Genomic DNA, 113,162 nt, shown 5'->3' on the forward strand with positions numbered 1-113,162 from the left:
CGCACATATTCCGAAACCGAACAAACCGCAGCACACCAACCCTTGACCGGACCCCACCCCTTCAGGGATGACTCTGCGCCTACCAGGCAAAAGTGCGAGTAGGTCGCCTGGTACACGCAGAGTCAACGGGCATTAGCGATCGGCTGTGCCGATGACGCCGACCCGCTGCGCCCGACTTCGTCGCGCTAGCGATCGGCGTCGGTGTAGCGGATGATCCCGCGAATGTTCTTGCCGTCCAGCATGTCCTGGTAGCCGTCGTTGATCTGCTCCAGCTTGTACTGGCGGGTCACCATGTCGTCGAGGTTCAGCTTGCCCACCGAGTACATCGACAGCAGCTGCGGGATGTCGTACTGCGGGTTTCCGCCGCCGAAGATGGTGCCCTGCAGGTTCTTCTGCAGCAACGTCAGCATCGCCAGATTCAGCGTGACCTGGTTGTCGAGCATGGACCCCATCGCGGTGAGCACGCAGGTGCCGCCCTTGGCGGTCAGCACCATGTAGTTGTCGATGTCGGCACCGTGCACCTCGCCGACGGTGACGATCACCTTGCGGGCCATCAGGCCGTGGGTGACCTCCATCATGCCGCCCATCGCGGCGAAGATGTCCGCGTAGACGTGGGTGGCGCCGAACTTCAGCGCCTGGTCGCGCTTCCACTCCACCGGGTCGATGACGAAGATGTTGCGGGCGCCGGCGTTGACCGCACCTTGCAGCGCCGACATGCCGACGCCGCCGACGCCGACGATCGCGACGTCTTCACCGGGGCGGATGTCGGCGCTGCGGACCGCCGACCCGTAGCCGGTGGTGACACCGCAGCCGACCAGGCACGCCACCTCGAACGGGATCGACGGGTCGATCTTCACCACCGAGGATTTGTGCACCACCATCCACGGCGAGAACGTGCCCAGCAGCGTCATCGGGTAGACGCCCTGTCCGCGCGCGGTGACGCGGAAGGTGCCGTCGCTGACCGCGACGCCGTTGAGCAGCCCGGCGCCCAGGTCGCACAGGTTGCGCAGCCCGGACTGACAGGTCGGACACGCCCCACAGGACGGGATGAAGGACAGCACCACGTGGTCGCCGGGCGCGATGTCTTCCACCCCAGGGCCGACCTCGGTGACGATGCCGGCGCCCTCGTGGCCGCCGAGGACCGGGAAGCCGGCCATGGGAATGCTGCCGGTCATCAGGTGATGGTCGGAGTGGCACATCCCGGCCGCCTCCATCTGGATCTTGACCTCGTCTTTCTGGGGGTCACCGATCTCGATCTCCTCGACCGACCACGGCTTGTTGAACTCCCAGAGCAACGCACCCTTTGTCTTCACCACGAACCTGCTTTCATCTCGGATATCCGGCTAGAGAACGGCCCCGGGCCTGGCTCGGGACGTCGGGCAGCCCACCCGTCGCAGCCTATAGCCGACTACCACGTCGCGGGAAGATTCTGTTCGAATCGCGCATCGCCGCGATCAGCCGTGGTAGGAGACTTGCAGCTCTTTGACCCCGTTGATCCAGCCGGAGCGGAGTCGTTGCGGCTCGGCCAGTTTGGCGATGTCGGGCAGCTGGGTGGCGATCTCGTCGAACATCAGCCGGATCTCCATGCGGGCCAGGTTGGCGCCGATGCAGTAGTGCGTGCCCTGCCCGCCGAACGCCAGGTGTGGATTGGGATCCCGCAGGATGTTGAAGTCGAACGGCCGGTCGAAGACCTCTTCGTCGAAGTTGGCCGAGCTGTAGAACAGCCCCACCCGCTGCCCCTGGCCGATGGGCACTCCGCCAAGCTCGGTGTCGACCTTGGCAGTGCGCTGAAAACAATGCACCGGCGTGGCCCAGCGGACGATCTCGTCGACGGCGGTCTCGGGCCGTTCGCGCTTGTAGAGCTCCCACTGGTCGGGGTTCTCCGCGAACGCATTGATGCCGTGGGTCATGGCGTTGCGGGTGGTTTCGTTGCCCGCCACCGCCAACAGGATCACGAAGAACGCGAACTCGGTCTCGCCCAGTGATTCGCCGTCGATGTCGGCCTGCACCAGCCGCGTGACGATGTCGTCGGCCGGACAGCGCCGCCGCTGCTCGGCCATGGTGTAGGCGTAGCCCATCAACTCGGCGTTGGCCATCGCCGGATCGGAGTCGAAATCCGGGTCGTCGGTGTTCATGATCGAGTTGGTCCAGTGAAACAGCTTCTCCCGGTCGGCCTCGGGTACCCCGATCAGATCGGCGATCGCCAACAGCGGCAGTTGCATTGCGATGTCATCGACGAAGTTGCCGCTGTTCTTCTCGGCGGCGGCGGCAACGATGTCGCGGGCCGACTGGGCGAGCTTCTCCTCGAGCGCACCGACGGAGCGCGGAGTGAACAGCCGGGAGACCAGCTTGCGCAGCCGGGTGTGCTCGGGCGGGTCATGATTGATCAGCAGTGCCTTGGTCAGCTCCAGCTGGTCGGCGGTGATGCCCTCGGGCAGCCGCATCACCGCACCCTTGGCGTTGGTCGACCACACCTCGTTGTCGCGCGAAATCTCTTTGATGTGCTGGTGTTTGCTGACCACCCAGTAGCCGCCGTCGTCGAAGATATTGCTGTGCGCGGGCTGCTCGTTCCACCAGACCGGAGCGGTCTTGCGCAGCTCGGCGAACTCGGCGATCGGCATGCCGTGCAGGAGGACGTCCGGGTCGGTGAAGTCGAAACCGGGGCCGAACGGACAGGACGGTGTGGACGTCACCACAGCGGAACCGGTGCCTTGCCCAGTGGGTAGTAGCCGGGGATCTTCTCGCCGGCCAAGCTGCGTTCGATGCGCTTCTGCATGCCCGCCGACAGTTTGCCCGCCTTGATCAGGTCCATGTAGAGCGCGGAGACGTGGCCGAAGTCGAAGAAGTCCCGCTGCCAGTTGAACTTTCCGTCGCCCGCGTAGCGGAACCAGCTGCCGCCGATCCCGTAGATCTCGGCCTGCGACCCGTCGGCGTCGGTGGCTACCTGCTTCCAGAAACCGACGATCTCGCCCTGCCGGTCGTCGATGATCACCTTCTGGTACGGGTAGGTCCAGCCGTGCAGGCCCTCCATCTCCTGGCCCAGCGCGATGTCGCGGATCTCGTCGATGCCGACGCACATGACGTCTTCCTTGGGGCCGATGTTCCAGCCGTAGGTCGCGTCATCGGTGTAGAAGGCGGCCAGATTGCGCCAGTCACCGGCCTTTTCGGCGTCGCGGTTGGCCTGCAACCAGCGGTCGACGACGTCTTCGAGTTCTTCGCGGGGGAACGGGGCCATCTTTCAATCCTTTTTCTCGTGAATGGACAACGCTCGGGTGGGACAGGCCCGTACGGCCTCTTCGATCTGGCGGCGGTCGTCATCCGGCGGTTCGTCGTTGAGGATCTCGACCTTGCCGCGCTTGGGCACCCGGAAATAGTCGGGTGCCTCCAGCTCGCACATGGCGTGGCCCTGGCAAAGGTCCAGGTCCACTTTGACGTGAAAGGTCATGGCGCAGCGCCTCCTTATCGCCGACGGCGGCGGTAGCGCACCTTGGCCGGGCGGGCCAACTGCACCACCATCTTGGAGTGGTCGTTGCGGTAGGTCTCCGGCGGCTGCGACATCTCGAACTCGTATTCACGCAGCAGCACCGAGAAGATCGCCTTGATCTGCATGGTGGCGAACGCCGCCCCCACGCAGCGATGCCGGCCGGCGCCGAACGGAATCCAGGTCCAGCGTTGGATGACGTCTTCCTCGCGCGGCTCGTTGTAGCGTTCCGGCACGAACTCGTTGGGCTCGGGGAACGATTCGGCGATCCGGTTGGAGACCGCAGGAGACGCCGCCACCATGTCGCCCTTGTGGATCGGATAGCCGCAGACCTCGAACTCGTCCTTGGCCACCCGCATCAGGATGATCAGCGGCGGGTGCAGCCGCAGGGTCTCCTTGAGCACATTCTCCAAGTTCGGGATCTGGCGCAGCGCATGGAAACTCACCTCGCTGCCGTCGGCGTAGAGCTCATCGAGTTCCTGGATCACCGCGGCGAGGGCCTCGGGGTGGCGCAGCATCTCGATCAGGGTCCACGCCGATGTTCCCGAGCTGGTGTGGTGGCCGGCGAACATGATCGAGATGATGATCCCGGTGATCTCATCGGCGGAGAACCGTGGGTTGCCGCTCTCGTCCGGGATCGAGACCATGACGTCGATCATGTCCCGGCGCCGCTTGTCGGATTCGGGGTTGGCGATCCGGCCGTTCATGATGCCCTGCACCAGTTCGACCAGCTTGACGCGGGCTTCGTCACGGCGCCGGAAGCTCTCGATCGGCAGGTACGGGTCGACGTAGCACAGCGGGTCGGTGCCGCGTTCGAGTTCGTAGTACAGCTCGGCGAACCGGTGATCGAGTTCCTCGCGGAACTTCCGCCCGATCAGGCAGGCCGTCGAGGTGTAGATGGTCAGCTCGGCGAAGAACTCCAGGAGATCGATTTCACCGCTCTCGCCCCAGTCGGCGATCATCTGGCGCACTTCGTGCTCGATGGTGCTGGCGTGGCTTTTCATGTGGTCGCCGCGAAGTGCGGTGTTGTGCAGCATCTCCGCGCGCCGTTCCGGCGGCGCGTCGAACACCACGCCGTTGCCGAAGATGGGCGTCATGAACGGGTACGCCGCGGCCTGGTCGAGTTCGTCGTCGGTGGACCGGAAGAAGAACTCGTTGGCTTCGGCGCCGGTCAGCAGCACCACCTTGCGGCCGGCCAGATCGAACCAGCCGACGTCCCCGCATTCGTCGCGTACCCGCTGCATCAGCGCGATCGGGTCGGTGCGGAACTCCTCGAGGTGGCCGTGCTCGGCCTCGCCTCCGGAAACCCGGGGAACCTCAATACTGACGGTCATTGCGGCATTCCTTCCTCACCCAATTGCAGGTGCTGGCGGTCGGAGGCGGTGTCGTGCAACGGCGCCTCCGGCTGCACCTCCAGGTCGACGATGTGCGCCCCGCGCGGTGTCTCCGCGACGAAGGCGATGGCCCGCGCCAGGTCTTGCGGGCGAAGGAAATAGCTGTGCCGGGCCTGTCCCCACTTGGCCCAGTCTTCGAGCATCGGACCCACCTGCTCGGCGGAGAGCTTCCAGCCCATCTCGGTCAGGGTCGGGCCGGGATGCACGATCGAGGCCCGAACCCCGGTGCCCTCCAACTCCATCCGCATGTTCTTGACCATGGCGACCAGGGCGGCCTTCGCGGCGCCGTACGCGCCCATGTGCGGGCGCTGCTGCAGCGCGACGTCGGAGCCGACGAAGATGACGTCGCCGCGGCGGCGGGCCACCATGTCCGGCACCACCGCGGTGGCGAGCCGGTTGGCGCCGATCAGGTGCACCTGAATCTGGTCGTTGAACGCCTCGGTGCTCAGCTCGTGGATGCGACCGGGGAACATGTCGCCGGCGCCGGAGACCAGCAGCTCGATCTCGCCGATCGCATCGATACTCTGGGCCACAAAGGATTTCACTGAATCGGCGTCGGTGACATCCAGTGGGAAAGCGACCGCCTCGCCGCCTTCGCCGCGGATCTTGTCGACCAGCTCGGTGAGTTTCTCGGTACGCCTCGCGCCCAAGGCCACCGGGAAACCGCGGCGCGCCAGCTCTTCTGCGGTGGCGGCACCGATACCCGAGGACGCTCCCGCGACGATGGCGGGCCGCCGGGCCGGGGGTGGATCGAAACGTGGCACTTAGGCCTCCTTGACGGTGATCGGGAGGTCGGCGAACCCGCGCACGTTGGAGGAGTGCACCCGCACGGCGTTGGCTTCGTCGACCTGGTAGTCGCTGATCCGGTTGAACAGTTCTTCGAGCGCCACCCGGGCCTCCATCCGGGCCAGGTGTGCACCGAGGCAGAAGTGGGCGCCGCTGCCGAAACTGAGCAGCTTGGAGCCGATGTCGCGGCCGATCCGGAATTCGTCGGGGGCCTCGAAAATCCGCTCGTCGCGGTTTCCCGAGCCGGGCAGCAACAGCACCACGTCACCGGCCGGAATGGTGGTGTCGTGCAGGGTGTAGTCCTGCGCGGCGGTGCGCGCCAGGATCTGGCTGGGAGTGTCGTAGCGCAGCGTCTCCTCCACCCACAGTGGGATGCGGGAGTGGTCAGCGAACACCGACGTCAGCTGGTCGCGGTTGCGGTGTCCCCAGTAGACGGAGCTGCCCAGCAGCTTGGTGGTGGTCTCGTTGCCGGCGATCACCATCAGGAAGAGGAACGCCAGGATCTCCTGGTCGCCGAGCCGGTCTCCGTCGACCTCGGTTTCCAGCAGCGCCGAGGTCAGGTTGTCGGCCGGGTTCTTCTTGAAGTCGGCGATCATCTCGTTGTAGTAGGTCATCAGGTCCACCGACGCCTGGATCGCCGACGGCGGGACATCGCTCACCCCGTCCTCGCGGTGCAGCACCCCGTCGGCCAGTCCCCGGATGCGCGCGCGGTCGGCTTCGGGGACACCCATCAGCTCGGAGATGACGTCCATCGGCAGTTTGCCGGCGAAGTCGTTGATGAACTCGAACGAGCAGGTGCCGTCGGAGCCCGGCTGGATCGCGGTATCCAGATGCTGACGCGCCAGCCGTACCACCTGCGGTTCGAGCTCGCGGATCCGGCGCGGGGTGAAGCCTTTGGACACCAGGGTGCGAAGCCGCAGGTGCTGCGGATCGTCCATCGCCAGAAACGACATCACCAGCTGGGCGTGCGGGCCGCGGGAGACCGGGTCCAGCGAGACCCCGTCGCGGTTGGACAGCGCGTCACTGTTGCGGAAGCCTTGCAGCACATCCGAATGACGCGAGATCGCCCAGAAGTTCAGCTCCTCGTTGCGATACACCGGCGCTTCGTCGCGCAGCCGCCGGTAGTACGGGAACGGGTCCTCGTGAAAGTCGTAGTCGTAGGGGTTGAGGACCGGCGGGTCCGAAGTCAGAGTCGGCAGGCTCATCGCGATGCTCCTGGTTCGAGGATCAGGCTGACCACGTAAGCCAGCCGATCGGTGATCTGGTGGTAGGTGAAGGCGCCGCTGCCGGCATTGACCAGGGCGCCGAAGAACGTCATCTCCAAGGCGGCGACCAGCTGGGGGTCAGCGCCGGGGCCGATGGCCGAGGTGATGCGCCGGTGGATCTCCGCGCCGATCCGGTCGCGCACCGTGCGGACAGCCGGCTCGCCGCCCCCACCGAGCAGCGCCGCCGTGCAGGCCGCCGCGACCTCCGGCTCGTCGGCCACCACCAGCGCCAGGTGGCGCAGCGCCTGGTTGACGCGCTTGGGCATCGGCTCGTTGACGTCGGTGAAGTAGGGGACCTGGCGGACCAGGTCCAGGTAGACCTCGGCGATCAGGTGGTTCTTCGACGAGAAGTAGGTGTAGGCGGTCGCCGGGGCGACCTTGGCGCGTGCGGCCACCGCGCGCACGGTGAGGTCCGCATACGACTTCTCCCGCAACATCTCGACGCCGGCGGTCAGAACCTTGCGGAAGGTCTCTTCCTGACGACGGTTGCGGGCCCCGCCATTCGACGAGCCGTTCGCCGAGGTGACTGCCGCCACCGATTCGCTGGACACCTGTCCAACGTAGCCGAAGGCGGCTGGGTTGGGCAAGTCCACTGGAAACCAAGAGTTTTTCGTAATCCGGCTTGCGGGAGCGGCGATGCTGCGGTTAGGGTTCGGTCCAGCGAGAACGGACAAGTGTCCAATTTTTGGTCGGGCACGCAAGCTGTGGGAGTGACTGATGGCGCTAATCGACGGCGTGAGCCGGCTGCTCATCGACGGCAAGCTGACCCCCGGCGGGGCCGGCAGCTTCGCCACCCTCAACCCGGCCACCGAGGAGGTGCTCGGGGAGGCGGCCAACGCCGACGCCGCCGACATGGACCTCGCCATCGACGCGGCACGGCGGGCCTTCGACGGCACCGACTGGTCGACCAACACCGCGCTGCGGGTGCGCTGCGTGCGCCAGCTGCGCGATGCGCTGGGCGAGCATGTGGAAGAGCTGCGCGAGCTGACGATCGCCGAGGTGGGGGCGCCGCGGATGCTCACCGCCGGCGCCCAGCTCGAAGGTCCGATCGCCGACCTCGCCTTCGCCGCCGACACCGCCGAAAGCTACGAATGGACCCAGGATCTCGGCCAGGCCAGCCCGCTGGGCATTCCCACCCGGCGGTCGGTGGTGCGCGAGGCGGTCGGAGTCGTCGGCGCCATCACCCCGTGGAACTTCCCGCACCAGATCAACCTGGCCAAGCTCGGCCCGGCGCTGGCCGCCGGCAACACCGTGGTGCTCAAGCCCGCACCGGATACCCCGTGGGTCGCCGCGGTGCTCGGTGAGCTGATCGCCGAGCACACCGACATCCCGCCGGGCGTGGTCAACATCGTCACCTCCACCGATCACACATTGGGTGCCATGCTCGCGAAAGACCCTCGGGTGGACATGGTTTCGTTCACCGGCTCGACGGCGACCGGCCGCAGTGTGATGGCTGATGCGGCCGCCACCATCAAGAAGGTGTTCCTGGAGCTGGGCGGCAAGTCCGCCTTCGTGGTGCTCGACGACGCCGATCTGGCCGCGGCCTGCTCGGTGGCGGGGTTCTCGGTCTGCCTGCACGCCGGGCAGGGCTGCGCGATCACCACCCGGCTGGTGGTGCCGCGGGCCCGCTACGACGAGGCGGTCGCTATCGCGGCCGGCACCATGGGTTCGATCAAGCCGGGCGATCCGAGCAAGCCGGGCACCGTCTGCGGGCCGGTGATCTCGGCGCGTCAGCGCGACCGGGTGCAGAGTTACCTCGATCTGGCGTTGACCGAGGGCGGCAGCTTCGCCTGCGGTGGCGGGCGACCGGCCGACCAGCCCGCCGGCTTCTTCATCGAGCCCACCGTGATCGCCGGGCTCACCAACTCCGCGCGAGTGGCCCGCGAGGAGATCTTCGGGCCGGTGCTGACCGTGATCGCCCACGACGGCGACGACGACGCGGTGCGCATCGCCAACGACTCGCCCTACGGGCTGTCCGCGACGGTCTACGGCGGGGACGCCGAACGCGCCGCCGCGGTGGCCGCCCGGCTGCGCGCCGGCACCGTCAACGTCAACGGCGGGGTCTGGTATTCGGCGGACGTGCCGTTCGGTGGATACAAGCAGTCCGGCAACGGCCGGGAGATGGGTGTCGCCGGGTTCGAGGAGTACCTGGAAATCAAAGCCATTGCGACAGCTGCGAACTGACTTCACATCTAGGGATCCAAGGAGAGAACGCATGGGGCAATTCGACGACAAGGTGGCCATCGTCACCGGTTCCGGCGGCGGGATCGGGCAGGCGTATGCCCAGGCGTTGGCCGCTGACGGCGCCGCGGTGGTGGTCGCCGACATCAACGTCGACGGCGCGCAGAGCGTGGCCAAGCAGATCGTGGCCGACGGCGGCAAGGCCCTCGCGGTCTCCGTCGATGTCTCCGACCCCGAGTCGGCGAAAGCCATGGCGGATGCCACGGTGGCGGAGTTCGGCGGGATCGACTACCTGGTCAACAATGCCGCGATCTTCGGCGGCATGAAGCTCGACGGTCTGTTGACCGTGCCGTGGGATTACTACGAGAAGTTCATGCGGGTGAATCTGGACGGCGCGCTGATCTGCACGCGTGCGGTTTACGAGCACATGGCCAAGCGCGGTGGCGGTGCCATCGTCAACCAGTCCTCCACCGCGGCATGGGTTTACGCGAACTTCTACGGGCTGGCCAAGGTGGGCATCAACGGCCTGACCCAGCAGCTCTCCCGCGAATTGGGCTGGCGCAACATCCGGATCAACGCGATCGCGCCCGGACCGATCGACACTGAGGCCAACCGGGTCACCACCCCGCAGGCCATCGTCAAGCAGATGGTGCAGCAGCTGCCGCTGGCCCGGATGGGCACACCCGAGGACCTGGTTCCGATGTGCCTGTTCCTGCTGTCGGATTCGGCGTCGTGGATCACCGGGCAGATATTCAATGTCGACGGCGGACAGATCATCCGATCATGAGCGCGACGCAAGCAGCTGCCCGCCTCGGCTACATCGGGCTGGGCAACATGGGTGCACCGATGGCCAAGCGGATGGTCGAATGGCCGGGTGGCGTAACGGTATTCGATCTGCGGACCGAAGCGATGACGCCGCTGGTGCAGGCCGGTGCCGGCCCCGCGGACAGCGTCGCCGACGTCGCCGCAGCCGCCGACATCATCAGCGTCACGGTGCTCGACGACGCCCAGGTCCGCGAGGTGGTCGCCGAGCTGGCGGCCAATGCCAAGCCGGGCACCGTCATCGCGATCCACTCGACCATCGCCGACACCACGGCCGCCGAGCTGGCCGAGCAGCTCAAGCCGCAGGGCATCCACGTCATCGACGCACCGGTCAGCGGCGGCGCCGGCGCCGCCGAGAAGGGCCAGCTGGCCACCATGGTTGGCGCCGAACGCGCGGTCTACGAACAGATCAAGCCGGCGTTCAAGTGCTGGGCGTCGCTGGTCATCCACGCCGGAGAACCCGGCGCCGGTACCCGGATGAAGCTGGCGCGCAACATGTTGACGTTCACCGCCTACGCCGCGGCCGGCGAGGCGATGAAACTGGCCGAGGCGGCCGGGCTGGATCTGCAGGCACTGGGCCGGGTGGTGCGGCACACCGATGCGCTCACCGGCGGGCCCGGGGCGATCATGCTGCTCGACTCGACGGCGCCGCTGCCCGCGGACCACTTCCTGCGCGAGGCGTTCACCCACACCCGCGGTCTCGGGGAGAAGGACCTGGGGCTGGCGCTGGCGCTCGGCGAATCCACCGGAGTGGAGCTCCCGCTGGCCCGGATTGCGCTGGCCGAGCTCGCCGCGGGCCTGGGCGTGCCGCATACCAAGGACTAGGAGAGAACTGATGGACGAACTTCGCCGCACCGGCCTGGCCAAGATGAATGAGGTCTACGCCTGGGAGATGCCCGACATGCCCGGCGACTACTTCGCACTCACTGTTGATCACCTGTTCGGCCGGATCTGGACCCGTCCCGGACTGTCCATGCGTGACAAGCGGTTGATGACGCTGGCGGTGGTCACCGCGGTCGGTGAGAAGGACCTGGCCGAGATCCAGGTCAATGCCGCGCTGCACAACGGGGAGCTGAGTGAGGACGAGCTGCGCGAGCTGCCGATCTTTTTGACCCACTACGTCGGCTTCCCGCGGGGATCCGGGCTGAACGCCGTGGTGGAGAAGGTGATTGCCAAGCGGGCCAAGGCCGCCGCCGCCGGGAAATCCGAGGACAAGAAGGCCAACGTCGACGCCGTGCTGGAAAAGCAGAAAGGCGAATGACCGGCACCCTCCTTGCCGCCCGCGGAGCCGTCGTGGTCGGCGGCAGCCGCGGCATCGGACGGGCGGTCGCCGAAAAGCTTGCGGCGTGCGGCGCCGGGGTGGTGGTCAACGGCCGCGAGCAGGAGGCGGTCGACGATGCCGTCGCGGCGATCACCGGCTCGGGCGGGCGGGCCGTCGGGCTGGCCGGAGCCGCCGGTACCGAGGAGACCGCCGCGGCGCTCATGGCGGCCTGCCGGCAGGAATACGGCAGCGTCGACGTTCTCATCAATTGCGCCGGGGTGGCCGAACCGGCCGGCTCCTCGATCCTGTCGATCACCAGCGCCGAATTCCATGAACTGCTCGACGCTCACCTCGGCACGGTTTTCCACACCTGTCGGGCCGCCGCCCCGATCATGGCCGAGCAGCGACACGGGGCGATCGTCAACAGCGGTTCGGTGGCATCCCTGGGGGATTACGGCGGCACCGGCTATCCCGCCGGCAAAGGGGCGGTCAACGCCTTGACGCTGGCGATGGCGTCCGAGCTCGCCGAGTACGGCGTGCGAGCCAACGTGATCTGTCCCGGCGCGAAGACGCGACTGTCGACCGGCGCCGACTACGAACAACACATCCGCGACCTGCACGCCAGGGGCCTGCTCGATGAGTTCACCATGGCCGCCTCGCTGGCCCCGGCGCCGGCCGGCTATGTGGCCCCGCTGTACGCCTACCTGGCCAGCGATCTGGCCAGCAGCGTGACCGGGGCGGTGTTTGTGGCTTCCGGAGGTTTCGTCGGCCGATTCGATCGGCCGGCCCCCGCGGTGCTGGGCTACCGCGATCACCAGCATTCGGCACCGTGGTCGATCGCGGACCTGCACACCATGGTGACGGGCGGCTGATCAGGCGATCGCCCGGTGGACACCGATAGGGTGAGCCCCATGCGCGTCTTGGTGATCGGTTCCGGTGCCCGCGAACACGCCCTACTACTGGCATTGCGCAACGATCCCAAGGTCGACCACCTGGTGATCGCCCCCGGCAACGCCGGTACCACGGCGGTGGCCGAGCAGCGCGACGTCGACATCACCTCGGGTCCGGCGGTCACCGCGCTGGCCCGCGAGGTCGGGGCCGACCTGGTGGTGATCGGGCCGGAAGTGCCGCTGGTGTTGGGCGTGGCCGACGCGGTACGCGCCGCCGGGATCGCCTGTTTCGGGCCGTCGAAAGACGCCGCCCGCATCGAAGGCTCCAAGGCGTTCGCCAAGGATGTGATGGCTGCGGCAGGTGTGCGCACCGCCCGCTCGGAGATCGTCGACAGCCCCGCCGACCTGGACGCCGCCCTCAGCCGCTTCGGCCCGGACGCCGGGGAGGCGGCCTGGGTGGTCAAGGACGACGGCCTGGCCGCCGGCAAAGGAGTGGTGGTGACCCCCGACCGGGCTGCGGCGCGGGCCCACGCCGCGGGACTGCTCGATGCCGGGCACCCGGTGCTGTTGGAATCGTTTCTCGACGGGCCCGAACTCTCGCTGTTCTGCATCGTCGACGGCGACACGGTGGTGCCGTTGCTGCCCGCCCAGGACTTCAAACGCGTCGGCGACGGCGATACCGGCCCGAACACCGGTGGTATGGGTGCCTACGCCCCGTTGCCGTGGCTGTCCCGGGAGGCCGCGGCGGGTATCGTCACCGACGTCGTCGCACCGGTCGCGGCCGAACTGGTGCGCCGGGGCAGCCGGTTCGCCGGGCTGCTGTATGCCGGTCTGGCGATGACGTCGACCGGGCCGGCGGTGGTCGAATTCAACTGCCGCTTCGGGGATCCCGAGACCCAGGCGGTACTCGCCCTGCTGGAGTCGCCGCTCGGACAACTGCTGCACGCCGCGGCCACCGGCGGACTCGATAAGTTCGGTGCGCTGCGCTGGCGAGACGGCGCGGCGGTGACGGTCGTGCTGGCCGCCGAGAACTATCCGGGCCGGCCCCGGGTCGGTGACGTGATCGTAGGCGCCGAGGGTGACGACGTGCTGCACGCCGGCACCGCCCACCGCGACGACGGAGCGGTGGTGTCCTCCGGCGGCCGGGTGCTCTCAGTGGTGGGCACCGGTGACGATCTGACCGCGGCCCGCGCGGCCGCCTACCGGACGATCGGCTCGATTCGCTTGCCGGGCAGCCACTTCCGCACCGATATCGGCTTGGCCGCTGCCGAGAACAAGATTCGGATCTAACCGGCGAACTCGGCAACCCCGACGGTAGGATTGCTCACTATGTCTGATGAAAATCAGCCGGACTCCGCGGAGTCGGCCACCGAGGAAACCCCGACCGACCACCCCGAACCTGCGAAAAGACCGTCGCGCAAGGCGGAAAGACCCTCAGACAAGGCGGGAAGGCCCTCAGGCAAGGCGCCGGCGAGTCCGGGCTGGCGGCCCGTGGTCGCGGCGGCAGCGGTGGCGCTGGTCGCCGGAGCCCTGGGCGGTGCGGGTGTGGCCGCCTGGTGGCACCCCGGATCCGGATCGGCCAAGTCCTCCGGCCAGAAAGCCGCCGACGCGACCAAGGACGTGTGTGCCGCAGCAGTGCTCGCGCGTCAGGCGGTGGCCAACAACATGCACTTGAAGAATCCCGACCCCCAGAACCCGGTTGCCCAGCTCGCGGTGGCCGCCAACGCGCGGCTGTCACTGACTGCGAGTGCCGCATACCTGCGGGGCCGGCTCGAAGCGAACCCGGGCACTCCGCACGACGTGGTGACCGCCGCCCGTGCGATGGCCGGCGAGCTCGAGCACCTGAATCTCAGTTACCTTATCGGGCAACCGAACTCAGATCGGGAGCAGTTGGGACGCGACCTCGACGCGCGGATCGCCGAACTGGGTAAGCTCTGCCAGTAATCCCAGCGCCCTCCCGGGCGCTGGGATTACGGTCCGGTCAGAACCAGCTGCTCGGGTCGAAGAGGTCGAAGCTGCCTGCGGCCGTTGACATTGCGTCGTCGAGACCGATGAAGGCTGCGCCTGCATCGAGCGGGTTGGCTGCATCGATACCGCCGAACAGCGAACTCAGGTCGATGTTGCCGAACGGCGTCACCAATGTGTCGGTGATGGTGCCGTCCTCACCCGGGGTGGCGATGTAGACGTTCTGCCAACCGCCGCCGAAGTTGAAGACGTCGTAGACCGTTCCGTTCTCGGGCAACAACGAGGCGTCCACACCGTCGACGGGTGTGGTGTCGAAGACGGTCAATGCGGTGTTGGTCAGACCGAACAGGTTCGTCACATCCTCGGAGGCCGTGATGGTGCCGAGGTCGGTGAGATTCGATCCGCTGCCGCTGTAGACATCGAAGTGTTGGGTGGCCAGATGGAGCGGGATGGTGTCGTTCTTCTGGATCGTTCCGACTGCGATGTTGAGCAGTGGTGCCGCACCGATGAGCCCCGGTACAGGGGTGAAACCCTCTGTCTCGGTGTCGCCGGACCCGCTGAACGGGTCGAAGGTAAAGCCGCCGAGGCTGAAGGCATCCTCACCAAGGCCGTCGCCGCTGACACTCAGACCGGTGAAGGCGTCGCCGGGGTCGAGCTTGTTGGCCGCGTTTATGCCGCCGAACAGTGAGTCCAGATTCATGTTGCCGAACGGGGTCACCAGCGTATCGGTGACGGTACCGCTGGTGCTGCCGACATCCGGGGTCGCGGTGTAGACGTTCGCCCAGCCGTTGCCCAGATTGAGCACGTCGTAAACGGTTCCGTTCGCCGGAAGCAACGAGGCGTCTGTACCGTCGTCCGGGGTGCTGCTCAGGACGGTGAACTGGGTGTTTGCCATGCCCAGCAAGTTCGTCGCATCTACGCCGGTGTGGATGGTGCCGAGTTCGCTGAGGCTCGACCCGCTGCCGCTGTAGACGTCGAAGTCCTGCGGAGCCAGTGGACTCGATCCCAGGAGTATGCCGCCGCCGAGGTTCAATAGCGGCGGGGCACTTCCCAGAGAGTTGACCGGGTTGAAGCCGTCGGTCACCGTGCCGTCCTCAGCGGTGCTGAACGGGTTGAAGGTGGTGCTGCCGATGGTGAAGGCATCGTCGCCGAGGCTGCTGTCGCCGACCTGTAGCGCCGCGAACGCGTCGCCGGGTTGCAGCGGGTTGGCGGCGTTCATGTCGGCGAACAGCGCGCTCAGGTCGGTGTTGCCGAACGGTGTCACCAGGGTATCGGTGACGGTGCCGTCCTTGCCCGGGGTTGCGACATAGACGTTGTAGAAGCCGCCGCCCAGGTTGAGCACGTCGTAGACGGTTCCCGCAACCGGCAGCTTTGCGGCGTCGACTCCGTCGGCGGCGGCGGTGTCCAGCACGGTGAACGCGGTGTTGGGTAGGCCGAACAGGTAGGAGACGGTTTCGTTGGTGTCGATGCTGCCGAGCGATGTGGTGCCGTTGTACAAATCGAAGATTTGCGGGGCGAGGTCGATCTGGAGGAAACCGAGGTTTGCCACTCCACCGCCGAGGATCAATAACGGCGCAGCGGTGCTGAGCGGAGGAACCGGGTCGAAGCCCTCGGCGCCGGCTGCCGTGATGGGGTCGAAGGTGGTGCCGTCGATGGTGAAGGCGTCCTCACCGGGCGCGGCGGTAGCGACCGCGGCCTGCAGAAACGCTGCGGTCAGTAACCCGCCACCCGCGGTGGCGGCAACAGCGGCCGCCTGGATACGTCGGTTCGTCATCAGGCCTTCCAATCTGTTTGTTCGGGCTCAGGAACAGTTGAGTTACCCATGAGTATGGTTAGAAAACTACGCCCTGTGTTTTCCATCACACAAGACTTTTTCGGGCCCGTAATGCGGGAAATTTGAGCGTTTTCGCAGACAAATGAGGATGAATCGCTCCGAATTGTGCTGTTGCGCCGAACCTGCGCTCAGTCGGGCGCTTCGGGATGTCGTAGGTCCGTGTCCGGCGACTAGACGAAGTCGCTGAGGAATTGCCTAGGCAGTCAGCAGCGAAAACGAAGCGTCCCGCTCGGCGCCGGGCGCGGAGCGGGACGCTTCATGCTCGCTCTGTCAGAACCAGGTGCTCGGGTCGAAGAGGTCGAAGCTACCGGCGGCGGCCGCGTCGAGGCCCGACACCGCATCGCCCGCGTCAAGCGGTGCGACGGCATCGAACATGCTGAACATGCTCGACAGGTCGATGTTGCCGAATGGCGTGATCAACGTGTCGGTGATGCTCGACGCGCCGGTGCCGTCGGCGTTCGGGATGGCCTCGTAGACGTTGGTGAAGCCCCAGAGGTCGGTGACGCTGTAGACCGTGCCCAGTGTCGGCAGGTCCGCAAGCTGGGCGTCGGTGAGACCGGAGGCGGCGTCGACCGAGGTGACGGTGAACTGGGTGGTCTCGATCCCGAGAATGTTCGACATGTTCTCGCCGAAGCTGACCGTGCCCAGGGCGGCACCGCTGTCGTCGTAGACCGAGATACCGTCCTGGGTGGGCAGGAAGGCCCCGAGCGCGTTGACGCCGGAAATCTGCAGCAGCGGTGCGATACCGAACAGCGGATAGCTGGCGTCGGTGCTGAACCCGTCGGCGCCCGGGTCGAAGGTGGTGCCGCCGATGGTGAACGCGTTGTCGCTGAGGGCGGCGCTGTCAGATGTCGCGGCGAGCGCACCCAACGGCGCAGCCGGGTCCAGCGGTGCGGTCGCGTCAAAGGTCGTCGGTAGGTTGAGGTTGCCGAACGGGGTGACCAGGGTGTTGGTGATGGTGGCCGACCCGCCGCCGGTTCCCGGGGTGGCCTCGTAGACGTTGGCAAAGCCACCACCGAAATCGGTGACGCTGTAGACGGTCCCGACGGCGGGCAGTCCCGCAAGGCTGATGTCGTTGAGCACGCTGGCGATGTCATCGTTGGTGATGCCGCTGCCGGCGAGGTCGAGGCCGCTGGGCAGAAGCGAGACGAGGACGTTATCGCCGGTGATATCGCCGCTGCCGTAGCGCAGGATGTCGCTGTTGGCGGCCAGGGCATTCGCCAGGTCTTCTGCGGTGAAATCGGCGCTGCTGAAGTCGAGGTCGGCGGCCAGGGCGCTTTCGAGCGCGGAGGTGGCCGGGTCGATGGCGCCGACGGTGAACTGGGTGCTGTCGATCCCGAGCACGTCGGAGTACCAGAGGAAGGTGTGGACGGTTCCGGCGTCGGTACCGTCGGCGTACACCGTGAATTCCTGCTCCGCCTGGGTGCCTTCCAGGCCGCTACCGGAGATATTGAGTGCGCTGGCCTGCAAACTCAGCAGCGGCGCGAAGCTGGACAAGGACAACGGCATAGGGATGTCGATGCCGTCGCTGCCCGGGTCGAAGGTGGTGTCCCCGATGGTGAACGCGTTGTCGCTGAGCCCGCTGATGCCGGATGCGTTCCCCAGGGATTCCAGAGGGGCACCCGGGTCCAGCGGTGCGATGGCGTCATAGGGGGTCGGTAGGTCGAAGTTGCCGAACGGGGTGACGAACGTGTTGGTGATGCTTGACGCGGCCGTTCCGTCGGCGTTGGGCACAGCCACGTAGACGTTCGCGAAGCCGCCGCCGAGGTTGGTGATGCTGTACACCGTGCCGTCGGTGGGCAGCTCGGCGGCTTGAGCGGCGGTCAGGCCATCGGCCGCAGTGCTGCTGGTGACGGTGAACTGCGCGGTGACGATGCCCAGGAGATTCTGAACGTTGGTCGAGGTCAGCAGTGTGCCGAGCGTTTCGCCGCTGCTGTCCTCGATGGTGAACTGCTGCGACCCCAGACTGGCGAGGCCGAGCAGGTTGTCGCTGCCCAGCGACAGCAGCGGGGAGTTGGCGAACATCGGGGTGAGGGCTTCATAGCCGTCGGTCTGCGTGCCGGTCAGCGCGTCGATCGCCACCGGGTCGGTGAAGCTGATATCGCCGATGGTGAACCCGGCGTTGGATCCGCTGTCGGCGACCGCGACCGCCGCGTGCAGAAACGCTGCGGTCAGCAGCCCGCCCCCGGCTGTGGCGGCAACGGCGGCCACTTTGACACGTCGATTCATCGACACACACCTTTCACTCTGTTAACGGGGACCGAACGTCAGAACCAGCTGCTCGGGTCGAAGAGGTCGAAGCTGCCTGCGGCCGTTGACATTGCGTCGTCGAGACCGGTGAAGGCGTCGCCCGGGTCGAGCGGGTTGGCGGCGTTGAAGATGCCGAACAGCGAGCTCAGGTCGATGTTGCCGAACGGGGTGACCAGGGTGTCGGTGATGGTGCCATCCTCGCCGGGGGTGGCGATGTAGATGTTCTGCCAGCCACCGCCGAAGTTCAGGACGTCGTAGACCGTTCCCTTCACCGGCAGCAACGCGTCCTCCACACCGTCGGCGGGCGTGATGCTTTGGACGGTGAACTCGGTGTTGGCCATGCCCAGCAGGTTCGCCACATTCACACTGGCCTTGATGGTTCCGAGGTCGGCGTCGTCGGTCCCGCCATAGATGGTGAAGTCTTGCGGCGCAAAGTTGATCGGGTTCACCCCGGCACCGATAGCGACGGTGGCGCCGCCGAGGCTCAGCAGCGGCGCGGCGCCGAACAGCGCGGGAATGGCGCGGAAGCCGTCGGCCATATTGTCGCCGGTCCCGGTGAACGGGTCGAAGACGTAACCGCCGAGGCTGAAGGCGTCCTCGCCGTAGGCGCTGTCGCCCACTTGCAGACCGGTGAAGGCGTCGCCCGGGTCGAGCGGGTTGGCGGCGTTGAAGCCGGCGAACAGTGCGTCCAGGCTCATGTTGCCGAACGGTGTCACCAGGGTGTCGTGAACGGTGCCGCTGGTGACGGTGCCGTCTTCGGCGACGACGTCCGGGGTGGCGATGTAGATGTTCGCCCAGCCGCCGCCGAGGTTGAACGCGTCGTAGACCGATCCCAGGGCCGGCAGCTGCGAGGCCTCCACGCCGTCGGCCGCGGTGACGCTTTGGACGATGAACTGTGTGTTGGTCATCCCCAACAGGTTCGTCACGTCCACCGCGGTGTGGGCGGTGCCGATCTCGGTGGCACTCGACCCGGTTCCGCTGTAGACGGCGAAGTCCTGGGGAGCGAACGGGGTGGGCTGCACGTTGGGAAACGCCGAGCTGATGACCAGTTGGCCGCCGCCGAGGTTCAACAGCGGTGGAATGGCGGCGAGCGAGCTGACGGGGGTGAAGCCGTCGGTCACGGTGCCGTCCTCAGCGGTGCTGAACGGGTTGAAGGTGAAGCCGCCGATGGAGAAGGCGTCGTCGCCGATGCTGCTGTCGCCGGCTTGCAGCGCGGCGAAGGCGTCGCCGGGCTGCAGGGGGTTGGCGGCGTTCATGCCGGCGAACAGCGCGCTCAGGTCGGTGTTGCCGAAGGGCGTCACCAGGGTGTCGGTGACGGTGCCGTGCTCCCCCGGGGTGGCGACGTAGACGTTGTAGAAGCCGCCGCCCAGGTTGAGCACGTCGTAGACGGTTCCGGCCACCGGCAGCTTCGAGGGGTCGACGCCGTCGGCGACGGTGCTGCTCATGACGGTGAACGCGGTGTTGTGCAGGCCGAGCAGGGTTGAGACGGTTTCGTTGGTGCTGATGCTGCCGAGCGACGTGGTGCCGTTGTAGAGGTCGAAGCTCTGCGGGGCGAGGTCCAAGCTGTTGCTACCAAGGGCTACCGTCCCGCCGCCGAGGCCCAGCAGCGGCGGAGCCAGGTTCAGCGGTCCTACGAGGTCGAAGCCCTGGCCGCCGGCCTTCAATATCGGGTCGAAGGTGGTGCCGTCGATGGTGAAGGCGTCTTCGCCGGGCGCGGCGGCAGCGACCGCGGCTTGCAGAAATGCCGCAGTCAGGAGTCCGCCACCCGCGGTGGCGGCAACAGCGGCCGCCCGCATCCGTCGATTCGTCATCACAGTCTTCCAATCTGTTCGCGTCGGGCTCAGAAAACAGGGGAGTTACTTATGAGTAGGCTGTTGAATTTACCGGGGTGTTCTTCGTCACACAAGAATTTGCGGCAACGTAAACAGGGTCAATTGTTCCAAACTCCTGGAAGTATTGGCCGAGGAAGAAGACCGTTCGACGAATTCTCGGCGCGTCGAGTCCGATCTACGGAACAACGGACGGGGAGCGCGACCGGGATTACTGAGAATTAAGAAAAGTCCGTGGCTGTGACTTCAGACCGTCAGCAGCGGGGCGATCCAAGTCAACTCAGCCGGAAGTTGGGAACTCCAAAATGATCCATCGTGCCCTCCGGGGGAAAATCCGCCTGCAGGGGGATTGGGCAGCTGGGCGATGAAGGCCTGGGTCGCCGAATAGAACGGATCGGCGTTTCCGCAGTCCACCCGGATCGGGATCGACGCCAAGGCCGGCATCCCGAAGACCGAGTTGGCGGCGAAGTCGGTCGCGCCGTCGAACGCCCCGGGCGCGGTGGCCCCGGGTGACAGCCACAGCGCGGGGCTGACCGCGCAGATCGCCGCCGTGCGGCGCGCACCGAGCCGGCCCCCGAGCAACAGCGCGCCGTAACCGCCCATCGACCAGCCGATGAACCCCACCCGGGAGGTGTCCAGCCCCTGCTCGGCGAGCAGCGGCAGCAACTCGTCGGTCACCATCGCACCGGAGTCCTCTCCGGAGGCGCGCCGGTGCCAGTAGCTGCCGCCGCCGTCGACGGCCACCACCGCGAACGGCGGTAGCCCGGCGGCGACCGCTTCGGCCAGGCCCTGCTCCACTCCGCCGGCCATCACCGTTGCGGCGTCACTACCTTTGCCGTGCAGCGCGATCAGCGGGCGCAGTGGCTCGGTCTGCCCCGGCGGCCGGGCGATCGCCCAGTTGGTGGTGACCCCACCGCGCGCCGCCGAAGCGAACGAGCCCGTCGTCATGGTCGGAAGCGTCGGGGTCGCCACCGCGGGCCGAGCGCCGAGCAGCGCACCCGCGCCCCAGGAAGAGAAAGCACCCGCTGCCGCCCCGAGACGCAGCACCGCCCGTCGGCTCATCTCCGGCATGGCGGTCATCATGCCAGCCCCCGCTGTCCGGCCGAAAAGACGAAACCCATGATGCGGCGATAGCTGTGCTGGCAGCATCTCTAGGCGTGATGACAGCGGTCACGCCCAAGGGCGAACGCCGACGGTATGCGCTGATCAGCGCTGCCGCCGAGCTGTTGCGTGAGGGCGGGTTCGAAGCGGTGCGGCATCGAGCGGTGGCCCAGCGCGCCGGCCTGCCGCTGGCGTCCACCACCTACTACTTCTCTTCGCTGGACGACCTGATCGCCAGCGCGGTGGAGCACATCGGGATGTTGGAGGTCGCCCAGCTGCGCGCCCGCATCGCCGGGCTGTCCCGCCGGCGCCGTAGCGCCGAGACCATCGCGGAGATGCTGGTGGACCTGTTGGTGGGGTCGCAAGAGAACCCGGAGAACGGCCTCCACGCCACCGAGCAGCTCATCTCGCGCTATGAGCGGTCCATCGTCTGCGCCCGCCAGCCCGCCCTGCGCGAGATCCAGCGTCGCATCCTGCACCAACGGTCCGACGCCGTCGCCGAAGCCGTCGAACGTTCCGGGCGGATCGCCCGGGTCGAGATGGCGCATGCCCTGGTCTGCATGGTCGACGGAGCGGTGATGGCGGCCCTGGTCGATGACCGGCAGGGGCCGCGGATCGTTGCCCGGGCGGCGCTGATCGACGTCATCGACCTGCTCGCGCCGCTGGACCAACGCGCCGTGTCAGCCTGAGAACCGCACACGGTATGCTGCCTCGACCCCTTTGTCGCTACTTTGCTACTGGCGGGTAACCGGGGGGTGCCCAGACGCCCAGAAACGCCTACGAGAAGCGAATGCGGAGAGCTACGTCATGATTATCGGTGTCCTATCCGAGGCGCAGGCCGGTGAGACGCGTGTGTCGGCGACGCCGGCGACGGTCGCTCAACTGACCAAACTCGGCTACGACGTAGTGGTGGACGCCGGCGCCGGCGCCGCATCGGATTTCCCCGACGAGGCCTATGTCGAAGCCGGCGCGACCATCGGGGACGCCCGCGCCGCCGACATCGTCTTCGGGGTCAACGCCCCCTCGACCGAACAGCTGGACGCGATGAAGCCAGGCGCCACACTGGTCAGCCTGCTGGCGCCGGCGCTGAACCCCGACCGGGTGCAGGATCTGGCCCGCCGGCCGATCACGGCGCTGTCGATGGACGCGGTGCCGCGCATCTCGCGGGCGCAGTCGCTGGACGTGTTGAGCTCGATGGCCAACATCGCCGGCTACCGCGCCGTGGTGGAGGCCGCGCACGTGTTCGGGCGCTTCTTCACCGGCCAGGTCACCGCCGCCGGAAAGGTGCCGCCGGCCAAGGTGCTGGTGGTCGGTGCCGGGGTGGCCGGGCTGGCCGCGATCGGTGCCGCCGGCAGCCTGGGTGCGATCGTGCGCGCCACCGATCCGCGGCCCGAGGTCGCCGATCAGGTCAAGTCCCTGGGCGGCGAATACCTGTCGATCGAAGACCCCGAAGCCGAGGTCTCGGCGACCGGCTACGCCAAAGAGATGGGCGACGAGTACAAGCAGCGCGAGGCCGCGCTCTATGCCGAGCAGTGCAAAGACGTCGACATCATCATCACCACCGCGCTCATCCCCGGTAAGCCCGCGCCGCGGATCATCACCGCCGACATGGTGGCGTCGATGAAACCAGGCAGCGTGATCGTGGACATGGCCGCGGCCAACGGCGGCAACGTCGAGGGCACCGTCAAGGACCAGGCCGTCGTCACCGACAACGGAGTGACGATCATCGGCTACACCGACCTCGCCGGTCGGCTGCCCGCGCAGGCCTCTCAGCTCTACGGCACCAACCTGGTCAACCTGATGAAGTTGATGACGCCGGAGAAGGACGGCCAGCTGGTGCTGAACTTCGACGACGTGGTGCAGCGGTCGATGACCGTGGTGCGCGACGGCGAGTCGACCTGGCCGCCGCCGCCGGTGCAGGTCTCGGCCGCTCCGGCCAAGGCGGCCGAAGCGCCGGTGGCCGCGCCGGCGGCGAAGGCGCCGATGACGGCCGGGCGACGGCTGGGACTGGTGGTCTCCGCCGCGGCGGTGCTGTTCGTGCTGGTCGCGCTGGCGCCGGCCGCGCTGCAGGTCCACCTGACGGTATTCGCGCTGGCGATCGTGATCGGCTACTACGTGATCGGACACGTGCACCACGCGCTGCACACGCCGCTGATGTCGGTGACCAATGCGATCTCAGGGATCATCGTGGTCGGTGCGCTGCTGCAGGTCGGCCACGGCGACCCGGCGATCACCGCGCTGGCGACGGCGGCGATCCTGTTGGCCAGCATCAACATCTTCGGTGGCTTCGCGGTGACCCGCCGCATGCTGGCCATGTTCTCCCGCAGCTAGAGCCTGCCCAAGACAAGTTGGAGTAGACCCCGCAATGTTCTCTGTGCAGACCGCCGCCTCGGCGGCATACATCGTCGCGGCCCTGTTGTTCATCCTGGCGCTGGCCGGCCTGAGCAAGCATGAGACGTCCAAGGCCGGCAACAACTTCGGCATCGTCGGCATGGCGGTGGCGCTGGCGGCGACGATCACGCTGGCCGTCCACCATGGCATCGGAACGCTCGGCCTGGGCCTGCTGATCGGGGCCACCGTGGTGGGTGCCGCGATCGGGCTGTGGCGCGCCAAGGTGGTCGAGATGACCGGCATGCCCGAGCTGATCGCGCTGCTGCACTCGTTCGTCGGGTTGGCCGCCGTGTTGGTCGGCTGGAACGGCTACCTGCACGTCGAGGCGCACCCGCACGGCGAGGAGGCCGTGAAGATGGCCGCCGAGGGGATGTTCGGCATCCACTCCGCCGAGGTGTTCATCGGGGTGTTCATCGGTGCGGTCACCTTCACCGGTTCGATCGTGGCCAACCTCAAGCTGTCGGCGCGGATGAAGTCGGCGCCGCTGATGCTGCCGGGCAAGAACTTCCTCAATATCGGCGCGTTGCTGGCGTTCGCGGCGCTGACGGTGTGGTTCTGCATCGAACCCAACCTGTGGTTGCTGGTGGCGGTGACCGTGCTGGCGCTGGCGCTCGGCTGGCACCTGGTGGCCTCGATCGGCGGCGGCGACATGCCGGTCGTGGTCTCGATGCTCAACAGCTACTCCGGCTGGGCCGCGGCGGCGTCGGGCTTCCTGCTCTCCAACGACCTGCTGATCATCACCGGCGCGCTGGTCGGCTCCTCGGGTGCCTACCTGTCCTACATCATGTGCAAGGCGATGAACCGGTCGTTCATCTCGGTGATCGCGGGCGGCTTCGGGATCGAGGCCGGCCCGTCCGACGACAAGGACTACGGCGAGCACCGCGAGATCACCGCCGAAGGGGTGGCCGAGCTGCTGGGCAGCGCGGACTCGGTGATCATCACCCCGGGCTACGGCATGGCCGTGGCGCAGGCCCAGTACGGGGTCGCCGACCTGACCCGCAAGCTGCGGGAGCGCGGCGTCAACGTGCGGTTCGGCATCCACCCGGTGGCCGGCCGGCTCCCGGGGCACATGAACGTGCTGCTCGCCGAGGCCAAAGTGCCCTACGACATCGTCCTGGAGATGGACGAGATCAACGAGGACTTCGATGACACCTCGGTCGTGCTGGTGATCGGCGCCAACGACACCGTCAACCCGGCCGCCGCCGAAGACCCGTCGAGCCCGATCGCGGGCATGCCGGTGCTGACCGTGTGGGAGGCCGACAACGTGATCGTCTTCAAGCGCTCCATGGCATCCGGCTACGCCGGCGTGCAGAACCCGCTGTTCTTCCGGCAGAACTCCGCGATGCTGTTCGGCGACGCCAAGGACCGGGTCGAGGACATCCTGCACGCGCTGTAGGGCACGGCGATCGCGATAGGGTAGCTGCTCGTGAGCATCCCAAATGTGCTGGCAACCCGCTACGCCAGCACCGCGATGACCGACATCTGGTCGCCCGAGGCCAAGATCGTCGCCGAACGCCGGCTATGGCTGGCTGTGCTGCGTGCCCAGTCCGAACTGGGTGTGCAGGTGCCCGAGCAGGCGATCGCCGACTACGAGCGGGTGCTGGAGGATGTCGACCTGGCATCGATCGCCGACCGGGAACGGGTGACCCGCCACGACGTCAAGGCCCGCATCGAGGAATTCAATGCGCTGGCCGGCCACGAGCACATCCACAAGGGCATGACCAGCCGGGATCTGACCGAGAACGTCGAGCAGATGCAGATCCTGCAGTCCCTGAGGCTGGTGCACCGACACGGAGTGGCAGTCGCGATCCGGCTGGCTCTGCACGCGGAGGCCAACCGTGAGCTGGTGATGGCCGGGCGCAGCCACAACGTCGCCGCCCAGGCCACCACGCTGGGCAAGCGGTTCGCCTCGGCCGCCCAGGAGACGCTAATCGCGTTGCAGCGGCTGGAAGAGCTGATCGCCCGCTACCCGCTGCGTGGCATCAAGGGCCCGATGGGCACCGCCCAGGACATGCTGGATCTGTTCGACGGCGACACCGTCAAACTCGCCGAGCTGGAACGCCGGGTCGCCGACTTCCTTGGTTTCTCAACGGTTTTGACCAGCGTCGGGCAGGTCTACCCGCGCTCACTGGACCACGACGTGCTCTCGGCACTGGTGCAGCTCGGGGCCGGAGCGTCGTCACTGGCCCACACCATCCGCCTGATGGCCGGCCACGAACTGGTCACCGAGGGCTTCGCTCCCGGGCAGGTCGGCTCCTCGGCGATGCCGCACAAGATGAACACCCGCAGCTGCGAACGGGTCAACGGCCTGCAGGTGGTGCTGCGCGGCTACGCGTCGATGGCCGCCGAGCTGGCCGGAGCCCAGTGGAACGAGGGCGACGTGTTCTGCTCGGTGGTGCGCCGTGTCGCGCTGCCCGATGCGTTCTTCGCCGTCGACGGACAGACCGAGACGTTTCTGACCGTGCTCGACGAATTCGGCGCCTACCCGGCGGTGATCACCCGCGAACTGGACCGCTACCTGCCGTTTTTGGCCACCACCAAGGTGCTGATCGCCGCGGTGCGCGCCGGGATGGGCCGAGAAGCCGCCCACGAGGTCATCAAGGAGCACGCGGTGGCCGTCGCCCTGGCGATGCGCGAACGCGGTGCCGAACCCGACCTGCTGGACCGGCTGGCCGCCGACGACCGGCTGCCGCTGGACCGGGCCGCCCTGGAGGCGGCCATCGCCGAACGGCAGGCCTTCACCGGCGCGGCCGCCGACCAGGTCGACCAGGTGATGGCGGAGGTCACCGCGCTGGTCGAGCGGTATCCGTCGGCGGCCGGCTACGTCCCAGGCGCGATTCTCTAACCGCGCATGGGCGTGACGCGGTGGCCGGCACCGGACGCCTTCGCGGTGGTGATGGCCACCGGCATCCTGTCGATCGCCGCTCGCGACCACCACTACCGCTGGCTCTCAGACACTTTGGGAGTGCTGGCCACCGTCGTGCTGGTGGTGCTGACGGTGGCCGCCGTGCGCGCCTTGCCCCGCTGGGATCTTCGCGACCCGGACGTGACACTGCGGTTGTTCACCTTCGTCGCCGCGTGCGCGGTGCTGGATTCTCGTGTGGTCGCCCATCCGGTGGCGGTGCGTGTACTGGGGGCCGTGGCCCTGATGGCATGGCTGGCGCTGGCGGTCCTGACCTGCCGCAACATGGCGTCCCGTGGCTTGGGGGAGCTGCGAGCTCGTGCCCATGGCGCCTGGGAACTGGCCAGTGTCGGCACGTCGGGTTTGGCGATCCTCGCCGCGCGGGTCGCCCGGCACACCGGTGATCGCGGCTGGGCGCCTGCGGCGGTGCTGATCTGGCTGCTGGCGATCGTGGTCTACCTCGTGATGACCTGGCTGATCCTGTGGCGCACCGCCCAAGAACGCAAGGACCGCGATGGCTTCGCACCGGACGACTGGATCCTGATGGGGGCGTTGGCGATCGCCACCCTGGCCGGGCACACCATCTACTCCGGGGCGGTGGCGTGGCTGGCCGGCCCGGTGCGGGTCGTCACGATCGTGACGTGGGTGCTGGCCAGTGCGTGGATCCCGCCGCTGGTCTACTTCGTGCTGCACCGGGTCAACCGGCGGCCCGCGGTGCTGCAACTCACCGGGGCGTGGTGGGCGCTGGTCTTTCCGCTGGGGATGTACTCGGTGGCCACCGCGGCCATCGCCGCCGAACTCCGGACACCGGCCTTGCAGACGGTGTCGCTGGTGGTCTTCTGGAATGCGTTGACGGCCTGGGTGATTGTGGCGGTCGCCGGATTGCTGCGATTGCGGGTGGTCACGCCCGAGGCGCGCCGGCGCGGCGGCGCCGAGCGGTGAGCCAAGCCCACAACCAGGTCAGCGGAACGTCGCGGCCGGTGCAGAGGTACTCCACCGTCGTCGGATCGTGGCAGATCGCCTGTACCTGCGACAGACCATCTCGCTTTCCGACCAGCAACACCTGATCGCCGACGGCCAGGGCGGTCTCGTCGGGCGGCATAAAAGTGTGTTCGCCGCCATGGACCAGCACCAGCGCCGCCAGCGGCAAGCTGGTCTCGCGATCGTCGGGCCGCCGCAGGAGATCCGCCACGGTCAAGGTCATCCCGCGCCGCAACCAGTCGGTGATGGCCGGAGCGTGCTCGTCGGTCAACGTGATGACATCGCGGCTGGGGGTGCGCCGGCCGCAGCGCTCCTTCAGGCGGTCGCGCACCGCGGCGGCCCACTGCTCGTCACGGCCGAACGCATGCTCCACGAAGCTCCAGAACACCGGCGTGAGGATCCGGGCGAGCGTCTCGCGGGCGATGAGCTCGGTGGCGATGTACACCTCGTCGATCTGTAGCGCCTCCAGCAGAGCCTTTTTGGTGTTTCGCTGCTGCCGGACCACCAGGTAGACATCGGGGTTGGCCAACCGAGCCTGCTCGGCCAGGGCGATGTTGGTGGTGTCGTTGCGGGTCCCGGCGATGAACCCGACCGCGCCGGAGATGTCGGGTGCACCGTCGGCCGGGTTGACGAGCTCGACGGACAGGCCACTGGCGATGAGGTCGGCGGCCACATCCCGGCCGAATCCGGTGCCCGCGGACACCACCCATCTGCCGTCGGCCAGACCCCGGCGCAGCGTCGGCATCTCGTCCTCATCGTTGTCCATCAACCAGCGCAACAACTGATGATTGATCGGGCGGTGGATCGACAGGGCGAGGTACTCGCCGAATCTGTCGTCGGCGTTGATGACCGCCGCCGGTGAGAAATGCTCGATCTGGGCCTGGATGTGGCCGTCGGTGCAGCGGGCGAACACCGGCACCTCCGGCCGCAGCAGCGCAACGGTCATCACCACCGCCAGATTGGTGGCGTCGTCGTCGGTCAGGGCGAGCACGCCCTCGCAGTCGCGATGGGCGAGGCCGGCCATGCCGAGCATCGCCGGAACGGCGCAGTCGCCTTCGACGGCGGGAACGTCGAAACTGAGTTGCTCGGCGACCACCGACTGGACCCGGGACTCCTGCTTGTCGATGACGACGAACCGGTGCCCGTGCTCGTCGAGTTCGGCGCCGACGGCCCGGCCGGCCTGACCGTAGCCGGCCACGATGACGAACGGCTCGACCAGCCGGCGGACTTGCCGGCGGAAACGCTGCGCGGCGAGTGCGTCCTGGAAGGCAGCGTCGTTGACCAGGGCGAAGAAGACGCCGATGGCATAGGCCCAGCTGATCACGACCAGGTAGATCGACATCGACAGCCACATGCGCTGCGGGTAACTGAACGCGTGCGGCACCTCGCTGTAGCCGACCGTGGTCAAGGTGATCGTCATCTGGTAGAACGCGTCGAACACGGTGAGCCGGTAGGGATTTCCCTGCGCATCGACGCCGGGCATCAGCATCAGTCCGGTGCTGCAGATGCTGAATGTGGTGATCACGACGATGAACGGCGCACGCATTCGCCGCATGAACAAGAAGATGACGTCGCTGGTCGGCACCGTCGTCGGTACCCGGACCGGCTTGAGTTTCTGCCGCGACCGCCGGCGGTTCCAGAACGAGAACAGGTGCAGCGAATTCGGCATCGGCTGTCGAGGCTGGTTAGCGGCGCCGGAATGACGCGGTTTCGACCACGAGCAGGGTTACCGAAACGATGTTGGCCAGCAGCGCTCCGCCCGACAGGGACACCACGCTCGCCGTCGCGTGCCGGTCCAGTCCGAAGGTCGAGACGTGGGTGTAATAGACCCACATTGCTGCCGCGGCGGCGAGTTGGAGCAGCGCGACCAGGCTGGTGGACAGGTGGACCGCACCCAGTTGGGTGCGGTCGCCGAACTTCAGGACGGTGGTGATCAGCGCCACGATGAGCGCCAGGAACAGCTCCCACGGATTGTGAATGACCGGATCGCCGATGTCACCGACGAAGAAGCCGAAGTTCAATGTCGCCGCCAGCAGCACAAAGAAACCGAAAACCACCTTCTCGAGGTTCACACCGGCAGCCTAGCCGCCGGTGGCGGCCGGTTGGTGGCGTCGCGCCAGTCCGGCAGACCGGAGTTCGAGACCCGCCAGCCGGCTGATGACGAGGGGATCATTGTTCCGCCACGCGCCGACCGGGTCGCTGCCGGCGATGGCCAGCCTGCGCAGCGGCTGGTTGGTCAGTGCCCGCAGCGCCATCAGCTGCTGACCGGCCGGGGCCGCGGCCAGCGCCAGCACCGCCCGCTTGCGCAGAAAGAACCGCAGTCGCAGCGCCAGCCAGGGCATCGCCACTGCCAGCACCGGCGGCGCCGCCACCGCGATCGCCAGCAGGTAGGCCAGCCAACCGGCGGTGGTGTTCAGGTCGTGGCCGGCGCCGGCGATGTCGACGGCCGCCTCACCGGCTGCGGTCAGCGGCTTGCTCACCGCATCGCCCACCAGCGGGATGCGATGCGCGCTGTCCCCGGCCGAGGTCAGACTCTCGGCCACGCCATTGGCGCCGTGCTCGAACTGCCGCCCGACCCCGGCGATGGCGGCCACCGCACCGTGCACGGCGAGGGCGACCAGCACCCACAGGAAGGTCCACACGGCGACGACGGCGTCGCTGAACAGTTGGGCCAGCAGGCGGCCGGGGGAGGTGGCGTAGGGCAGCAGCCGTGAAGTCATGGATCCGATCCCAGCACAATGCTGGCCGCTAAGCTGGCCCAATGTCGCGTCCCGCGCTCTCCGATTATCAGCACCTGGCCAGCGGCAAAGTCCGCGAACTGTATCGGATCGACGACAAGCACCTGTTGTTCGTCGCCACCGACCGGATCTCGGCGTTCGACTACATCCTGGACAGTCAGATCCCGGACAAGGGCCGGATCCTGACCGCGATGAGCGTCTTCTTCTTCGACCTCGTCAAGGTCCCCAACCACCTGGCCGGCCCGCCCGACGACCCGCGCATCCCCGAGGAGGTGCTGGGCCGGGCACTGGTGGTGCGCCAGCTGCAGATGATGCCGATCGAGTGCGTGGCACGCGGCTACCTGACCGGCTCGGGCCTGCTCGACTACCAGGACAGCGGCTCGGTCTGCGGCATCGCGCTGCCGCCGGGTCTGGTGGAGGCCAGCAGGTTCGCCAATCCGCTGTTCACCCCGGCCACCAAGGCCGAGATCGGTGAACACGACGAGAACATCTCGTTCGCGCAGGTGATCGACCTGGTGGGCCCGGTGCGGGCCGGCCAGCTGCGCGACCGCACCCTGGAAACCTATGTGCAGGCGGCCGGCCACGCCCTGACCAAGGGGATCATCATCGCCGATACCAAGTTCGAGTTCGGTGTCGATGAACACGACAATCTGGTGCTCGCCGACGAGGTGTTCACCCCCGACTCGTCGCGGTACTGGCCGGCCGATCACTATCAGGCCGGGGAAGTGCAGCAAAGCTTCGACAAGCAGTTCGTGCGCAACTGGCTCACCGGCCCGGAATCCGGCTGGGACCGCGCCGGCACCCAGCCGCCCCCGGCGCTGCCGGATGACATCATCGCCGCGACCCGTGCCCGTTACATCGAAGCCTACGAACGGATTTCCGGCCTGTCCTTCAATGACTGGGTCGGCCCCGCCGCATGACCGACGTCGCACACCCGCTGCCGGATCCCCCTTCGGCCAAGCGGGCGGAAACAACCCGCGTCCACCACCGGGACGTCTTCGTCGACCCCTATGAATGGCTGCGGGACAAGTCCGACCCCGCGGTGCTCGCCCACCTGGAGGCCGAGAACGCCTACACCGACGCCGCCACGGAACACCTGGAACCGTTGCGGCAGAACATCTTCGACGAGATCAAAGCCCGCACCAAAGAAACCGACCTGTCGGTGCCCGCGCGGCGCGGCGACTGGTGGTACTACGGGCGCACCTACGAGGGGAAACAGTACGGCGTTCAATGCCGCTGTCCCATCGGCTCTTCCGACGACTGGGACCCGCCCCAACTCGATGAGGCCACCGCGATCCCCGGCGAACAGGTGCTGCTGGACCAGAACGCCGAGGCGCAGGGCCACGACTTCTTCGCGCTCGGCGCCGCCGCGGTCAGCCCAGACGGCAATATCCTGGCCTACTCCGTCGACGTCGTCGGTGACGAGCGCTACACGCTGCGATTCAAAGATTTATCCACCGGCGAGCTGTTCCCCGACGAAATCACCGGAATCGGCGCCGGGGTGACCTGGGCGACCGATAACCGCACCGTCTACTACGTCACCGTGGATGCGGCCTGGCGCCCGGACACCGTGTGGCGCTACCGGATCGGCGCGGACCGGCCCGCCGAGCAGGTGTACCACGAGGGCGACGAGCGGTTCTGGCTGTCGGTGGGCCGCACCCGCAGCGACGCCTATGTGCTGATCGCGGCCGGGTCGTCGATCACCTCCGAGGTCCGCTACGCCGACGCGGCCGACCCGCAGGCGCACTTCACCGTGGTGCTGCCCCGCCGGGAAGGCGTCGAGTACTCGGTGGAGCATGCGATCGTCGGCGGCGAAGACCGATTCTTGGTGCTGCACAACGATGGCGCGGTCAACTTCACCCTGGTGCAGGCTCCGGTAGGTGATCCGACCGCGCAGCAGACCCTGATCGCCGGACGTGATGACGTGCGGCTCGATGGGGTGGACGCCTTCGCGCACCACCTCGTCGTCGGCTACCGAGCCGACGGGTTGCCGCGCCTGCAACTGTGGCCGATCGGCAGCGACGGCGACTACCTAGCGCCGCAGGAGATCACCTTCGACACCGAGTTGACCTCCGCGGGCCTGGCGGCCAACCCCAACTGGGACTGCCCGCGACTGCGGGTGGGCGCGACGTCGTTCATCACCCCGGTACGCATCTACGACATCGACCTCGCGACCGGCGAACGCACCCTGCTGCGTGAGCAGCCGGTGCTCGGCGACTACCGCCGCGAGGACTACGTCGAGTACCGCGACTGGGCCTACGCCGAGGACGGCACCCGCGTCCCGGTGTCGGTCGTGCACCGGGCCGGGATCGCATTACCGGCTCCGACACTGCTTTACGGTTACGGCGCCTACGAGATGTGTGAGGACCCGCAGTTCTCGATCGCCCGGCTGTCCCTGCTGGACCGCGGCATGGTGTTCGCCGTCGCGCACGTGCGCGGCGGCGGCGAACTGGGCCGGCTGTGGTACGAGCACGGCAAGCTGCTGCAGAAGAAGAACAGCTTCACCGACTTCGTCGCCGTGGGCCGCCACCTGATCGAGGCCGAGATTTGCCGGCCGGGGCAGCTGGTGGCGATGGGCGGCAGCGCGGGCGGGCTGTTGATGGGCGCGGTGACCAACCTGGCACCGGAGCTGTTCGCCGGCGTGGTGGCGCAGGTCCCGTTCGTCGACCCGCTGACCACCATCTTGGACCCGTCGCTGCCGCTGACTGTCACCGAGTGGGACGAGTGGGGAAACCCGTTGGACGACAAGGACGTTTACTTCTACATGAAGTCCTACTCGCCCTACGAGAACATCACCCGTCGCGAATACCCGCCGATCCTAGCGATGACGTCACTGCACGACACCCGGGTGTATTACGTCGAGCCGGCGAAGTGGGTTGCGGCGCTACGGCACACCAAGACCGACGCCAACCAGGTCTTGCTGAAAACCCAGATGAACGCCGGCCACGGCGGCATCTCCGGGCGTTACGAACGCTGGAAGGAGATCGCGTTCCAATACGCCTGGCTGCTGGCGACGGCCCGCTGCGAGGTTCCCGGGAAACACTGACCGGGCGCCCCTGGCACCGCCACCGGGTACCCTCGCGGCCATGAGCCTTGCTGATATCCCGCTGACCACCCTCGATGGCCAGTCCACCTCGCTGGCGGACTACGCCGACCGCGCGGTTCTGGTCGTCAACGTCGCCTCCAAATGCGGGCTCACCCCGCAGTACAGCGCCCTGGAGAAGCTGGCCCAGGACTACGCCGACCGCGGGCTGACCGTGCTCGGCGTGCCCTGCAATCAGTTCATGGGCCAGGAGCCCGGAACCCCCGAGGAGATCCGGAGCTTCTGCTCCACCACCTACGGGGTGACGTTTCCGCTGCTGGCCAAGACCGACGTCAACGGCGATGGCCGCCACCCGCTCTACGCGGAGCTGACCAAGACCGCCGACGCCGAGGGGGCTGCCGGTGACGTGCAATGGAACTTCGAGAAGTTTCTGCTCGCCCCCGGGGCGACAGTGGTCAACCGGTTCCGGCCCACCACGGTGCCGGACGCGCCCGAGGTGATTACCGCCATCGAGGCCGTCCTGCCGAAGTGATGCGCACCCGCTCGGAGCGCTTCCCGAGTGTTCGGGCGTTGGCGCTGGCTTATCGGTTCCGGGAGAGCCTTTTTCTGCTGCCGCTGGTGATCGTGTTCGGCGGCATGCTGTTGGCCGTTCTCAGCCGTGCGGCGGACCGTCGTATCGGGCCGTCGCCGCGTTTCCTGCTGAAGATGGACAGCGGGGTGGCCACCACGCTGCTGTCCACGATCGCCGGCGCGACGATCACCACCGCGGGGGTCATCTTCTCGCTGACCATCGTGAGTCTGCAGCTGGCGAGCTCCCAGCTGTCGCCGCGGGTGATGCGCTGGTTCATCCGGGACCGGCTCAGCCAGGTCGTGATCGGCCTGCTGGTCGCGACCTTCGTGTACTGCGTGCTGAGCCTGCCGGATCTGGACGGATCCCGTCCGGTGCCCGCGCCGCCGCTGACGGTGACCGTCGCCGTGGTGCTGACGATCGTCACCGTGATCACCATCATCGCCCACGTCGATCACCTGGCCCATCGCCTGGAGGTCGGTCAGGTGGTGCGGGAGATCGCCGCGGAGGGCTCGATGGTGATCGACACCGTGGTGGCCGCCGCGGCCGACGAGCAGCCGGCCCCCGAAACCGACATGGACGCTCCGGCGGACGTGCTGCGGCTGACCTCGCCCGGCAACGGCTGGATCAGCCGGGTCGACACCCGCCGGTTGTTGGCCGCCATCCCGCCGAACACCAAGATCCGGTTGGACACCCGGGTCGGGGCCTACATCCACCTGGGCCAGCCACTGGTCACGATCTGGCCGCCGCCGTCGCACCCGGACCGGGTGCGGCAGAAGCTGACCCGGGCGATCGCCGTCAGCGACAGCCGCACCATGCAGGAGGACATCGACTTCGCGTTCCGCCAGCTCGTCGACATCGGGCTGCGCGCGCTGAGCTCGGCGATCAACGACCCCACCACCGCGGTCGAGGCCACGCTGCGGGTCGGCAGCCTGTTGCGCCGCCTGCTGGTGGTGCCGTTGCCGCTGGTGGCGGTGGCCGGCTCGGAGGGCCGGATCCTGCTGCGGCCGTGGGGCCTCAACGCCAAGGAGTACATCGCGCACGGCTTCGATCAGCTCCGTCAGGTGGCACCGTCTCAGCCACTGGTGGCGGCGACGATCCTGCGGGTGCTACGGATGCTGGTCGTCCACGTCGAAGAGCAGGGCCGGATCGAACACATTCCGGCACTGCGTGAGCAGGCCGACCTGCTGCTGGAATCACTGGCCAAGGCGCCAGAGCTGCATCCGCGCGACCTGGCGCGACTGCGGGCGATCGCGGCCAACAGCACCGACCCGGCCAACCACAGCCGTCGGCGCCGGCTGAGCCTGTAACGCCAGCCGGCGTCTGCTTGGATGTCACCGGCCGGTCACCTGCACCGGCCACACTGGTGGCATGACCGGACAGCTGATCGTCTCCGTCTCGGGGATCGGCGAACGGACCTGCGCCGACGCCGAGTCGTTCTGCGCGCAACTGGACGCCCGAGCCGTGCCGGTGTCACTGCTGGTGGCACCGCGGCTGGGGACGGACTACCGGCTGGACCGCGACCCGCGCACCGTCGACTGGCTCGTGCACCGGCGGGCCGGCGGCGCCGCCATCGTGCTGCACGGTTTCGACGAGGCCGCCACCAAGAAGCGCCGCGGCGAATTCGCCACCTTGGGCGCCCACGAGGCCAACCTGCGGCTGCTGGGGGCCGACCGCGTGCTGGAGCACCTGGGTTTGCGCACCCGGCTGTTCGCCGCGCCCGGCTGGACGGTGTCACCGGGAACGGTGCGGGCGTTGCCGCGCAACGGGTTTCGTCTGCTAGCCGGTCTGCACACGGTGACCGATCTGGTGCTCGACCGCACCGTACGGGCGCGGGTGGTCGGCATCGGAGCCGGTTTTCTGACCGCGCCCTGGTGGTGCCGGATGGTGGTGGCGACCAGTGCGCGTATCGCGCGCCGCGGCGGGGTGGTGCGACTGTCGGTGGGCGCTCGGCAGCTGAGCGATCCGGGCGTGGTAGCGGCCATGCTGGATGCGGTGGACGCGGCGCTGGGCCACGGCTGCCGCCCGGAGCGTTACCGGTGGCCGCTCGCGGCCGATGTGGCCTCCGGGCTGAGCGCCTGACTGGCTACGCTGGACCGCCATGAGCGGTAAGGCGGACGCCGACGCGATCATCGTCGGGGCGGGTCTGGCCGGCCTGGTGGCGGCCTGCGAACTGGTGGAACGCGGCCAGCGGGTGCTGATCGTCGACCAGGAGAACAGCGCGAACCTGGGCGGGCAGGCGTTCTGGTCCTTCGGTGGCCTGTTCTTCGTCGACAGCCCCGAGCAGCGGCGGCTGGGGGTGCGCGACAGCCACGAACTGGCCCTGCAGGATTGGCTGGGCACCGCCGGCTTCGACCGCGCGTGCGACCACTGGCCGCGGCAATGGGCGCACGCCTACGTCGACTTCGCCGCCGGGGAGAAACGCAGCTGGCTGACCGCGCGCGGGCTGAAGATCTTCCCGCTGGTGGGCTGGGCCGAGCGCGGCGGTTACGGCGCGATCGGACACGGCAATTCGGTGCCCCGGTTCCACATCAGCTGGGGGACCGGGCCGGCCCTGGTCGAGATCTTCGCGAGCCGGTTGCGGGGCCGATCGCGAGTCCGCTTCGCGCACCGGCACCGGGTTGACGAGCTGATCGTCGAAGACGGCCGGGTGACCGGCGTGCGGGGCAGTGTGCTGGAACCGTCGTCCGCGGCGCGCGGTGTGGCGTCGTCACGGAACACTGTGGGGGAGTTCGAATTCCGGGCGCCCGCCGTGCTGGTGACCAGCGGTGGCATCGGCGGCAACCTCGAGCTGGTGCGGCAGAACTGGCCGGAGCGGATGGGCCGCGTCCCGGCGCAGCTGCTGGCCGGGGTGCCCGCCCACGTCGACGGCCGGATGATCGGGATCACCGAGGCCGCCGGCGGGCGGGTGATCAACCGGGACCGGATGTGGCACTACACCGAGGGCATCACCAACTACGACCCGATCTGGCCGGGCCACGGCATCCGGATCATCCCCGGCCCGTCGCCGCTATGGCTGGACGCGGCCGGCAACCGACTGCCCGGGCCGCTGTATCCCGGCTTCGACACCCTGGGCACCTTGGAGCACATCGCGCGTTCCGGGCAGGATTACACCTGGTTCGTGCTGAACGCGAAGATCATCGAGAAGGAATTCGCGCTGTCGGGTCAGGAACAGAACCCGGACCTGACCGGGCGCAGCCTGCGTCAGCTGATCGCCTCTCGGGCTCGGTCCGGGCCGCCGCCCCCCGTGCAGGCGTTCGTCGACCGCGGGGTGGATTTCGTCCATGCCGATTCGCTGCGCGATCTGGTCGCGCGGATGAACGACCTGCCCGATGTGCTGCCACTGGACTATGCGACGGTGGCGGCCGAGGTGACCGCACGCGACCGCGAGGTGGCTAACCGGTTCAGCAAGGACGGCCAGATCACCGCGATCCGCGGCGCCCGGGCCTACCTGGGGGACCGGCTGGGCCGGGTGGTGGCCCCGCACCGGCTGACCGATCCGGCCGCCGGCCCGCTGATCGCCGTCAAACTGCACATCTTGACCCGGAAGACGTTGGGCGGCTTGGAAACCGACCTGGACTCCCGGGTGCTGGGCGCCGACGGCAAGCCTATCGACGGGCTGTATGCCGCCGGTGAGGTGGCCGGTTTCGGGGGCGGCGGGGTGCACGGTTATCGGGCGCTGGAGGGCACCTTCCTGGGCGGGTGCATCTTCTCCGGCCGGGCCGCCGGCCGGGGCGCCGCCGGCGACATCACCTAAAGCCGGTATTCCCGGCGAGCAGACGTGAATGCTCCCTAAAACGCCCGAAAATGGGGGCTTTCACGTCTGCTCGCGGTTAGAACGCGACGGCGCTCTCGGCGGGCAGCACCTGAAAGTCGGTGCGTCCCATCTCGGCGAGCCGCCCGTGGTAGATGCCGCGGGCGTCGTCGGCGATGATGCCCTGGTGGATCGGCACCGCGGCCCGCGGCGCCACGGCCCGCAGGTAGTCGACCGCCTCGGCGATCTTCATCCACGGTGCTGCGGCCGGGGCGGCCAGCACGTCCACCGGCTCGTCCGGCACGAACAGTGCGTCGCCGGGGTGCATCAGCCGGGCCGGATGCCCGGCGTCACCGACGAGGTAGGAGATGTTGTCGATCATCGGGAGCTCCGGATGGATCACCGCATGCTGCCCGCCGACCCCGCGCACCCGCACCGAGCCGAGCTCGAAGGAATCCCCGACATGCACCGGCCGCCATGGCGGCCCCAGCTGGGCGGCGGTCTGCGGGTCGGCGTAGAGCGCGGCTTCCGGATTGGCGTCGAGCAGCGCCGGCAGCCGCGCGGTGTCGACGTGGTCAGGGTGCTGATGGGTGATCAGGATCGCCGACAGCCCGGTGATGCCCTCGAAGCCGTGCGAGAAGTTGCCCGGATCGAACAGCACCGTGGTGTCGACGAAATCGGCGAGCAGGCAGGAGTGGCCGAAGTGGGTCAATCGCATGTCTTCGATTGTGCGCTCCGGGGCCGCGAACGGGCATCGGTATTGTTGAGCCGACCGATTCCCGTCGACAGTAGGAGCGCGCGTGGCCCGGGTGGTTGTGCACGTGATGCCCAAAGCCGAGATTCTCGACCCGCAGGGTCAGGCGATCGTCGGCGCGCTTGCCCGGCTCGGGCACACCGGCGTGTCGGAGGTGCGGCAGGGCAAGCGCTTCGAGCTCGAGGTCGACGATTCGGTCGACGACGCCGCGCTCGCCGAGATCGCCGAGACGCTGCTGGCCAACACGGTGATCGAGGATTGGACCGTTAGCCGGGAGACGCCGTGAGCGCCCGGGTCGGTGTCATCACCTTCCCCGGCACCCTTGATGACGTCGACGCCGTGCGCGCCGTCCGCTACGTCGGTGCCGAACCGGTCAACCTGTGGCACGCCGACGCCGACCTGAAGGGGGTCGACGCCGTCGTGGTGCCCGGAGGTTTCTCCTACGGCGACTACCTGCGTGCCGGTGCCATCGCCCGGTTCGCTCCGGTGATGGGCGAGGTCGTCGCGGCGGCCGGGCGCGGTCTGCCGGTGCTGGGCATCTGCAACGGGTTCCAAGTGTTGTGCGAGGCCGGGTTGTTGCCGGGCGCGCTGACCCGCAACGCCGGTCTGCACTTCGTCTGCCGCGACGTCTGGCTGCGGGTGGCCTCCACCGAGACGGTCTGGACCTCCCGGTTCGACGCCGACGCCGACCTGCTGGTGCCGCTGAAGTCCGGCGAGGGTCGCTATGTGGCCTCCCCGCAGGTGCTCGACGAGCTGGAGGGCGAAGGCCGGGTGGTGTTCCGCTACCTGGACAACCTCAACGGCTCGATGCGCGACATCGCCGGGGTGAGTTCGGCCAACGGCCGGGTGGTGGGGCTGATGCCGCACCCCGAGCACGCCATCGAGGCATTGACCGGGCCCAGCGACGACGGGCTGGGGTTGTTCTACTCCGCGCTGGACGCGGTGCTCGCGGCCTGAGCCCAGCGCCGCGCTAGCAGGTCAGCGCGACCGCGGCTTCGGCGGTGTAGCACAGGAACGTCAGCGTCTCCTGCAGGTAGAGCTGCACGTTCTCGGCGTCATGCGACAGGTAGCCGATCGACACGTCGGTGCCCAGCCGCAGATCGAAGTCGCCGCCGCGGGTGGTCAGCACGAACGCGCCGCCGATCGCCGGCGCCCAGATGATGTCGCCGGTGACCAGCCGGCGCAGGTGCTCGAGGATCGGATAGCCGTGATCGGAGGTCTCGGCGACCTTGGTGTAGGCATCGGCGGACAGCAGCACCGAGTACGGGCCGTCCACCCCGGCCAGCCGCAGCGCCGAGAGCGCCTGGCTGACCACGTCCGGGATGTCCCGCGGGTCGTCCGGCAGCGTCAACTCGGCATTGGAACTCGCGCTGCGGATGCCCTCCACCGAGGCGGCCGGGTAGCCATCGAAGATGATCCGGTCCTCGGCGAACGCCAGCTTCTTGGCGGCGACTTTCACCGGGTCCCAGTCGGCATCCTGCGAACCGCGCTCGACATCGTCGATCTCCGCACGCGACAGGGTGAACGGAACCCGCAGGCGCACCAGCGGTTTGCTGTCGCGCAGGTGCGCAACCACACCGTCGGCCGGGTCACCGATGCCGGTCAGCCGGCCGGTGCCCACCGCGGCCGCCGTCGGGCCGGCCGGCTCGCTCACATCGACGACCCGGCGTCCGGCGATGTGCCGCTTGAACGTTCGGGCCGCCTCCTGCTCGATGTCGGCCCAGGCCGCCTCGGTGACCGGGGCCAGATCGCGATACAGGTTGTTCATTGCGAGATTCCTTTCAGGCTGCCGATATTCAGTGAGCCATCAACGCCGGTGGGTTCGACGGGTTCAGCGGGGGTCAGGGCCGCCGCCAGGCCCGGCAGCGGCGGCGGATCGTCGAGGAAGTCGGCGGTGGGAGTGAAGAACAGCCCGCCGGTGAGCGCGGTGGAGAAGTCCAGGATGCGGTCGGTGTTGCCCGGCGGGTCACCGAGGAACATGTTGCGCAGCATCTGCTCGGTGACCTGCGGGCTGCGCGCGTAGGCGATGTAGTAGGTGCCGGACTCGCCGGCGCCCACCGAGCCGAACGGCATGTTGTGCCGCACGATGTCCAGTTCGTTGCCGTCCTCGTCTTCGATCACGTTGAGCGCGATGTGCGAGTCGGCCGGCTTCACCGCGTCGTCGAACTCGATGTCGTCGGCCTTGGTGCGGCCGATCACCCGCTCCTGCTCGGTGACCGGTAGCGCTTCCCAGGCGGCCATATCGTGGACGTACTTCTGGATGTGCACGTAGGAGCCGCCAGCGAAGTCCGGATCCTCGTCGCCGACGGCGGTGGCGTCCAGCGCCTCGTCGCCGACCGGGTTCTCGGTGCCGTCGACGAAGCCGAGCAGGTCGCGATTGTCGAAAAATCGGAAGCCGTGCACCTCGTCGACCACGGTGATCGCACCGGCCATCGCCTTGACGATGCGGCCGGCGAGTTCGAAGCAGACGTCCATCGTCTCGCCCTTGACGTGGAACAACAGGTCGCCCGGGGTGGCCGGCGCGCTGTGGCGGGGACCGGTCAGTTCGACGAACGGATGCAGCTCGGCCGGGCGGGGCCCACTGAACAGCCGGTCCCAGGCGTCCGAGCCAATCGAGGTCACCAGCGACAGCCGCTTGGTCGGGTCGCGGAAGCCGATCGCCCGGGCGAAACCGGCCAGCTCCGGCAACGCCTCGTGCACGGTCGGCTCACCACCCTCATCGATGGTGGCGACCAGAAAAATAGCCGCACAGGTCAAGGGCGCGATGACGGGCTGAACGGACGGCACGGTATCGACCCTAACGCGCCCGCTGCACCCCAGATGCGAAAGACTTGAGCACATGGCGGCCACCGCAACCGGATTATGCGAGTTCATCGACGCCTCTCCGTCGCCGTTTCACGCGTGCGCGACCGTGGCCGAGCGGCTGCGTGCGGCCGGTTACACCGAGCTGGCCGAGACCGACCGCTGGCCGGCCGCACCCGGGCGGTACTTCCTTGTGCGGGCCGGGTCGCTAGTGGCGTGGAATGGTTCTGCGCACGACGGCCACGCCTGGCCATTCCGGATCATCGGCGCGCACACCGACAGCCCGAACCTGCGGGTCAAGCAGCATCCCGCCCGCGAGGTGGCCGGCTGGCAGCTGGTGGCGTTGGCGCCCTACGGCGGTGCCTGGCTGAACTCCTGGCTGGACCGCGACCTGGGTGTCAGCGGGCGGCTCTCGGTTCAGGCCGGTACCGGAATCACCCATCACCTGGTCCGCATCGACGAGCCGATCCTGCGGGTGCCGCAACTGGCCATCCACCTGGCCGACGATCGCAGGTCGGTCACGCTGGACCCCCAGCGCCACCTCAACGCGGTTTGGGCCGCCGGCGGCGCGCCCCGCGACTTCCTCGGCTACGTGGCCGAACGCGCCGGCGTGGAACCGCGCGAGGTGCTGGGTTTCGACCTGATGACCCATGACCTGGCGCCGTCGGGGGTGACCGGGGCCGGCCAGGAGTTCGTCAGCGCGCCGCGGCTGGACAACCAGGCCAGCTGCTACGCCGGGCTGGAAGCCCTGCTGGCCGGCGAGTCGGGGCCTTTCCTGCCGGTGCTGGCGCTGTTCGACCACGAGGAGGTCGGGTCGACCTCGGATCACGGCGCCCAGTCCGATCTGCTGCTGACCGTCTTGGAGCGGATCACGCTGGCCGCCGGCGGGGACCGGGAGGATTTCCTGCGGCGGCTGGCCGGCTCGACGCTGGCCTCGGCGGACATGGCGCACGCTACCCACCCCAACTACCCGGACCGTCACGAACCGGGCCACCAGATCGCGGTCAACGCCGGGCCGGTGCTCAAGGTGCAACCCAACCTGCGCTATGCCACCGACGGCCGCACCGCCGCGACGTTCGCCCTGGCCTGCCACCAAGCGGGAGTGCCGCTGCAGCGCTACGAGCATCGCGCCGACCTGCCGTGCGGGTCCACCATCGGTCCGATGAGCGCCGCGGCCACCGGCATCCCCACCGTCGACGTGGGCGCACCGCAGCTGGCCATGCATTCGGCGCGTGAGCTGATGGGCGCGCGCGATGTCAGCTTCTATGCGGCGGCTCTGAGGGCCTTCCTGGCTCCCGACTGAGCCGAAATCGGTGCCATACACTGTGGCCGTGACCTCCCCGACCCCGCTCGACACCGTCGAACACGCCGCGGCCACCCCCGATCAACCGCAACCGTTCGCCGAGCTGGGCCTCAAAGACGACGAGTACCAGCGCATCCGCGACATCCTGGGCCGCCGCCCCACCGACGCCGAGCTGGCCATGTACTCGGTGATGTGGAGTGAGCACTGCTCCTACAAGTCCTCCAAGGTGCACCTGCGGTACTTCGGCGAGACCACCACCGACGAGATGCGCAAAGCCATGCTGGCCGGCATCGGCGAGAACGCCGGCGTGGTCGACATCGGCGACGGTTGGGCGGTGACCTTCAAGGTGGAGTCGCACAACCACCCGTCGTACGTCGAGCCGTATCAGGGCGCGGCCACCGGGGTGGGCGGGATCGTGCGCGACATCATGGCGATGGGCGCCCGCCCGATCGCGGTGATGGACCAGCTGCGCTTCGGCGCCGCCGACGCCCCCGACACCCGCCGGGTGCTCGACGGGGTGGTGCGCGGCATCGGCGGCTACGGCAACTCCCTCGGACTGCCCAACATCGGCGGCGAGACCGTCTTCGACGCCTGCTACGCCGGCAACCCGCTGGTCAACGCGCTCTGTGTCGGGGTGCTGCGCAAAGAGGACCTGCACCTGGCGTTCGCATCGGGCACCGGCAACAAGATCATTCTGTTCGGTGCGCGCACCGGCCTGGACGGCATCGGCGGTGTCTCGGTGCTGGCGTCGGACACCTTCGGCGGCGACGAGTCCGGTGCCGGGCGCAAAAAGCTGCCGTCGGTTCAGGTCGGCGACCCGTTCACCGAGAAGGTCCTCATCGAGTGCTGCCTGGAGCTCTACGCCGCCGGGCTGGTGGTCGGGATTCAGGATCTCGGCGGTGCCGGATTATCGTGTGCCACTTCGGAACTGGCGTCTGCCGGTGACGGTGGTATGGCCATCGAGCTGGAGAAAGTACCGCTGCGCGCGGCGAACATGACCCCGGCCGAGGTGCTCTCCAGTGAGTCGCAGGAGCGCATGTGCGCGGTGGTGGCCCCGGAGAACGTCGACGCCTTCATGGCGGTGTGCGCCAAGTGGGACGTGCTGGCCACGGTGATCGGTGAGGTCACCGATGGCGACCGGCTGCAGATCACCTGGCACGGAGAGACCGTCGTCGACGTCCCGCCGCGCACGGTGGCCCACGAGGGCCCGATCTACCACCGGCCGGTGGCCCGCCCGGACACCCAGGACGCGCTCAACGCCGACCGCTCGGACACGCTGCCGAGGCCGGCCACCGGCGAGCAGCTGCGCGCGACTCTGCTTGCGCTGCTGGGCAGCCCGCACCTGTGCAGCCGGGCGTTCATCACCGAGCAGTACGACCGGTACGTGCGCGGCAACACCGTGCTGGCCGAGCACGCCGACGGCGGAATGCTGCGCATCGACGAGACTTCCCGGCGCGGGATCGCGATCTCCACCGATGCCTCCGGCCGCTACACCAAGCTGGACCCCTACGCCGGCGCCCAGCTGGCGCTGGCCGAGGCGTACCGCAACGTGGCCGTCACCGGGGCCACCCCGATCGCGGTCACCAACTGCCTGAACTTCGGGTCGCCCGAAGACCCCGGGGTGATGTGGCAGTTCGCCGAAGCGGTGCGCGGGTTGGCGGACGGCTGTGCGGCACTGGGCATTCCGGTCACCGGCGGCAACGTGAGCTTCTACAACCAGACCGGCGCGACACCGATCCACCCCACCCCGGTGGTCGGTGTGCTCGGCGTCATCGACGACGTGGAGCGACGGCTGCCGTCGGCGTTCGGCGTCGAGCCGGGGGAGACCCTGATGCTGCTCGGTGACACCCGCGACGAGTTCGACGGCTCCATCTGGGCGCAGGTGACGGGCGACCATCTGGGCGGGCTGCCCCCGAAAGTCGACCTGGAGCGCGAGAAGCTGCTCGCCGAGGTGCTGTGCGCGGCCTCCCGCGACGGCCTGGTCTCCGGAGCGCACGACCTCAGCGAGGGCGGCTTGATCCAGGCCGTGGTCGAGTCGGCCATCGCCGGCGAAACCGGTTGCCGCGTCCTGCTTCCCGAAGATGTTGATCCGTTCGTCTTCTTGTTCTCCGAGTCGGCGGGGCGGGCCCTGGTGGCCGTGCCGCGTACCGAGGAGAGCCGGTTCAGGTCCATGTGCGAGGCACGCGGGCTGCCGGTCACCCGGGTCGGCGTGGTGGACCAGGCCTCGCAGGAGGTGGAGGTCCAGGGCCAGTTCAGCGTGTCGCTGGCGGAACTGCGCAGCACGTCCGAGGCAGTGCTGCCGGGGATCTTCGGATAATCGGGGCGCCATGCAGGCACCGGCCAGACACCCGCTGCTGGTGTGGGCATGGGGGCTGCTGCGCCTGAAGTTCGTCGGGGTGGCGTTCGGCGCGCTGTTCTTCTGCCTGTCGCTGACCCCGTCGCTGTTGCCGCGCGACTGGGTGTTCCAAGGGCTGATCGGCGGCATCAACGCCGCCTTCGGCTACGGCCTGGGCGTGCTGATCGGCGCGGTGGCCGACCGGCTCTTGCTCCGCGGCGCGCGGTGGTGGCCGCCGTCGCGGCGGGTGTTGTTTGCGCTGAAGGCGGCCGTCGTGGTGGCGGCGCCGACGGCGTGCGTGCTGATGCTGATCCCGGCCGCCGGCTGGCAACGGCAGGTCTCGGCGTTGCTGGGAATCGAAGGGCCGGCGACGCTGGGCTACCTGCGTACGCTCGGCGTCGCTCTCGGTGTCGCCGCGGCCCTGGTGGCGGCAGTGCGGACGCTGATCGACATCAGCCGGCTGGTGGCGCGGGCGCTGATCCGGCGCTGGCGCCTGCACAACGAGGTCGCCCTGTTCATCGGCACCTCGATCGTCGTGGTCGTACTGGTCACCCTGACCAACGGGGTGCTGATCCGCGGGTTCTTCGCCGGCGCCAGCGCGGTGTTCCAGCCCCAGAACAGCGCCACCAAACCCTGGGCCATCCAGCCGCAGCAGCCGGAGCGCTCCGGCAGCCCGGCATCGCTGGCGCCGTGGGACACCCTGGGCAGCCAGGGCCGCAGCTTCGTCTCCGGTGGCGCGCACGCGGCGGAACTCAGCGCGATCAACGGCCGGCCGGCCCGCGAACCCATCCGCGTCTACGCCGGCCTGCACAGCGCCGATGACGATCAGGCGCGGATGGAGTTGCTGGTCGACGAACTGGAACGCACGCACGCCTTCGACCGCCAGGTGCTGGCCGTGGTACCGACCACCGGCACCGGTTGGGTCAATCCGGTCGCGGCCAACGCGCTGGAGCTGGTGTACAACGGCGACACCGCGATCGTCGCCGTGCAGTACTCCTACCTGCCGAGCTGGATCTCGTTCCTGGCCGACCAGCGCAAATCGATGGACTCCGGCCGGATGCTGGTGCACACCATCGCCGAGCGCTGGCAGCGCCTGCCCGCGCAGCACCGGCCCAAGCTGGTGCTCTACGGCGAAAGCCTCGGGGCGATGGCCGGTCAGGCCGCGTTCGACTGGCTACCCGACATTCCCGAGTTGGGGTTCGACGCGGTGCTGTGGGTGGGGCCCCCGCAGGCCAGCCCGCTGTGGCACGCGCTGCTGGTGCGGCGCGACCCCGGCAGCACCGCGGTGCTGCCGCGCTACGACAACGGCCGTACCGTGCGGTTCTCCCAGGCCACGTTGCCGTCCGAGATCGCCCGGATCGCCGCGCCGCCGTGGGTCGGCCCCCGGGTGTTGTTTCTGCAGCACGCCTCCGATCCGGTGGTTTGGTGGTCACCGGATCTGCTGTTCGCCCGGCCGGACTGGCTCACCGAGCCGCCCGGCCCGGACCGCACCGCGTCCATGCGCTGGTATCCGGTGGTGACGTTCTGGCAGGTCAGCGCCGATCTGGCGCACGGCGAGTCGATGCCGACCGGGCACGGCCACAACTATGCCGACACCATCCTGGACGGCTGGGTGGCCGTGCTGCCGCCGGACGGCTGGCAGGCGGATGACACCGAGCGGATCCGGGATGCGCTGCGGAAGGACCGCGGAACCGAGGGCGCGGTCGCCTAGCCTGCCGCGCCTAGCCTTGAGATGTGCCCGCCCGTGCCCGCGAAGACCCCGCCCAGACCCGCGCCGCCGTGCTGGCGCTCGCCGACTGGTTGCACGATGAGAGCCTGCCCGCCCCGGATCGGGCCGAGCTGGCCGCCGCGGTTCGCCTGACCGCGCGCACCCTGGCCGAGCTGGCCCCGGGGGCCAGCGTCGAGGTGCGGGTGCCGCCGTTCGTGGCCGTGCAGTGCATCGCCGGCCCGCGGCACAACCGCGGCACCCCGCCCAACGTCGTCGAGACCGACCCGCGCAGCTGGCTGCTGCTGGCGACCGGGCTGCTCGCGGCGGACGACGCGACAGCGGCCGGAAAGCTGCGGCTGTCCGGCTCACGGGCCGCCGAGATCGGCGAATGGCTGCCGTTGGTGAAACTCGGCGCCGACAGCCCGTAGACTGAACGCTGTCATCTACGCGCGCCCCCGGGAGCAGACACAACGTGCTTGACCAGCAGGTGGAAGACCCTGACAATCCGCCACGCGAAGAATGCGGTGTTTTCGGTGTCTGGGCTCCCGGTGAAGAAGTAGCGAAGCTCACATATTACGGCCTTTATGCGCTGCAACACCGCGGCCAGGAGGCCGCCGGGATCGCGGTCGGCGACGGATCCCAGGTGCTGGTGTTCAAGGACCTCGGCCTGGTCAGTCAGGTGTTCGAGGAGCAGACGCTGGCGGCCATGCCCGGCCACGTGGCGATCGGGCACTGCCGCTACTCCACCACCGGCGACACCACCTGGGAGAACGCCCAGCCGGTGTTCCGCAACACCGCGGCCGGCACCGGGGTGGCGCTGGGCCACAACGGCAACCTGGTCAACACCACCGAACTGGCCCGCCGCGCCCGCGAACTGGGGCTGATCGACACCCGCCGTCCCGGCGTCGCCACCACCGACTCCGACATCCTGGGCGCGCTGCTGGCGCACGGGGCCGCCGACATCACCTTGGAGCAGGCGGCGCTAGAGCTGCTGCCGACGGCGCGCGGGGCCTTCTGCCTGACGTTCATGGACGAGAACACCCTGTATGCGGCCCGCGACCCGTGGGGGGTGCGCCCGCTGTCGCTGGGGCGGCTGGACCGCGGCTGGGTGGTGGCGTCGGAAACCGCCGCGCTGGACATCGTCGGCGCCTCGTTCGTCCGCGACATCGAGCCCGGTGAGCTGCTGGCGATCGACGCCGACGGGGTGCGCTCCACCCGGTTCGCCAACCCCACTCCCAAGGGCTGTGTGTTCGAGTACGTCTATCTGGCCCGGCCCGACAGCACCATCGGCGGCCGGTCGGTGCACGCCACCCGGGTGGAGATCGGCCGGCGGCTGGCTCGCCAGCATCCCGTCGACGCCGACCTGGTGATCGGGGTGCCGGAGTCCGGCACCCCCGCCGCGGTCGGGTACGCCCAGGAGTCCGGTATCGACTACGGGCAGGGCCTGACCAAGAACGCCTATGTCGGGCGGACCTTCATCCAGCCGTCGCAGACCATCCGTCAGCTCGGCATCCGGCTCAAGCTCAACCCGCTGCGGGAGATCATCCGCGGCAAGCGTCTCATCGTCGTCGACGACTCCATCGTGCGGGGCAACACCCAGCGTGCGCTGGTGCGAATGCTGCGAGAAGCCGGCGCCATCGAGGTGCATGTGCGGATCGCCTCTCCGCCGGTGAAGTGGCCGTGCTTCTACGGCATCGACTTCGCCTCGCCGGCGGAGCTGATCGCCAACGTGGTCGAGGACGAAGCCGAGATGCTCGAGGCGGTGCGGCGCGCCATCGGCGCGGACAGCCTCGCCTACGTCGGGCTGGAGGACATGATCGCGGCCACCGAGCAGCCCCGCTCGCGACTGTGCAGCGCCTGTTTCGACGGCAACTATCCGATCGAGCTGCCCGGCGACAGTGCCCTGGGCAGAAACGTGGTCGAGCAGATGCTGGCCACCACCGCATTGCAGGCCGATGCAAGCGACCCGGCGCTGAGCCAGCCCTAACCAAACCCCGTCTCCCGCAGCACCTCGCGGCCCCAGCCGACGCAAGTATCAACTACTTGACATTAGGTCGGGCGGTCGATAACGTCGGCGCCATCGAGGCTCGTGACCTGAAGACGGACAGGAGTGGTTGTGGCGCGTTTTCCCAAGCCGCCCGAGGGCAGTTGGACCCAGCACTATCCCGAACTCGGTACCGAACCGGTGTCGTACCGGGATTCCATCACGCCGGAGGTCTACGAGAAGGAGCGGGCGGCGATCTTCCGGCGTGCCTGGCTGAATGTCGGTCGGGTAGAACAGCTTCCGCGAAAGGGAAGCTATTACACCAAGGAACTCAAGGTCGTCAACACCTCGATCATCGTGGTGCGCACGACATCTGACGAGGTCAAGGCCTATCACAACGTCTGCCGTCACCGCGGCAACAAGCTGGTCTGGGACACCATGCCGCTGGAGGAGACCAGCGGCAATTGCCGCCAGTTCACCTGCAAGTACCACGGCTGGCGCTATGACCTCGACGGCAATCTGACCTACGTGCAGCAGGAAGAGGAGTTCTTCGACCTGGACAAGAGCCGCTACGGGCTGGTCGGCGTGCACTGCGAAGTCTGGGAAGGCTTCATCTTCGTCAACTTCGCGCGGGAGCCTGAGCAATCGCTGCGCGAATTCCTCGGGCCGATGGTCACGGCGTTGGACGGTTATCCGTTCGGGAAGATGACCTCGAGGTGGCAGTACCGATCGGCCGTCAACTCCAATTGGAAGCTGTTCCTGGATGCGTTTCAGGAGTTCTATCACGCGCCGGTGCTGCACGGGAACCAGACGCCGGTGGCCTTCCGGGTGGCCGCCGAAGAAGCCGGTTTCGAAGCGCCCCACTACCGTCTTGAGGGGCCGCATCGGCTGGTGAGCACCTCGGGCGTGCGGGCCTGGGAGATGCCGGCGGAGATGCGCAAGCCCATCGAGGAGATCTGCCAGAGCGGGTTGTTCGGCCCGTGGGACGCGCCGGACATGGGCCCGATGCCGGAGGGCCTCAACCCCGCCAAATGCGATCCGTGGGGCCTGGATTCGTTCCAGATCTTCCCCAACTTCACGATCCTGTTCTGGGGCCAGGGCTGGTATCTGACCTACCACTACTGGCCGACGTCACATGACTCGCATATTTTCGAAGGGACGCTGTACTTTCCACAGCCGCGCACGCCGCGGGAGCGGGTCGCCCAGGAACTTGCGGCGGTGTCGTTCAAGGAGTACGGGTTGCAGGATGCCAGCACCTTGGAGGCGACACATACGATGCTCGGCACCGGCGCGGTGGACCACTTCCTGCTCAACGACCAGGAGGTGCTGATCCGGCACTTCCACTGCGAAACCGCCAGGTGGTTAGCCGAATACGATCACTCGAACGTGAGGGTGTGAGTGTTGATGACCGCTATGCTGCCGGCGGAGTTCGCCGACCTCGAGCCGTTCAACGACTGGTGTCTCGGGTCTGAACCGGAGCGCTACGCCAAGCGCATGAACAGTTCCATGGCGGACATGCAGGCGTTCTACGACGCCATCACGGCCCGCGCCGAAGACGCACTGGCCTACTGTGACAAGTTCAGTCTCGACGACCTGCCCGAGGACGTGCTGAACCTGATGCACCTGCTGTATTCCATGATCACGGTGGCGTTTCCGGCTGAATCCTGGAAGCAGCCGCGAGTCCCCGACTCGGGTGCCGCCGTCATCGAGTGCGTCTACGAGCCCTTCCCGTGAGCCTTCCGGCAACCACCGTGGTGCGTGCCGCCCGGTGGCTCGATATCGATGCCGGGGTGGTGCGTTCCCCCGCCGTCGTGCTGATCGAGGACGGACGCATCACCGCGATCAATCCCGAAGCGCCGGTTGAGATTTCCGCCGACGACATCGACCTCGGTGACGTCACGTTGCTGCCCGGTCTGATGGACATGGAACTCAACCTGCTCATCGGGGGACCGGGCAGCCCCGAAGGGCTTCCCACACCGCTGCACGGTGTGCAGGACGACCCGGCCTACCGCACCCTACGGGCCGCGGTCAATGCGCGGACCACCCTGGAAGCCGGGTTCACCACCGTGCGCAATCTCGGGTTGATGGTCAAGACCGGGGGCTACCTTCTCGATGTTGCCCTGCAGCGCGCCGTCGACCAGGGCTGGCACGTGGGCCCTCGCATCTATCCCGCCGGTCACGCCGTCACCCCCTACGGCGGTCATCTGGATCCGACGGTCTTCCAGCGGCTCGCGCCGGGTGTCATGCCGTTGTCGGTCGCCGAGGGCATCGCCAACGGCGTACCCGACGTGACCGCCTGCGTGCGCTACCAGATCCGCCACGGCGCCAAGCTGATCAAGGTGTCGGCCTCGGGCGGGGTGATGTCGCACAGCACCTCTCCGGGAGCCCAGCAGTACTCCGATGCCGAGCTGGCGGCGATCGCCGACGAGGCGCACCGCGCGGGGGTGCGGGTGGCCGCCCACGCCATCGGCGACAAGGCGATCCGGGCGTGTATCCGGGCCGGCATCGATTGCATCGAGCACGGCTTCCTGGCCACCGACGCCACCTTGGAGATGATGGTCGAGCACGGTACGTTCCTGGTCTCCACCACCTACTTGACCGACGCGATGGCCGTCGACCGGATCGCGCCCGAACTGCGCAAGAAGGCCGCCGAGGTTTTCCCGAAAGCCAAGGCCATGTTGCCCCGGGCGATCGAGGCGGGCGTACGCATCGCGTGCGGCACCGACGCGCCGGCCATCCCGCACGGCCAGAACGCCAAGGAACTGTCTGCGCTGGTGCAGCGCGGCATGACACCGCTGCAGGCACTGCGCGCGGCGACCGTCACCAGCGCCGAGCTCATCGACGCCGCGGACGAACTGGGGCGGCTGGCGCCCGGCTACCGCGCCGATATCATCGCGGTACCGGGTGATCCGACCCGGGACATCGGCACCACTGGTGACGTGCGTTTTGTCATGAAGGACGGCCGAATCTACAAGCGCAGCTGACCGGGAAGTGAGCACATGGATCTCACCCGCAACACCCTGTGGCTGCTGAAGCAGGCCTTCTACTATTCGCTGACGACCGTGAACGAGGCGATCAGCGATCACGGGGTGAGCACCGCGCAGATCGGGTTGTTACGCCAACTGTCCGGCGAACCCGGGCTGTCCGGCGCCGAGTTGGCCCGCCGGCTGCTGATCACCCCGCAGGGGGTGCAGCTGGCGTTGAGTGCGCTCGAGGGCCGCGGTCTGGTGGAGCGCAAGCAGGATCCTCGGCACGGCCGGATTCTGCGGGCGTATCTCACCGACGAGGGGCGTTCGGTGGCCTCGGCGGTTGTCGCCGACGCGATCGCCGCGCACGACAAGGTGTTCGGGGTGCTGACTGCGGAAGAGCAGGAGACACTGCGCGCGCTGCTGACCCGCGTGGTCGAGCAGGGGACCGGGCATACCCTGTTCGGCGACCATGTAGAGAGCTGACCGCAACATTCATCGGGTGGCCGGCTTCGGCGCGGCGAGTTCGGCGAGGGCAGCCGAAAACAACTCGTCCATCTGCGGGCTCAACTCGGCCAGCGTCATGGCGCTGGCATGGCTGGCCGAGCAGAAGGCCTCCCGACCGGCCTCCGCGGCTCCGATGGTAAGGCACAGGCACGCAACGCCGTCCGCGCGGAGTTCCTCAATGGCCTTGCCGACGTCGGCTTCGGCGTAACGCCCTTCGTAACCGAAGTCGTAGGGGAAACCATCCGACAAGACCAGCAGCAGACGATTCGGGGTACCCGCATCCGACTTGAGAATTTCTGCGGCGCCCCGGATTCCAGCGCCGAGCCGGGTGTAGCCCGACGGTTGAAGGTGGTTCAGGCGGGCTCGCCCGATGGCGCCGAAACGTTGGTCGAACGTCTTGATCGCCGGCAGCTGAACCGACTGCCGACCCTGCGACCGAAACGCGTAGACGGCCACCCGATCGCCGAGTTCTTCGAGGGTGACGGCCAGGGTGGCCGCCGCCCGTCGCTGATGGTCGTGTACCGCAAGGCCACCCGGATCAGCATCGGTCACCGACCCGGAGGCATCCAGCAGGATCAGCACGCCGAGATTACGCGCCAGCTTGCGGCGTTCGGTGTAGACGTGTTCCGGCGGCGAATGGCCCGAGCGCAGGTCGACGAACAGCTCGATGAGCGCCTCGAGGTCCAGCTCGTCCCCATCGGCGCGGCGCCGTAAAGCCTTGGGTGCCAAGCCGACGCGCGCCAGACGCCGTCGAAGCACATCGTCGTGGATCACACCGGCGTCCGAGGCGTCTGCGGCAGCAGTGAGCGGGAAATCGACCACCCGGCACCAGTCGCGCCGGTAGGTGTTATTGAAGACATCCCACTCGGGATACCAAGCGCCGCCTACGCCTACCGCCGCGGCGGGCCTCCCGTCGGTGAATCGGATCCGCTTGGGCAGCGGCCGGGCGTTCGCTCTGCTCGGCTGCGTCCGCCGCAGCGAGCGCACCGGCAGTTCCCCGCCGGAGTCGCTGTCGCCGGCCGAGCGCGAGCCGCCGAGCAGCTTTCGCAGAAAGTCGGAGAGCGCTTGCGAATTGAACACCGGATTGTCGAAGAGTTTGAGGATTCTGCTTTCGCCCGACCCTTCCCCGTCCGCATCCTCGGGGGCCTCGGTGAAGTTGAATTCCGGCCGCAGGTCCGCATCGGTGGCCTTGCCGGCGGCAGGGGGCGACGCCAACAGCCGAGAGGGTTTGATGACTCCGAACCACTCCGGCGGATCTGCGACCTTCACCCGGCTCCTGGCCGCCTTGAGCGATTCATCGGCAGATGCCGTACGCGGGCGCACCCCGGAGCGAAGCGTCGCTGCCAGCGGAAGCCGGTCGGCGAGTTCGGCCAGCACCCGGTCGCCTTCGAGTGCCAGGTAGCGCCGCGCCACCGATGGGCGTGACCGGAGTGCCTTGACCAGCCGCGTATCCAGGCTCCGGGCGCCGAGCAGAGCGCCTTGGACCAGCACCTCGCGGCGCTGCTGCGCGCACCCGGCCCCCGCCGACACGAAGACGACACGGCCGTCGGTGTAGGCGGGCTCGCCCGCCGGTGCCCGCGAGACACCGACCGTCCTGCCCGCCAGGTAGCCGGCGAGAAACCGGAGCCGGTCGGGGTTCTCGGGATCGTCGGAAGCGGTCACATCGGGAGAACAGCGTCGACGAGTTCGCCAAGTGCGCGGATGACGTCGGCGTCGTCGGAGAGGACTTGGACGATGGCGGACCGGACGGCGCTGCGCAGGTTCAGGCCTTCGGCGACCAGGCCGCCGGCCAGGATCAGCATCCGGGTGGAGGCGCCTTCCCGCAGCGGTGAGCCGTCCAGGTTCCGGATGGCGTTGCCGAGCGCGACCAGCGCATGCGCGGTCTGCGCATCGATCCCGGCTTCGTGCGCAACGATCGCGACTTCGATCTCGGCAGGAGGGAAGCCGAGCTCGATGGCGACGAACCGCTGGCGGGTCGACTCCTTGAGGTTCTTCAGCACGCTTTGGTATCCGGGGTTGTAGGAGATCACCAGCTGAAACCCCGGCGCCGCAGGCACTGTCGTGCCGAGCCGATCGACGGGAAGCTCACGGCGGTGATCGGCCAGGGGATGGATCACCACGGTGGTGTCCTGGCGGGCCTCCACCACCTCGTCAAGGTAGAAGACGGCGCCTGCACGCACGGCGCGGGTCAACGGGCCGTCCACCCAGACCGTCTCTGAGCCTTTGAGCAGGAAACGGCCCACCAGATCCGCCGACGTCATGTCCTCGTGACCGGCGACGGTGATCAGGTCGCGGCCCAGCCGATGGGCCATCGCCTCCACGAACCGGGTCTTCCCGCATCCCGTGGGACCCTTCAACAACACCGGCAAACCGCGGCCCGCCGCGGCCCGAAATACCTCCACCTCATCGCCGACTCCGCGGTAAAACGGTGTCCCGGAAGGACTTTCCATGGTTGCGTGCCGGCTGTTGGACAGCATCTTTTAGTTCCCGCGCTCGAAGGGCACGACAGGGGGCACCGAAACGCCCTCGGGCATCACCAGTTGGCCGTCGACATTGATGTATCCGGAGCGATTGGTCGGTATCGGCAAGGCGGGATGCGGGCACGGCTTGTCGGTGCCGTCACCGCAGATGCCCCCGGTGAAGTAGGAGCGCTGCTGGTGGTCTTGCGGCCAGGGATCGGCGTGCAGGGCGATCCATTGCGCGGGTCCCATGTAGAAGGCGAAGAAACACGCGCTGACCCCGGCGAAGATCGCCAGAAACCGGGTGGACTGCTGGCGGGCGAATCCACCCGGGACACTGTCGAGTCCGCGCTCGACGACGGTGCGGCCGCGATCATCGGTGAAGTAGCGCAGACAGCACAGCGCCGCCTGCACGGCTCCCCACATCAGTCCCTCGTAAACGGGCCACTGGTAATAGGTGTCGGCATTGAGCGACACGGATCGGATGGCCCCGGGATAGGTGTACAACCCAGTCGGGAGCAGGACCAAGCCCTCCATGACGAAGTCGAAGACGAACGCGATCGCATAGGTGACGGCGATCAGGCGGAGATTGCTGATGTCCGGCCAGCGCGCCTTGATCTTTCGCATCACCCAGCATCCGGCGATGGTGATCAGCAGCACGCCGTAGGCGTATCCCGGGGCGTTCGTCAACAGCGGCTCGGCGACCTGACGGCCCGGTTCCTCGGGGGAGACCCACCCCGGAATGTGCGCCGTCCACGAACCCCGGTTGAACAGCCAGGTGTTGTAGGTGCACCAGGTGTTGAAGTAATTGAGCAGCGGATCCTGAAAGAACATCAAGCCCATCGATGCAAACAACATGCCGTCCAGCGTGATTCGCCGCTCGCGTCGCCACGGCCGGATGAAGAACCACCAGATGGCGAACGGCAGGCCGACCCACAAAACGATGGCGTTGGCCATCAGGGGCACCTTCATGTACATCGGCGGATCGTTCGGCCCTACCGGGACGCGTTCGAAGAACGGTCCGGTGATCCACCGCGCCCAGACATACAGCTGCAGCGCCAGCAGCGCCCCGCCGACGGCGGCCCAGATCCGGACGCCGCCCCGGTGACTGGAGGATGTCGGCTCGGCGACAACGTTCTTTCGACTCGACACGCCGCTACTCATGATGCGGTCCCTTTCCGATAGCGCAGTGGGCCAAAATATACTCACCGGTATCTAAGCTGCCAAGGGGTATCGCAGATTCTGTGGGATAATTTCGACCATGGTGGAGCGGTGGACCCGGGAGCGGAGGCTGGCGCACACGCGTTCGCTATTGCTGGATGCCGCCGAGGAAGTATTCGCCGAAAAGGGCTTCAATACGGCGACTCTCGATGACATCGCCCAAGCCGCCGGCTACACCAAGGGCGCCATCTACAAGCACTTCGCCGGCAAAGAAGAGCTTTTTCTGGCGGTCAGCGACCGCTATTGGCGGCGCTATTTCGACAACTTCGCCGACGTGATGGCCAACGCGAGTCAGGTCGGGGCGCGCGAATTGGACGACATCGCCGAACGTTGGCGGCAGCTGAGCCTGGATCATGGCGCCGAGCACGCCGCGCTCGGGCATGAGTTCGCGCTGTATCTACTGCGCAACCCCGAGGCCCGCGAGCGGGTCGCCGGCAAGCGGGCCGAGGTCGTCGAGCAGCTGGCGACGTTCATCGTCGAGGGCGTCGAACGGCTCGGCGGGACTCTGCTGATTCCGGCGCAGACGCTGGCCCAGGTACTGGTAGCCACCAGCGATTCCGCCGTGCTGGCCAGTCAGCTCGACGACGTCGATCTCTACCGGCCGATCGTGGCGATGTACGTCTCGATGATCAAGCTGCCCTGAGCCGATGTCCGCAGCGCAGATCGCCAGCACTTGAGATCAATGACAAGTACTTGATAATATTCTCGCGATGTCCGAGTTCGCGATCCGCCGAACGGCGCCGAAGGGGATGCAATGACCACAGTGGTGCCGCCGCGGGTCGCCGTGGTCACCGGCGGAGCCTCAGGCATGGGCGAGGCCACCTGTCACGAACTTGGCCGGCGTGGCTATCAGGTCGCCGTCCTGGACATCAATGACCAAGCCGCACAGCGGGTCTCCGATGACCTGCGCGGCGAGGGCGCGACGGCGCTGGGCATCGGAGTCGACGTCACCGACCGGGCCGCCGTCGACGACGCCGTCGCGAAGGTGCGCAGCCAGCTGGGACCGGTCGCCGCTCTGGTCACCAGTGCGGGCCTATTCGGCTACTCCGCCTTCGCCGAGATCACCCCACAGGAGTGGGCGAGAATCATCGACGTCAACCTCACCGGCACCTTCCACTGCTGCCAGGCGGCGCTGCCGGACATGGTCGACGCCGGCTGGGGGCGCATCGTGATGATCTCGTCGTCGTCCGCTCAGCGCGGAACGCCGTTCGCCGCCCATTACGCGGCATCCAAGGGCGCGGTCATCACCTTGACCAAGTCGCTGGCCCGCGAGTACGCCGTGCACGGCATCACGGTCAACAACATCCCGCCCTCGGGTATCGAGACGCCCATGCAGCACCAATCGCAGGCAGCCGGATACCTGCCGCCCAATGAGCAGATCGCCGCGAACATCCCGCTGGGCCGGCTGGGTAGCGGAGGCGACATCGCCGCGGCGGTCGGATTCCTGTGCTCGGAGGAAGCCGGTTTCATCACCGGTCAAGTGCTGGGCGTCAACGGCGGGTCAGTGATGTGACACAGCGGATTTCGCCGGCACCAGGCAAACAGGGAGGTTCAGATGCAACGATCCGGTAGGCCCGCGGAGGGTTCCTGGACCGAGCACTACGATCTCGGCACCGGTCCGGTCTCGTTCGCCGATTCCACGTCGCGCGAGTTCTACGAGGTCGAGCGTGAGGCGGTGTTCAAGCGCGCCTGGCTCAACGTCGGCCGCGTCGAGGAGGCGCCCGACCACGGCAGCTACGCCACCAAGGAGATCGAAGCGGCCCAGGCATCGGTCATCCTGGTCCACGCGGACCGGGGGATTCGCGCATTCCACAATGTCTGCCCGCGGTGCGCGACGAAGCTGGTCTGGGACGACTTCCCGGATCGCGAGACCGTCGGGCAATGCCAGGAGTTCACCTGCAAGCGCTGCCGCCGCAGCCACGGATTCGACGGTGCCGACCCGGATCTCGTCAGTGTGCATTGCGACATCTGGAACGGCTTCATCTTCATCAACTTCGCCGACGAACCGCGGCAGGGTCTGCGCGACTTTCTCGGGCCGATGATCACCGGTCTCGACGACTACCCGTTTCAGAAGCTGACCGAACGCTACGACTGGGTGGCCCACAACAACAGCAACTGGAAGATCTTCGCCGACGCCTTCCAGGAGTACTACCATGTGCCGGCGCTGCATTCACAGCAGGTTCCCGCTGCGGTGCGGGTACCCGACGCCGGCTTCACCTGTGGTCATTTCCAGCTCGACGGGCCGCACCGGTTGGTGTCCACCGCCGGCCGGCGCCGCTGGCTGCTGCCGCCGGAGTACATGTACCCGATCGAGCGGGCCACTCGCAGCGGGCTGGTCGGCCCCTGGCAGACCCCCGACATCGGCGAGGTGCCGGCCGGGGTGAATCCGGGCGGCATCGAACCGTGGGGGATCAGCAACTTCCAGATCTTCCCCAACACCGAGATCCTCATCTACGGCGGCTGGTACCTGCTGTACCGGTACTGGCCCACCTCGCACAACACCCACCGGTTCGAGGCTCACACCTATTTCCATCCGGCCCGCACCGTGCGCGAACGCATCGAGCACGAGGTGGCCTCGGTGGTGCTCAAGGAGTTCGCACTGCAGGACGCCGGCATGCTCGGCGGCACCCAAGCTGCGCTGGAGTACGGCATCGTCGACGATTTTCCCCTCAACGATCAGGAGATCCTGGTCCGGCACCTGCACAAGGTGGTCAACGACTGGGTGGACGACTACCGGAGCGACCACGCCGGCGCGGGAGCGGCCCGATGACCGCCAAGAGGCTGCCCAGCGCCTTCGCCGAACTGGAGAAGTTCACCGAAACCTGGTGCTTGCCAACGGAAACCGAACGTTTCAGCCAGCGGCTGGCCAGCACCATCCCGGAGTTGCGGCTCTTTTACGAGGCGTTCTTCCCGCGGTTGGAGGAAGCGATCGACTACTGCGACAAGTTCGCGCTGGACGAGCTCCCCGAGGACGCGCTCAACCTGCTCCATCTGATCTATTCGCTGGTCATGGTGGCGATGGCGGTGGAAGTCATGGGCCAGCCCGCCCCCGTCGATGCCGCCGACGCCGTCATGATCCGCACCGGCTGGCCGGTTCCGTGACCACCGGAAATCCATCGCCCGAAAGGACGCAGCCGATGAGTCTGCTCACGATCAACAAGCTCACCTCTTCCGTCGGCGCCGAGGTCGTCGGCGTCGACCCGCAACGGCTGGTCGACGACGATCAGCTCGCTGCCGCAGTTCTTGACGCACTGGAGGACAACGGGGTCTTGGTCTTCCGCGATCTGCAGCTCAAACCCCGGGATCAGGTTGGGTTCTGCGGGCGGCTGGGCAGCGTCGACTTCTCCTCGGACGGCCATCACGAGGTCGCCGGCATCTATCCGATCACGTTGAACACGGCGAAGAACTCCGCGGCGAGCTACCTGCGCGCCACCTTCGACTGGCATATCGACGGCTGCACGCCGACGGGGGACGAGTGCCCGCAGAAAGCCACCGTGCTCTCCGCGGTGCAGGTGGCCGAGCGTGGCGGCGAGACCGAGTTCGCCAGCTCCTACGCCGCCTACGACGTACTCACCGACGACGAGAAGCAGCGCTTCGGCTCGCTGCGGGTGGTGCACTCGCTGGAAGCGTCCCAGCGCCGGGTCACACCCGCTCCGACACCGGAAGAACTGGCGAAGTGGCGGGCCCGGCCCACCCACGAGCATCCCCTGGTGTGGACGCACCGCACCGGCCGAAAGTCGTTGGTGCTGGGCGCCTCCACTGACTACGTCGTCGGCATGGATCTTGATGAGGGCCGCGCGCTGCTGGCCGAACTGCTGGACCGCGCCACGGTGCCCGCCAAGGTCTATCGGCACAAGTGGTCGGTGGGCGACACCGTCATCTGGGACAACCGCGGCGTGCTGCATCGCGCCGCCCCGTACGCCCCCGACTCGCCACGTGAGATGCTGCGTACCACGGTGCTCGGCGACGAGCCGATCCAGTGACGGCCCAACGGCACGAAGGAGGCTCGGTGGCCGAACTAACCTCGGAGACAGCGCTGTTCGTCGACACAGCACGCGCGTTCCTGGACAAACACGCGACGCTGACCGCGCAGCGCGAGTTGCACGCACAAGGCCGCTCCTACGACCCGCACTGGTGGACCCAAGCCGCCGAATTGGGCTGGGCCGGCTTGTTGGTGCCCGAGGAACTCGGCGGGGGCAGTGTCTCGGCCAGCGGTCTGCACGACCTCACGGCGATCGCCGAAGCGATCGGGCGCACTGTTGCGCCGGGGCCGCTGTACCCGGTGAGCACCGTGCTGGCGGGTCTGGTCGACGCGGACAACCGCGCCGAGCACGCCGCGACCATAGCGGCGCTGGTCTCCGGTGAGCAGGTGGCCACTTGGGCGGCAGACGAACCGGGCCGGGCCTTTCGGCCACACCAGCCCGGTGCCACCGCCACCAAAACCGGGACCGGCTACCGGCTCAACGGCGTCAAAGACCGGGTGGAGGCCGGTGCCCAGGCCGACCTGATCCTCGTCGGCGCCCGTACCGACGACGGTGCGCTGCGGCAGTTCCTGGTCGGCGCCGACGCCCCCGGGGTGACGGTGCGTCCGCAGGCCTGCATCGACCTGGTCAAGCAGTACGCGCGGATCGAGCTCAACGACGTCGAGACCCAGGCAGTCGTGGGCAGCGCAGCGCAGACAGCGCAACTCATCGACCGCCAGGCCCAGGTGGCGATCGCCCTGACCTGCGCCGAAACCGTGGGAATCCTGGATGTGGTGCTGGCCATGACACTCGAGTGGAGCCGGGATCGGTACAGCTTCGGCCGGCCGCTGGCGTCCTACCAGGCGCTCAAACACCGGCTCGCCGACATGACCATGTGGCTGCACGCCGGTCGCGCCGTCACCGCCGGCGCCGTCGACAAGGTGGCCGCGCGCGCCGCGGACGCCGCGGTGTGGGCCGCCGCCGCCAAGTCCTATCTCGGCGAGCACGCCGGGCTGCTGGTCCAGGAATGTGTCCAGCTGCACGGCGGTATCGGCGTCACCTGGGAGCACGACCTGCACGTGTATCTGCGCCGCATCACCTTGTACGCCGGGCTGTTCGGCACCGCCGCCGAACACCATCAGGCCATCAGCAGGGCCGCGAGCGCAACGGAGCCGGCCGCATGAGCCAGACCGCAGAGCTCACCGTCGAGGAGTTCGCCGCCCGAGCGCGCAGCTGGCTGGCCGCCAACATGCCGCGACTCGACCCGCAGCAGCCGCCCCGCAACGGTCGCGACGACGAGGGCGCCTGGCAGCGTGCCCGGGAATTGCAGCGGCGGCTGTACGACGGCGGCTTCGCCGGGATCTGCTTCCCGCGCGAATACGGCGGTCTCGGCCTGGACATCCGCTATCAGAAGGCCTTCAACGTCGAATCCGACGGCTACGAGATGCCGTTGATCCTCAACGTCCCGACCTTCACCATCTGCTGCGCGACGCTGCTGGACACCGGAAGTGAGGAGCAGAAGCGCCGGCACATTCACGCGGCGCTGCGGGGGGAAGAGGTGCTCGTCCAGCTGCTCTCCGAACCCAGCGGCGGATCCGATCTGGCGGGGCTGATCACCCGCGCGGATCGCGACGGGGACAGCTGGGTGATCAGCGGGGCCAAGACGTGGAGCACCAGTGCCTTCGCCGCCGACTATGGGCTGCTGCTGGCCCGCACCGACTCGACGGTGCCCAAACACGACGGCCTGACGATGTTCCTGATGCCGGTCGACGCGCCCGGGGTCACGCTGCGGCGCATCGAACAGGTCGACGGCTCCAACGAGTTCTGCGAGGAGTTCTTCGACGGCCTGCGCCTCGGCGACGACGCGGTGGTCGGGGAGGTCAACAAGGGCTGGGACGTCGCCTCCCGGCTGCTGTTCCACGAACGCCGCGCCGTCGGACAGGGCTCGGAGTTCGCCAGCGGCCGCGGCCCCGAACGCACTGAAATGGCCGCCGGCGACTTCCTGGCCCTGGCCGCCGACGCCGGAACCGCCGACGACCCGCTGACCCAGGACAAGATCGGCCGGGTGCTCGCCCGCCGGATGGTGCGCGATTGTCTCGTCGACTACGTCGGGCGCGCCACGCGCACCGGGGCGCTGCCGCCGGCCGCCGGCTCGCTCATCCGGCTGTTCCACTCCGACGTGACCTTCCTGGAGGTCGACACCGCCACCGAGGTCGCCGGGCCGCTCGGCGTCGTCGACGGCGAGGCGCGGCTGCTCAAAGTCGGCAAACGGTACCTGTCCCGCCAGACGGTGGCGCTGGGGGGCGGCAGCAACGAGATGGCGCGCAATGTCATCGCCGAGCGCGTCCTGGGCCTGCCCCGCGAATACGCCGCCGACCGGGGTGTCCCGTTCAACCAGGTCCGACACAACCGGGCCTGACCGCGACCGCCGCGAGCACGGTAGCCTTTACCGCGATGACGGATCCCGCAGCACACTCGAGCGCCCAGGGCGTCACCTACGCTTCGGCAGGTGTGGACATCGACGCCGGTGACCGGGCCGTCGAACTGATCAAACCGCTGGCCGCCCGGGCCACTCGGCCGGAGGTGCGCGGCGGGCTCGGCGGATTCGCCGGGCTGTTCGCCCTGCGCAACGACTATCGCGAGCCGTTGCTGGCGTCCTCCACCGACGGCGTGGGCACCAAGCTGGCGATCGCCCAGGCGATGGACAAGCACGACACCGTGGGCATCGACCTGGTCGCGATGGTGGTCGACGACCTGGTGGTCTGCGGCGCCGAGCCGTTGTTCCTGCAGGACTACATCGCCGTCGGCCGCACGGTGCCCGAACGGGTCAGCGCGATCGTCTCGGGTATCGCCGAAGGGTGCGTGCAGGCCGGCTGTGCCCTGCTCGGCGGGGAGACCGCCGAGCACCCCGGCCTGATGGAACCCGACCACTACGACATCTCCGCGACCGGCGTCGGCGTGGTGGAAGCCGACGACGTGCTGGGACCGGACCGGGTCCGCCCCGGTGACGTCCTGATCGCGATGGGCTCCTCGGGCCTGCACTCCAACGGCTACTCGCTGGCTCGGGCGGTGCTGCTCGACATCGACCGGATGAACCTGGCCGGACACGTCGAGGAGTTCGGCCGCACGCTGGGCGAGGAACTGCTGGAGCCGACCCGCATCTACGCCAAGGACTGTCTGGCGCTGGCCGCCGAAACCCAGGTGCGCACCTTCTGCCACGTCACCGGCGGCGGCTTGGCCGGCAACCTGGCCCGGGTCATCCCGGACGGGTTGGTCGCCGAGGTGGACCGCGGCACCTGGACGCCGGCCCCGGTGTTCGCGATGATCGCGCAGCGCGGACGGGTGAGCCGCGACGAGATGGAGAAGACGTTCAACCTCGGTGTCGGCATGGTCGCCGTCGTCGCGCCGGAGGACACCGACCGGGCCCTGGCGATCCTGACCGCCCGCCACGTCGACTGCTGGCCGCTGGGCACGGTGGCCAAGGCCGGCAAGACCGCTGGGGAAGACGCCGCGAGCGCGGGCGCCAAGCTGGTCGGGCAGCACCCGAGGTTCTAGCGCCCCGGCGGTCCGGCGAGCCTCGACGGAGGAGAGGTGAAGCTGGGGCCGCCGCACCAACCCGGCGGTTCAGGCCTCAGCGCTCAGCGGCGCCAGTCGTCGTCACTGCTCCACGAGTCGTCACCGTCTGGGTCTTTGACCTCAGCTCCAGCCAGCTCACGTTGGAGCTGGGTGAAATCGGTCGACGGTGAGCTGTACTTCAGCTCTCGAGCAACCTTGGTCTGCTTCGCCTTAGCCCGGCCGCGGCCCATGGGGGGACCCCCTCGCGCAATAACGGAGCGGCCCCACGAGCAGGCGGCTCCGATCTGAGTGTGTGTATTGTCCTGCCGACAGCTTACCCGGTGGTCCGGCCGACCGCCGACCTGGCCTGTGCCGGTGTGACGACCGTCAAACCCGGCCCCGCAGCCGGTCGACGGCGACGCGCCCCGCCCCCCGCACATCCGGCGGCGGCATCGATTCGGCGTCGATCACCGCGCTGACCTCCCCGCCGGGGCCGGTGGACAACGGGGTGTCGGCCGGCAGTCCGCGCTTGAGCAGTGCCAGGGCGATCGGTCCCAGTTCGAAGTGATCCACCACGGTGCCCAGCCGGCCCACCGGGCGGCCACCGGAGGTGATCGGGTCGCCGGTCGAAGGCCGGTCCACCGATCCGTCCAGGTGCAGCAGCACCAGCATCCGGGGCGGCTTGCCCAGGTTGTGCACCCGGGCCACGGTTTCCTGCCCGCTGTAGCACCCCTTGTCCAGGTGCACCGCGCCGACGCCCGGGCCGCCGATCCAGTTCATTTCGTGGGGGATGGTGCGCTCATCGGTGTCCAGGCCCAGGCGCGGCCGACGCGCTGCCACCCGCTCGGCCTCGTAGGCCCACACCCCGGCGGGCTTGACCCCGGCCCCGGTCAGCCGGCGCTGCCAGGCGGCCTTCTCGGCGCGCGGCACGAGCAGCTCCAGCGCGTGTTCGCCGGGTCCGCGCCGTACGAACGCGCCCGAGTCACCGATCGCCACCGCATCGGTGCCGGGCAGCGCGCCCACCCCCAGCGCGTCGCGCACCGCCGGATCGGCCAGGCGGGGACCCAGCAGGGACAGCACCGCGAGATCGGCGGGCTGAATCGTCACGTCGGCCCAGAACACCATCTTGCGAAGGTGCTCGGCCAACGGTTCGCCGCGCCACGGCTCGGTGTCGAGATAAATGGTGTCGCGCAGTTCGGTTTGGATCCAGTGATTGGTGAGGTGGCCTTTGCCGTCCAGGGTCAGGTTCTCGGTGGTGGCGCCGTCGGGAAGTTCAGCCACGTGCTGGGTGCACAGGGTGTGCAGCCACGTCCTGCGTTCCGGGCCGCCGACGGTGAGCACGGCCCGATGGGATCGGTCCACGACTACGGCTTCGGTTTGGGCACTTCGCTGTTCGCCGAATGGATCGCCATAGTGCCAGACTGCGCCGGCATCGGGGCCGGGATCGGGGGCGGGTACCGCGGACACAGGTCAACTCTACGGAGCCGCTACGCTCAGGGTCCATGCCCGCCGATGACGCCGTGACGATCGTCACCGTGGGCGGCGGGCCGGTCGCGCCGGATGTCCCGTTGCTGCATGCCGACGACTTGGCGGTGTTGCGTGGCGACGGCGTCTTCGAAACCCTGCTGGTGCGTGACGGCACCGCCTGTCTGCTCGACGCGCATCTGCAGCGACTGGCCCGTTCCGCCGAGCTGATGGATCTGCCCGCCCCGGATCTGGGTGCGTGGCGCCATGCCGTCGAGGAGGCGGTGCGTCAGTGGCCGCAGGCCGGCGAGGGCGCGCTGCGGATGATCTACAGCCGGGGCCGGGAAAGCGGTTCGGCACCAACGGCGTACGTGATGATCACCCCGCTGCCGGTTCGCATCGCCGAGGCCCGCCGAAAGGGCGTGGCGGTGCTGAGCCTGGACCGGGGCGTGCCGGCGCAGGGGCCGGCGATGCCGTGGCTGCTGGCCGGGGCCAAGACCCTGTCGTATGCGGTCAACATGGCGGCGCTGCGCCACGCCGCCAAACAGGGCGCGGACGACGTGATCTTCATCAGCTCCGATGGCTACGTCCTGGAGGGCCCGCGCTCCACCGTCGTCCTGGTGGAACCGGGGCGCATCATCACGCCGCCGTCGTCGCAGCCGATTCTGCGCGGTACCACCGCCGAGGCGCTGTTCGAGGTGGCTCGCGGTGCGGGTTATCAGTGCGAGTACACGTCGCTGCGGGACACGGATCTGTTTGCGGCGCAGGATGTCTGGCTGGTCTCCAGCATCACCCTGGCCGCTCGGGTGCACACCTTGGACGGCCGGGCGCTGAACCCGCGGGTGTCCGCTACCGAGTTTGCCGCCCTGGTGGATCGCGCTATCGCCCGTTGACCAGGCGACTCACTCGTACTTTTGGCCGGTAGAGTCAACGCAAGGAATCAGCCGACGAAGCGGACCAACCGGGCCGACAGGTGCGGCACCAGCTCGCCGTCGGCGTCGACCCGCTCCTCCACGTAGGCCAGATCGCCGTCCTCGACGATGCCGTAGAGCCGCTTGGCGCCACCGATCAGGGCACCGGACTTGCTGCGGGCCAACGCGTCGGTGGCCAGCTCCCAGGACGCCGGACCGTGCGGGCGCCCGTAGAACAACTCCACATAACCGACCGAGTGCGCCAGCAGCAGCTCGATGGCTTGGGTCTCGTCCGGATCGGCGGGGTCGTCGATGAACCGCCAGAAGCCGGTCTCCCGCAAGGCGGGACCGCCCACGGCCTCATCGAGCGGCCAGGAGCGGGCTTCCCAGTTCAGGTAGTCGCCACCATCGTGGGAGACCACGATCTGCTGGCCGAACCGGTAGTCGCCGTGCGCGCCGTGGCCCACGCCCTCGCCGCGCCACACCCCGACCAGCGGCAGCAGCGCCAACAGGGCGTCGTGCAGGTTCGCGCCTTCGCGCAAGTTGGCGGTATCGGCGACCGGGAGGTCGTCAAAGACGGGGATATTGCGGGCCGCGGTCTGCTGTGCCCGCTCCGCAGCGGCGGCTACCGCACGGTCGCCCGAACCCGGGATGACCGGACGGTCGTCGCCGCCGGGGGCACTCACATCTCGTCGGTGATCAGCCGATACAGCGTGTACAGCGCAAACCAGGTGATCAGCCCAGTAGCCGCCACCAGCAATAACTCGAAGAACAGGACCACGAGGGGAAGTCTATCCCGAGCGGTCAGGCGACTTTGATGTCGACCTCGTGGATGCCCGCCCCCGACGGCGTCACCACGGCGTCACCGTTGCCGGCCGCGGACAGTGCCCGCACCGTCCATGCACCCGGCGCGGCGAAGAACCGGAAGTCGCCGGTGGCCGAGGCGACGACCTCCGCGGTGAACTCCTCAGAGGAGTCCAGCAGCCGCACGAACGCGCCGCCGACGGTCGCCCCGGAGCTGTCCACCACCCGGCCGGTGATCACCGTCTCCTTCTCCAAGTCGACGTTGGCCGGCAAGGCGAGTCCTTGTTTCGGTCCAGAGCACATATCAGCTTCCCAATTCGATCGGGGCGCCCACCAGGGAGCCGTATTCCATCCAACTGCCGTCGTAGTTCTTGACGTTGCGGTGGCCGAGCAACTCGCGCAGCACGAACCAGGTGTGCGACGAACGCTCACCGATCCGGCAGTACGCGATGGTTTCCTTCTCGCCGTCCAGGCCGGCGCCGGCGTACAGGGTGGCCAGCTCCTCGTCGGACTTGAAGGTGCCGTCCTCGTTGGCGGCACGGCTCCACGGCACATTGATCGCACTCGGGATGTGCCCGCGCTGCTGGCTCTGCTCCTGGGGCAGGTGCGCCGGCGCCAGGATCTTGCCGGAGAACTCCTCGGGGGAGCGCACATCCACCAGGTTCTTGGTGTTGATCGCGGCGACCACCTCGTCACGGCGGGCCCGCAGTGACTCGTCCAGCGGCTTGGCCGTGTACGACGTCGCGGGCCGGGTGACCTTCTCGCCGGACAGCGGGCGCCCGTCGAGCTCCCACTTCTTGCGGCCACCGTCGAGCAGCTTGACGTTCTGGTGCCCGTAGAGCTTGAAGTACCAGTAGGCGAACGCGGCGAACCAATTGTTGTTGCCGCCGTAGAGGATTACGGTGTCGTCTTCTGAGATGCCGCGTTCGGAGAGCAGCTTGGAGAATGCGGGGGCGTCGATGACATCACGCCGGACCGGGTCCTGCAGATCCTTGCGCCAGTCCAGCCGGATCGCGCCCGGAATGTGGTTGGTGTCGTAGACGCTGGTGTCCTCGTCGACCTCGACGAAGACCGTGGCGGGTGCGTCGAGATTCCTCTCAGCCCAGTCGGTGGAGACCAGGACGTCGGAGCGAGCCATGGCGGGCAATCCTTCCGGTTACTTCGAAGCGAACGAGGCTGGTGTCGGGCGCAGGCGCACGACGAGCGGGTAGAGCTGACAGCCCAGGCAGATGCCGAAGGCCGCGTTGAGGAGGGCCGCTGCCAGCGCGAAGGCCGTCGCGGTCAGCCCGACCCCCGGGGCGAAGGCGAATCCCGCGACTCCGATCACGGCGAACACCAGGCCGACGAGCTGCGCGAAGCGCAGCGGCGCCACCGGCTCACGATCGGTCACCGGACCCAGCCGCGGCGCCACCAGTCGCCGGTAGAGCACGCCGTAGGGGTGGCGGCGCGGACCCCACGCCGCACCGACCGCGAACACGACGGCCTGACCGGCCAGCACGACGGTGGCCACGGCCGGGCTCGACTCGAAAAGGAGCAGGACGGCCACCAGCACCGCGGTGGTGACCCAAGCGGTGAATCTGGGCCCGCGGACGTCTACCTGACTGGTATCAGGTTCGATGCTCGGCATGGTTGCTGCTCCCTGGCTGTCGTGGCGAATGGCTGGTGGAGACATGCCACGGATTACCGGGCTGCGCTCCAGAGCGACGCGAGAACGCGGCGACTCAGCGACAGCGACAACAGCAGCAGCCCGCGGTGCGGCACAGGTCGACTGTGCGGCGCTTGGTGAGCACAAGCTCAAGGCGGGCGAACACGGCGTACAGCCTACCCAATGGCGGGGCGTTCAAGCCAATAGCGGCTGCAGCGCGGATCGCAGGGTAGCGGCCGTCGGGACGCCGGCAGCCCGGTAGCGCTGCCGGCCGTCGGCGTCGAAGATCAGCGTGGTGGGCAGCGACAGCACCGAAAACCTGCGCGCCGCAGCGGGATCTGCGTCGATGTCGATCTCGCGGTGTGCGACGCCCAGTTCGTCGCAGACGTTGTCGACCACCCGGCGCACCCCGGCGCACGGCCCACACCATGGCGCGGAGAAGTGCACCACCGTCGGGCCGCTGGACGTCAGCCCGAGAAACGCGGCAGCGGTGTCGTCGCCGGCGTCGGCCCCGGAGTCGCTGACCGCTACCGTCCGAAGCACCCCGGCCCGGCGGTTCAACCACCAGCCGATCACGCCCGCGAGCGCACAGCCGGCGACGATCGCGATCATGCTCACCGCTGGCGGAATTCCGGCAGGGTTACGTTCATGTCCCCGGCGATGCCCTCGATGATCACGTCGGAGCCGCGGGCACCCTGGCTGGTGGGAACCAGCCCGAACGGCAGCCGTTGTTGCGGCAGGCTGCCGCGGAAGGCCGCCAGCACCGCGGCCCGCTGCTCTTCGGGAACGTGCTGGTTGGCGGTGTCCGGCCCGGTGAGCACCCCGGTCGGGGTGATCACCAGGGTGCTGTGGTCGGCGCCGGCGATCGACAGGTCCACCGCGACACTGACCCGCTTGCCGTAGCCGGCCGGCGTGCCGGTGAACACCAGCCCGCGACTGCTGGAGATCCCCGACTCGGTGGTGCCGCCGGTGGCGTCGTTGGTCTCGCTCGGGGGCGCTTCCACCATCAGGTCGCGAATGCCCAGGTAGCGGCCCAAATACACCGACCCGATGATGATCCGGCTCTCCAGCTTCGCGACCGGGATCTTGGCGCCGGGACGGAACCGCCAGGACGCCTCGCTCAGGTCGACCGAATGCATGGTGGCCTCCAGCATCGCCTTGCCGATCATCGGCAGCTCGACGGCGGGGGCCTTGATCTCCACCTCGTCGTAGTGATCCCGCCGCGCCTGCGGGATGAATGGGAAGCCGAGGATCGCCACGAAGGGATCCGATCCGAGGGCTGTGGCCCGGCGAACCGCCCGGGACAGTTGGTATTCGGCGTAGACGCTGGTCCCGAAATCGACTCCGGCGGCGGCGACGACCAGAGCCGCGATCACGGCCGATATCCCGATAAGCACCCTGCGCACCCGGCCATTCTGGCAGGTCGCACGCTATCGTTAGATCACCTGGGACGCTGGAGGCCTCGTTGGAGCTACTGCTGTTGACCGCTGACCTGCACCCCGAAGCGGTGCTGCCGTCGCTGTCGCTGCTGGCACACACAGTGCGGACGGCGTCGCCGGAGGTTTCCGCGCTGCTCGAGGCCGGCTCGGCGGAGGTGGTGCTCGTCGACGCGCGCACCGATCTGGCCGGAGCCCGCGGGTTGTGCAGACTGCTGAGCACTACCGCCGGTTCGGTGCCGGTGGTGGCGGTGGTGACCGAGGGCGGGCTGGTCGCCGTCAACGCCGAGTGGGGTGTCGACGAGATCCTGCTGCCGGGAACCGGACCGGCCGAGACCGACGCCCGGCTGCGGCTGTTGACCGGCCGCCGGGTCGCGCCGGCCGCCGACCAGGCCTCCGGTCAGACCAAGCTCGGCGAGCTCGTTATCGACGAAGGCACCTACACCGCGCGGCTGCGGGGCCGGCCGCTGGATCTGACCTACAAGGAATTCGAGCTCCTGAAATACCTCACCCAGCACGTCGGCCGGGTCTTCACCCGCGCGCAGCTGCTGCAGGAGGTGTGGGGCTATGACTTCTTCGGCGGCACCCGCACCGTCGACGTGCACGTCCGGCGGCTTCGGGCGAAGCTCGGCCCCGAGTACGAGTCGTTGATCGGCACGGTCCGCAACGTCGGCTACAAGGCGGTCCGGCCGGTGCGTGGCAAACCCGCGGACGCGTCCGACGACGAATCCGACGACGCCGAGGAGGCGGTCGAGGACAGGGGCGCCGACGCCGCAGATGACGGGGCACCCGAGTCGCTGGCCAGTCAGTGACCGCCCCGCAGTGGCGGGCCGCACTCACCGACGACGAGCAGCGGCAGGTTCGGGAGTTGGTCGCCGCCGCCGGGGACCACGACGGTGTCGCCCCGGTCGGTGAGCAGGTACTGCGCGAGCTCGCCGGTGACCGCGCCGGGCATCTGCTCGTCGAGGACGGCGGTGCGGTGCTGGGCTATCTGAACCTGAGCCCCGATGACACCATGGCGGAACTGGTGGTGGCGCCGCAGGCCCGTCGAGGTGGCATCGGGTCCGCGATGGCCCGCGCCGCGTTGGCGAAAACGCAAGGCCGTAACCGGTTCTGGGCGCACGGCACACTGCCCGCGGCCCAGGCCACCGCCGCGGCGCTGGGCCTGACCGCGGTGCGCGAACTGCTGCAGATGCGGCGGTCGCTGCGCGGGTTGCCGGACCCCACGATGCCGTCCGGCGTGGTGATCCGCAGCTACGCGGGGGAGTCCGACGACGCCGAGTTGCTCCGGGTGAACAACGCCGCCTTCGCCTGGCACCCGGAGCAGGGCGGCTGGACCGCGGCGGATCTGGCCGAACGGCGTGCCGAGCCGTGGTTCGATCCGCACGGGCTCTTTCTGGCGTTCGACCAAGCCGCTGACCGGACGCTGCTGGGCTTCCACTGGACCAAGATCCACGCCGGCGCCGAACCCATCGGTGAGGTCTACATCGTCGGGGTCGATCCGGCCGCGCAGGGGCGCGGTCTGGGACGCGTACTCACCGAGGTGGGCCTGGACCATCTGGCTGACCGGCTCGCCGAGGCCGCCTCGCCGACCGTGCTGCTCTACGTCGAGGCGGACAACGCCGCGGCGCTACGCACCTACCGACAGCTGGGGTTTGCCGTGCACAACGTGGACACCGCCTACGGGGCCTGAGCACGGCCGTCGTCGATTTGTTCACCATCCGTTCACCTGCCAGGTGGACGCCATCCATGAGTGCCGTTTAGGTTCCGGGTGGGTTGAACCCGGGCGAGGAAGCGAGAAGCGATGAAATCCAGGACGGCGGCCCTAGCGCTGTTGACGGCCGCGGTCACGGGGCTGGGCCTGACCGGATGCGGCAGTGACGACAACGCCGACCCGGGAACCGCCGCCGGCGCATCGAGTTCCGCCGATTGCGGCGGGAAGAACGCGCTGACCGCCGAAGGGTCGACCGCCCAGCAGAACGCGATCGCCGTGTTCAACCAGGTGTGGGGCAAGGAGTGCGCGGGCAAGAACCTGTCGTATAACCCGACCGGGTCCGGTGCCGGCCGTGAACAGTTCATCGCCGGCCATGTCGACTTCGCCGGATCCGACTCGCCGCTCACCGAGGCTCAGGTCTCCGCGGCGGCCGACCGGTGCGGTGGCGGCAATCCGGCGTGGCATCTGCCCTTGGTGTTCGGCCCGGTCAGCATGGCCTACCACCTCGACGGGGTCGAGCACCTGGTGCTCGACGGCGACGTACTGGCGCGGATCTTCAGCGGCGCGGTCACCAGTTGGAACGACCCGGCACTGGTGGCCTTGAACCCGGGTGTGGAGCTGCCGGCCGCTCCGATCACCCCGATCTACCGGTCGGATTCCTCGGGCACCACCGACAACTTCCAGAAGTACCTCAGCGCGGCTGCCCCGCAGAGCTGGACCAAGGGCGACGGCAGCGAGTTCCAGGGCGGCGTGGGCGAGGGCGCGCAGAAGTCCGCCGGTGTGGTGCAGGCGGTGCAGAGCACGCCGGGCGCCATCGGGTACGTCGAGAAGGGCTTCGCCGACCAGGCCAACCTGCAGTCCGCGATGATCGACTCCGGAGCCGGGGTGGTCGCCGCAACCGACGAGGCCGCCGGTGTTGCGATCCAGGCGGCCGGGTTCGTCGCCGAGGACAGCCACGACTTGCAACTGGACCTGCGCTCGCTCTACGGGACCAGGCAACCCGCCGCGTACCCGCTGGTGCTGGTGACCTACGAGATCGTCTGCTCCAAGGGCTATGACCCGGCCACCTCGGCGGCGGTGAAGTCCTTCTTGACGACGGCGTCGACCTCCGGCCAGGACGGACTGGCGGAGGCGGGCTACGTACGGTTGCCTGAACCGCTCAAGCGGCGACTGAGCGCTGCGATCGACGCGATTCAGTAGCCGGGTTCTGCGCAACCGAAGGGGGGTGTCCCGCCGGTGACTTCGTCGACCAGACGCTCCGCCGGAGGCCGCCTGACCGACCGGGTGTTCCGCCTGGTGGCCGAGGGGTCGGGCGTGTTGATCATCGTCTTGATCACCGCCGTCGGGGGCTTTCTGCTGTTGCGCGCCATCCCGGCGTTGCGGCGCAACAAGGAGAACTTCTTCACCTACGCCGGCAGCTGGGTCACCACCGACACCTCGGCCATGCACTTCGGCATCGCCGAACTGCTGCGGGTGACGGTGTTCGTCTCGCTGTTCGCCCTGTTGTTGGCCATGCCGGTGGCCTTGGGCGTGGCGGTGTACCTCGCCCAGTACGCGCCCCGGCGCCTGGTCGGGCCGCTGGCGTATCTGGTCGAACTGCTGGCCGCGGTGCCCTCGATCATCTATGGGGCGTGGGGGCTGTACGTGCTGGCGCCGCAGCTGCGGGGCAGCGCGCAATGGCTGAACGAGAATTTCGGCGAGGTGTTCCTGTTCGCCACCGGCAATGCGTCGGTCGCCGGCGGAGGGACCATCTTCACCGGCGGAATCGTGCTGGCGGTGATGATCCTGCCGATCATCACCGCGGTCACCCGCGAGGTGTTCGCGCAGACCCCCGGCGGTCAGATCGAGGCCGCGCTGGCACTGGGCGCGACTCGTTGGGAAGTGGTCAAGATGGTGATACTGCCGTTCGGGCGATCGGGCTACATCAGCGCCGCAATGCTGGGACTGGGGCGCGCGCTCGGTGAGACGGTAGCGCTGTTGATCATTCTGCGGGCCACCCAGAAGGCATTCGGTTGGTCGCTGTTCGACGGCGGCTCCACCTTCGCCACCAAGATTGCCGCCACCGCATCAGAGTTCAACGACCAGTACAAGGCGGGTGCCTACATCGCCGCAGGGTTGGTGCTGTTCGTACTCACCCTGGTCGTCAACGCGTTGGCGCGCGCCGCCATCACCAAGAAGGTGCACCAGTGACCGCCCTACTGGATCGGCCCGTCAAGGAACGGACTTTCGCCACGGTCAGCCTGCGGCGCAGGCTGGTGAACAAGGTGGCGACGGTGCTGGTCACCCTCGCCATGGCCGCGGCGCTGGTGCCGCTGGTGTGGGTGATGTATTCGGTGATCGAGCACGGTCTTCCGGCAGTCGTCTCCAGTCGCTGGTGGACCCATTCGCAGGCCGGTATGACGGCCTTTGCGCCCGGCGGCGGCGCCTACCACGCGATCGTCGGGACCCTGTTGCAAGGCGCGGTGTGCGCGGCGCTGTCGATCCCGCTCGGTGTCTTCGTGGGCATCTACCTGGTCGAATACGGTGCCGGCACCCGGCTCGGCAAGCTCGCCACATTCATGGTAGACATCCTGACCGGGGTGCCGTCGATCGTGGCGGCGCTGTTCATCTATGCGCTGTGGGTGGCCACCCTGGGATTTCAGCGTTCCGGCTTCGCGGTGTCGCTGTCGCTGGTGCTGCTGACGGTGCCGGTGATCGTGCGGGCGACCGAAGAGATGCTCCGGGTCATCCCGATGGACCTGCGGGAAGCCAGTTACGCACTGGGCGCCCCGAAGTGGAAGACCATAGTCAGCATCGTCATTCCGACCGCGCTGTCGGGAATCATCACCGGGATCCTGCTCGCGTTGGCCCGGGTGATGGGCGAGACGGCGCCGCTGCTGATCCTGGTCGGCTATGCGCAGGCGATGAACTTCGACATGTTTCACGGCTTCATGGGATCGTTGCCGGGAATGATGTATGACCAGACGTCGGCGGGCGCGGGTACGGGTGCGGTGCCCACTGATCGTCTCTGGGGTGCCGCGCTCACGCTGATCGTGCTGATAGGGATACTGAACATCGCGGCCCGGTTCGGGGCAAGGGTGCTCGCGCCGAAGAAGTTCTAGTCTGTCGGCGATCCAACGCGAAGCGGTGGGCAATGAATAGGAGAGCTGCACGGTGGCTAAAAGGTTGGACCTGACCGATCTCAACATCTATTACGGGGCCTTCCATGCTGTCGCCGACGTGACGCTGTCGGTCGCTCCGCGTAGCGTCACCGCGTTCATCGGGCCGTCCGGATGCGGTAAGTCGACGGTGTTGCGCACCCTGAACCGGATGCATGAGGTCATCTCCGGTGCGCGGGTCGAGGGATCGGTGCTGCTCGACGGCGAGGACATCTACGGCTCGGCGATCGACCCGGTCGGGGTGCGTAAAGCCATCGGCATGGTGTTCCAGCGTCCGAACCCGTTCCCGACGATGTCGATCCGGGACAACGTGGTGGCCGGGCTGAAATTGCAGGGTGTCCGCAACCGCCGGTTGCTCGACGAGACCGCGGAGCACTCGCTGCGCGGCGCCAACCTGTGGAACGAGGTGAAAGACCGGCTGGACAAGCCCGGAGGCGGGTTGTCCGGCGGTCAGCAGCAGCGATTGTGCATCGCCCGGGCCATCGCGGTGCAGCCCGATGTGCTCTTGATGGACGAACCCTGTTCGGCGTTGGACCCCATCTCCACGATGGCGATCGAGGAGCTGATCGCCAAGCTGAAGCAGGACTACACCATCGTCATCGTCACGCACAACATGCAGCAGGCGGCCCGGGTCAGCGACCAGACCGCGTTCTTCAACCTCGAGGCCGTAGGCAAGCCGGGTCGGCTGATCGAGATCGACGGCACCGAGAAGATCTTCTCCAACCCGAGCCGTCGCGAGACCGAGGACTACATCTCGGGTCGCTTCGGGTAAACGCCGGCGAACCATTGCGCATCTATCCGGTTTTTCTGCCAGCGAGATCGACTACTGTGTGGTGAGCTGCACCGCCGGGAGGGATGCTGTGAAGTCCAATCGTTTCGTCGTCGCGTTGAGTCTGCTGGTGACGGCCCTGCTGCTGGTCGCCGGCTGCGGCAGCTCGGCGTCCTCGGATTCCGCTTCAGACATACCGGTGCAGTGCGGCGGCAAGAAGAAGCTGCTCGCCAGCGGGTCGACCGCGCAGGCTCACGCGATAGAGCAGTTCGTCTACGCCTACATTCGGGCGTGCCCGGAGTACACGCTGGACTACCGGTCCAACGGATCCGGCCAGGGGGTGGCGCAGTTCGCCAGCGGCCATACCGAGCTGGCGGGGTCCGACTCGCCCTTGGACCCCTCGACGGGCGAGCCGCAACGGGTGAGCGCCCGCTGCGGATCGCCGGCCTGGCATCTGCCCACGGTCTTCGGTCCGATCGCGGTGACGTACAACGTCAGCGGTGTCGGTGAGCTCAATCTGGACGGGCCGACGCTGGCCAAGATCTTCAACGGCACCATCACCACGTGGAACGATCCCGCGGTGGCGGCGCTCAACAAGAGTGTCTCGCTGCCGGACGAGCCGATCCACGTGTTGTTCCGCGCTGATTCGTCCGGTACCACCGACAATTTCCAGAAGTATCTCGACGCCGCGTCCGACGGCGCCTGGGGCAAGGGCGCCGGTAAATCCTTCAAGGGTGGTGTCGGTGTCGGCGCTACCGGTAATGACGGCAGTTCCGCGCTGCTCCGCAGCACCGAGGGTGCGATCACCTATAACGAATGGTCTTTTGCGGTTGGGCGGCAGTTGAAAATGGCCCAGATCATCACCTCGGCGGGCCCGGAGCCGGTGGCGATCTCCACCGAGTCGGTGGAGAAAACCATTGCCGGTGCCAAGTTCATCGGCGAGGGCAACGATCTGGTCGTCGACACCTCGTCGTTCTACCGGCCGACGGAGGCCGGCGCCTACCCGATTGTGCTGGTGACCTACGAGATCGTCTGCTCGAAGTACCCGAACTCCGCTAATGGGCAGGCGGTCAAGGCATTCATGAACGCGGCGATCGGTGCCGGCCAGGAAGATTTGGATCAGTACGGCTACATACCGTTGCCGGACACCTTCCGATCGAAATTGCGTACAGCGATCGACGCGATCCAATAGTCGACCGGTCTTCGCGCGACCGGTGGTCGGCGCATGCCTTTTATCGAAATGAATTCGTGGTTCTTCTGAATTTATTTCTGACCCGGAAAGTAGCCATTCCTTAAGGTCGACCTGTAACCTTCAGTTCACCTGCCCTTCATCGGGACGGTGCCTGCAGTTGCCCTGCAGAGAGCAAGTCGCGTCGGTGCCGCTCATGTCACCGGGTGAAGGGAGTGTTGTGGACAGTCGTGAGGCGAACTCGCTGGTAGGAACGCAGTTCGGCCCCTACCGGCTGCTGCGGCTGCTTGGTCGCGGCGGGATGGGTGAGGTCTACGAAGCCGAAGACACCCGCAAACGTCGGTCGGTTGCGCTGAAGCTGATCTCGCCGCCGTTGTCGGGAAACCCGCTATTTCGGGCCCGGATGCAACGAGAGGCCGACGCAGCCGGCCAACTCAGGGAACCGCATGTGATTCCCATTTTCGATTACGGCGAGGTCGACGGGCAGATGTTCGTCGCGATGCAGCTGGTCGACGGCGAGGACCTGGCCGCCGTGCTGCGGCGGACCGGCCCGCTGAACCCGGGCCGAGCGGTGGCGATCATCGACCAGGTGGCCGCCGCGCTGGACGCCGCCCATGACAACGGCGTGACGCACCGCGACGTCAAACCCGAGAACATCCTGATCACCCACCGCGATTTCGCCTACCTGGTCGACTTCGGGATCGCGCGCGCCGCCACCGATCCCGGCATCACCCAGACCGGTACCACGGTGGGCACCTACAACTACATGGCCCCGGAGCGGTTCGGCGCCGACGAGGTCACCTACCGCTCCGATATCTATTCGCTGGCCTGTGTGCTCAACGAGTGCCTGACCGGCGTGCCCCCGTACCGGTCCAACAGCGTCGAGCGGCTGATCACCGCCCACCTGATGGAGCCCCCGCCGCGGCCCAGCCAGCTGCGGCCGGGCGTCGTGCCCATCGCGTTGGACCAGGTGATCGCCCGCGGCATGGCGAAGAACCCGTGGGACCGCTACAGCAGCGCCGGCGATCTGGCTCACGCGGCGCACGACGCGCTGACCGTGGCGGAGCAGCATCGGGCCGCCATGATCGTGCGGCAGGGTGAGGAAACCAGCCGTGCGGTCAGCGTTGCCGGTATCGCGGTCGCCGGCAGATCCGATCGGCCCCCGGGCGGGTTTCGCGGCCAACCCGGTCACACCGGCGAGTTCGACTCGACCATGGCCCGGCCGGCGGTGGCCGACGGCTCGTGGCGGGAGCGGCCGGCACCTGAACGTCATCCGGCACCCGCAGGGTTCCAGGGTCAGTCGCTGGCCCCGGCGGCACAGCGTAAGAGCCGACCCAAGTGGCTGCTGCCAGCCGCGGCCGCCGCGGCGGTGCTGGCCGTCGTGGGCCTGGCCGGCGGATACGCGCTCACCCGTGAGTCGAGTCCGGCTCAGGTGGCCTCGGCGAACGGGCAGAGCGTTGTGCCGTTGGAGGGGCTGAGTTTTCGACTCTCCCCGGGGGGCCTGGCGCTGGACCGCGATGACAACCTCTACATCACCAACCAGAGCATGTACGGTCGGGTGCTGAAACTGGCGCCGGGATCGAACAGCCCGGAAGTGCTGCCGTTCACCGGCCTTTACGAGCCGCAGGGGGTGGCCGTCGCTGCCGACGGCTCGGTGTACGTCAGCGACTTCAACAACCGAGTGGTGAAGTTGGTGGTGGACACCGGCGAGCAGACCGAACTGCCATTCGCGGGGCTCAACTACCCCGAGGGCGTGGAGGTGGACGCTCAGGGCAGTGTCTACGTCGCCGACCGCGGCAACAACCGGGTGGTGAAGTTGCCGGCCGGGTCTGACGCGCAGGTCGTGCTGCCCTTCACCGGGTTGCGTAACCCTGACGATGTCGCCGTCGACAGCGGGGGGAACGTCTACGTCACCGACACCGACAATGACCGGGTGGTGCGCCTGAACGCCGGTTCGGACGCTCAGACGGACCTGCCGTTCACCGAACTGTCGTCACCGTGGGGCGTCTCGGTGGATCGCAGCGACAACGTCTACGTCACCAACCACGAGAACCACAAGGTGTTCAAGCTCGATGCCGGGAGCAGCAACCAGACCAAGCTGCCGTTCACCGGCCTCAACACTCCGTTGCAGGTGGTGGCCGGCGCCGACGGCGGGCTGTTCGTGGCTGACCGCGGCAACAACCGGGTGGTCAAGCTGGTCCCCGGCTCATAGCGAGCCGGGGCCACCGCGGTAAGCGGATCGGTTATCGCTGCCGGACCGCGGTGAGCCGGGTCGCTACCGCGGCCAGAACGGCGCTGAACGCGACGACGAGGATCAATGTCAGCGCCGCACCCCATACCCGGGCGTGGCCGGCGGCTTCGGGATTGGCCAGCTCGCTGTAGATCAGCAACGGTAGTGAGGCCATGTTGTTGTGCAGGATGTCGTAGTTGATCGAGCGGCTGTAGCCGACCAGAACCAGTACCGGCGCGGTCTCACCGATGACGCGGGCCAGCGCGAGAAAGGTTCCGGACACGATTCCCGACAAGGCGGTCGGAATCACGATCCGGACGATCGTCTTCCACTTCGGCACGCCCAACGCGTAGCTGGCTTCCCGTAGCTCGTCGGGGACCAGCCGGAGCATCTCCTCGGTGGATCGCACCACGATGGGCAGCATCAGCAGGACCAGGGCCAGGGAAACGGCGAACGCGCTCTGCTCGAAACCCAGGGTGGCGATCCACAGACTGAAGACGAACAGCGACGCCACGATGGAGGGCACTCCGGCCAGCACGTCGACCATGAACGTGGTCAGCCGGGCCCACCGTCCGGATCCGTACTCGACCAGGTATACCGCGGTCATCAGGCCGAGCGGTACCGCCAGCAGGGCCGCCACCCCGGCCTGCACCAGCGTTCCGTACAACGCGTGATACACCCCGCCGGCCAACTCATCGGGCAATACGCCGCGCAGCGAGTGGGTCCACCAGGATGTGTTGACGATGGCCCGCCAGCCGCGCGCGATCACCACCCAGAGCAGCCAGATCAGCGGCACGGTCGCGATGCCGAACGAGACCAGGAAGATCAGCGCGGCAAATCGGTCTTTGATCCGGCGCCGGAGGCTGATGTGGCTGGCCTCGCGGACCTTGGCCGGTTTTTCCAGTGCGGGGGTGCTCATCCGTTGACCTTGCCTCCGGCCACCGCGCGGGCAGCGGCGTTGACGACGAATGTCAGGAGAAACAGGGCGAAACCCGCGGCGATGTAAGCGCCGGTCGGCAGGGGGGCGCTGAACTCGGAGGCGGCGGACGCGATTTTGGAGGCAAACGTGTACCCGCCGTCGAACAGCGACCAATTCCCGGGGCGCGGTGAGGCGCGCAGGATGATCAGCATGGCGATCGTCTCGCCCAGGGCGCGGCCCAGCCCCAGCATCGACGCGGCGATGACACCGCTGCGACCGTAGGGCAGCACTGCCATCCGCACCACCTCCCATCGGGTGGCGCCCAGTGCCTGGGCCGCCTCGATGTGTGCGGCCGGCGTCTGTCGGAACACCTCGCGGGCTACCGAGGTGATGATCGGCAGGATCATCACCGCCAGGACGATTCCGCCGGTGAAAATCGTGCCGCCGCCGGCCAGGGACACGTTGCCCTTGGCGAATAGCGGCAACCAGCCCAGGTGATCGTTGAGGAAGCGCGCCACCGGATACAGCATCGGCGCCAGCACGAAAATCCCCCACAGCCCGAAGATTATGGACGGGACCGCCGCCAACAGGTCGATGATCACGCCGAACGGCCGCGACAGCTGGCGGGGCGCATACCGGGTGATGAATACCGCGATGCTGATCGAGACCGGCACGGCCACCGCCAATGCGAGCAGCGAGCTCAATACCGTCACCATCAGCAGGTCCCGGATCCCGAACGCCAGGCCGCTGGCGCCGCCGGTGCTGAAAGTGGCGGCGGTGAAGAAATTCGCGGTGTTGGCGCGCAGTGAGGGCACGGCGCGGATCAGCAGAAAGATAGCGATCAGAGCGATCGCGACGACGACCGTCGATCCGGCCGCCACCGCGATCGCCCGAAAGATCCGTTCCCCCACGGACCCGCGCGTCCTGCCGGCCACTTCGGGCAACGACGACTTCGAGCTGTCGTCAGGCCGGCGAAAACGGCCTCCACCCTGAGGTGACCGTTGACGAACGGTCACTCGATGGCGTCGACTGCGGTCGACAAGCGCGGCTTGAAAGCGTCCGGGATCGGCACGTATCCGTTCTCATCCAGGCCGAACTGCCCGGACCCGATGGTCGACTTCAAAAACATCCGCACCGCGGTGCCCACTTCGGCATCGGGGTACTTCGAGCAGACCACCTCGTAGGTCGCCAGCACGATCGGGTACGAGCCGGCCTGGCTCGGCTTGTAGAACGACGCGGTGTCCAGCACCAGGTCGTTGCCCTGACCTGCGATGGTGGCCCCGGCGATCGTCTTGCCGACCGATTCGGTGCTGATCGCGACGGGATCCGGGCCGGCGGAGGTGACGATCTTCGCGGTGCGCAGATCCTTGGCCTGGGCGAACGACCACTCGTTGTAGGTGATCGCACCATCGGTCGTGCTGATCGCGCCCGCGGTGCCGTCGTTGCCCTTGGCGCCTTCGCCGACGCCGCCGTTGAACGTCTTGCCGGCGCCCTTGCCCCACGCACCGTCCGATGCGCCGTCCAGGTACTGCTGGAAGTTGTCGGTGGTACCGGATTCGTCACTGCGGAACACCACATGGATGGGCGCGGCGGGCAGTGCGGCGTCGGGGTTGAGGGCCTTGAGCGCCGGGTCGTCCCAACTGGTGATGGCGCCGTTGAAGATCTTTGCCGCCGTCGGGCCGTCGAGGACCAGGTCGTCGACGCCGCCGACGTTGTAGGTGATGGCGATCGGACCGAAAACCACCGGCAGGTTCCACGCCGGGGACTTACAGCGCTGCTCGGCCTGCGCGGCCTCCTCGGGCTTGAGCGGCACGTCGGAGCCCGCGAAATCGGTCTGGCCGCCGATGAATTCGCGGATTCCGGCGCCCGACCCGTTGGCCGTGTAGTTCACCGTCTGGTCGGCGCACTCCGCGATGAACGTCTTGACGAATCTGGCCATCGCGTTCTGCTGGGCCGTCGATCCACTCGCTTTCAGCGTGCTGGCGCCGCCGCAGTCGCTGCTGGCCGAGGAACTTCCGGAGGAAGCGCCGCCGTGGGAAGTGGTGTTGCTGTCGCTGCCACAGCCGGACAATGCCAGCGTGCTGGTAGCCAGGATTCCCAATGCCGCACCGTAACCGTTCAGTTTCATCTCGGGGCCTTTCGGTCGAAGTCAGGTTGACGAACACACCCGCTGTATCACCGGATCGGCCCGGCCGCGAAACCACAAAATCGGGTACGGCACGGGCTGTGGAAAAGACTAACAGGACATGCATACACCGGGCGGGCGCTAGCCGCTCTATTCGGGTGAGGGCAGGGTGTTCTCGTCCGGGAACTTGCCGGTGGCCTGAAAGATCACCCGGCGGGCGACCTCGACGGTGTGGTCGGCGAACCGCTCGTAGAACCGGCCGAGCAGGGTCACGTCGACGGCCGCCGCCACTCCATGTCGCCATTCCTTGTCCATCATCACCGAGAACAGATGCCGGTGCAGGTCGTCCATCGCGTCGTCGTCCTCGCGAATCCGGGCGGCCTTCTCCGGGTCGCGGGACAGCAGCACCTCTCGGGCGCTGTTGCCCAAATCGACTGCCACCCGGCCCATTTCGGCGAAGTATCCATTGACCTCTTCGGGGAGTGCGTGTTGCGGATGCCGGCGGCGGGCGATCTTGGCGACGTGCAGGGCCAGCGCGCCCATCCGGTCGATGTCGGCGACCATCTGGATGGAGCTGACGATGGCCCGGAGGTCTCCGGCGACCGGCGCCTGCAACGCCAGCAGCACGAAGGCGCTCTCCTCGGCGCGGGCGCTCATCGCGGCGATCTTCTCGTGGTCGCTGATCACCTGCTCGGCCACCACGAGGTCAGCCTGCAAGAGCGCCTGCGTGGCACGTTCCATGGCCTTTCCGGCCAGGCCGCACATAGTGCCGAGCTGTTCGGCCAGGTCCGAGAGCTGCTCATGGTAGGCGGTACGCATGCCCTCAAGACTAACCTGGGCCGGCGCCCGATGGCCTCGCCCCGGCAGCCGCCGCAGCGACTACTCGCAGGTGGTGTCAGCTGCGTTGGTGACCGTCAGATCGTCGGGCAGCTCGGTCGGCTCGACGCTGGCGCCGCGGTTGAGCTGCACGTTCAGCTGGGCGCCGGTGCCAGCCGGCTTGGTGACGCTGCGGAAGTCCGAACCCAGGACCACGCGCACGATGCTGCCCAAACCGGTGACCCGCTCGATCGGCGCGCCCGACAAGGCCGAAGCGACGGTGGCGGCGGCCTGCTCGTTGCCGGGGGAGAACAGCACTTTGGTGGCCTTGACCGTACCCGGGTAGTCGTCGGCGCTGTCGACGTCGAAACCCCACCGCTGCAGGCCTTCAGAGGTGGAGGCGGCCAGGCCGGAGACGTCGGTGGCGTTGGACACCCGCACGGTGACGTCGCCGGGGGAGGTGGCGACCGCTCGCACCTGCTCGCTCTGCGGCTTGGACGGCCCGGCAGGGGCCGCCGAAGACTGAGCCGCCGAGGACTGGGCGGGGGACTGCGTGGTGGGGCTGGCCGTGGTGGTCGAGACCGACGTGGCGTTGTGGTCGTTCTCGCCGGGCAGCGGGTCGTCGTTGATGATGGCGTCGAACAACGCCCGCATGTCGTCCATCCGCGGGACCTCGTCGCCGTTCTCGTCGGTCTCGCTGGTCGGCACCGTGACGAAGGTGATGTGTCCAGCCGCCACCTTCTGCAGCGACTGCCCGAGGTTTACCAGGTCCTTGGTCTTGACATTGTCCACGTAGCTGTCGCCGATGAACATGTTGACGACGTTGTTGAGCTTGGTCGGCGAGAAGAACGTGTTCGTGGAGATCAGCGAGCGCAGCAGCGACGACAGGAACAGCTGTTGGCGTTTGATGCGGCCGTAGTCGCCGTTGTCCTCGGTGGTGACGTTGCGGGCCCGCACGTAGCTCAGCGCGGTCCCCCCGTTGATCCGCTGGCGCCCGCTGTGTTCCAGAACGCTGCCCAGCTCGAGGTCGTAGAGCGGGCTGGTGGTGCACACCTCGACGCCGCCCAGCGCGTCGACCATCTTGCCGAAGCCGACGAAATCGACGGCCATGAACCGGTTGACCGCCAGGCCGGAGAGCTTCTGGATCTCCTTGACCAGGCACTTCGGCCCGCCGAAGGCATACGTCGAGTTCAGCTTCGTCTCGGTGTAGACCGTCTCGGCGCTGTAGGTGCCGGTATCCGCGTCGTAGATCGAGCCGTAGGCACCGGTCTCGGGATTCCAGACATCACACTTGATCGGCGTGATCGCCAGGTCGCGCGGGAAGGACACCACCACCACGCGTCTGCGGTCGGCCGGGATGTTGACCAGCATGATCGTGTCGGATCGGGCGCCCTCGGCGTCCTCGGTGGTGCCCGCGCCGATCTCGCTGTTGGCCCCGGCGCGGGTGTCCGCGCCCACGATCAGGAAGTTCTCGTCGCCGTACTGGCCGGCCGCGTCGAGGATGTCCTGCGAGTTGGGGTCCAGCGCGTTGACGTGGTTGAGGCTGCGGTTCTTCGACGTGCTCCACTGCCAGGCCGAACCGGTCAGCACCAGGGCGAGGACCGCCATCATGGCCGCCACCATCCGGCCGGCCACCATGGCCCGACGGCGGGTCTTGTGCGGGCGCGGCTCGTCACCGGCGTCCTCGGCTTCGTAATCGCCGCCCGGCGGGTCGACGCGCAGGATCTCGCCCGCCACGTCCGGCAGTTCGGTGGTGGGCTCGAATCCGTCCCAGTCCGCCCAATCGGGCTCGGCGGTGTCGTCGGGCTGCGTGCCGTGAATCAGGTCGAGGTCGGGCAGCTCCGAGGGATAAGCCACGTCGGCGATGTCGGTGGCTTCCAAGGCCTCGAAGGGCTCGAAGGCCTCGAAATCCGGTGCGTCCACGACATCGAAGGCCGGCCAGGATTCGGCTTCGGGCTCCGGCGCGGATTCGTCTTCCCACTCTTCGGGCGTCAGCTCGTCTTCGGGCTCCGGGGCGGCACGACGCCGGCTGCGGCCGCCAGAGGGCGGAACGCCGCTGTTGACCCTGGCGATCAGGTCGGCCACGCTCACCGAGCCGTCACCGCCGTTGCGGCGGCGAGATGAAGCCGAACGGCGCGGGGCCGGGGCTGCGTCCTGGGCGGGGGTCTGCCACCGCTCCCAGGGTGCGGGACCGGGCGCCGCCATCGTCAGGACCTGATGGTCCCCGTCGTCTCGGCCGTCTGGCGCCCAGGGGCCAGGAGTGGCGTTGTCGCCGTCACTCATGTCCTTACGGGCCTCCGAGTCTTCGGGACTGACGGCGTCGATCGCGCGTCAGCGCGGCACGGATGGTCACCGTTGAGTCTCCGTACCTGTTCCGCCCCCGCAGGGGAGAACCCCACCTGGGACAACAAGCTACTTATTCTACTGAGAAGTTTCCAGACACGCGATGTCGAGAACGTCTCATTTCAGCCACCCGAGTGCATAATGTCTGCCCCGTCCGGCACCGCGCAATCGTCTGGATCAGTCAGCCAGCCGTCGGGCAGCGCGACCTTGGCCGGTGAGCCCTGCCGTCCGCGCGGCCCGGTCGCGGCAGCCGGAAACGGGATCGACCCGTCGAGCTGCTCGAGCAGCGCGTCGAGTTCGGCCAGCGTGGTGACCATGGCCATCGCGCGGCGCAGCTCCGACCCGGCCGGGAACCCATGCAGGTACCAGGCGACGTGCTTGCGGATCTCCCGCATGCCCTTGTCCTCGCCGAAATGCGCGGCCAGCAATTCGCCGTGGCGGCGGATGACATCGGCGACTTCGCCCAGCGTGGGCGGGGTGGGGGCCTTGCGGCCGGCGAAGGCCGCGGACAGCTCGGCGAACAGCCAGGGCCGCCCCAGACAGCCCCGGCCGATGACGACGCCGTCGCAGCCGGTGGCGGCCATCATGGCCAGCGCGTCACCGGCTTCGAAGATGTCCCCGTTGCCGAGCACCGGGATCGAGCGCACCTGGGCTTTCAGCGCCGCGATCTGCTCCCAGTCGGCGGTGCCGGAGTAGCGCTGCGCCGCGGTGCGGGCGTGCAGGGCCACCGCCGCGGCGCCCTCGGATTCCGCGATCCGCCCGGCGTCGAGGTGAGTGTGGGTGGCGTCGTCGATCCCGATCCGGAACTTCACGGTCACCGGGATATCGGTGCCGGCCGTGCCGCGAACCGCCGCCGCGACGATGTTGCCGAACAGCCGGCGCTTGTAGGGCAGCGCCGACCCGCCGCCCAGTCGGGTCACCTTGGGCACCGGGCAGCCGAAGTTCATGTCGATGTGATCGGCCAGGCCTTCGTCGGCGATCATCTTGGCCGCGGCGTAGGTGGTGTCCGGATCGACGGTGTAGAGCTGCAGCGAGCGGGGGGACTCCTCGGACGCGAACGTCGTCATGTGCAAGGTGGCCGGGTGGCGCTCGACGAGCGCGCGGGCGGTCACCATCTCGCACACGTAGAGCCCGCTGACCGTTCCGGCCCGGGACTGCTCCAGCTCGCGGCAGAGCGTGCGGAATGCGACGTTGGTCACACCGGCCATCGGGGCCAGCACCACGGGGCTGGCGAGTTCGATCGAACCGATCCGCAACGCAGGTCGCGCTGCCACGTCGGCTACGGCGCTGATGGCTCCAGCACCTTCGTGGAGGCCTTGGCGGCGCGCTTCTCGGCCACTTTGGCCTCCCGCTCGAGCCGGCGCTGCTTGGCCACCTCGAATTTGTCGCACGTCTCTTCCAGCTCGGTGACGATCTTGCCGATCTCGTCCTGGTAGCGGGCGGCCTCGCCGGTGAAGTCGCGCTCGAGGATGCGCCACTTCTTCAGCACCGGCATCACCACGTCGTCGAGGTGGATGCGCGGGTCATAGACGCCGCCGACGGCGATGATCACCGCCTTGCGGCGGAATTCGGGCACCACGTAGCCGGGCATCTGGAAGTTGGCCAGCACCCGGTGCAGGGAGTACATCGCCTGTTCCGGCGCTATGTCGAACCCGACCGCGCTGATGTCGCGGTAGAAGATCATGTGCAGGTTCTCGTCGGCCGAGATGCGGGCCAGCAGCTGGTCGGCCACCGGGTCGTTGCAGGCCCGGCCGGTGTTGCGGTGCGAGATCCGGGTGGCCAGCTCCTGGAAGGTCACATAGACGACCGAGTCGAACAGGCTCTGGGCGAACAGGTCGCCGGAGACCTGGTGGTTCTGCCCGGGGCTGAAGCCGCGGTTGACGGTCTCCATCCGCAGGGTCTCCAGCTCGATCGGGTCGCAGTTGCGGGTGACGACGAGGTAGTCCCGCAGCGCGATGCCGTGCCGGTTCTCCTCGGCCGTCCACCGGTTGACCCAGGTGCCCCAGGGGGCGTCCATGGTGAAGTTCATCGCGATCTCGCGATGATACGAGGGCAGGTTGTCCTCGGTCAGCAGGTTCTGGATCATCGCGGTGCGGGCGACCTCGGACAGCTTCGACTGCTCGGGGTCCCAGTCCTGGCCGCCGAGGGCGTAGTAGTTCTTGCCCTCCGACCACGGCACGTAGTCGTGGGGATTCCAGTCCTTGGTCATGGAGAAGTGGCGGTTGACCGCGTTCTCGACGACCGGCTCGAGTTCGTGCAGCAACTCCAGGTCGGTCCACTCACGCGTCATAACAGCTCCTGAATATCTGTGTCCGCTAGTTGCAGGCAATATATCTGTGTATGTCGGTAGCAGCAAGTTTCGCGAGGCCGTGTTGTGTTACACATCGGCATCGTCGGGCCGGCCGGTATTGAGCAGCATGTCGACGCAGAAGTCGATGAACTGCGTTCGGCTGGCCGCGAGCCGTCCGTTGAGATAGGCGGTGAACAACGCGGTCAGGGCGCCGATCAGCCCGGTCGCCACCATGTTCTGCACCGCGGGATCGCCGATCCGGGTGAGCTTGCGCTGCAGCATCTCGATGAAGTTGGGCATCCAGCGCGCACCGGAGTGGGTCAGCACCGGCTCACTCTCGGGGGCCAGCAGTAGCACCCGGCCGCGCACCGGGTCGTCGACCATCAAGGCGACGAAGCCTTCCACGGCTTCGCGCGGCGTGTGGGCCGACAGCAGTGCCGCCATGGCGCGCCCACACACGTCGTCGTACACCGCGCGCACGAATTCATCACGGTCGGCGAAGCTTTCGTAGAAATAGCGTTCGGTCAGCGCGGCCGCGCGGCAGACCGACCGGATGGTGAGCGTGGGCCCGCTTTCGGCGCCGAGCAGTTGCACGCCGACGGCGATGAATTCGTCGCGGCGCAGGGCGTGACGATCTTCCAGTGGGACCCCGGACCAACGGCCCCGGCGTTGACCGGACGGCACTTCAATCTCCTAAAGGTCCATGTTGACAACGATCGTAGCCGCCGGTCGCGGGCGGCGACGTCCGATCTTTCGCCGCTCGAGCATCGAGACGGCGGTGCAGTGCCGGCCGGAAGCGGCTCCCGCGTGGAGTTAGTCCAGACAATAAAACCGCGGGGCGGCCCGCTGGCGCCCTTGACTAGGCGCACAGTGCTGCGGAATAGTGTTCTTCAGAACGAAGAATCACGTATGTTGTCCGGACAAATCCGCATATCCGGTGCCTGAGACTGCCGGGAGCGTGCGGATCTGCTGTCCGTTCCAGGAGAAAGCGGGTCATGGCGGATCACTCCAGCCTCCTGGGCCACGTGGACCTGCTGGGCCTTGAAGGCCGCGTCATCGTGGTGTCGGGAGCCGGTGGTGGGGGCATCGGTACGACGATCACCGCGATGGCGGCGCGCGCCGGCGCCACCGTGATCGCGGTGAGCCGCTCGGCGGACAACCTCGACGAACACGTCGCGCCGCTGGCCGCCCAGGGCCTGCCGGTGCTGCCGGTGGCCGCCGACGCCGCCACCGACGAGGGCATCGCCGCGGTTCTCGATGCGGCGCGCCGGGCCGACGGTGAGCTCTACGGCCTGGTCAACGTCGCAGGTGGCGCTGCGCCGTCGACCTGGATGCCCGCTACCCGGGTAACGCGCTCGGAGTGGCGGGAGATCTTCGCGCACAACCTCGAAACGGCGTTCTTCATGAGCCGCGCGGTCGCCGCCGAACTGGTGTCCCAGCAGCGACCGGGCTCGATCGTGTCGATCTCCTCGATCAGCGGGATGAACACCGCGCCGTTCCATATCGCCTACGGCACCGCCAAAGCCGCCGTGGTCGCGATGACCCGCACCATGGCGCTCGAACTCGCCGCGGCCGGAATCCGGGTCAACGCGGTGGCCCCCGGGGTCACCGAGACGGCGGCGTCCGGAACCTATGTCGACGACGATCCCGACCGCGACCGGCGGGCGATCGCGATGGGACGCCGCGGGCGGCCCGAGGAGCAGGCCGGCCCGATCCTGTTTCTGCTCTCCGAGCTGTCCAGCTACATCACCGGCCAGACGCTGCTGGTCGACGGCGGGCTCGACCTCAAATGGAGCCACCTCGCCGCCGACAACACCTCGCTGTTCCTCAAGGACGAAACCTTCCGCGCGGCGATGAGGAGGATGTGATGACCGATCCGCAAGCGGCCGAAGAACTCTCGCAACCGATGACGATCGGCGTCGAGGCCTACACGTGTGGCGACTACGCCCGCGCCGAGCGGGACAAGTTGTGGCGCGTGGTCTGGCAGCAGGCCGGGCGGGTCGAGGATCTGCCGGAGGTGGGCAGCTACCTCACCTACGACATCCTCGACGACTCGATCATCGTGGTGCGCACCGGGTCGAACGAATTTCGGGCCCACCACAACGTCTGCATGCACCGCGGCCGCCGGCTGGTGGACACCCCCGCCGGGGCGAAGAACGCCTGCGCGCGCACCCGTAAGTCGTTCGTCTGCGGCTTCCACGGCTGGACCTACGGGTTGGACGGGGCATGCACCCACATCCGCGAACAGGACGACTGGCAGGGCGCGCTGACGCGCGAGAACACCCATCTGCGGCCGGTGCGCGTCGACACCTGGGGTGGCTGGGTCTGGATCAACATGGATCCGGACTGCGAACCGCTCGCCGACTACCTGTTCCCGGCGGCCAAGATCCTCGACCCGTTCGGACTGGAGAACATGCGCTACAAGTGGCGCAAGTGGCTGGAATTCGACTGCAACTGGAAGGTCGCCATGGAGGCCTTCAACGAGACCTACCACGTCTATACGACCCATCCGGAGTTCAACCGGTTCGGCGAATTCAAGGGCTGGGCCAAAGCGCAGGGCAAGCACAGCAACATCGGCTACGACGCTCCCGACGACCTGGAGACCACCAAGTCCAAGATCCGGCTCGGCACCGGCGCTGACCCACGGGTGTCGACCGCGGAGATGCAGATCTACACCATGGAGGAGACCAACGCCACCACCACGGCGACGCTGGTGAACGCCGCCAAGCGGTTGGTCGACGAGTTGCCGGAGGGCACCCCGGCCGACAAGGTCCTGGAGCACTGGCTGGCCTCGGCACGCCGTGACGACGAGGCCCGCGGGGTCATCTGGCCGACGATTCCCGCCGACGTGCTCGGGCAGGCCGGGACCGCCTGGCAGATCTTCCCGAACTTCCAGATCGGCCAGGGCCTCACCAGCGCCCTGTGCTACAGCGCACGACCGCATCCCAGCTACAACCCCGACAAGTGCCTCTTCGAAGTCTCGGTGTTCGAGCTGTTCCCGAAAGGCGAAGAGCCGCAGACCCAATGGGAGTACACCCCGGTGGGTGACCCGGGCTGGCGTTCGGTGCTGCCGCAGGACTTCTCCAACATGGCTGCGGTTCAGCAGGGGATGAAATCGCTTGGTTATCAAGGCGCCAGGCCCAACCCGTACCGGGAACGCGCCATCGTCAACCTGCACCACCAGTTGGCGAAGTACATGGGCGCCGGTGCGCCTCAAGAGATCCCGACAGGAAACGATCGATGACGGACTGCCCGCCGACCCAGACCCCGGACGACGTCGACATCGAAGCGCTCCGGCGCAAGTACGCCGCCGAGCGTGCCAAACGCGTTCGCTCCGACGGCTCGAGTCAGTACCTTGAACTCAAGGATGACTTCGTGGAGTTCGCCGAGGTCGATCCGCACACCGCGGTGACTCCGCGTGAACCCATCGATGCCCACATCGAAGTCGTGGTCCTCGGCGGTGGCATAGCCGGACTGCTGGCCGGCGCCTACCTGAAGAAGGCCGGCGTGCAGGATGTACGGGTCATCGAGATGGCCGGCGACTTCGGCGGCGTCTGGTACTGGAACCGCTTCCCCGGAATCCAGTGCGACAACGACGCCTACTGCTATATCCCGATGCTCGAAGAGCTCGACTTCATTCCGTCCAAGAAGTTCGCCGACGGCGCCGAGATCTTCGGCCACTGCCAGAACATCGGAAAGCACTTCGGCCTCTATGACGGGGCGATCTTCTCTACCCAGGTACGCACCGTCCGCTGGGACGAGGAGATCAAGCGCTGGCGGCTCACGACGAACCGGGGTGACGACCTGCGGGCGCATTTCGTGGTGATGGCGCAGGGCTCCTACAACCGGCCCAAGTTGCCCGGCATCGCAGGGATCAAGGACTTCATGACCGCGGGCGGCCATGTCTTCCACTCGGCCCGCTGGGATTACGACTACACCGGCGGCGACGCCAACGGCGGCTTGGACAAGCTGGCCGACAAGCGCGTGGCACTGGTCGGCACCGGCGCTACCGGTGTGCAGCTGGTCCCGCACCTAGGCCGGGATGCCAAGCAGCTGTATGTTTTCCAGCGAACACCGTCGTCGGTGGACTTCCGCGGCAATGAGCCCACCGACCCACAGTGGGCCGCGTCGCTGCAGCCGGGTTGGCAGGCCGAACGCAAGCGCAACTTTCATCGCTGGTCGCCGTTCGAGGGCGTGGTGTTCGATGCCCCCGATATGGTGTGCGACTTCTGGACCGAGTTGGGTCGCAACCTGACCGCTCGCATCGGCGCCAGTCCCGACCCGACGGCGCTGGGCGTCGAGGAGATCATGGCGATGCGGGAGGAGGAGGACTACAAGATCATGGAGCGGCTGCGGCGCAGGATCGCCGACATCGTCGAGGATCCGCAGACCGCCGAAGCGCTCAAGCCGTACTACCGGTTCATGTGCAAGCGCCCGACCTCCAGCGACACCTACCTGCCCGCGTTCAATCGGCCCAACGTCACGCTGGTCGACGTGGCTGAATCCAAGGGCGTCGAAAGACTTACGGAAAAGGGCATTGTCGCGGGAGGAGTCGAGTACGAGGTCGACTGCGTCATCTTCGCCAGTGGTTTCGAGATCTCCACGGAGATCAGCCGTCGGTACGCGATGGACGTCATCGAAGGCCGCGACGGGGTATCGCTGTTCGACCACTGGCGCGACGGGTTCCAGACCCTGCATGGGATGACCAGCCGCGGGTTCCCCAACCAGTTCCACACCGGTTTCATCCAGGGCGGCGTGTCTGCCAACACCACCGCGATGTTCGAGCAGCAGGCCGAGCACATCGCCTACATCATCGCCGAGGCTCTCAAACGGGGAGCGACGGTCGTCGAGCCCAGTCAGGAGGGGCAAGACGCCTGGGTGAACACCATCCGGGAGTTGGCATTCGACAATTCGGCGTTCGACTTGTCATGCACGCCCGGCTATTACAACAACGAGGGCCGTGGATTCGGCGACGCCAGCCGCTCGTTCCTGGGCGAGGTGTACTCACCGGGGTTCTACGCCTTCGATGATCTGTTGAAGCACTGGCGCGAGGCGGGCGACCTGAAAGGTATGGAACTGCAATGACATCGAAGACGACGACCACGTTGTCGACACGGGACCTCACCGAGCACATCGCCACCGAGGTCCACGCCGATAAGGAAGCGCTGCTGTCCGGCGACCATGCCGGGGCGATCCGCGAGCTTCTCGAACAGCGCGGCGTGCTGGTGTTCCCTCAGATCGGATTCACCGACGCCGAACAGATCGCCTTCACCGAAACGCTGGGCACGCTGGCGCCCGAGCGGGACGGTGAGGCCGTCTACGACGTCACCCTGGACACCAACGTCAACAAGCAGGCCGATTACCTCAAGGGATCCTTCTACTGGCACCTGGACGGCACGATGAACGAGGTGCCGATCCTCGCGTCACTGCTGTCGAGCAAGGTGCTGCCGGCCGACGGCGGCGGTGACACCGAATTCTGCAACACCTACGCCGCCTACGATGCGCTGCCCGAAGAGGACAAGCAGCAGCTGGGTTCGTTGCGGGCGATGCACTCGGCGTGGAACTCACTGTTGTACTACGACCCCGAGCCGGCAGCCGCTACGCTGCGACAGATGATGGCGATCGGCCAGTGCGAGCTGCCGCTGGTCTGGACGCACCGCTCCGGACGCAAGTCGTTGATCCTGGGCTGCACCGCCAGCCACGTCGTCGGGATGGAGTACTCCGAGAGCACCAAAACCCTGGTGCGGCTTCGCGACTGGGCCACCCAGCCGCAGTTCGTCTACCGGCACCAGTGGTCGGTCGGGGACCTGGTCATGTGGGACAACACCGGGACGCTGCACCGGGCCCGCCCCTACGATCCCGCCTCGGGCCGGATGCTGCACCGGACCAAGCTCGCCGGCGAGGAACCATTCGCTTGAGCAGACCTCACGAGTCCGGTTTCGACGGCCGCGTCGCCGTCGTGACCGGTGCCGGGCGGGGTCTGGGGCGCGCCTACGCGCAACTGCTGGCGGAGCGGGGTGCCCGCGTCGTCGTCAATGACACCGGCGCCGATCTCACCGGCGACGGCGTGCGCGTCGAGGCGGCCGCGGAGGTGGCCGGGGAGATCCGGGCGGCCGGCGGCGACGCGATCGCGTGCACCGCCTCGGTGGCGACCCCGCAAGGCGGGCAGGCCATCGTCGCCGCCGCACTCGAGCACTACGGCCGGCTCGACGTGCTGATCCACAACGCCGGCAACGTCCGCCGCGGCTCATTGCGGCAGATGAGCTACGAGGATTTCGACGCCGTCCTCGACGTGCACCTGCGGGGCGCGTTCCACGTCGTGCGCCCGGCCTTCCCGGTGATGTGCGATGCGGGCTACGGTCGCATCGTGCTGACCTCCTCGATCGGCGGCCTCTACGGCAACTGCGGCGTGGCCAACTATGCGGCCGCCAAGGCAGGCGTGGTCGGGCTGAGCAACGTCGTGGCTCTGGAGGGCGCAGCGGCCGGGGTCCGGTGCAACGTCGTGGTTCCGGCGGCGGTGACGCGGATGGCCGAGGGCATCGACACCTCCGGCTATCCGCCGATGCAACCGGAGCTGGTCGCACCCGTGGTGGGCTGGCTTGCGCACGAGTCCTGTTCGGTCACCGGCGAAGTGCTGATCGCGCTGGCGGGCCGGGTGGCCCGGGCGGTGGTGGCCGAAAGCCCCGGCGTGTACCAGCCGTCGTGGACCATCGGCCAGGTCGGCGAACGGATCGAGGAGATCCGGGATGTCGGTGCCCCGGTGATCTTCCCGGTGGTGCCGGACGGTCACGCCGACCACATCCGCTACAGCTTCGGCCTGGCGCACGCCGGCCGACCTCAGCCCGAGGAAACCCAGTAGTCGAAGGAGAGTAGTGATGCGCGAATACCTCAAGTTCTACATCGACGGGCAATGGGTGGACCCGGCCGAGCCGAAGACCCTCGACGTGGAGAACCCCGCCACCGAGCAGCGCTGCGGCACGATCTCGCTGGGTTCGTCCGCCGACGTCGACCGCGCGGTCGCCGCGGCCCGCCGGGCCTTCGCGAGCTGGTCGCAGACCAGCCGCACCGAGCGGTTGGATCTGCTGCAGTCGATCCTGGCCGAATACCAGCGCCGCAGTGCCGATCTCGCCGACGCGGTGCACGAGGAGATGGGGGCTCCGCCGGCGCTGGCCGCCGGAGCTCAGGTGCAGCTGGGCATCGGCCACATGCTCACGGCGATCGACGCGCTGAAGAACTTCTCCTTCGAAGAACAGCGCGGTGACACGCTGGTGACCCGGGAGCCGATCGGCGTGTGCGGCCTGATCACCCCGTGGAACTGGCCGCTGAACCAGATCGCGGTGAAGGTCTATCCGGCGTTGGCCACCGGCTGCACCATGGTGCTGAAGCCCTCGGAGGTGGCGCCGTTCTCCGCCTACATCTTCACCGAGATCATGGCCGCCGCAGGCGTTCCGGCCGGGGTGTACAACATGGTCAACGGCGACGGTCCCGGCGTGGGGGTGGCCCTGGCGCAGCACCCCGACATCGACATGGTGTCGTTCACCGGGTCGACCCGGGCCGGGGTGTCGGTGGCCGAGAACGCCGCGCCCACGGTGAAACGGGTGACGCAGGAGCTCGGCGGGAAGAGTCCCAACATCGTGCTCGACGACGATGCGTTCGTCGACAGCGTCACCGCCGGCGTGGCGAACATGATGGTCAACTCCGGGCAGAGCTGCAACGCGCCGTCGCGCATGCTGGTGCCGAACTCCCGGATGGACGAGGCGATCGCGATTGCCAACGCGGTGGCCGGACAGGTGAAGGTGGGCGATCCCGACGATGCCCGCGCCATCGGGCCGGTGGCGTCCCAGACGCAGTTCGAGAAGGTGCAGAGCCTGATCGAGAAGGGCATCGCCGAAGGCGCGACGGTCGCCGCCGGCGGCGCGGGACGTCCGGACGGCCTCGACACCGGCTACTACGTCCAACCGACGGTCTTTGCGCACGTGAACAACCAGATGACGATCGCGCGCGAAGAAATCTTCGGGCCGGTGCTGTGCATCCTGGGCTACGACGACGTGGACGAGGCGGTGGAGATCGCCAACGACACCGACTACGGCCTGGCCGGCTACGTCTCCGGCGCCGACGCCGATACCGCGCGTGCGGTGGCCCGGCGGATCCGGGCCGGGTGGGTGACCATCAACCACGCCTTCGACATGAACGCGCCGTTCGGCGGTTACAAGCGCAGCGGCAACGGCCGGGAATGGAGCGACGCCGGGTTCCAGGAATACCTGGAGATCAAGAGCACCCTGGGGTGCGGGGCGGGCTGAGGCCCGAAAATCACTCGTAGTGCACGGTGATCGAGCCGCCTTCGGGCACGCCCTGGCAGGTCAGGATATAGCCGTCGGCGACTTCGTCGTCATCGAGCGCGGTGTTGGCGATCATCTTCGCGCAGCCCTCGCTGATGTGGGCGATGCAGGTTCCGCAGTTGCCGGCCTCGCAGGAGAACGGCGGCGCCAGCCCGGCCCGCCGGGCGCTTTGCAGCAGGGTCTCGCCGGCGACCCGGGGCACCGACGCCTGCTTGCGGCCCAGGTGAATCGTCACCGTCCCGCTCACCTCGGCCGCGGTGTCGGTCGAGCCTTCGGTGGCGGGCGCTTCCGGTGTAGCCGTGGTGTCGAAGTCCTCGACGAACAGCCGGCCCGGTCCCGGCCAGTTCCCCCGCACCACCGCCATGAAGCCCTCCGGGCCGCACAGGTAGCAGTCGGCGCCGGTGTCGTCGCCGACGAACGCGGCGACGGCGGCCGCATCCAGCAGTCCGTCGGTGTCGTCGCGGTGCCGCTGCACCGACAGTCGGCCCGGGTAGCGGTCAGCGAGCTCACTGAGCGCATCGTCGAAGATCGCCGATGAGGAGTCCCGGTCGGCACAGAGCAGCCGTACGGTGCGATCGGTGCCCGCCAGCGCACTCTTGGCCAGCGACAGGATCGGTGTGATCCCGCTCCCGCCGGAGAACCCCAGCAGCGGGGTGTCCGAGGGATCCAGGCAGAAGGTGCCGGCCGCGCGGGTCATGGTCAGTTCGTCGCCTTCGGCGACGTTGTCCAGCAGCCAGTTCGACACCTTCCCGCCGGGAACCCGCTTGACCGTGGTCATCAGCTCGGAGTCGGTCTCCGGCGCACTCGACATCGAGTAGGACCGGTAGAGCTCCTCGCCGCCGACGTTGACCTGAAACGTCGCGTACTGGCCGGCTCGGTAGGCGAACGGAGTCTGGTGCGGCGCCAGCACGAACGTGTAAGCGTCGGAGGTCTCTTTGACGATGCGGGTCACGGTTGCCCGCTGGAAAACATGAGTGACCGCCATGACCACCCCTTCCGGTTTGCGTTCTTCGTTACAGAGAATACTATTCTCTCAAACCGATAGGATCTTCTCAAATGTTGTCTGGGTTGCCTGCGCCATCCACCGCGGTGCTCGCGTTCGAGGACCGGCAGTTGCCGTTGCCGGAGCTCGACGCACGCGCCGATGCGCTGGCAGCCGCCCTGGCCGGCGACGGTGTCCGCGCCGGCGACCGGGTGGCGCTGATGGCCTCGAACCGGCCCGAGTTCGTCATCGCCGTGTGCGCCATCTGGCGGCTGGGGGCCGTCGCCGCCCTGATCAGCCCCGCCTGGAAGCGCGACGAGGTGGCGCACGCCCTGGCCCTGACCGAACCCCGCTACGCGCTCGGCGACCTTCCGGTGCTGGCCGAGCTGATGCCGATGCGGCATCTGGACGAACCGGTCTCCGCTGCCCCGGCCGCCGGCCCGCCGCCGGTCGATCCCCGCGCCGACGCACTGCTGGTGTTCAGCTCCGGCACCACCGGGCTGCCCAAAGCGGTGCGGCACACCCATGCCTCGCTTGCCGCGGGCGTGCGGCACTGGCGCGATGCCCTGGGGCTGACCGCCGACGACCGGATCCAGGTCGCGACGCCGCCGTCGCATATCCTCGGCCTGCTCAACATCCTGACCGCATTGAGTGTCGGGGCGCGGGTGCGCCTGCATCGCCGTTTCGACATCGACGTGATGTTGGCAACGATCGGTGAAGACCGGATCACCGTGGAGATGGCGGTGGCGCCGATCGCACTGGCCATCGCCGGCCATCCGGACCTGGAGGCGTTCGACCTGTCGTCGCTGCGTTTCATCATGTGGGGCGCCACGCCGGTCGCCGCCGCCGTCGCCGAGGAGGTCACCCGGCGCACCGGGGTCCGATGGGTGCCGGCCTACGGCACCAGCGAACTGCCGGTGCTCGCCTGCGGTCCGACCGATACGGCGCGCCTCGACACGGTCGGGCGGCCGGTGCCCGGGGTCGAGCTGCAGGTGGTGGATGTGGATAGCGGCGAGCCGCTGCCGCCCGGCGTCGCCGGTGAGATCCGCGCCCGCTCCGATTCGCTGATGGCCGGCTACCTTCCCGACGAGGCGACCGCAGAAGTGTTGCGCGACAGCTGGTTTCACACCGGCGACATCGGCTATCTGGACGCCGACGGCTGGTTGCGGATCACCGACCGCTGCAAGGAGATGATCAAGGTGCGCGGCTTCCAGGTCGCTCCCGCCGAGATCGAGGCGGTGCTGCACGAGCATCCGGCGGTGTCCGACTGCGGCGTGTTCGGGGTGCCCGACGCGGCCGGCGGAGAGGCCGTCGTCGCGGCGGTAACGCTGCGCGCACCGGTCGACGAAGCCGAGCTCGCGGCGCTGGTGGGTGAGCGCCTGGCGTCCTACAAACGACTCAGCCGGGTGGTGGTCGTACCCGAGATCCCCCGGCTGCCGTCCGGAAAGCTATTGCGTCGACTACTGAAGGAGCGCCTATGGATGTCCGGCTGAATGCTGAGCAGCGCCAACTGCGGGATGCCGCAGCGAAACTCGCCGACGACCTGGGCCCGGGCTCGGTCGCCGAGCTTGACGATGCCGCTCGGGTGACACGCTTGGAAAAGACTGTCGCCCAGACCGGTTGGCGCTCGCTGCGCTCCGACGGCGCGTCGGGGGTGGAGGTGGCGATCGTTGCCGAGGAGTTCGGGCGCGGCCTGGTCGACGTGCCGTTCCTCGGGCCGGTGCTCGCCGACGATCTGAGCCGGCACCTGCCGCTCGGTGAAGAGCCGACCACGGTCGCGTTCAACGATGTTGCGATCGACGCCCGCGGGGCTGCGCACGCCGCGACTCTGCGCGAGCATGCGGTGCTGACCGCCCCGGTCGGTGCGCCGCGCAGCGGTGCCGACCTGACCCGGACCGGAGCCGACCTGGCCGGTGCGCTGCAGCAGGCCGGCGAGCTCAGCGCCGGGGATGCGTTGCGCTGGCAGGCGCTGGCACTGGCGACGACCGCCGCCGATCTGGTTGGTACCGCGCGCGGCGCACACGCCTTGGCGTGCGACTACGCCAAGATTCGGGAGCAGTACGGCAAACCCATCGGGAGCTATCAGGCGATCGCCCACCTGCTCGCCGAAGGGCTGGCGCTGATCGAAGGCTCGGTGAGCGTGCTGCGCCACGCCGCCTGGGCGGTCGACGAAGCCGAGGCGGCCGAGGCGGTGCGCGCCGCCCGCATCGCCAAGATCTATTGCGCCCGCAGCGCTCGGACGGTGTGCGAGACCGCGATTCAGGTGCACGGCGGTATCGGCAACACCTGGGAATGCCTGGCGCACGTGTACCTGCGGCGGGCACTGACCTCGACGGCCCTGTGGCCCGTGACGATAAGGGAGATCGCTGATGGACTTTCGTGACTCGCCCGAGGAAGCCGAGTTCCGCAGCCGGCTTCGGTCCTGGTTGACCGAGCGGGCCGGCACCTTCCCCGCCGCCGGCGACGACGAGTACTGGGCGCGCCAAGGCGAATGGCATCAGGCCCTCTACGGCGCCGGATTCTTCGGGGTGTCCTGGCCACGCGAATACGGCGGCCAGGAGCTGCCACCGGTCTATGACGTGATCGTCGACGAGGAGCTGGCGGCCGCCGGTGCCGCGCCGCGGCCAAGCCTGGGCTACCTGGTCGTGGGCCTGGGCCGGCACGCCAGTCCCGAACTGCAGCAACGATTCCTGCCCGGCATGATCGACGGAACGCAGCGTTGGTGCCAGGGCTTCTCCGAACCCGGGGCCGGCTCGGATCTGGCGTCGCTGACCACCACCGCTACCCGCGACGGCGACGACTACGTCATTCACGGACACAAGATCTGGACCAGCTACTCCGACGTCGCCGACTGGTGTCTACTGCTGGCCCGCACCGATAAGGACGCCCCGCGGCACCGCGGTATCTCGGCGTTCATCATCTCCATGCACCAGCCCGGCATCGAACAGCGGCCGCTGCAGATGATCAACGGCGTCACCACCGAATTCGGGCAGGTGCTCTTCGACGGTGCCACCGTCCCCGCGAGTCAGATGGTCGGCGAACCGGGCGAGGGGTGGAAGCTGGCGATGACCGTCGTCGGCCATGAGCGCGAACCGTCGACGCTGGGCTATTCTGCCCGCTACGGCAAGCTGGTCCGTCAGATGGCGGGTCGCTTCGAGGGTGCCGGGGGCGATGTTCCGGAGGAATTGGCCTGGGCGGCAGTGGAAACCGAGATGCTGCGATTGCATGTGCGCCGCCGGCTCTCCGAACAGCTCGACGGGCTTTCGCACGGACCGGAAGGCTCGCTGGACAAGTTGCTGATGACCTGGGTGGAGCAGTCGGTGGGCCACGCCGCGCTGGCGGTCGGCGGTGTCGACGATCCCGACCTGCTCAGCGCCTATCTTTACAGTCGCGCCCAGAGTGTGATGGGCGGGACCTCGCAGATCCAGAAGAACATTATTGCCGGCCGAATCCTGGGATTGGGAGTTTGAAATGTATGACCTGCCTGACGAAATCGACGTGCGCGCCGACGGCCCGCTGCGGATCATCACGCTCAACCGCCCCGACGCGCTCAATGCCGTCAACGACGCGCTGCACACCGGACTGGCGAAACTCTGGGCGCAACTGGAGGAAGACCACGACGCGAGGGCGGCGGTGCTGACCGGAAGCGGGCGGGCATTCTCCGCGGGCGGCGACTTCGCCTACCTCGACGAGCTGCGCCGCGATGAGAAGCTGCGCGCCAAGACGATTCTGCACGGCCGTGAGATCGTGCTGGGTATGGCACGCTGCCGCACCCCGGTCATCGCCGCGGTCAACGGTCCCGCCGTCGGGCTGGGCTGCAGCCTGGTGGCGCTCAGTGACATCGTCTACATGGCCGAATCCGCCTATCTCGCCGACCCGCACGTGCAGGTGGGTCTGGTCGCCGCCGACGGCGGCCCGCTGACCTGGCCGCTGCAGATGAGCCTGCTGCAGGCCAAGGAGTACGCGCTGACCGGGGCCCGTATCCCGGCCGCGCGGGCAGTGGAGCTCGGTTTGGCCAACCACGTCGTGGAAGACCCGCTAGCCGAAGCGATCTCATGCGCCAAACGCATCGCTGAGCTGCCGCGCCAGGCAGTCGAGAGCACCAAGCGGCTGCTCAACATCCACTTGGAGCGCTCGGTGCTGGCCACCCTGGATTTCGCGAACATGGCCGAAGACCAGTCGTTCAAGACCGAGGACTTCAACAACATCATCGATCGGCTCACCGCGAACAAGAACTGATCCCTGCGATGACGATCGCCGAGTTGCTCGCCGCCGCGCGTGATGGATCCGTGCGGGCGACGGGGCGGCTGCTCAGCCTGGTCGAAAGCGGCCGGCGGGCCGAGGTGCTGTCCGCCGTCGGGCCCGCCACCACCCGGGTCATCGGGGTGACCGGGCCGCCCGGCGCGGGCAAGTCCACCACGATCGCCGCACTGGTCGGGGCGTATCGGCAACGGGGGCTGCGGGTCGCGGTGCTCGCCGTCGACCCGTCCTCGCCCTACAGCGGCGGCGCACTGCTCGGCGATCGCATCCGAATGGCCGCGCACATCAACGATCCGGCGGTGCTGATCCGGTCGGTGGCCTCCCGCGGACACCTCGGCGGGCTGGCCGAAGCGGTGCCCGCGGCCCTCCAGCTGCTGGCCGGACTCGGTTACGACGTGCTGCTGCTGGAGACGGTCGGGGTGGGCCAATCCGAGATCGAGATCGCCGCGATCGCCGACCCGACGGTCGTCGTGCTCAATCCCGGTGCCGGCGACGCGGTCCAGGCCGCCAAGGCCGGGTTACTGGAGGTGGCCGACATCGTGGTGGTCAACAAGGCCGACCGCGAGGGTGCCCAGCAGACCGTCCGCGAGCTGCGGGTCGAGCTGAAGCACACCGGCGCACCGATTCTCACCCTGATCGCCGCGCGCGGCGAGGGGCTCGATGAGCTGGTGGACACCATCGAGGCCCATCACCGCACCGACAGCCGGGAGCGCCGGTTGGCACGGGCCCGCTCACAGATCCTGTCGCTGGCCCAGACCCGGCTGCGAACCCATCCGGCGCTGCACCGACTCGCCGAGCTGGTTGTCGATGGAAGCGATGACCCGTACTCGGCGGCCGAGCGGCTGCTCTCGCCCGGCGGCGAGTAGTTCTACGACCGGTTGCGAGCCGACCAGCGCGGCAGCGGAAGCGGCAGATCGTTGTAGGTGGCGATGCCGGGCTCGGCGGCCACCACGGCCGGAATGGCGTTGATCGGCGGCATCGCGGTCATGATGTGGCCGAGCTCGAAGAAATCGTCGATGGACTTCGCGGCGGCGATCATGTCCGGTGGCGGGGTGAAGCCGACCTGCATGTTCACCGTCGGGCGGCCGTCGATGGTGATCCTCCAGCCGTCGCCGTCCATCTCCCAATCCGGCTGCAGCGTCTGGCCTTTGCGCCACCGCACATTGATGTCGACCACGGTCTCGCCGCCCGCGATTCCCCGCCAGCTGGCGAACACCCCCGCCACATGGCCCGCCGGGATGGTCCACGACGCCATCGGCAGATCCTCGGTGGTCTGCGCGTACTCGGAGACGCAGGTGATCTCGTCGAGCTCGACGCCGATCGCGTCGGCGACCAGCTGCACCGCCTCGGCGAATACCGCGGTGCCCTTGGCTGCCATCGGCGCCAGATCCGGGTCGTCGATCGCGACGCCGAAGCCGACCGGGCGCTCGGTGTCGGGGGAGTCATACAGCGTGGTGTCGGCCGATTCGGTGATGGTGATCTTGTCGATCCGGTCGCAGGCGGTGGCCGCCACGATCGCCAGCAGCTCGGCGAAGCCGGGACTGACTCCGGAACCGAACAGGGTGGACCCGCCCTTGCGGCACGCTTCGTCGAGCCGGGCTCGATCATCGCCGAGATTGCGGCCGGTGATGAAGGACGCCGACGTCACGACATTGACGCCGGCCGAAAGGATCTGCACCAGTTCGTCGACGTTGATCCACATCGGGTTGTAGACGACACAGTCGGGTTTCAGCGCCAGCAGCGCCGCGGCGTCGTTGGTGGCCGCGACGCCGAGGCGGTCGATGCCGGCCAGCTCGCCGACGTCACGACCGACTTTGTCATCCGACCACGCGAAGAGCCCGACGAGTTCGTAATCCGGATTGGCCGCGATCGCCCGGACGGAGCTCTTCCCGACGTTTCCGGTGGTCCACTGGACGATTCGGTAAGGGACGGTAGGCATGTGCATCACCTCGTGTTCTCGGCCCGCGCTACATCTGCGCCCAGACGATCTTCGTCTGGAGGTAGGTTTCAATGCCGGCCTTGCCGGACTCGTAGCCCCAGCCGGACTGCTTGTAGCCGCCGAACGGCATCGAGTGGTCGAACTGCATCTGGCAGTTGAGCCCCACCGTTCCGGCCTTGAGCCGCTTGGCCAGCCGGTGGGCCCGGCCCAGGTTGGACGTCCACGCGGTGGCGGCCAGACCGTAGGTGCTGTTGTTGGCCAACGCGATCGCCTCGTCGTCGTCATCGAACGGCAGGATCGTGACCACCGGCCCGAAGATCTCCTCCTGGAACAGCCGGCTGGAGTCAGGGTCGACGCCTGTGACGACGGTGGGATGCACGAAGTAGCCCTTGCGGTCCAGCCGGTGCCCGCCGGTGACCAGCTCATTGCCGTCGGCCTTGCCCTGCTCCAGATAACCCAGCACCCGGCTGAGCTGCTTCTGGCTGATCAGCGGCCCGACCATGACGCCGTCGTCTTTGGGGCCGCCGAGCTGCATGCTGTTGGCCATGTTGGCGATGCCCTCCACGACCCGCTCGTAGACGCCGCGCTGGGCGAAGATGCGCGACCCGCAGACGCAGGCCTGCCCGGAGTGCACGAAGGTGCCGAACGCCGCCATGGTGATGGCCATGTCCAGATCGGCGTCGTCGTAGATCAGCACCGGCGACTTTCCGCCGAGCTCCAGGGTCACCTTGTTGAGATTGGTTGCGGCCGAGGCTTTCACGATCTCCCGGCCCACTTCGGTCGATCCGGTGAATGCGACCTTCTCGACGTCGGGATGGGCGGTGATCGCCGCGCCGGCGGTGTGACCGTAGCCGAGCACCATGTTGACCACGCCGTCGGGCACCCCGGCTTCGGACAGGATGCGGTTCAAGACCAGCGCGGACAGCGGGGTCTCCTCGGCCGGCTTGACGACGCTGCTGCAGCCGGCGGCCAGCGACGGAGCCAGCTTGGCGCAGAAGTTGAAGACCGGACCGTTCCACGGGAAGATCAGCCCCACCACGCCGTAGGGCTCGCGCAGCGTGTAGACGTGCTGATGTGACTCGATGCCGGTCAGGCCGCCGGTGTTGACGTCGCGGGCGATGCCGTCGATCTTGGTGCACCAGCCGGCGTAGTAGCGGAACCACTCCGACCCGACCTTGGTGATGATCGCGGCCTGGGAAGCGGGGATGCCCGCGTTGACGGACTCGAGTTCGGCCAGGATCTCGGCGTTCTCGTCGATCAGGTCTGCGATCCGCCACAGCACCTTGGCCCGGTCGTAGTCGGCCATCTGCGACCACACCCCGGATTCGGCGGTGGCCTTGGCGCGGGCGACGGCGTCGTTGACGGCTTCGGGCCCGCAGTCGGTGAACTCGGTGAGCTGTTCTTCGGTGGCCGGATCGATGATCGGAATCACGTCGCCGGTGCCGGGGACTTTCCGAATGTCGTCCAACACCGTCTGCACCGACATGGATAATCCCCTTCTCATTCAGCGATAATTACGTTCGCAGAATGAGGTTATGCGTTTCGGCATGGGAAGTCCAGGGTTGGCGGTGCGACGCAAACCAGCGCCGGGCAAAGGCCGTGTCGGGGCCGCCGGACGGCATCGGCTGCGGCGCCGACGGACGTGCGCCGGGCGGCCGCTCAGTTGCGCGCGAAGCCGTGTGCGCAGAAATCCCAGACCTCGTCAGCGGTCAGCGGCTTGACCGCCGGATCCGTTGAGGCCGGGCTGGATTGGGCGTTGAACATAACTGTCTGCATGATCATCGCGGCCACCCGCCGGGGGTTGGGCCCGGCGCGCAACTGCCCGGCGGCCGCCGCCTGTTCGGTCAGCTCGGCGAGCAACGCCAACAGCGGGGTATGGGCGACCTTGACCTCGGTGGGGTGGGTCAGCAGCAGGCTCGGGGCGAAATCGGTGAACAGCGGCCGTTTGGCGGCCGGGTCCGGGCGGGACGACTCGAACAGCAGCTCGACGGCGACCTTGAGGCGTTCCAGCGGGTCGGGATAGTTCGCCGTCGCGGCGCGGATCTGTTCGGCCGCCCGGCTCAGGGCGTCCTCGAAGAGCGCCAGCAGCAACTCGTGCTTGCCGTCGAACTGCAGGTAGAAGCTGCGCAGCGACTGCCGCGAGCGGTCGACGACTTCCTGGACGGTGAAGTCGGTGCTGCCCTTTTCGATGATGATTGACTGCGCAGCATCCAAAAAGCGTTGAACACGTTGGGCCGCACGTATTTTCGCCGTTTTGATCGAGCGTTCGACCGCGCGCTGCTTCCAGGCTGGTTCTTCGCTCGGGCTGGTCACCGGCACTCCGGCCTGGTGTGCGGAAGGCAAGGCACAGCGCAACTGTACTGGACGGTAACCTGCCGGCGCCGCAGGCCACCGGCCAAGGGGTGACGATTCAGAGATCGCAACTTCTCCATTCGAGAATGATATTCTCATCCGTGCGTCTATGGAAGCGGACTCGCAAGATCCGAGCCGGTCCGCCAGCGGAAGACCCCGGGGCGCACGAGTCGAGGAGTGCCGGTGCAACTCACCTTTGATGCCGATGTCGAGAGTTTCCGCGCCGAGTTCTCGGCGTTCCTCGACGAGCACCTGCCGACCGAAGCCGAGGCGCTCGAGCGGTCCCGGTCGTGCTCGCACGTCCCCGAGTGGGCGCGGCGCTGGCAGCGCCTGTTGTTCGACAACGGCTGGTTGCTGCCCGGCAACCCTCCCGAATTCGGTGGCCGCAACGCCAGCATTCTGCAGCAATACGTGCACTCCGAGGAGCTTTCCCGCCGGCGGATCTACCCCAGCTTCAACCCGCAGGGGGTCGGCATCATCGCGGCGTCCCTGCTGTCGTTCGGCACCGAGGAGCAGAAGCGGCGGTGGGCGGTTCCCATCCTGCGGGCCGAGATCACCGCCTCCTTGGGCATGAGCGAACCCGGTGCGGGCTCGGATCTGGCCGGATTGCAGACTCGCGCGGTGCTGACCGGCGACCACTTCGTGGTCAACGGCCAGAAGGTCTGGACCTCGGGCGCCCACGATGCCGACGTACTGTTGACCTTCGTCCGCACCGACCCGGAGGCCCCGAAGCACAAGGGCATCAGCGTGCTGCTGATACCGACCGACGCCCCGGGAGTGGTGCGACGGCCCTTCGCCTCGGCATGCGGCCACGACGATGTCGATTTCAATGAGGTCTTCTTCACCGATGTCCAGGTGCCCGCCGAGAACCTGGTGGGCCCGCTCAATGGCGGCTGGGGAGTGGCCAACGGCTCACTCGGCCATGAACGCACCCTGCTGTGGATGAGCTTCGCCGATCGGCTGCGCGACCTGATCCATGACCTGCGGCCGGTCGGGGCGCTGAACCGCGACCGGTTCGCCACCTTGTTGATGGACAACCAGGCGCTGGGGCTGCTCGGCTCGGTGGCCTTGGCGCAGGCGGCTCGCGGGGAGCAGGACGTCCCGGCGCTCTCGGTGCTCAAACTGCTGGGCTCCGAGGCGGTGCAGTCCGCCGCCGAGCACGCGCTCGACGCGGCCGGCAGCAGCGGGCTGACGCATCCGGCCAACTCCGGTACCTACACGCCGATGAACGAGGACTACGCGACCTCGAGCTGGTTCGATCGCTACCTGCGCAGCTTCTCCGGGACGATCGCCGGTGGCACCTCGGAGATCCAGCGCAACATCATCGCGCAACGGGTGCTGGGCCTGCCGCGATAAAACCAGCGCGAGCAGTCGCGAAAGCCCCCAAATCCACTCGGATTTGGGGGCTTTCGCGACTGCTCGCGGTTAGAGATTCACCAGTCGCGGTGCCGAGCGGCGGGCTCGCAGGCCGCCGCCGGCCCGGCGGGTCAATTCCCGGGCGCTGCCGAGCAATCCGTCCAGCACCAGCACGCGCTCGATGTGGCGGTGCAGATCGTGTTCCGCGGTGAATCCGACGCCGCCGAGCACCTGCTGGCAGTGCTTGGCCGCGGTCAGAGCGGCCTTGCCGGCGGCGGCTTTGGCCAGCATGGAGGTCAGGTCCGGGCTTTCGCTGACGGGCACGGTGAGGGTGGCCTCGGCGCCCTCGATGGCGACCAGGGTTTCGGCGAGCCGGTGCCGGACGGCCTGGAAGGAGGCGATCGGTTTACCGAACTGCTCCCGGTCCAGGGCGTGCTGGCGGGCCAGCGCCAGCATTGCCCGCGCCGAGCCGACCAGCCACCAGCCCAGCGCGCGGCGCGCCTCACCCACCCGCATCAGTTCTCCGCCGGGCACTTCGCGCAGCGGCAGCCCGCCAAGAACGGGATTGCCCTCGTGAACGCTGCGTTCCCAGATCACCCAGCTGCCGCCGGCGTAAGGCATCGGGGGAGTGCCGCCGGGCAGGCCGCCGATGGTCTCCAGTATCACGTCGTTGAGCGCAGAGGCGTGTGCCCCGGTCTCGCCGAGCAGCCGGAAGACCAGCGGGATGGCCAGGTCCGGGTCCTCGGAAAGCATTTCGGCCCAGCCGAGTTCGGCCAGGGCGCCATCCAGCTCGGCGCCGGAACACGACGCCATGGTCTTGCGCAGGGCATCTTCCAGCAGAGCGATCGACGCGGTGTCCATCCCGGTGGTCATCGTCACTCCTTCCCGAGGTCGAGCAGTCGGCGGGCGATGATGTTGCGCTGGATCTCCGAGGTACCGCCGTAGATGGTCGCCGCGCGAGAGTAGAGAAACTCGGTGCGCCAGGATGATTCGCCGAGCTCGATGGTGCCCGGCAACATGTCGCGCGCCGTATCGAAGAGCTTCTGTTCGGCGGTGGCCAGCAGCACCTTGTCGATCGAGGTGTCCGGGCCCAGCCGGGTGCCGCCGTCCAGCCGGTGCTGGGTGGCGCGGGACCGGCAGCGCAGTGTATGCAGCGCGAGGTAGGCCTCGCCCAGCTCGGCGTCGTCGGTCTCGGTCGTCTCGGCGATGAGTCGATCCATCCGCGAGTACAGGTAGGCGATTCGCTGCCAGAAGCAGGTGGAGCGTTCGAAGGGCAGCAGATCCATCGCGAGCCGCCAGCCGTCGCCGGGCTTGCCGAGCATGCGCTCGGCGGGGACCACCACGTCGTCGAAGTAGACCTCGCAGAACTCGTCCACGCCGTGCATTGTCCGCAGCGGGCGCACGGTGATGCCGGGGGTGTCCATGTCGACGAAGAATGCGGTGATGCCGTCATGTCCGGGGGCGGTGCGGGTCAGCAGGACGCAGCGCGTCGAATGCTGGGCGAAGCTGGTCCAGACCTTCTGGCCCTTGATGATCCAGTTGTCGCCGTCGGGGGTGGCGCGGGTGGACAGCGATGCCAAATCGCTGCCGGAGCCCGGCTCGGAGAAGCCCTGGCACCAGAGTTCGCGGCCGGACAGCAGCCGGGGCACCATCTCCGCGGCGAGTTCCGGTGGCGCGTAGTCGATCATGGTCGGCGCCAGCACTTCCAGCATCGAGTAGGGGCCCGGCTCGGCGAGTCCGCGGCCGACGACCTCTTCGCCGACGACCGCCCGCAGCATCGCCGGACCGCCCAGGCCGCCGGCCTCGACCGGCCAGCCGTACCGCATCCAGTCGGCCTCATAGAGCGCCGCGCAGACCCGGCCGAACTGTTTGATGTGGGCTTCCAGGGAGTGATCCGCACCCGGGGTCAGGTCGTTGTCGTCGAGCCAGGCGCGCAGATCTGCTTGGAATTCAGAGACATTCATTTCGATGAGGGGCGACCGATCGCGTGTGGGCGCCCGGAATCGTGGACACCGCTGCGGCGGATGAACGTCATCGCCCGGGTCTTCAATCGCCAGCCGTCCGCGGTGCGCACATAGGTGTCGTTGTAGTAGCCGATCCGCATGTCGTGGCTGGCGTGGTCGATGAAGCACAGCGGTTGGGTGCCGGTCGCGGTGTCGCCGTCGAGTTCGATCACCGGGGTTCCGGTCATGAACAAGCCTTTGGGGGCGGCGTCGACCAGTACCGGAAACCGGTCCAGCGAATAGGTCTCGCCGAAAGCACTGTAGGTGCCGTCCGGGGTGAACACCCCCACCAGTCCGTCGATGTCGCCCTGGGTGATGGTCACCGCGTAGCGGGCGAGTAGTTGCTGGATCTCGACGAGCTCGTCAGTTCTTGTTGACATACACTTGACCGCCTTTCATGACGAACTTCACGTTCTGGGTAACGCTGATGTCGGACAACGGATCTCCCGGCACGCCGATGATGTCTGCGAGTAGTCCCTCGGCCAGCCGGCCGCGGTCGGCGGCGTTGATCAGCTCGGCCGCCGTCACGGTAGCCGCCTTGAGCACCGCGGCGGGCGGCATGCCCCAGTCGACCAGGGTGACCAGTTCGTCGGCGTTGCGGCCGTGCGGGATCGCCGGCGCATCGGTGCCGACGGCGATCTTGACCCCCGCCTCGTAGGCGGCCTTGATCGAGGTGCGGGCCTTGGGGAACATCTCGGCCGCCTTAGCCTGTAGTTCCGGCGGAGCCTTGGAGACGTCCATCGCCTCGGCCAGGCGCCGGGTGGTGACCAGGAAGCGGTCGTGCTCGACGAGCATCGCGATCGCCTCGTCGTCCATCAGGAACCCGTGTTCGATGCAGTCGATCCCGCACGCCACCGCGTGTTTGACCGCTTCTGCGCCGTGGGTGTGCGCCGCCACTCGCAGCCCGCGCCGGTGCGCCTCGTCGACGATGACGCGCAGCTCTTCGTCCGAATAGTGTTGAGCGCCGGCCTCTCCGGTCAACGACATCACACCGCCCGAGCAGCACACCTTGATCAGCTGTGCGCCGTGCTTGATCTGGTAGCGGACCGCCTTGCGGATCTCGTCGACGCCGTTGGCGATGCCTTCTTCGATGGTCAGCTCCAGAACGCCTGGCATGAACGCCGCGAACATCGTCGGATCCAGGTGGCCCCCGGTCGGGGTGATCGCGTGGCCGGCCGGCACCACCCGCGGGCCTTCGATCCAGCCGGCGTCGATCGCCTTGCCCAGTGCGACGTCGAGCAGGTATCCGCCGGTCTTGACGAACAACCCGAGGTTGCGCACCGTGGTGAAGCCGGCGCGCAGCGTGCGGCGCGCATTGCCCACCGCACGCAGCACCCGGGTCGGCGGATCATCTTGCACCTGGGACAGGCCGGGGTTCTCACCCCGGCCGCCCATCAGCAGGTTGACCTCCATGTCCATCAGCCCGGGCAGCAGGATCAGGTCACCGAGATCCAGCACCTCGTGATCCGTACCGGAGGCCGGGGCTTCGCCGATGCCGACGATCTTGTCGCCGTCGACCCGGATGGCCCCGGGCCGGATGATCTCTCCGGAGTCGACGTCGAGCAGCCCGGCTGCCTTGAGCGTCAGCACCTTTAGACGACCGGTTCCTTGATGCAGTCGATCCAGGCCGCGCCGCTGTCCGGCACCCGCGGCTGCTTCCAGGCCTCGATCGGGAAGGAGACCATCACCAGCGACTGCATGAGGTGCATCAACGACCGCGCGTCCTCGGGCAGGTCATTCAGGTCGAACTTGTCCAGGTAGGTGATGGCGTCCTCGAGTCGCCCGAACGACGCGTCGTAGAACTCCTGCATCTGCGGCATGGTGGAGGCCAGCCGTTTGGCGTAGCGCTCCGGCTCGGTCGCCAGGGCCCAGTCGGCGTAGGGCTGCAGGTCAGCGAAGTCAGACGGTAGCGCCATTGGCGTGCTCCTTGGTCTTCTTGTATTCGGATACGTAGTCACGGGCGGTCTTGTGCAGGTGTCGAATCAGGACCTCCTGGTCGCACAACAAGAAGTCGTCCACGACCTTCGTGCCGATCATGGTCTGGGTTGCTTCCAGGGTGTTGGCGTCTTGCAGCGCGTACTCCTTGAAGGTCACCGCGGCCAATTCCTGGGCCAAACGCTCCCGGGCATTGCGCGGCGGCACGAAGTACAGGCTCGCTTCGAAGGTGTGTTTGTCGGCAGCGGTCGGCCAGTACTGGTAGGTCAGGTACCAGCCCGGCTCCCAGATCAGAATCATGAAGTTGGGGAAGAACACGAAGGAGTCGATGCCCCACTGCGGCACTCGCTTGATGTTCACCGACGGTGGCAATTCCTTGAGGTCGGCAATGAGATCCGGCTTGTCCCAAGGTCCGAACAGTCCGCTGCGCAGCGCCCGGTCCAACGGCTTGACCATGTTGAGGTCGGCCGGCGGCGACTGACCGCCCCACGTTGATTGCAGGCTGTGCGGTCCGGCCAGCTCGTAGTGCAGCGCTTCGTAGCCGAACTTCTGGATCTTGGCGGCCTCTTCCTTGGTGTACTGGCCCTGGTGCAGGATCGGCGCGTGGTAGAACTCCACGAACGCGTCGAGGAACAGCTTCCAGTTGCTGCCGATCTCGGACTTGTAGGAGTAGACCTCGGTCATCTCGCTAAACGGGTAGCCCTCGATGCCCTTGGCCAGGGATCCGAGGTATTCGTTGAGCGGGCCGGCGTTGTCGTCGAAGTTGACGAAGATGAAACCTTCCCAGACCTCGCAGCGCACCGGGACCAGGCCGTACTGGCTCTTGTCGACGTCGAAGAACTCGCCCTCCTGCTGGATGAACGTGAGGTCGCCGTCGAGGCTGTAGCGCCAGGCGTGGTACTTGCAGGTGAACTGGCGGCAGGTGCCCTCGGTCTCCTCGTTCGGGAAGTCGTTCCACACCAACTTGTTACCGCGGTGGCGGCAGATGTTGTGGAACGCCCGGACCACGCCGTCCTTGCCCTTGACGACGATGATCGAGGTGCCCGTGCACACCGAGGGCAGTTCCCGGGTGAAGTAGCTGCCGGTCTTGGGCAGCCGCTCGATGCGCCCGACGTGTAGCCAGGTGCGCTTGAAGATCGCCTCCTGCTCGTCGGCGAAATGCGCCGGATCGAACGAGTCGGTGTAATCGACCGGTTCGGTGCCGAGCTCGGGATAGCTCTGTGTCCAGCTACCGGCTGCCGGTTTGGGGAAATGGGGCACGGTCTTACCTCTCTGATTCGGGTTCTTCATCGAGTTCAACGCCAAATGTGTTGAAGGCCATGGCCAACATGCTGTAGCAGCCGACCGTGAAGACGAGTTCCATCATTTGGTGCTCGTCCAGGTGTTGGGTGAGGACCGCCTCGGTGGCGGGGGACAGTCGGGAGGCCTCGTCGAGTTCGTCGGCCGCGTTGATCACCGCCTGGTGCAGCTCGTCGCGGCCGGCGCCGTGCTGCAGGTCTTCGATGTCGGAGTCGGTGAGGCCGGCTTGCTTGCCGATCGTGATGTGGTGCACCCACTCGTATTCGCAGCCGCGGCGGTGGGCGGTGCGCAGGATCGCGAGTTCGCGCAAGGGGCCCGGGAGCGTCCCGCGGTAGAGCAGCTCGACGTTGAACTTGAGGAACGCCCGGGCGAGCTTCGGATGATGGACCAGCATGGTCATCGCTGAGCCGGCGCCGCGCGAGTTGCGCCGATCCGCGGTCAGCACTTGGGCGAGAGCACGCTGAACCTCCTCGTCGTCCCATTGGGACGCCGACAGCGGAGCCAAGCGCATCGTTCCTCCTCGCATGCGAGAATCACATTCTCATATTTGACCAACAGATTTCCATGTTTCGCGCGATTGGTCAACACTGCGCTGTCGATGCAGGTAGAACCGCGGGGAGTGCGGGTCTCGGGTGTCGCCCGGCGGCGCGGGCACCCCGAACCGCCGGATCGCTGGAGAAGGTTGATTCTCCGAAAACGGGAAGCTAGTTTTCATTAGAGACGTCGTAGGGTCGGCCGCCCGCGCCGGCCCGGATCGGAGGATGGCCGTGAACAAGGACGACATGATTCTGGTCAGCGTCGATGACCACACCGTTGAGCCGCCGGACATGTTCGCCAACCACCTTCCGCGCAAGTACCTCGATGATGCGCCGCGGCTGGTGCACAACGCCGACGGCTCCGACACCTGGCAGTTCCGCGACGTGGTGATCCCCAACGTCGCGCTCAATGCCGTCGCGGGGCGTCCCAAGGAGGAGTACGGCCTAGAGCCCCAAGGCCTGGATGAGATTCGCCCCGGTTGCTACAACGTCGACGAGCGGGTCAAGGACATGAACGCCGGTGGCATCCTGGGCTCGATCTGTTTTCCGTCGTTCCCCGGCTTCGCCGGCCGGCTGTTCGCCACCGACGACCCGGACTTCTCGTTGGCGCTGGTGCGGGCCTACAACGACTGGCACATCGACGAATGGTGCGGGGCGTATCCCGCGCGCTTTATCCCGATGGCGCTGCCGGTGATCTGGGACGCCGAGAAGTGTGCCGAGGAGGTGCGGCGGGTGTCCAAGAAGGGCGTGCACGCGCTGACCTTCAGCGAGAACCCGGCGGCGATGGGATACCCGAGCTTCCACGATGAATACTGGAACCCGTTGTGGCGGGCGCTGTGTGACACCAACACCGTGCTCAATGTGCACATCGGGTCGTCGGGAAAGCTGGCCATCACCGCACCCGATGCGCCGATGGACGTGATGATCACCCTGCAGCCGATGAACATCGTCCAGGCGGCAGCCGACCTGCTGTGGTCCCGGCCGATCAAGGAATACCCGGATCTCAAGATCGCCCTGTCCGAGGGCGGCACCGGGTGGATTCCGTACTTCCTGGAGCGGGTGGACCGCACCTACGAGATGCATTCGGTCTGGACCGGTCAGGATTTCGGCGGCAAGGTTCCGTCGGAAGTCTTCCGCGAACACTTTTTGACCTGCTTCATCTCCGACCCGGTCGGGGTCAAGCTCCGCCACGAGATCGGCATCGACAACATCGCCTGGGAGGCCGACTACCCGCACAGCGATTCGATGTGGCCGGGCGCGCCCGAGGAGCTGTGGAACGTGTTGTCGGCCAACAACGCCACCGATGCCGAGATCCACAAGATGACTCACGAGAACGCCATGCGCTGGTACTCGTTC

Annotated in this window: 108 protein-coding genes (1 of these 108 running past the window's edge); 59 read left to right on the forward strand and 49 right to left on the reverse strand. The window is 67.8% G+C overall.

All coding sequences use genetic code 11. The features are described 5' to 3' along the window. Positions 1 to 185: 185 nt before the first annotated feature. From A5648_RS04880 to A5648_RS04915, 8 genes are all read right to left on the reverse strand, one after another. Positions 186 to 1,313, reverse strand: a complete 1,128-nt coding sequence (locus A5648_RS04880) for an NDMA-dependent alcohol dehydrogenase (protein ID WP_065023556.1) — start codon at positions 1,311 to 1,313, stop codon at positions 186 to 188. Between the two features lie 141 nt (positions 1,314 to 1,454). Then, positions 1,455 to 2,693, reverse strand: a complete 1,239-nt coding sequence (locus tag A5648_RS04885) for a cytochrome P450 (RefSeq protein ID WP_065023557.1) — start codon at positions 2,691 to 2,693, stop codon at positions 1,455 to 1,457. Next, on the reverse strand, positions 2,690 to 3,235 hold the full coding sequence (locus A5648_RS04890; protein WP_065023456.1) for a hypothetical protein: 546 nt from the start codon (positions 3,233 to 3,235) through the stop codon (positions 2,690 to 2,692). The genes A5648_RS04885 and A5648_RS04890 overlap by 4 nt, the downstream gene beginning before the upstream one ends. Before the next feature lie 3 nt (positions 3,236 to 3,238). Beyond that, complete coding sequence (locus tag A5648_RS04895; RefSeq protein ID WP_065023457.1) at positions 3,239 to 3,445, reverse strand: ferredoxin; 207 nt, start codon at positions 3,443 to 3,445, stop codon at positions 3,239 to 3,241. A 14-nt stretch (positions 3,446 to 3,459) separates the two neighbouring features. Next, positions 3,460 to 4,815 carry a cytochrome P450 gene (locus tag A5648_RS04900; RefSeq protein ID WP_065023458.1) on the reverse strand — a complete coding sequence of 452 codons (1,356 nt, stop codon included), beginning with the start codon at positions 4,813 to 4,815 and terminating at the stop codon, positions 3,460 to 3,462. After that, complete coding sequence (locus tag A5648_RS04905) at positions 4,812 to 5,639, reverse strand: SDR family oxidoreductase (protein WP_065023459.1); 828 nt, start codon at positions 5,637 to 5,639, stop codon at positions 4,812 to 4,814. Before A5648_RS04905 ends, A5648_RS04900 begins: the two co-directional genes overlap by 4 nt. Then, positions 5,640 to 6,866, reverse strand: a complete 1,227-nt coding sequence (locus A5648_RS04910; RefSeq protein WP_065023460.1) for a cytochrome P450 — start codon at positions 6,864 to 6,866, stop codon at positions 5,640 to 5,642. Beyond that, positions 6,863 to 7,477, reverse strand: coding sequence for a TetR/AcrR family transcriptional regulator (locus tag A5648_RS04915; protein ID WP_065023558.1), 615 nt, complete (start codon positions 7,475 to 7,477; stop codon positions 6,863 to 6,865). Before A5648_RS04915 ends, A5648_RS04910 begins: the two co-directional genes overlap by 4 nt. Positions 7,478 to 7,643: 166 nt before the next feature. Between A5648_RS04915 and A5648_RS04920 the strand changes: the two genes are divergently transcribed. The 7 genes from A5648_RS04920 (at position 7,644) to A5648_RS04950 (ending at position 14,024) form a co-directional block, all read left to right on the forward strand. After that, the gene (locus A5648_RS04920) at positions 7,644 to 9,110 is read left to right on the forward strand and encodes an aldehyde dehydrogenase (RefSeq protein WP_065023461.1); all 1,467 of its coding nucleotides are present in this window, start codon (positions 7,644 to 7,646) and stop codon (positions 9,108 to 9,110) included. A gap of 31 nt (positions 9,111 to 9,141) precedes the next feature. Next, positions 9,142 to 9,894, forward strand: a complete 753-nt coding sequence (locus tag A5648_RS04925) for an SDR family oxidoreductase (RefSeq protein WP_065023462.1) — start codon at positions 9,142 to 9,144, stop codon at positions 9,892 to 9,894. Beyond that, positions 9,891 to 10,754, forward strand: coding sequence for an NAD(P)-dependent oxidoreductase (locus tag A5648_RS04930; RefSeq protein WP_065023463.1), 864 nt, complete (start codon positions 9,891 to 9,893; stop codon positions 10,752 to 10,754). Before A5648_RS04925 ends, A5648_RS04930 begins: the two co-directional genes overlap by 4 nt. Before the next feature lie 10 nt (positions 10,755 to 10,764). Next, positions 10,765 to 11,190, forward strand: coding sequence for a carboxymuconolactone decarboxylase family protein (locus A5648_RS04935; RefSeq protein ID WP_065023464.1), 426 nt, complete (start codon positions 10,765 to 10,767; stop codon positions 11,188 to 11,190). Beyond that, positions 11,187 to 12,062: an SDR family NAD(P)-dependent oxidoreductase gene (locus tag A5648_RS04940; protein ID WP_065023465.1), complete on the forward strand. Its 876-nt coding sequence runs from the start codon at positions 11,187 to 11,189 to the stop codon at positions 12,060 to 12,062. The genes A5648_RS04935 and A5648_RS04940 overlap by 4 nt, the downstream gene beginning before the upstream one ends. Positions 12,063 to 12,101: 39 nt before the next feature. Next, positions 12,102 to 13,370 (forward strand): phosphoribosylamine--glycine ligase, encoded by a 1,269-nt coding sequence (purD, locus tag A5648_RS04945; RefSeq protein ID WP_065023466.1) that lies wholly within the window; start codon positions 12,102 to 12,104, stop codon positions 13,368 to 13,370. Positions 13,371 to 13,571: 201 nt separating this feature from the next. Beyond that, positions 13,572 to 14,024: a hypothetical protein gene (locus tag A5648_RS04950; protein WP_065023467.1), complete on the forward strand. Its 453-nt coding sequence runs from the start codon at positions 13,572 to 13,574 to the stop codon at positions 14,022 to 14,024. A 37-nt stretch (positions 14,025 to 14,061) separates the two neighbouring features. Here the strand turns inward: A5648_RS04950 and A5648_RS04955 are convergent, their stop codons facing one another. From A5648_RS04955 to A5648_RS04970, 4 genes are all read right to left on the reverse strand, one after another. After that, a complete protein-coding gene (locus A5648_RS04955; RefSeq protein WP_065023468.1) occupies positions 14,062 to 15,819 on the reverse strand; it encodes a hypothetical protein in 1,758 nt (585 codons plus the stop codon). Between the two features lie 330 nt (positions 15,820 to 16,149). After that, positions 16,150 to 18,108: a hypothetical protein gene (locus A5648_RS04960; RefSeq protein ID WP_131810525.1), complete on the reverse strand. Its 1,959-nt coding sequence runs from the start codon at positions 18,106 to 18,108 to the stop codon at positions 16,150 to 16,152. A gap of 38 nt (positions 18,109 to 18,146) precedes the next feature. Further along, positions 18,147 to 19,940, reverse strand: coding sequence for a hypothetical protein (locus tag A5648_RS04965; RefSeq protein WP_131810526.1), 1,794 nt, complete (start codon positions 19,938 to 19,940; stop codon positions 18,147 to 18,149). Positions 19,941 to 20,204: 264 nt separating this feature from the next. After that, entirely contained in the window at positions 20,205 to 21,041 is an 837-nt protein-coding gene (locus A5648_RS04970; RefSeq protein ID WP_065023471.1) for an alpha/beta hydrolase-fold protein, read from the reverse strand. 77 nt (positions 21,042 to 21,118) lie between these two features. On the opposite strand from A5648_RS04970, the gene A5648_RS04975 reads away from it, so the two are divergent. The 5 genes from A5648_RS04975 (at position 21,119) to A5648_RS04995 (ending at position 27,294) form a co-directional block, all read left to right on the forward strand. After that, the gene (locus A5648_RS04975; protein ID WP_065023472.1) at positions 21,119 to 21,748 is read left to right on the forward strand and encodes a TetR/AcrR family transcriptional regulator; all 630 of its coding nucleotides are present in this window, start codon (positions 21,119 to 21,121) and stop codon (positions 21,746 to 21,748) included. A 118-nt stretch (positions 21,749 to 21,866) separates the two neighbouring features. After that, positions 21,867 to 23,390: a Re/Si-specific NAD(P)(+) transhydrogenase subunit alpha gene (locus A5648_RS04980; protein WP_065023473.1), complete on the forward strand. Its 1,524-nt coding sequence runs from the start codon at positions 21,867 to 21,869 to the stop codon at positions 23,388 to 23,390. Positions 23,391 to 23,424: 34 nt separating this feature from the next. Further along, complete coding sequence (pntB, locus tag A5648_RS04985) at positions 23,425 to 24,846, forward strand: Re/Si-specific NAD(P)(+) transhydrogenase subunit beta (protein WP_065023474.1); 1,422 nt, start codon at positions 23,425 to 23,427, stop codon at positions 24,844 to 24,846. Positions 24,847 to 24,876: 30 nt separating this feature from the next. Further along, positions 24,877 to 26,295, forward strand: a complete 1,419-nt coding sequence (purB, locus tag A5648_RS04990) for an adenylosuccinate lyase (protein ID WP_065023475.1) — start codon at positions 24,877 to 24,879, stop codon at positions 26,293 to 26,295. Between the two features lie 6 nt (positions 26,296 to 26,301). Beyond that, the gene (locus A5648_RS04995) at positions 26,302 to 27,294 is read left to right on the forward strand and encodes a tellurite resistance/C4-dicarboxylate transporter family protein (RefSeq protein ID WP_065023476.1); all 993 of its coding nucleotides are present in this window, start codon (positions 26,302 to 26,304) and stop codon (positions 27,292 to 27,294) included. On the opposite strand, the gene A5648_RS05000 is transcribed toward A5648_RS04995, so the two are convergent. The 3 genes from A5648_RS05000 to A5648_RS05010 are packed head-to-tail and all read right to left on the reverse strand — an operon-like array spanning position 27,254 to position 30,053. Beyond that, on the reverse strand, positions 27,254 to 29,002 hold the full coding sequence (locus A5648_RS05000) for an NAD-binding protein (protein ID WP_065023477.1): 1,749 nt from the start codon (positions 29,000 to 29,002) through the stop codon (positions 27,254 to 27,256). The genes A5648_RS04995 and A5648_RS05000 overlap by 41 nt on opposite strands. Before the next feature lie 16 nt (positions 29,003 to 29,018). Beyond that, entirely contained in the window at positions 29,019 to 29,405 is a 387-nt protein-coding gene (locus A5648_RS05005; RefSeq protein WP_065023478.1) for a DUF6394 family protein, read from the reverse strand. Positions 29,406 to 29,414: 9 nt separating this feature from the next. Further along, entirely contained in the window at positions 29,415 to 30,053 is a 639-nt protein-coding gene (locus tag A5648_RS05010) for a hypothetical protein (RefSeq protein WP_065023479.1), read from the reverse strand. Between the two features lie 41 nt (positions 30,054 to 30,094). Between A5648_RS05010 and A5648_RS05015 the strand changes: the two genes are divergently transcribed. The 6 genes from A5648_RS05015 (at position 30,095) to A5648_RS05040 (ending at position 37,439) form a co-directional block, all read left to right on the forward strand. Further along, a complete protein-coding gene (locus tag A5648_RS05015) occupies positions 30,095 to 30,991 on the forward strand; it encodes a phosphoribosylaminoimidazolesuccinocarboxamide synthase (RefSeq protein WP_065023480.1) in 897 nt (298 codons plus the stop codon). After that, the gene (locus A5648_RS05020) at positions 30,988 to 33,117 is read left to right on the forward strand and encodes a S9 family peptidase (protein WP_065023481.1); all 2,130 of its coding nucleotides are present in this window, start codon (positions 30,988 to 30,990) and stop codon (positions 33,115 to 33,117) included. The genes A5648_RS05015 and A5648_RS05020 overlap by 4 nt, the downstream gene beginning before the upstream one ends. Positions 33,118 to 33,157: 40 nt before the next feature. Further along, positions 33,158 to 33,646 (forward strand): glutathione peroxidase, encoded by a 489-nt coding sequence (locus A5648_RS05025; RefSeq protein ID WP_065023482.1) that lies wholly within the window; start codon positions 33,158 to 33,160, stop codon positions 33,644 to 33,646. Beyond that, on the forward strand, positions 33,646 to 34,992 hold the full coding sequence (locus A5648_RS05030; RefSeq protein ID WP_065023483.1) for a DUF2254 domain-containing protein: 1,347 nt from the start codon (positions 33,646 to 33,648) through the stop codon (positions 34,990 to 34,992). The genes A5648_RS05025 and A5648_RS05030 overlap by 1 nt, the downstream gene beginning before the upstream one ends. 61 nt (positions 34,993 to 35,053) lie before the next feature. Beyond that, positions 35,054 to 35,764, forward strand: a complete 711-nt coding sequence (locus A5648_RS05035; protein WP_065023484.1) for a DUF2334 domain-containing protein — start codon at positions 35,054 to 35,056, stop codon at positions 35,762 to 35,764. A gap of 19 nt (positions 35,765 to 35,783) precedes the next feature. Further along, entirely contained in the window at positions 35,784 to 37,439 is a 1,656-nt protein-coding gene (locus tag A5648_RS05040; RefSeq protein ID WP_065023485.1) for an FAD-binding dehydrogenase, read from the forward strand. Between the two features lie 76 nt (positions 37,440 to 37,515). On the opposite strand, the gene A5648_RS05045 is transcribed toward A5648_RS05040, so the two are convergent. Then, positions 37,516 to 38,154, reverse strand: a complete 639-nt coding sequence (locus A5648_RS05045; RefSeq protein ID WP_065023486.1) for an MBL fold metallo-hydrolase — start codon at positions 38,152 to 38,154, stop codon at positions 37,516 to 37,518. An 82-nt stretch (positions 38,155 to 38,236) separates the two neighbouring features. Here A5648_RS05045 and purS point away from each other — a divergent pair, with 82 nt between their 5' ends. Both purS and purQ read left to right on the forward strand, forming a co-directional pair. Beyond that, positions 38,237 to 38,476 carry a phosphoribosylformylglycinamidine synthase subunit PurS gene (purS, locus tag A5648_RS05050; protein WP_065023487.1) on the forward strand — a complete coding sequence of 80 codons (240 nt, stop codon included), beginning with the start codon at positions 38,237 to 38,239 and terminating at the stop codon, positions 38,474 to 38,476. Beyond that, positions 38,473 to 39,147 (forward strand): phosphoribosylformylglycinamidine synthase subunit PurQ, encoded by a 675-nt coding sequence (purQ, locus tag A5648_RS05055; RefSeq protein WP_065023488.1) that lies wholly within the window; start codon positions 38,473 to 38,475, stop codon positions 39,145 to 39,147. The genes purS and purQ overlap by 4 nt, the downstream gene beginning before the upstream one ends. A gap of 13 nt (positions 39,148 to 39,160) precedes the next feature. On the opposite strand, the gene A5648_RS05060 is transcribed toward purQ, so the two are convergent. Both A5648_RS05060 and A5648_RS05065 read right to left on the reverse strand, forming a co-directional pair. Beyond that, positions 39,161 to 39,958 (reverse strand): family 1 encapsulin nanocompartment shell protein, encoded by a 798-nt coding sequence (locus tag A5648_RS05060; RefSeq protein ID WP_065023489.1) that lies wholly within the window; start codon positions 39,956 to 39,958, stop codon positions 39,161 to 39,163. Further along, entirely contained in the window at positions 39,955 to 40,977 is a 1,023-nt protein-coding gene (locus tag A5648_RS05065; protein WP_065023490.1) for a Dyp-type peroxidase, read from the reverse strand. The genes A5648_RS05060 and A5648_RS05065 overlap by 4 nt, the downstream gene beginning before the upstream one ends. 52 nt (positions 40,978 to 41,029) lie before the next feature. Here A5648_RS05065 and A5648_RS05070 point away from each other — a divergent pair, with 52 nt between their 5' ends. The 9 genes from A5648_RS05070 to A5648_RS05110 all read left to right on the forward strand — a co-directional run bounded on the left by A5648_RS05070 (position 41,030) and on the right by A5648_RS05110 (position 51,774). Beyond that, the gene (locus A5648_RS05070; protein WP_065023491.1) at positions 41,030 to 42,295 is read left to right on the forward strand and encodes a M18 family aminopeptidase; all 1,266 of its coding nucleotides are present in this window, start codon (positions 41,030 to 41,032) and stop codon (positions 42,293 to 42,295) included. Between the two features lie 10 nt (positions 42,296 to 42,305). Next, a complete protein-coding gene (gene purL, locus A5648_RS05075) occupies positions 42,306 to 44,612 on the forward strand; it encodes a phosphoribosylformylglycinamidine synthase subunit PurL (RefSeq protein ID WP_065023492.1) in 2,307 nt (768 codons plus the stop codon). 10 nt (positions 44,613 to 44,622) lie between these two features. After that, positions 44,623 to 46,341 (forward strand): alpha/beta hydrolase, encoded by a 1,719-nt coding sequence (locus tag A5648_RS05080; RefSeq protein ID WP_065023493.1) that lies wholly within the window; start codon positions 44,623 to 44,625, stop codon positions 46,339 to 46,341. 23 nt (positions 46,342 to 46,364) lie between these two features. Continuing rightward, the gene (locus A5648_RS05085) at positions 46,365 to 46,766 is read left to right on the forward strand and encodes a sterol carrier family protein (RefSeq protein WP_065023494.1); all 402 of its coding nucleotides are present in this window, start codon (positions 46,365 to 46,367) and stop codon (positions 46,764 to 46,766) included. Positions 46,767 to 46,810: 44 nt separating this feature from the next. Next, positions 46,811 to 48,325 carry an amidophosphoribosyltransferase gene (gene purF, locus A5648_RS05090; protein ID WP_065023495.1) on the forward strand — a complete coding sequence of 505 codons (1,515 nt, stop codon included), beginning with the start codon at positions 46,811 to 46,813 and terminating at the stop codon, positions 48,323 to 48,325. A 129-nt stretch (positions 48,326 to 48,454) separates the two neighbouring features. Continuing rightward, on the forward strand, positions 48,455 to 49,720 hold the full coding sequence (locus A5648_RS05095) for an aromatic ring-hydroxylating oxygenase subunit alpha (RefSeq protein ID WP_065023559.1): 1,266 nt from the start codon (positions 48,455 to 48,457) through the stop codon (positions 49,718 to 49,720). A gap of 6 nt (positions 49,721 to 49,726) precedes the next feature. Further along, positions 49,727 to 50,056, forward strand: coding sequence for a hypothetical protein (locus A5648_RS05100; protein ID WP_065023560.1), 330 nt, complete (start codon positions 49,727 to 49,729; stop codon positions 50,054 to 50,056). Next, on the forward strand, positions 50,053 to 51,306 hold the full coding sequence (locus tag A5648_RS05105; protein ID WP_065023496.1) for a metal-dependent hydrolase family protein: 1,254 nt from the start codon (positions 50,053 to 50,055) through the stop codon (positions 51,304 to 51,306). The genes A5648_RS05100 and A5648_RS05105 overlap by 4 nt, the downstream gene beginning before the upstream one ends. Positions 51,307 to 51,321: 15 nt before the next feature. Then, a complete protein-coding gene (locus A5648_RS05110; RefSeq protein WP_065023497.1) occupies positions 51,322 to 51,774 on the forward strand; it encodes a MarR family winged helix-turn-helix transcriptional regulator in 453 nt (150 codons plus the stop codon). A gap of 9 nt (positions 51,775 to 51,783) precedes the next feature. Here A5648_RS05110 and A5648_RS05115 read toward each other — a convergent pair whose 3' ends face one another. From A5648_RS05115 to A5648_RS05125, 3 genes are read right to left on the reverse strand one after another with little or no spacing between them, the layout of a single operon-like run. After that, complete coding sequence (locus A5648_RS05115; RefSeq protein ID WP_065023498.1) at positions 51,784 to 53,457, reverse strand: nitric oxide reductase activation protein NorD; 1,674 nt, start codon at positions 53,455 to 53,457, stop codon at positions 51,784 to 51,786. Beyond that, positions 53,454 to 54,272, reverse strand: coding sequence for a CbbQ/NirQ/NorQ/GpvN family protein (locus A5648_RS05120; RefSeq protein ID WP_065023499.1), 819 nt, complete (start codon positions 54,270 to 54,272; stop codon positions 53,454 to 53,456). Before A5648_RS05120 ends, A5648_RS05115 begins: the two co-directional genes overlap by 4 nt. A 3-nt stretch (positions 54,273 to 54,275) precedes the next feature. After that, positions 54,276 to 55,418 carry a spirocyclase AveC family protein gene (locus A5648_RS05125; protein ID WP_065023500.1) on the reverse strand — a complete coding sequence of 381 codons (1,143 nt, stop codon included), beginning with the start codon at positions 55,416 to 55,418 and terminating at the stop codon, positions 54,276 to 54,278. 97 nt (positions 55,419 to 55,515) lie between these two features. Here A5648_RS05125 and A5648_RS05130 point away from each other — a divergent pair, with 97 nt between their 5' ends. From A5648_RS05130 to purM, 8 genes are all read left to right on the forward strand, one after another. Next, positions 55,516 to 56,118 carry a TetR/AcrR family transcriptional regulator gene (locus tag A5648_RS05130; RefSeq protein ID WP_065023501.1) on the forward strand — a complete coding sequence of 201 codons (603 nt, stop codon included), beginning with the start codon at positions 55,516 to 55,518 and terminating at the stop codon, positions 56,116 to 56,118. A 111-nt stretch (positions 56,119 to 56,229) separates the two neighbouring features. Beyond that, positions 56,230 to 56,988, forward strand: a complete 759-nt coding sequence (locus A5648_RS05135) for an SDR family NAD(P)-dependent oxidoreductase (RefSeq protein ID WP_065023502.1) — start codon at positions 56,230 to 56,232, stop codon at positions 56,986 to 56,988. Positions 56,989 to 57,030: 42 nt separating this feature from the next. Continuing rightward, positions 57,031 to 58,245 carry an SRPBCC family protein gene (locus A5648_RS05140; protein ID WP_065023503.1) on the forward strand — a complete coding sequence of 405 codons (1,215 nt, stop codon included), beginning with the start codon at positions 57,031 to 57,033 and terminating at the stop codon, positions 58,243 to 58,245. Then, the gene (locus A5648_RS05145; RefSeq protein WP_065023504.1) at positions 58,242 to 58,577 is read left to right on the forward strand and encodes a hypothetical protein; all 336 of its coding nucleotides are present in this window, start codon (positions 58,242 to 58,244) and stop codon (positions 58,575 to 58,577) included. Before A5648_RS05140 ends, A5648_RS05145 begins: the two co-directional genes overlap by 4 nt. Positions 58,578 to 58,612: 35 nt before the next feature. Next, a complete protein-coding gene (locus A5648_RS05150) occupies positions 58,613 to 59,458 on the forward strand; it encodes a TauD/TfdA dioxygenase family protein (RefSeq protein ID WP_065023505.1) in 846 nt (281 codons plus the stop codon). A 26-nt stretch (positions 59,459 to 59,484) separates the two neighbouring features. Further along, positions 59,485 to 60,621, forward strand: a complete 1,137-nt coding sequence (locus tag A5648_RS05155; RefSeq protein WP_065023561.1) for an acyl-CoA dehydrogenase family protein — start codon at positions 59,485 to 59,487, stop codon at positions 60,619 to 60,621. Continuing rightward, positions 60,618 to 61,856: an acyl-CoA dehydrogenase family protein gene (locus A5648_RS05160; RefSeq protein ID WP_065023506.1), complete on the forward strand. Its 1,239-nt coding sequence runs from the start codon at positions 60,618 to 60,620 to the stop codon at positions 61,854 to 61,856. Before A5648_RS05155 ends, A5648_RS05160 begins: the two co-directional genes overlap by 4 nt. A gap of 35 nt (positions 61,857 to 61,891) precedes the next feature. Continuing rightward, positions 61,892 to 62,992, forward strand: a complete 1,101-nt coding sequence (gene purM, locus A5648_RS05165) for a phosphoribosylformylglycinamidine cyclo-ligase (protein ID WP_065023507.1) — start codon at positions 61,892 to 61,894, stop codon at positions 62,990 to 62,992. A gap of 83 nt (positions 62,993 to 63,075) precedes the next feature. Here the strand turns inward: purM and A5648_RS22440 are convergent, their stop codons facing one another. Together A5648_RS22440 and A5648_RS05170 are read right to left on the reverse strand one after the other, a co-directional pair. Continuing rightward, a complete protein-coding gene (locus A5648_RS22440) occupies positions 63,076 to 63,243 on the reverse strand; it encodes a DUF3073 domain-containing protein (protein WP_082966327.1) in 168 nt (55 codons plus the stop codon). 136 nt (positions 63,244 to 63,379) lie between these two features. Next, positions 63,380 to 64,459, reverse strand: a complete 1,080-nt coding sequence (locus A5648_RS05170) for a YgfZ/GcvT domain-containing protein (RefSeq protein WP_065023508.1) — start codon at positions 64,457 to 64,459, stop codon at positions 63,380 to 63,382. A gap of 35 nt (positions 64,460 to 64,494) precedes the next feature. On the opposite strand from A5648_RS05170, the gene A5648_RS05175 reads away from it, so the two are divergent. Further along, positions 64,495 to 65,349, forward strand: coding sequence for an aminodeoxychorismate lyase (locus tag A5648_RS05175; protein ID WP_065023509.1), 855 nt, complete (start codon positions 64,495 to 64,497; stop codon positions 65,347 to 65,349). A gap of 47 nt (positions 65,350 to 65,396) precedes the next feature. Here A5648_RS05175 and A5648_RS05180 read toward each other — a convergent pair whose 3' ends face one another. From A5648_RS05180 to lmeA, 7 genes are all read right to left on the reverse strand, one after another. Then, positions 65,397 to 66,053: an FABP family protein gene (locus A5648_RS05180; RefSeq protein WP_065023510.1), complete on the reverse strand. Its 657-nt coding sequence runs from the start codon at positions 66,051 to 66,053 to the stop codon at positions 65,397 to 65,399. A 118-nt stretch (positions 66,054 to 66,171) separates the two neighbouring features. Continuing rightward, complete coding sequence (locus tag A5648_RS05185; protein ID WP_065023511.1) at positions 66,172 to 66,474, reverse strand: DUF1416 domain-containing protein; 303 nt, start codon at positions 66,472 to 66,474, stop codon at positions 66,172 to 66,174. A gap of 1 nt (position 66,475) precedes the next feature. Further along, the gene (locus A5648_RS05190; RefSeq protein WP_065023512.1) at positions 66,476 to 67,309 is read right to left on the reverse strand and encodes a sulfurtransferase; all 834 of its coding nucleotides are present in this window, start codon (positions 67,307 to 67,309) and stop codon (positions 66,476 to 66,478) included. 18 nt (positions 67,310 to 67,327) lie between these two features. Further along, positions 67,328 to 67,798 carry a DUF4395 domain-containing protein gene (locus tag A5648_RS05195; protein ID WP_065023513.1) on the reverse strand — a complete coding sequence of 157 codons (471 nt, stop codon included), beginning with the start codon at positions 67,796 to 67,798 and terminating at the stop codon, positions 67,328 to 67,330. Between the two features lie 94 nt (positions 67,799 to 67,892). Further along, positions 67,893 to 67,982, reverse strand: a complete 90-nt coding sequence (locus A5648_RS25065; RefSeq protein ID WP_369127102.1) for a putative leader peptide — start codon at positions 67,980 to 67,982, stop codon at positions 67,893 to 67,895. Between the two features lie 29 nt (positions 67,983 to 68,011). Further along, on the reverse strand, positions 68,012 to 68,428 hold the full coding sequence (locus A5648_RS05200; protein WP_065023514.1) for a thioredoxin family protein: 417 nt from the start codon (positions 68,426 to 68,428) through the stop codon (positions 68,012 to 68,014). Between the two features lie 2 nt (positions 68,429 to 68,430). Further along, the gene (lmeA, locus tag A5648_RS05205; RefSeq protein ID WP_065023515.1) at positions 68,431 to 69,222 is read right to left on the reverse strand and encodes a mannan chain length control protein LmeA; all 792 of its coding nucleotides are present in this window, start codon (positions 69,220 to 69,222) and stop codon (positions 68,431 to 68,433) included. Positions 69,223 to 69,281: 59 nt separating this feature from the next. Between lmeA and A5648_RS05210 the strand changes: the two genes are divergently transcribed. The 8 genes from A5648_RS05210 (at position 69,282) to A5648_RS05245 (ending at position 78,294) form a co-directional block, all read left to right on the forward strand. Beyond that, complete coding sequence (locus tag A5648_RS05210) at positions 69,282 to 70,064, forward strand: winged helix-turn-helix transcriptional regulator (protein WP_065023516.1); 783 nt, start codon at positions 69,282 to 69,284, stop codon at positions 70,062 to 70,064. Continuing rightward, entirely contained in the window at positions 70,061 to 70,945 is an 885-nt protein-coding gene (gene mshD / locus A5648_RS05215) for a mycothiol synthase (RefSeq protein WP_065023517.1), read from the forward strand. Before A5648_RS05210 ends, mshD begins: the two co-directional genes overlap by 4 nt. A gap of 111 nt (positions 70,946 to 71,056) precedes the next feature. Continuing rightward, the gene (gene pstS / locus A5648_RS05220) at positions 71,057 to 72,166 is read left to right on the forward strand and encodes a phosphate ABC transporter substrate-binding protein PstS (protein WP_065023518.1); all 1,110 of its coding nucleotides are present in this window, start codon (positions 71,057 to 71,059) and stop codon (positions 72,164 to 72,166) included. A 36-nt stretch (positions 72,167 to 72,202) separates the two neighbouring features. Further along, positions 72,203 to 73,156, forward strand: a complete 954-nt coding sequence (pstC, locus tag A5648_RS05225) for a phosphate ABC transporter permease subunit PstC (protein ID WP_207511600.1) — start codon at positions 72,203 to 72,205, stop codon at positions 73,154 to 73,156. Further along, positions 73,153 to 74,067 (forward strand): phosphate ABC transporter permease PstA, encoded by a 915-nt coding sequence (pstA, locus tag A5648_RS05230; RefSeq protein WP_065023520.1) that lies wholly within the window; start codon positions 73,153 to 73,155, stop codon positions 74,065 to 74,067. The genes pstC (A5648_RS05225) and pstA (A5648_RS05230) overlap by 4 nt, the downstream gene beginning before the upstream one ends. Before the next feature lie 52 nt (positions 74,068 to 74,119). After that, positions 74,120 to 74,896, forward strand: a complete 777-nt coding sequence (gene pstB / locus A5648_RS05235) for a phosphate ABC transporter ATP-binding protein PstB (RefSeq protein WP_065023521.1) — start codon at positions 74,120 to 74,122, stop codon at positions 74,894 to 74,896. Positions 74,897 to 74,984: 88 nt separating this feature from the next. Beyond that, positions 74,985 to 76,085, forward strand: coding sequence for a phosphate ABC transporter substrate-binding protein PstS (gene pstS, locus A5648_RS05240; protein ID WP_065023522.1), 1,101 nt, complete (start codon positions 74,985 to 74,987; stop codon positions 76,083 to 76,085). Positions 76,086 to 76,278: 193 nt separating this feature from the next. Next, the gene (locus A5648_RS05245; RefSeq protein ID WP_065023523.1) at positions 76,279 to 78,294 is read left to right on the forward strand and encodes a serine/threonine-protein kinase PknD; all 2,016 of its coding nucleotides are present in this window, start codon (positions 76,279 to 76,281) and stop codon (positions 78,292 to 78,294) included. A gap of 31 nt (positions 78,295 to 78,325) precedes the next feature. Here A5648_RS05245 and pstA (A5648_RS05250) read toward each other — a convergent pair whose 3' ends face one another. The 8 genes from pstA (A5648_RS05250) to A5648_RS05285 form a co-directional block, all read right to left on the reverse strand. Next, the gene (gene pstA, locus A5648_RS05250; protein WP_065023524.1) at positions 78,326 to 79,231 is read right to left on the reverse strand and encodes a phosphate ABC transporter permease PstA; all 906 of its coding nucleotides are present in this window, start codon (positions 79,229 to 79,231) and stop codon (positions 78,326 to 78,328) included. Then, positions 79,228 to 80,175 carry a phosphate ABC transporter permease subunit PstC gene (gene pstC / locus A5648_RS05255; protein ID WP_065023525.1) on the reverse strand — a complete coding sequence of 316 codons (948 nt, stop codon included), beginning with the start codon at positions 80,173 to 80,175 and terminating at the stop codon, positions 79,228 to 79,230. Before pstC (A5648_RS05255) ends, pstA (A5648_RS05250) begins: the two co-directional genes overlap by 4 nt. A 68-nt stretch (positions 80,176 to 80,243) precedes the next feature. Next, positions 80,244 to 81,359: a phosphate ABC transporter substrate-binding protein PstS gene (gene pstS / locus A5648_RS05260; RefSeq protein WP_065023526.1), complete on the reverse strand. Its 1,116-nt coding sequence runs from the start codon at positions 81,357 to 81,359 to the stop codon at positions 80,244 to 80,246. Between the two features lie 147 nt (positions 81,360 to 81,506). After that, complete coding sequence (gene phoU, locus A5648_RS05265; protein WP_065023527.1) at positions 81,507 to 82,175, reverse strand: phosphate signaling complex protein PhoU; 669 nt, start codon at positions 82,173 to 82,175, stop codon at positions 81,507 to 81,509. A 60-nt stretch (positions 82,176 to 82,235) separates the two neighbouring features. After that, positions 82,236 to 84,455, reverse strand: coding sequence for an LCP family protein (locus A5648_RS05270; RefSeq protein WP_065023528.1), 2,220 nt, complete (start codon positions 84,453 to 84,455; stop codon positions 82,236 to 82,238). 182 nt (positions 84,456 to 84,637) lie between these two features. After that, a complete protein-coding gene (dusB, locus tag A5648_RS05275) occupies positions 84,638 to 85,789 on the reverse strand; it encodes a tRNA dihydrouridine synthase DusB (RefSeq protein WP_267887783.1) in 1,152 nt (383 codons plus the stop codon). A 5-nt stretch (positions 85,790 to 85,794) separates the two neighbouring features. Next, the gene (locus A5648_RS05280) at positions 85,795 to 86,805 is read right to left on the reverse strand and encodes an acyl-ACP desaturase (RefSeq protein WP_064854302.1); all 1,011 of its coding nucleotides are present in this window, start codon (positions 86,803 to 86,805) and stop codon (positions 85,795 to 85,797) included. A gap of 87 nt (positions 86,806 to 86,892) precedes the next feature. Further along, positions 86,893 to 87,489, reverse strand: coding sequence for a TetR/AcrR family transcriptional regulator (locus tag A5648_RS05285; protein WP_065023530.1), 597 nt, complete (start codon positions 87,487 to 87,489; stop codon positions 86,893 to 86,895). Between the two features lie 311 nt (positions 87,490 to 87,800). Here A5648_RS05285 and A5648_RS05290 point away from each other — a divergent pair, with 311 nt between their 5' ends. Genes A5648_RS05290 through A5648_RS05315 form a run of 6 tightly spaced genes read left to right on the forward strand, consistent with a single transcriptional unit; the run spans position 87,801 to position 95,105 of the window. Continuing rightward, positions 87,801 to 88,673, forward strand: a complete 873-nt coding sequence (locus tag A5648_RS05290) for an SDR family NAD(P)-dependent oxidoreductase (RefSeq protein WP_065023531.1) — start codon at positions 87,801 to 87,803, stop codon at positions 88,671 to 88,673. After that, entirely contained in the window at positions 88,673 to 90,049 is a 1,377-nt protein-coding gene (locus A5648_RS05295; RefSeq protein ID WP_065023532.1) for an aromatic ring-hydroxylating oxygenase subunit alpha, read from the forward strand. The genes A5648_RS05290 and A5648_RS05295 overlap by 1 nt, the downstream gene beginning before the upstream one ends. Beyond that, positions 90,046 to 91,890 carry a flavin-containing monooxygenase gene (locus tag A5648_RS05300; protein ID WP_065023533.1) on the forward strand — a complete coding sequence of 615 codons (1,845 nt, stop codon included), beginning with the start codon at positions 90,046 to 90,048 and terminating at the stop codon, positions 91,888 to 91,890. The genes A5648_RS05295 and A5648_RS05300 overlap by 4 nt, the downstream gene beginning before the upstream one ends. After that, positions 91,887 to 92,723 (forward strand): TauD/TfdA dioxygenase family protein, encoded by an 837-nt coding sequence (locus tag A5648_RS05305; protein ID WP_065023534.1) that lies wholly within the window; start codon positions 91,887 to 91,889, stop codon positions 92,721 to 92,723. The genes A5648_RS05300 and A5648_RS05305 overlap by 4 nt, the downstream gene beginning before the upstream one ends. Further along, positions 92,720 to 93,664 (forward strand): SDR family NAD(P)-dependent oxidoreductase, encoded by a 945-nt coding sequence (locus A5648_RS05310; RefSeq protein WP_065023535.1) that lies wholly within the window; start codon positions 92,720 to 92,722, stop codon positions 93,662 to 93,664. The genes A5648_RS05305 and A5648_RS05310 overlap by 4 nt, the downstream gene beginning before the upstream one ends. 16 nt (positions 93,665 to 93,680) lie before the next feature. Beyond that, entirely contained in the window at positions 93,681 to 95,105 is a 1,425-nt protein-coding gene (locus A5648_RS05315; protein WP_065023536.1) for an aldehyde dehydrogenase family protein, read from the forward strand. A gap of 10 nt (positions 95,106 to 95,115) precedes the next feature. Here the strand turns inward: A5648_RS05315 and A5648_RS05320 are convergent, their stop codons facing one another. After that, on the reverse strand, positions 95,116 to 96,129 hold the full coding sequence (locus A5648_RS05320; protein WP_065023562.1) for a ferredoxin--NADP reductase: 1,014 nt from the start codon (positions 96,127 to 96,129) through the stop codon (positions 95,116 to 95,118). Positions 96,130 to 96,200: 71 nt separating this feature from the next. Here A5648_RS05320 and A5648_RS05325 point away from each other — a divergent pair, with 71 nt between their 5' ends. The 5 genes from A5648_RS05325 to meaB are packed head-to-tail and all read left to right on the forward strand — an operon-like array spanning position 96,201 to position 101,252. After that, the gene (locus A5648_RS05325; RefSeq protein ID WP_065023537.1) at positions 96,201 to 97,619 is read left to right on the forward strand and encodes a class I adenylate-forming enzyme family protein; all 1,419 of its coding nucleotides are present in this window, start codon (positions 96,201 to 96,203) and stop codon (positions 97,617 to 97,619) included. Beyond that, the gene (locus A5648_RS05330) at positions 97,604 to 98,509 is read left to right on the forward strand and encodes an acyl-CoA dehydrogenase family protein (protein ID WP_065023538.1); all 906 of its coding nucleotides are present in this window, start codon (positions 97,604 to 97,606) and stop codon (positions 98,507 to 98,509) included. The genes A5648_RS05325 and A5648_RS05330 overlap by 16 nt, the downstream gene beginning before the upstream one ends. After that, positions 98,496 to 99,596, forward strand: coding sequence for an acyl-CoA dehydrogenase family protein (locus A5648_RS05335; protein WP_065023539.1), 1,101 nt, complete (start codon positions 98,496 to 98,498; stop codon positions 99,594 to 99,596). The genes A5648_RS05330 and A5648_RS05335 overlap by 14 nt, the downstream gene beginning before the upstream one ends. A gap of 1 nt (position 99,597) precedes the next feature. Then, positions 99,598 to 100,365: an enoyl-CoA hydratase/isomerase family protein gene (locus A5648_RS05340; RefSeq protein WP_065023540.1), complete on the forward strand. Its 768-nt coding sequence runs from the start codon at positions 99,598 to 99,600 to the stop codon at positions 100,363 to 100,365. An 8-nt stretch (positions 100,366 to 100,373) separates the two neighbouring features. Continuing rightward, positions 100,374 to 101,252: a methylmalonyl Co-A mutase-associated GTPase MeaB gene (meaB, locus tag A5648_RS05345; RefSeq protein ID WP_065023541.1), complete on the forward strand. Its 879-nt coding sequence runs from the start codon at positions 100,374 to 100,376 to the stop codon at positions 101,250 to 101,252. Between the two features lie 2 nt (positions 101,253 to 101,254). Here the strand turns inward: meaB and A5648_RS05350 are convergent, their stop codons facing one another. The 3 genes from A5648_RS05350 to A5648_RS05360 form a co-directional block, all read right to left on the reverse strand. After that, positions 101,255 to 102,325, reverse strand: a complete 1,071-nt coding sequence (locus A5648_RS05350; RefSeq protein WP_065023563.1) for an NAD(P)H-dependent amine dehydrogenase family protein — start codon at positions 102,323 to 102,325, stop codon at positions 101,255 to 101,257. 28 nt (positions 102,326 to 102,353) lie between these two features. Next, complete coding sequence (locus A5648_RS05355; protein WP_065023542.1) at positions 102,354 to 103,811, reverse strand: aldehyde dehydrogenase family protein; 1,458 nt, start codon at positions 103,809 to 103,811, stop codon at positions 102,354 to 102,356. A gap of 173 nt (positions 103,812 to 103,984) precedes the next feature. After that, positions 103,985 to 104,638: a TetR/AcrR family transcriptional regulator gene (locus A5648_RS05360; protein ID WP_207511602.1), complete on the reverse strand. Its 654-nt coding sequence runs from the start codon at positions 104,636 to 104,638 to the stop codon at positions 103,985 to 103,987. Between the two features lie 222 nt (positions 104,639 to 104,860). Here A5648_RS05360 and A5648_RS05365 point away from each other — a divergent pair, with 222 nt between their 5' ends. After that, the gene (locus A5648_RS05365) at positions 104,861 to 106,033 is read left to right on the forward strand and encodes an acyl-CoA dehydrogenase family protein (RefSeq protein ID WP_065023564.1); all 1,173 of its coding nucleotides are present in this window, start codon (positions 104,861 to 104,863) and stop codon (positions 106,031 to 106,033) included. 69 nt (positions 106,034 to 106,102) lie between these two features. Here the strand turns inward: A5648_RS05365 and A5648_RS05370 are convergent, their stop codons facing one another. Genes A5648_RS05370 through A5648_RS05400 form a run of 7 tightly spaced genes read right to left on the reverse strand, consistent with a single transcriptional unit; the run spans position 106,103 to position 111,781 of the window. Next, positions 106,103 to 106,906 (reverse strand): acyl-CoA dehydrogenase family protein, encoded by an 804-nt coding sequence (locus tag A5648_RS05370; protein WP_065023544.1) that lies wholly within the window; start codon positions 106,904 to 106,906, stop codon positions 106,103 to 106,105. 2 nt (positions 106,907 to 106,908) lie between these two features. Then, positions 106,909 to 107,997: an acyl-CoA dehydrogenase family protein gene (locus A5648_RS05375; RefSeq protein ID WP_065023545.1), complete on the reverse strand. Its 1,089-nt coding sequence runs from the start codon at positions 107,995 to 107,997 to the stop codon at positions 106,909 to 106,911. Next, complete coding sequence (locus A5648_RS05380) at positions 107,994 to 108,416, reverse strand: nuclear transport factor 2 family protein (protein WP_065023546.1); 423 nt, start codon at positions 108,414 to 108,416, stop codon at positions 107,994 to 107,996. The genes A5648_RS05375 and A5648_RS05380 overlap by 4 nt, the downstream gene beginning before the upstream one ends. Beyond that, complete coding sequence (locus A5648_RS05385; RefSeq protein WP_065023547.1) at positions 108,400 to 109,626, reverse strand: metal-dependent hydrolase family protein; 1,227 nt, start codon at positions 109,624 to 109,626, stop codon at positions 108,400 to 108,402. The genes A5648_RS05380 and A5648_RS05385 overlap by 17 nt, the downstream gene beginning before the upstream one ends. Before the next feature lie 2 nt (positions 109,627 to 109,628). After that, positions 109,629 to 109,952: a hypothetical protein gene (locus A5648_RS05390; protein ID WP_065023548.1), complete on the reverse strand. Its 324-nt coding sequence runs from the start codon at positions 109,950 to 109,952 to the stop codon at positions 109,629 to 109,631. Next, positions 109,936 to 111,231: an aromatic ring-hydroxylating oxygenase subunit alpha gene (locus tag A5648_RS05395; protein WP_065023549.1), complete on the reverse strand. Its 1,296-nt coding sequence runs from the start codon at positions 111,229 to 111,231 to the stop codon at positions 109,936 to 109,938. Before A5648_RS05395 ends, A5648_RS05390 begins: the two co-directional genes overlap by 17 nt. 4 nt (positions 111,232 to 111,235) lie before the next feature. Beyond that, positions 111,236 to 111,781 (reverse strand): carboxymuconolactone decarboxylase family protein, encoded by a 546-nt coding sequence (locus tag A5648_RS05400; protein WP_065023550.1) that lies wholly within the window; start codon positions 111,779 to 111,781, stop codon positions 111,236 to 111,238. A 256-nt stretch (positions 111,782 to 112,037) separates the two neighbouring features. Here A5648_RS05400 and A5648_RS05405 point away from each other — a divergent pair, with 256 nt between their 5' ends. Further along, positions 112,038 to 113,162, forward strand: the 5' portion of a protein-coding gene (locus tag A5648_RS05405; protein WP_065023565.1) for an amidohydrolase family protein. 156 nt of this gene lie beyond the right edge of the window; the window shows 1,125 of its 1,281 coding nt (coding positions 1-1,125); the start codon lies at positions 112,038 to 112,040; its stop codon lies beyond the right edge, outside the window.

The organism is Mycolicibacter sinensis (genome assembly GCF_001673565.1).
Taxonomy (GTDB): Bacteria; Actinomycetota; Actinomycetes; order Mycobacteriales; family Mycobacteriaceae; genus Mycobacterium; species Mycobacterium sinense_C.

Bases quoted from the DNA above. Each gene is read 5' to 3' on its own strand.
- A5648_RS04890 (WP_065023456.1), bottom strand. From the start codon at position 3,235: ATGGCCCCGTTCCCCCGCGAAGAACTCGAAGACGTCGTCGACCGCTGG.
- A5648_RS04895 (WP_065023457.1), bottom strand. From the start codon at position 3,445: ATGACCTTTCACGTCAAAGTGGACCTGGACCTTTGCCAGGGCCACGCC.
- A5648_RS04900 (WP_065023458.1), bottom strand. From the start codon at position 4,815: ATGACCGTCAGTATTGAGGTTCCCCGGGTTTCCGGAGGCGAGGCCGAG.
- A5648_RS04910 (WP_065023460.1), bottom strand. From the start codon at position 6,866: ATGAGCCTGCCGACTCTGACTTCGGACCCGCCGGTCCTCAACCCCTAC.
- A5648_RS04920 (WP_065023461.1), top strand. From the start codon at position 7,644: ATGGCGCTAATCGACGGCGTGAGCCGGCTGCTCATCGACGGCAAGCTG.
- A5648_RS04925 (WP_065023462.1), top strand. From the start codon at position 9,142: ATGGGGCAATTCGACGACAAGGTGGCCATCGTCACCGGTTCCGGCGGC.
- A5648_RS04930 (WP_065023463.1), top strand. From the start codon at position 9,891: ATGAGCGCGACGCAAGCAGCTGCCCGCCTCGGCTACATCGGGCTGGGC.
- A5648_RS04935 (WP_065023464.1), top strand. From the start codon at position 10,765: ATGGACGAACTTCGCCGCACCGGCCTGGCCAAGATGAATGAGGTCTAC.
- A5648_RS04940 (WP_065023465.1), top strand. From the start codon at position 11,187: ATGACCGGCACCCTCCTTGCCGCCCGCGGAGCCGTCGTGGTCGGCGGC.
- purD (WP_065023466.1), top strand. From the start codon at position 12,102: ATGCGCGTCTTGGTGATCGGTTCCGGTGCCCGCGAACACGCCCTACTA.
- A5648_RS04955 (WP_065023468.1), bottom strand. From the start codon at position 15,819: ATGACGAACCGACGTATCCAGGCGGCCGCTGTTGCCGCCACCGCGGGT.
- A5648_RS04960 (WP_131810525.1), bottom strand. From the start codon at position 18,108: ATGAATCGACGTGTCAAAGTGGCCGCCGTTGCCGCCACAGCCGGGGGC.
- A5648_RS04965 (WP_131810526.1), bottom strand. From the start codon at position 19,940: ATGACGAATCGACGGATGCGGGCGGCCGCTGTTGCCGCCACCGCGGGT.
- A5648_RS04970 (WP_065023471.1), bottom strand. From the start codon at position 21,041: ATGATGACCGCCATGCCGGAGATGAGCCGACGGGCGGTGCTGCGTCTC.
- A5648_RS04975 (WP_065023472.1), top strand. From the start codon at position 21,119: ATGACAGCGGTCACGCCCAAGGGCGAACGCCGACGGTATGCGCTGATC.
- A5648_RS04980 (WP_065023473.1), top strand. From the start codon at position 21,867: ATGATTATCGGTGTCCTATCCGAGGCGCAGGCCGGTGAGACGCGTGTG.
- pntB (WP_065023474.1), top strand. From the start codon at position 23,425: ATGTTCTCTGTGCAGACCGCCGCCTCGGCGGCATACATCGTCGCGGCC.
- A5648_RS04995 (WP_065023476.1), top strand. From the start codon at position 26,302: ATGGGCGTGACGCGGTGGCCGGCACCGGACGCCTTCGCGGTGGTGATG.
- A5648_RS05000 (WP_065023477.1), bottom strand. From the start codon at position 29,002: ATGCCGAATTCGCTGCACCTGTTCTCGTTCTGGAACCGCCGGCGGTCG.
- A5648_RS05010 (WP_065023479.1), bottom strand. From the start codon at position 30,053: ATGACTTCACGGCTGCTGCCCTACGCCACCTCCCCCGGCCGCCTGCTG.
- A5648_RS05015 (WP_065023480.1), top strand. From the start codon at position 30,095: ATGTCGCGTCCCGCGCTCTCCGATTATCAGCACCTGGCCAGCGGCAAA.
- A5648_RS05020 (WP_065023481.1), top strand. From the start codon at position 30,988: ATGACCGACGTCGCACACCCGCTGCCGGATCCCCCTTCGGCCAAGCGG.
- A5648_RS05025 (WP_065023482.1), top strand. From the start codon at position 33,158: ATGAGCCTTGCTGATATCCCGCTGACCACCCTCGATGGCCAGTCCACC.
- A5648_RS05030 (WP_065023483.1), top strand. From the start codon at position 33,646: ATGCGCACCCGCTCGGAGCGCTTCCCGAGTGTTCGGGCGTTGGCGCTG.
- A5648_RS05035 (WP_065023484.1), top strand. From the start codon at position 35,054: ATGACCGGACAGCTGATCGTCTCCGTCTCGGGGATCGGCGAACGGACC.
- A5648_RS05040 (WP_065023485.1), top strand. From the start codon at position 35,784: ATGAGCGGTAAGGCGGACGCCGACGCGATCATCGTCGGGGCGGGTCTG.
- A5648_RS05045 (WP_065023486.1), bottom strand. From the start codon at position 38,154: ATGCGATTGACCCACTTCGGCCACTCCTGCCTGCTCGCCGATTTCGTC.
- A5648_RS05060 (WP_065023489.1), bottom strand. From the start codon at position 39,958: ATGAACAACCTGTATCGCGATCTGGCCCCGGTCACCGAGGCGGCCTGG.
- A5648_RS05070 (WP_065023491.1), top strand. From the start codon at position 41,030: ATGGCGGCCACCGCAACCGGATTATGCGAGTTCATCGACGCCTCTCCG.
- A5648_RS05080 (WP_065023493.1), top strand. From the start codon at position 44,623: ATGCAGGCACCGGCCAGACACCCGCTGCTGGTGTGGGCATGGGGGCTG.
- A5648_RS05100 (WP_065023560.1), top strand. From the start codon at position 49,727: ATGACCGCTATGCTGCCGGCGGAGTTCGCCGACCTCGAGCCGTTCAAC.
- A5648_RS05110 (WP_065023497.1), top strand. From the start codon at position 51,322: ATGGATCTCACCCGCAACACCCTGTGGCTGCTGAAGCAGGCCTTCTAC.
- A5648_RS05120 (WP_065023499.1), bottom strand. From the start codon at position 54,272: ATGCTGTCCAACAGCCGGCACGCAACCATGGAAAGTCCTTCCGGGACA.
- A5648_RS05125 (WP_065023500.1), bottom strand. From the start codon at position 55,418: ATGAGTAGCGGCGTGTCGAGTCGAAAGAACGTTGTCGCCGAGCCGACA.
- A5648_RS05130 (WP_065023501.1), top strand. From the start codon at position 55,516: ATGGTGGAGCGGTGGACCCGGGAGCGGAGGCTGGCGCACACGCGTTCG.
- A5648_RS05135 (WP_065023502.1), top strand. From the start codon at position 56,230: ATGACCACAGTGGTGCCGCCGCGGGTCGCCGTGGTCACCGGCGGAGCC.
- A5648_RS05140 (WP_065023503.1), top strand. From the start codon at position 57,031: ATGCAACGATCCGGTAGGCCCGCGGAGGGTTCCTGGACCGAGCACTAC.
- A5648_RS05145 (WP_065023504.1), top strand. From the start codon at position 58,242: ATGACCGCCAAGAGGCTGCCCAGCGCCTTCGCCGAACTGGAGAAGTTC.
- A5648_RS05150 (WP_065023505.1), top strand. From the start codon at position 58,613: ATGAGTCTGCTCACGATCAACAAGCTCACCTCTTCCGTCGGCGCCGAG.
- A5648_RS05160 (WP_065023506.1), top strand. From the start codon at position 60,618: ATGAGCCAGACCGCAGAGCTCACCGTCGAGGAGTTCGCCGCCCGAGCG.
- purM (WP_065023507.1), top strand. From the start codon at position 61,892: ATGACGGATCCCGCAGCACACTCGAGCGCCCAGGGCGTCACCTACGCT.
- A5648_RS22440 (WP_082966327.1), bottom strand. From the start codon at position 63,243: ATGGGCCGCGGCCGGGCTAAGGCGAAGCAGACCAAGGTTGCTCGAGAG.
- A5648_RS05175 (WP_065023509.1), top strand. From the start codon at position 64,495: ATGCCCGCCGATGACGCCGTGACGATCGTCACCGTGGGCGGCGGGCCG.
- A5648_RS05185 (WP_065023511.1), bottom strand. From the start codon at position 66,474: ATGTGCTCTGGACCGAAACAAGGACTCGCCTTGCCGGCCAACGTCGAC.
- A5648_RS05190 (WP_065023512.1), bottom strand. From the start codon at position 67,309: ATGGCTCGCTCCGACGTCCTGGTCTCCACCGACTGGGCTGAGAGGAAT.
- A5648_RS05195 (WP_065023513.1), bottom strand. From the start codon at position 67,798: ATGCCGAGCATCGAACCTGATACCAGTCAGGTAGACGTCCGCGGGCCC.
- A5648_RS05200 (WP_065023514.1), bottom strand. From the start codon at position 68,428: ATGATCGCGATCGTCGCCGGCTGTGCGCTCGCGGGCGTGATCGGCTGG.
- pstS (WP_065023518.1), top strand. From the start codon at position 71,057: ATGAAATCCAGGACGGCGGCCCTAGCGCTGTTGACGGCCGCGGTCACG.
- A5648_RS05245 (WP_065023523.1), top strand. From the start codon at position 76,279: ATGTCACCGGGTGAAGGGAGTGTTGTGGACAGTCGTGAGGCGAACTCG.
- pstA (WP_065023524.1), bottom strand. From the start codon at position 79,231: ATGAGCACCCCCGCACTGGAAAAACCGGCCAAGGTCCGCGAGGCCAGC.
- pstS (WP_065023526.1), bottom strand. From the start codon at position 81,359: ATGAAACTGAACGGTTACGGTGCGGCATTGGGAATCCTGGCTACCAGC.
- phoU (WP_065023527.1), bottom strand. From the start codon at position 82,175: ATGCGTACCGCCTACCATGAGCAGCTCTCGGACCTGGCCGAACAGCTC.
- A5648_RS05270 (WP_065023528.1), bottom strand. From the start codon at position 84,455: ATGAGTGACGGCGACAACGCCACTCCTGGCCCCTGGGCGCCAGACGGC.
- A5648_RS05280 (WP_064854302.1), bottom strand. From the start codon at position 86,805: ATGACGCGTGAGTGGACCGACCTGGAGTTGCTGCACGAACTCGAGCCG.
- A5648_RS05290 (WP_065023531.1), top strand. From the start codon at position 87,801: ATGGCGGATCACTCCAGCCTCCTGGGCCACGTGGACCTGCTGGGCCTT.
- A5648_RS05295 (WP_065023532.1), top strand. From the start codon at position 88,673: ATGACCGATCCGCAAGCGGCCGAAGAACTCTCGCAACCGATGACGATC.
- A5648_RS05300 (WP_065023533.1), top strand. From the start codon at position 90,046: ATGACGGACTGCCCGCCGACCCAGACCCCGGACGACGTCGACATCGAA.
- A5648_RS05305 (WP_065023534.1), top strand. From the start codon at position 91,887: ATGACATCGAAGACGACGACCACGTTGTCGACACGGGACCTCACCGAG.
- A5648_RS05315 (WP_065023536.1), top strand. From the start codon at position 93,681: ATGCGCGAATACCTCAAGTTCTACATCGACGGGCAATGGGTGGACCCG.
- A5648_RS05320 (WP_065023562.1), bottom strand. From the start codon at position 96,129: ATGGCGGTCACTCATGTTTTCCAGCGGGCAACCGTGACCCGCATCGTC.
- A5648_RS05325 (WP_065023537.1), top strand. From the start codon at position 96,201: ATGTTGTCTGGGTTGCCTGCGCCATCCACCGCGGTGCTCGCGTTCGAG.
- A5648_RS05330 (WP_065023538.1), top strand. From the start codon at position 97,604: ATGGATGTCCGGCTGAATGCTGAGCAGCGCCAACTGCGGGATGCCGCA.
- A5648_RS05335 (WP_065023539.1), top strand. From the start codon at position 98,496: ATGGACTTTCGTGACTCGCCCGAGGAAGCCGAGTTCCGCAGCCGGCTT.
- A5648_RS05340 (WP_065023540.1), top strand. From the start codon at position 99,598: ATGTATGACCTGCCTGACGAAATCGACGTGCGCGCCGACGGCCCGCTG.
- meaB (WP_065023541.1), top strand. From the start codon at position 100,374: ATGACGATCGCCGAGTTGCTCGCCGCCGCGCGTGATGGATCCGTGCGG.
- A5648_RS05350 (WP_065023563.1), bottom strand. From the start codon at position 102,325: ATGCCTACCGTCCCTTACCGAATCGTCCAGTGGACCACCGGAAACGTC.
- A5648_RS05355 (WP_065023542.1), bottom strand. From the start codon at position 103,811: ATGTCGGTGCAGACGGTGTTGGACGACATTCGGAAAGTCCCCGGCACC.
- A5648_RS05370 (WP_065023544.1), bottom strand. From the start codon at position 106,906: ATGACCACCGGGATGGACACCGCGTCGATCGCTCTGCTGGAAGATGCC.
- A5648_RS05375 (WP_065023545.1), bottom strand. From the start codon at position 107,997: ATGAATGTCTCTGAATTCCAAGCAGATCTGCGCGCCTGGCTCGACGAC.
- A5648_RS05380 (WP_065023546.1), bottom strand. From the start codon at position 108,416: ATGTCAACAAGAACTGACGAGCTCGTCGAGATCCAGCAACTACTCGCC.
- A5648_RS05390 (WP_065023548.1), bottom strand. From the start codon at position 109,952: ATGGCGCTACCGTCTGACTTCGCTGACCTGCAGCCCTACGCCGACTGG.
- A5648_RS05400 (WP_065023550.1), bottom strand. From the start codon at position 111,781: ATGCGCTTGGCTCCGCTGTCGGCGTCCCAATGGGACGACGAGGAGGTT.